Raw genomic sequence first — 114,447 nt, forward strand, 5'->3', positions numbered from 1 at the left:
ACTTCCCCGAGCAACAGGCCGCACATCACGCTGGCCGCAGGCAACACGCTGGACGCTGGGTTTGCCATGCCGGAACTCTGGGACGGGCTGCCACTCGACATCACCTTTTCCGGTTTCGTGGTCTTCCCTGCCGGCCCTGGCAAGTACGTCCTGGCACGCTTGGTTGTGCCGGCGGCGGGTTTGCTCCAACTCCACGCCCGGCTTCATCAGCAGTGCACAGGCGCCTTTGCCAACACCCTGCCGGATGCCTGGACGCCGCATGTCACCCTTGCGCACCGGATCCCAGGGCACCTGCTCGGAACCGCCCTGGCTATCTTGGATGTGCAGGCTGACGGGCAATGTATCGAGGCGCGTCAATGGGACAGCTCCACCCGGACCACCACATCCCTCGGCGGCTGCCCGCCGGGCTAAGTGTCAGTACTGCCGGGAGTGGGGACGCCGCGCCTCGGGGAAAGATCCCTGCGAGGCCGCATGTCAGTCCGGCAAAACGCGTCGGACCACCGCATCCCCCAGAAGCCTGCCTTTGAGGGTGAGGACGAGCCGTCCCCGGAAGGCTGCGGCCGGCTCCACCAGGCCGTCAGCGATCAGGCCTGCGACCTGGTGCCGGCCTTCCGCGCCAAGGGCAGAAACCTCAAGGCCGGACTGCAGGCGCGCCTCAAGCATCACCCGCTCCACGTTCCTGGTTTTTGGGTCCAACGTCTCCCTGCCGGCAGCGGGCGAGAGACCCTGCGCCAGGCGGCCTGCGTAGGCGGCGGGGTGCTTGACGTTCCACCAGCGGATTCCTCCCACGTGCGAGTGCGCGCCCGGCCCGATACCCCACCAGTCATCGCCGCGCCAGTAAGCCAGGTTGTGGCGGCAGGCCTGCTCGGGGGTGCGGGCCCAGTTGCTGACCTCGTACCAGCCGAGGCCTGCTTGGGTGATCATCTGGTCGGCAAGCTCATACTTGTCCGCATGGTCGTCGTCGTCGATTCCGGGGACTTCACCACGGCGCATCTGGGCGGCGAGCTTGGTGCCGTCCTCCACTATCAGCGCGTAGGCGCTGATGTGGTCCGGCTCGTAGGACAGGGCGGTCTCCAGCGAATACCGCCAGTCGGCGAGGGACTCCCCCGGTGTTCCGTAGATCAGGTCCAGGCTGACAGCGAGCCCGGCCTCGCGCGCCCATTTAACTACCTGCGGGACCCGGCTGGGTGCGTGCGTACGGTCCAGGACTTTGAGGACGTGCGGGACGGCTGACTGCATGCCGAAGGAGATCCGGGTGAACCCGGCGTCCTTGAGGATGGCGAGGGATTCCGGCGTTACCGAATCGGGGTTCGCCTCCGTGGTGACCTCGGCACCGTCTTCGATTCCCCATAGCTCGATGGCCCTCCGGAGGATCAAGGCAAGATCATCCGCTGGAAGCAGGGTGGGGGTGCCCCCGCCGAAAAACACAGTGCTCAATTTCCTGGCAGGAAGGCCGGATTCGCCCAGCACACGGGCCGCCATCGATACCTCCGAGGCGGCCGTGCCGGCGTACGCGTCCTGGGACGCGCCGCCGCCGAGCTCCGTGGCGGTGTACGTGTTGAAGTCGCAGTAGCCGCAGCGCACCGCGCAGAACGGGATGTGTACGTAAAGGCCGAATGCCCGGTCCGCCGAACCCTCCACTGCCTGGGCCGGCAGCAGGCCGTCCGACGGCGCCGGGTCGCCGAGGGGAAGAGTGCTAGGCATTACAGGGGCCTCCGGTGTTGCCGGACGCGGTCTTCACTACTTCTTGGCCTTGTCCTTGGACTCGTCTGTGGTGAGCGCGGCGATGAATGCTTCCTGGGGGACCTCGACGCGGCCCACCATCTTCATGCGCTTCTTGCCTTCCTTCTGCTTTTCCAGCAACTTGCGCTTACGCGAGATGTCACCGCCGTAGCACTTGGCCAGGACGTCCTTGCGGATGGCGCGGATGCTTTCCCGGGCGATGATCCTGGAGCCGATGGCGGCCTGGATGGGCACCTCGAACTGCTGGCGCGGGATGAGCTCGCGCAACTTGGTGGTCATCATGACACCGTAGGAGTAAGCCTTTTCGCGGTGCGTGATGGCGGAGAAGGCATCCACTTGCTCACCCTGGAGCATAATGTCCACCTTCACCAGATCGGCCACCTGCTCGCCGTCGGCCTTCCAGTCCAAGGACCCGTAGCCACGGGTCTTGGACTTGAGGATGTCGAAGAAGTCGAACACGATCTCGGCCAGCGGCAGGCGGTACCGGATTTCCACCCTGTCCTCGGACAGGTAGTCCATGCCGCCCATAACGCCGCGACGGCTCTGGCACAGTTCCATGATGGCGCCGACGAATTCGTTCGGAGCCAGGATGGTGGCGGACACCATCGGCTCGCGGACTTCGGAAATCTTGCCGGAGGGGTATTCGCTGGGGTTGGTCACATGGACCACCTTTTTATCCTCCAGCGTTACCTCATATTCCACGTTGGGGGCGGTGGAGATCAGGTCCAGGTTGTACTCGCGTTCGAGCCGCTCGCGGGTGATTTCCAGGTGGAGCAGGCCAAGGAAGCCCACGCGGAAGCCGAAGCCCAGTGCGGCGGAGGTTTCCGGCTCGTACACCAAAGCGGCGTCGTTAAGCATCAGCTTCTCCAGGGCATCGCGCAACACCGGATAGTCCGTGCCGTCCAGCGGATACAGGCCGGAGAAGACCATTGGCTTGGCATCGGCGTAGCCGGGAAGCGAATCGGCGGCCGGCTTGGCGAGGTTCGTGACGGTGTCGCCCACCTTGGACAGACGGACATCCTTCACTCCGGTGATGAGATAGCCCACTTCGCCGACACCGAGGCCCTTGGACGGGGTGGGCTCCGGGGAGCTGACCCCGATCTCGAGGAGTTCGTGGGTGGCCCGGGTGGACATCATCTGGATGCGTTCGCGGGGGTGCAGCATCCCATCCACTACGCGGACGTAGGTGACCACGCCGCGGTAGGTGTCATATACCGAGTCAAAGATCATGGCACGGGCGGGGGCATTTGCATCACCCTCCGGGGCCGGCAGGTCGCGGACGATCTTGTCCAGAAGCGCTTCAACGCCCATTCCGGTTTTCCCCGAGACACGCAAAACGTCCTCCGGGTCCCCGCCGATGAGGCTGGCCAGTTCCGCCGCGTACTTCTCAGGCTGGGCGGCCGGGAGGTCAATCTTGTTCAGGACCGGGATGATCGTGAGGTTGTTTTCCATCGCCAGGTACAGGTTGGCGAGGGTCTGAGCCTCAATACCCTGCGCTGCGTCGACCAGGAGGATGGCTCCTTCGCAGGCTGCCAGGGAGCGGGAAACCTCGTAGGTGAAGTCCACGTGCCCGGGGGTGTCGATCATGTTCAGCGCGTAACTGGTGCCCTCGAATTCCCACGGCATGCGGACAGCCTGGGACTTGATGGTAATGCCGCGCTCACGCTCGATGTCCATGCGATCCAGGTACTGGGCCTTCATGTCGCGGGACTGCACGACGCCGGTGAACTGCAGCATGCGGTCGGCCAGGGTGGACTTGCCGTGGTCAATGTGCGCGATGATGCAGAAATTCCGAATGATGGCCGGATCTGTCGCGGCGGGCACCGGGGCGGTGCGGGCCATGGGAGACACGCAGGGTCCTTACTGTTGGCATTCACGCGGCCGCCGCCAGGACGCACCGAGGGCACCCTGCGGACGCTCCGCACATGTGGAACCTCAAGTGTCCCACGTCCGGGGCTGCGGAACCGCATTACAGGCCTTGCGATGTTCCATGCCTGCGACGCCGGCCGACGCTAGGGTTGCTGGATGGCTATCAACTTCCGCTCCCTTGCCCACGCCGTCAAGGCCGGCCTGCGCGCGCTGCAGAAGCCGGGCAGGGGCGCGCCGGCCCGCACGGCCAGTCCGGCCCGCGGCGTACCCTCCCCTGCCAGAGCGGGCAACGGTCGCTATCCCGGCGACTTTCAACGCAAATTCGCCATCCGTTACGCACCCCAGCGGGACGGCGACCCAGACCCGGGCGAGGTGGTGTGGGCCTGGGTCCCTTACGAGGAGGACCACACGCGCGGTAAAGACCGCCCGGTGCTGCTGGTCGGCCGCAGCGGTGGGTACCTTCTGGGGCTGATGCTCACCAGCAAAGACCGGGTCGCCGACGCGGGAGCATCAGCGAACTTCGTTGACATTGGCGCCGGCGGGTGGGACCGGCAGGGCCGGCCCAGTGAAGCCCGGCTGGACCGCATCCTTCAGCTCCGGCCGGACAGCATCCGGCGGGAAGGCGCGGTGCTTGACCGTGCGCACTTCGAGAAGGTGGCTGAAGGGGTCCGCCGGCGACACGGCTGGAACTAGCCTCCCAAATGGCCAGCCCCGCCTCTGACCTGCTATTCTTTATAGCTGTGTGTCCGTGCAGGTCGACGGCCACTGATGGTTGGCCGCCATAGGTATCCCCACGCCGCTCAGTCAATGGCCAATCTGAAAGCCCTCTAGACCATTTCCGCATTAAAAAGAGAGTTCACACGTGGCGAATATCAAGTCCCAGAAGAAGCGCATCCTCACCAACGAGAAGGCACGCCTGCGCAACAACGCAGTCAAGTCCGAGCTGAAGACGGCCATCCGCGCCGTCAACACCGCCGTTGAGTCCACGGACAAGGATGCAGCTGCTGCTGCCCTGGTTGCTGCCAGCCGCAAGCTGGACAAGGCTGTCAGCAAGGGTGTTCTGCACAAGAACAACGCAGCTAACCGCAAGTCGGCGATCTCCAAGAAGGTCAACGCACTGTAAGGTTTCCAGTTCCTTGAACTGATGGTTGTGGCCGGTACCGGTTGGTACCGGCCACACATCTTTAACCGGTCAGATCCGGTTGTCCTCCAGACGCCGGTTGTTCCAGCGCCTGGGTGGGGCGGTGGTGGGCTACCTGCCCTGGACGGACATGGCGATCACCGTGACCGCATGCTCCACGGCATAGACGGGATCGCGGGAAAGGCCCTTTACCTGGGCGTCGGCTTCGGCGGTGGCCTGGATGGAGCGAACCAGGCCTTCCGGCGTCCAGCGCCGGACGTCCCGCTGGGCCTGCTCAACCAGCCAGGGCTGCATCCCCAGGTCTGCAGCTATTTGGGCCGAAGAACCCGAGGCGCCTGCCACGCGGGCCACCGTCCGCAGCTTTGCCGCCAGCGCGGCGACCAGCGGAACGGGATCGGCTCCTGTGGCCAGGGCATGGCGAAGAGTGGACAGCGCCAGCGGGCCGTTTCCTGCCATGGCAGCGTCAGCGACTTTGAAGGCCGTGGCCTCGATTCGTCCGCCGTAGTAGCGGTCAACGATGTCGGTGGTCACCGTTGTGCCGGCATCCGCGATCAGCTGGCTGCATGCTGCCGCCAGTTCCGAAAGGTTGGCTCCGACTGCGTTCACCAGAGCCTGCACGGCATTCGGTTCGATCCTCCGCCCGGCCCCTTTGAATTCGGCAGCGACAAAGGCTACCTTGTCCGCGTCCTTTTTCAGTGGCTGGCAGTCCACTACCGGCCAGCCGCCCTTCTTGATCGCGTCGAGCAACTTCTTCCCCCGGACTCCCCCGCCGTGCCGCAGCACCAGGACGGCGTCCGGCTCCGGGTGGCCGAGGTAAGCAAGAGCGTCGGCCAGGAAAGCGTCGTTCATCGATTCGACGGCCTCGACTTCGATGAGCTTGCTTTCGCCGAAAAGGGACGGGCTGACCTGCATGAGCAAGGTCCCGGCCTCGTAGCCTGCGGCGTTGATGCGGCTGACTTCAACGTCCGGCGCCGCTGCCCGTACCTCTGCGCGGACCCGGTCCATGGCCCTGATGCCGAGGTACTCTTCAGGCCCGGCGACAAGGACCACCGCAGCCGGGGTTACATCCCGCCAGGTGGGGCCGTTCGACGCCGGCGAACGGGTTGCACGTTTCTGCGCAGCGGCCATCGGGGCTTCCTTCCGGAAAGTTTTATGGAGTATCCCAGCCTGCCATGTCCGGCGTCCCGGTCCAAGCCCGGACCGTGATGGGGCAGCACCCGTGCGGCGGACCTGGGCAGCGGCTGCGGGCTGTGGCCCGGCAGCCTTCCGTATGCGTACCGCTCCAGCATTTCGAGCAGGGAATCGGTGCGCCGGTGTAAAGCCAGTACACCCCGGATGAGCCGGTGCGGGCGGACCGCGGCCCAGACGGCCACGAACGTCAGCACGGACAGGAACAGCATGGTCAGCATGCCGGACACACCCTCGGGCCAGGGAAGGGCTGCGCCGGGAAGCTGCGAGGTGAATCTGGCCGTCGCCGCCACGCCCGCGCTGCACGTACCCGCAACGGCGATCAGGAGGGTTCCTGCCCACGGGACCAGCACTACCAGGGGCACGGCAGCTGTCCCCAGCAGTGTCACGGGGGCGACGAGTGGTGACACTATGACGTTGGCCAGCAGTGAGTAGGTGGAAAACTGGGGCTGCAGCACAACGATGACCGGCCCGCACAGCAGTTGGGCGGACAACGGAACAGCAACTGCAGCCGCTGCCCAGCGCGGGATGAGCGCAGGGGTCCAGGCCATGATGCGTTGGCCGAGGACGATGATTCCCAGTGTTGCCAGAACGGACAGGAGGAACCCGAAACTTGATCCCAGCCCCGGGTCGGTCAGCAGCAGGCCGATGACAGCAAGGCACAGGAGGCTCAGGCCACGGCCGGAGCGGCCCGCAGCCAGCGACACCACTGCCACCGCTCCCATGAGCGCTGCCCTCAGGACGCTCGCATCCGGCCCAACGAGAAGCACGAACAGCCCAAGGCCTGCCACAGCCAGCACGGCAGAGGCCAGCCGGGGTAGTCGGAAACGCCGGCACAACAGCAGCAGCGCGCCGAGGACCAGGCTGCAGTTGGCCCCACTGACTGCTGTCAGGTGGGTCATGCCAACGCTTTTCATGGCAGCGTTCAAGCCCTCGTCGAGCGCACTGGTGTCCCCGGTGACCATTCCAGGAAGCAGGCCGCGGGGATCCCGGGCGAGGAAAGAGGCAGCAGAAACGAATTGTTCCCGCAGTTCCTTGGCTGCTCGCTGCAGGATGGGCGGGTCAACGGGCTGACCTGGTCCGGAGGATGCTGTGAGGATGCCGGCCTCCTCCCGTCCGGGATCGGCGGGGCGAAGCTTTCCGGTGGCGCGAACCAGCTGGCCGGGCACCACCGCGTCCCAACCGCCGCCGCCCATCACCATCAGCTGGGCCCGCGTCCGCAACAGAACACCGCCGGTACTGACGTCCCGCGTCCAAACAGGAACCGACCAGCGCGCGGGCGGGCCGGCCTGGTTGGGTGCAGTCAGCGCGCGGGGAGCTCCTGCCACTTCGAGGACAGCTACCACCGACTTCTTTGAGGAGACGGCGGCTGCCAGGGGACCGTCGTGGCGCTGGGTGGAGGCCATCGCCGAGTGGGCTGCCGTGGTCGCGGCCAAGAGGAGGGCGACCGCCGTGGTGGCCCGGAAGCTGCGCCGGCCCGGATTCCCGTTTCCCCGACCATCCGCCCGGGGGCCGCGGAGTTTGACGGTGCGGTGCAGCAACAGCCCGGCGAGTACCAGCAGTGCACAGCAGAGACCGCCCAGTGCCATCGGGGGCAGCCACAGTCCGGCAATGGCGGCAGCCCAGACGAGCACCGCCGGCAGCGCCAAGCGCACATCGGTGCGCCGGCGAGTGGTTTCGCCACTGCCCGACTCCGCCTCCTGGGCTGCCTTCCTGTTGCCTCCCCGGAACCGGGCAGACTGCGCTGCCAAATGCTTCCGCGGACGTCCGCCTCGGCCCGGGGCGGAAGCCGGCACCGGGAGGCCGTGCCCGAGCAGGGCCGGACGCACTCGCGGCACTTCCGCCCCGTCAGTCTTTCCCGGACCACCGCTTGGACCCGGGAGTCCTGGGCTTTGGAGTCCTGTGCCTTCCCCGTCAGCAGTGTTCCCGCGGACCGCAGCCTCCACATAGCGGCTCCATGGGCTCGAGCCAGTTCCGGATGCCCGGTTACCCATGAACCTGCCGCACGGTCTTCGTCCTCATCGCACGCTGCCTTCTGCTCGTCGGCTGGCTTCGTCTCATATGGTTACCAGCGGGAGCAAGGCTTCAAGCATGTTCCCCCCGAACGCCGTCAATCGCATCAAGTTCCTCCACCGAATTGAACGGTCGATGTTCCTTGGAGCCCGTGGGGATCGCTGCCCAGGGCGGCCTGAAACCTGGTCGGCGCGTGACGCGCCTGCTGACCCGATGGTCCCGGATTCCTGTGTGACATACCGCCACGCTAGGGACAGTTCGCGGCTAGGCAACAGGCAGGAACCCTGCTATGTGGATAGAAGCGTAGATCCGAACGACGGGAGCCGCTGGCCTTGGCGAAGGACGAAACGCCGGGTTTTTTCGTAGCCCAACGGATTGAGGCCCGCCGCTAGAAGGTTCTGGCCGAAGTAGTGCGTCAGATTCTTTTCGCAGGGGGCGTCGTGTAGCTTGCGTTGAACTGCTGCTTCGGAAGGAGCAGCAGGTCAATGATGCGGTTGCGGCGTCTGGCATAGTCTGCCTCAAGATTGAACCCGTCGCTGTGGCGCTCGAAGTGGTCTGCCCGGACATGCTCCACCTCGTACCGCACCTTGGAGTTTAAACTCGAATGCGAACACCCGCTTGGTTGGTTTAGCCACCAGCGTCGTACCCCGCGAACTCGCATCGCTCATATAACCGACCATTCGCTTCCGGGCTCACGCCGTGCCGACTTCCTATACCTCCGGTACCTCAACCGGTCTCGAACACCACTACCGCGGCCTCGCGCTGCTTCTCGAACAACTAACTGCTCCCTAACATAAAGCTGCTCCCCGTAAGTCAGAAGTGAATATCCGGTCCAACTATCGGGGAGCAGTTCACGCAATCCCTGGCCGCCCTTCCCCTACCGGAGGAAGCACTAATGCACGCACTTCCTGCCGCCGTGGGGACTCAACTTAGTAGAAGGAGATGAGTTCGACCAGCTCGCCAACCCTGTCCTCGGGGTAGTTCCGCGCGATATCTGCCTGGCTGATGATGCCTATCAAGTTATGACCGTCGATAACCGGCAGACGGCGTACCTGGTGCTCCCCCATGGTCCTGATGGCTTCTTCGATGGAATCGTCCGCACCGATGGTCACCGGTTTGCCCTGGCCAAAATCGCCGGCCTTTGCCGTGCGCGGGTCACCACCTTCCGCGAAGCATTTGATGACAATGTCGCGGTCCGTGATCATGCCCTTGAGTCGGTTGTCCTCTCCGCAAATTGGCAGGGCACCGACGTCGAGATCTTTCATCTTCCGGGCGGCTGCTTCCAACGTTTCGTTTTCCCCGATGCACTCAACGCCGCCGGTCATAATTTCACGTGCTTTTGTCATGGCATTCTCCTCAGATGATCCGTGGCGTTGCTAAAGCTGCCCGGTCGGAGCCGCCGACCGCCACCCCTGCAGGTTAAATCCGCCACCTACCCATGTCCAGACCCTGATTGTCTCTAAGACGCCATCCAGGAAGCTTAGGGGACGATATTCGTGGGCTGGACCTAGCGATTGCAGCGAGACCTCACTGTCGCTATCAAAGCTGATGCACTGATTCTCACTATGAAGTCTTCTCGGAATCGTTCGCTCGCGGGAGTGCTGTTTCAACGATCGTGCCTAAGGTTCTACCGCTCCGTTACCCCCGCCCGGAAAACAGAACACCAGCCACCCCCCGGGCGGCCTCCCGCGGATCGGCGGGCAGTCCGGCAGGCAGGTTGCCACTGAGCCAAAGAGTCGCGAACCCGTGGACCAGCGACCACGCCGCCAGCGCCGCGTCCTGTGAAGCAGGACCGGATTCTGACGCCGCAAATGGGGCAACCCCCCGGTATAGGGATTCTCCTGCCCGTGCCTTGGCCGTGATCAGTTCCGGGTCATCTGCCCGGTACAGCTCCGGCCGGAACATCACGGCGAAATGGGCTGGATGCCCGACAGCGAAACCGACATAGGCCACCCCCACCTCCAAGAAGTCACCAGTTTGCCGCTGTGTCTCGGACAGCGCGTCCCCCAGGAGCCCGAAGCCCTGGGCCGCTACGGCAGTCAGGAGGCCGGCCTTGTCTCCGAAATGGTGCGCCGGGGCAGCATGGGACACGCCGGCGCGCCTGGCGAGATCCCGGAGGCTCAGCGCCGACGGACCGGACTCGGCGATGACTTCCAAAGCAGCGCTGATAATCGTGCGCGGGAGGTTCTTGTGATGGTAAGTCGTGCTCATGCCCCAAGCCTAGCCTCAAACTAGTCATTGACAAGTTTTGGTCCGGGAGTAATCTAGTCAGTGTCAAGATTCTTTCGATGCCTCTGGAAGGAACGCATCATGGCACCACTCATTACCCTCCTGGCCGTCACCCTCCTGCTGCGCGCCGCTGGTACTGCCGGCATCAAAGCGCTACGGTCTTGGCACACGAGCCTGCGCGCAGGCCTCGCTGCCATGTTCATCCTCACCGGAGCGGCCCATTTCAACGGCATGCGCCAGGACCTGGTCGCAATGGTGCCGCCCGCCCTGCCCAATCCCGAACTTCTGGTCACACTGACGGGTGTACTGGAACTGCTGGGAGCCGCCGGCTTGCTTTACCGCCGGACGGCGCCGTGGGCGGCCGGCGGACTGGCCCTCTTGATGGTGGCCATGTTCCCGGCGAACGTCTACGCCGCACTTACCGGACTAATGGTCAACGGGGCACCGGCAACTGCGCTCCTGCCGCGGACGCTCATGCAGCTGCTTTTCATCACCGCTACGATCCTCGTGGTGCTCCCCTATGTCAGGGCCCTGCCCCACCGCCGGTCAATACCCACCGCGCAGTACTGACGGCTGAGAACCACCAGAGCCCCCACGAGTAAGCAATAAAGCTGCACCTACGGTCCCATCGGATGGTAATCTGCCAGACCATTGCCTGAAGTAACAAATGCGGGTTTCTCAGCACTCCCCCTCAAGCGGCAGTTGGTGGCGCGTTGTTTGGGGGAAGTTGAGAAGCCGGGGACTCAAAAACGAACAGAGGCCGCGCGTGCCCTGTCGTGGAAGACGACGAGAACGTTAGGTCACTGACAGGGACTCTGCCGGACATGGACGTGCACGCCATTGCCCGCACCATCCGTGCCCTGAACAATGCCCCGATACTATTTCTGACGGCCAGGCAGAAATGGATCATGTCCTCGCCGGCATCCGCAGTGTCGACGTCGTCGTCAACACGCACCTGCACTTCGATCATTGCGGCGGTAACCATCTCTTCGCGGGCCCCGTTTACGTTCAGAGTGAGGAACTCGAAGATGCCAGCAACGAAAACGACTACACGATCCCCGAATGGGTGGCCCGCCTGGGATGCACTACGTTTCCGTCGACAGGGAGCTACAACTGGAACTGCTTCCCGGGCTGCCGCTCCTTTCGGCACCAGGTCACACCCGGGCGTCACAGGTCGTCGTCATTGGCCGCGCCGAACGCCCGACCATCGTCGCTGGAGATATAGCAGTTTGGTCCGGTGAACTTGATAGCCCCCGCAGCGAAGGTTAGGCGACATAATCACGCGAATTGCCAGTCACGTATGAACCCACATGATTCCACGAAAACTAAGGTTGTGAAGTTTGCCGATAAATGGCGGAGTTCTGTGACCCCTTTATGTCGCATGGGTGAGCGGCGCTGCTTGAATCGCTAGTGTTTTGAGACGGGAAGGTTTCGAGACAGGTGCAGGTAATTCGAGATGCCGAAGTACTTCGGCACTGTTGACACCCTCATTTATCATGAGTGGACTAAACGACAAGTGGAACGTGTGGGTTATATTGACCACAGCTAGAAAACTTTCTAGCCGATTTTGACCGAAAGTCACTCACCGTGTCAGCAAAGAAAATCACCACGTTCGCTGTTGCGGCGCTTGTCAGTGCTGGGGCGCTTCTGGTGGCACCCGCACCGGCAGCGCAGGCAGCGGCGCAGGTCTATAATCCCTGTGCACGCGCAACGTCGGGTCAAACGAAATACTCCACCTTCGGAGCAAACCGTGTCACTTTTGCCACCACGACCACCCGTGACGCCAACGTTGCCACCCTCACTAGCTGCGTGCGGCGCGGGAACACTTACGTTCAGGAGTGGCAGGACTGGGGCTACGTCGGTCTCAAAGGATTCGCTGCGCCCGGATTGACATGGGAGAACACTTTTAAGTCTCCGACTGGTTCCTACAGCGTCACTGAGGCGCTTGGCCGCTCCAATCCGGGCACGGCTTTGAAGTATTACAAGGTGAATCCTTACTCGCGCTGGGGCGGCGAATACGGCGCTACTTACAACCAGTACTTCGAGGGTCGCGGTGGACCCTCTGACGAGAATCTCTGGATGTACATGAATCAGGGTTACTACGAGCAGGCAGCAGTTATCAACTACAACCGCGCGCCTGATATGAAAGTGACACAGGGCGCTTCGTATGCGATCTTCCTGCACGCTGGTCGCACCACGTCAGCAGGTTGCGTATCCACGAGCCTTGCTACAACGACACGGTTCCTCCGCTCAGCCCGACCCGGTGACAGGATCATCATGGGAGCGGTGGATGACGTGTTCACTCCGTACTCCAGCAACCCGTTCGGCGCGATCATGGGCAAGTACGCTGCTTCGGGCAGTGTCGCTGGAGGTCTGAAAAGCCCGACTAACAAAGAACTCACTGCGCTGAGGAACGGTGGGGCGGGACGCGCTTATCAGGGCGGAGGCATTTACTGGTCACCTAGTACTGGCGCGAAGATTTCCGGTGGTGCCATCCGTAATAGGTGGTCAAGCGCAGGAGCTTACAACGGCTCTTATGGTTACCCAACAACTGATGAGTACGCAGTTCCGGGCGGTAGGGCGCAGAGGTTCCAGAACGGCATTTCCATCACATGGAATGGCAAGACAGCATTTGCCCAGTCCGGAGCCATCGGCGCGCGCTGGCAGGGAGTGAGCTGGCTAGGTACAGCTAGCAACAACATGACCAAGATCAAGAATGGCGGCTACTACCAGACATTCCGTGGTGGTCTAATCTACTGGTCTCCAACGACAGGTGCCCGCCTCTCGACCGGAACGATGCATGCTGCTTGGGGTAAGGCTGGTTACGAGAACGGTCGCCTCGGTTACCCGAAGACAGATGCTTACAAGACTTCCAAGGGAACGTCGCAGAACTATCAGGGTGGTCGCATTGATCTCAGCACCGCCGGCAAGGCAACTTACACCTATGGAACGGCTGTTCCAACCGCAAAATAGCACTATCTGACGCTTACCGATCTTCTTCCAACGGGCCTGTCCCCGAGCATGTTTCTGCTGCAATTATCGGTTCCGGACCGCTCCGCGCCCAGCACCTCATCGATCTGCACGACAGCACGCACACAAGCCGGCCGCCCTTCGCCCAGGACTGGACCAGGGCCCAGCGTGCAATGAGCAGGCGCCGGTCGATGGTTCCCCCGTCCAGCCGTTCGGCAACGATCGGCACACGTTGGGTTGGCGCAGCATTCCAGCGTGGCGGGGATGGGGTGCCCTCCCCAGCCCTCCCCCTTTTTGGTCAAGCGGCACGGCGATGAGTTCGACGGGATGAACGTTTCCACGGCGGCCTTGAATCTTCCTTAACGGGATGCGGCGCAACCAGTCCTTGACAATATTTTTTGTCAAGAGCACCATGAGGACATGCAAGATGTCGAAGTTATCGAAAGCGCGGAGATAGCCGCCGCCGCGTTAGATCCGGTTCGGGCCAGGCTGCTCAGCGAGCTGGCTGTTCCGGCCTCCGCCGCTGGGCTCGCGGCCCGAGTCGGCATCACGCGCCAGAAAATTAACTACCACCTCAAGGCGCTCGAGGAGCACGGTCTGGTGGAGCTGTTTGAGGAGCGCCGGCACGGGGGCATCACCGAGCGGGTGCTGCGGGCATCGGCTGCATCGTTCGTCGTGTCACCGGCGGCTGTAAGCGCGACGGCGGCTGACCCGGATGCTAACGATGATCACCTGTCGGCGGGCTACCTCGTCGCGCTGGCCGGCCGGTTAATGCGCGAGGTCGGCGCCCTGGCGCGCCGGGCCGACGCCTCCGGCAAGGGCCTGCCGACGCTGACCATCGACACCCAGATCGGCTTCCGGTCGGCCGCCGACCGGGCTGCCTTCGCTGACGACCTAACCGCCGCGGTGCTCGACCTGGCCGCTCGCTACCACCATGACGACGGGCGCCCACACCGCCTCGTCGTCGCCGCACACCCACTTCCTGAGGAGAACCGATGAGCACGACCCCGAACATCCCGTACCGCCTTGAGTTCAACGTCGAGGTCCCGGGGACCCCGGAGCAGGTCTGGCAGGCCATCGCCACCGCCAAGGGCATGAGCGCCTGGTTCCTGCCGACCCAAATGGAGGAACGCGAGGGCGGTTCCCTACATTTCACAATGGGCCCCGATATGGGCTCCGACGGCAAGGTCACCGGCTGGGATCCGCCGCGCCGTTTAGCTTACGTGGAGGACTGGGCGGCCCTCATGGGCAAAGACCCTGACGCACTCAGCCCGCTGACGTCGGAATTCCTCGTCGAGGCGCAATCCGGCGGCACCTGCGTCGTGCGCGTAACCAGCAGCGGCTTTGGGACCGGCGCTGCTTGGGAGTCAGAGTTCTGGGATGAAATGGGGTCTAACTGGATGCCGTTCTTCGACAACCTGCGCCTTTACCTGTCGCACTTCCCCGGCCAAAACGCTACACAGCTCGAGGCCACCGCCTCCCACCCATGCGACCCGCAGGCACTCTGGTCGACCTTGCACGGCGCGCTCGGGCTGGACGACGAGGGAACGGCGGTCGAGATACGCGGTGCTACCGGCAGGGTCGAGCGTGTCGGCGAGCGGCAGACGCTGATCCGGCTCACCGCGCCGGTGCCCGGGATGCTCAGTATCTTTGCTTTCGGCATGGGCGACAGTACTGCGACAGCGGGCGTACGAGCATACCTGTTCTCCCCCGACGCAGCGGACTACGTGCGGCAGGAAGAACCGGCATGGCAAACCTGGCTGCAGGGGCTCACCATTCCAGCCTGACCTTCTGCGCGCAGCCGCCTGCTCGGCCCGGGCCCCCACCGCGCACTCCGATGGCACTAAGCCCTACGACGCGGGATTACACCGCTGGTCAAGGCATCCACCTGCTAATCGAGGTCCTTTCGATCTCGAAGCACTGGTCGCCGGACATAGTTGCAAGTATCCTTGCGGACCGGAATGGTGTCCGCTCCGCAGGTGAGTAGGAGATCAGTGTTGCGAACTGTGAGAGTACAGGCATCGGGTTCGAAGATGTCTGAGACTGACGTCCCGAACGTGCTCCTCTGGTAGACGAAGAAAGTCCGCTGTCGGTACACGACGTAATCTGCCGGGTCGAAGCCCCGTTTTTGTACGAGTACTTTTTCAGCGTTTTCAGCCGTGAGCAGCGTGTAGCCCGTTAAAGCGTTTATACCGATGCCGACAAAGTATATGAGCCATGGCAAGGTCGCCGCGGTGGCTGCCAGGCCCACCAGAACGGCTGTCAGCCGGCGAAACCAGGGTCGGGATATTCGCCTGACGCCCGGTGGTACTAACAAAACCATTGCCGTTACCGCTGCCGCGCCGCTGATGAGATGCGCACAGAAAATGAGGCCCCAATCCGGCAGCACGAAATAAACAAGGCGCTCCACACCCGCTTCTAAAACCCCGGTGGCGGACGCATGGACGGTCACCCCTAGGAGCAAGGAGGAGACCGCCGAGATGCAACCGAACTTTAAGGGCCGGCGGCCCTTGGGGACCGTCGGCGAGTGAATTGTTGTCACCGTGCTCATAGACGGTGCCCGCTTAGGGCTGCTGGGTAAGGTTTGCGGTGCCGTAAGCGGTCCTCTCGGCATAGTTATGGATGACTACACTCCGGATGGGTGCCCGTATAGAGGACCACATCTTGGTGTCCATCTGGATTCCACGACTGGCGGTGTCATTGAGAGGACCTAGGTCGAGCAATTCCGTGGAAGTGAGCGCCAGGTCCCCTTCATCGTTTGGGCGTAAAGTCCCGGGGCTAAGCATGAGGCGGAGGTCTTCACCCGGGCCAGTTGAAAAGTCCTTCAACTGCAGAACCGCGCCTGTATCGGTGACGTGGATCGTGGCCGAGCCGTCAGTGACGGCTGCCTGGGACTGGAACTTTCCCTCAAGTGTCATTGGCCCAGTGGAGGGTGCGGAAGTGGAAGGCACGGAAATCTCCGTGTGGGTGCTTTCTGCCTCCGGGGCAGGGTCCGAGTAGGTGCAGCCGGTAAGGCTTGCAGTAATAGCGCCTGCTATCAGCGCAGGTTGTAGCAGTTTCACTATTCCCCCAATTAATTCCATCCCGATGCAACATACCCCAGTCATCAGTGCGAAACGCTCCCCACAGCCTTCCCTCAATAATCCTTCAGGTAGAAACAGGTCGAGGCGGATCGGGCTCCGCGCTGGCGGTACTGGAAGGGCCGGAGCTAGTCACAGCCGCAAATAGCACCGTTGGTAGCCCGCACGCCCGCGAGAACGGGTGACCCGCCCCTGCTCTCGGTACTAACCTTGAAATTGACACTGTTGCACGACTCCAGGTGCCATCCCTCCGGATGCCACATTCAAGAGGAGCAGAACAATGGACGAGGCTGCGGCCATCAAGGAAACCGCCCTGCCGCTGCAGGACGAGGCCGATCTTGACCCGCTGATGGACCGCATTGGCGACGCGCGCTATGTGCTGATCGGGGAAGCCTCCCACGGCACGCACGACTACTACGCCTGGCGGGCCGCCCTCACCCGCCGCCTGATCGCGGAGCGCGGCTTTTCCTTTGTAGGCGTTGAGGGTGACTGGCCGGACTGCTACGCCGTGAACCGATGCGTCAAGCACCTGCCGGGCACGCCGGAGGACACCGAGGAAGTGCTGCACGGCTTTGACCGCTGGCCTACCTGGATGTGGGCAAACCAGGAAGTTGTGGAGTTCACCCGGTGGCTACGGGAGTTCAACGGAACCCGTGCCGAGGAGGAACGCGTGGGGTTCTACGGGCTCGATGTGTACAGCCTGTGGGATTCGTTGCGCGAAACCCTGGACTACCTGAAGAAGTACCAGCCGGACCATGTGGACACCGCACTGCAGGCCTTCCGCTGCTTCGAGCCCCATGTGGAGAATCCGCAGTCCTACGCGCTCTCCACCCGGCTGGTGCCCTCCGGTTGCGAGGCGGAGGTGGTTCGTCTGCTGGGCAAAATACGTGCGACGGCGGCAACTGATGACAGCCTGCCACGCGAGGAAAGTTTCAACGCCGAACAAAACGCCGCAACGGCGGCCGGTGCCGAAGCGTACTACCGGGCGATGGTAAGTGGCGGCGAGGAGTCCTGGAACCTGCGGGATGAGCATATGGTGTTTACCCTGGATCGGCTGATGGCCCATCACGGCCGGAATGCTAAGTCGATCGTCTGGGAGCACAACACTCATATTGGTGATGCCCGCTGGACGGACATGAGCCGCGACGGCATGGTCAACGTCGGACAGTTGATTCGGGAACGGCACGGGGAAGAGGGGGTTGTGCTGGTGGGCTTCGGCAGCTATCAGGGCAGTGTCATCGCCTCCGGCCGCTGGGGCGGAGCAACCCAGACCATGGACCTCCCGCCGGCCACGCGGGGCAGTATCGAAGAGCTGATACATTCAGCGCTGGAGGGCATGCCGTCCGCACTGTTTATCTTTGATGATCAGCCGCCGCAGTGGGCCAACCGCTCCCAGGGCCACCGGGCTGTCGGCGTCGTCTATGACCCATACTCGGAACGATGGGGCAATTATGCCCCCACGGTTCTGGGCAGGCGCTACGACGCGTTCATCTGGCTTGATGAAACCAGGGCGCTGGAGCCGCTCCATGGAATCCACGCCGACACCACAGAGATGGAAACATGGCCAACCGGGGCTTGAGCCCTCTCCGGACCGCTCCCCCAGCGCCTCAGCCAGGCAGAACTTTGCCGGCGTATGTCCCCGTCACCAATGCGGAATAGGAAAAGACGTTGGTAGCCAAACTGATCGCCCTGAGCTTGGTGCTCCGCACTGGTGCGGCAGCCAATGACGCTTGCAGATTTTCGGGCTAGGGTCGCCGTCATGAAGCCGATTATCCTTCTCGACATCGACGGCGTGCTGAACCCGAAGCTTCGCCCAGGTGGTGGTGAGCGCCCGGATCTGCAACTGTCAGACGTGAAGGTCGCCCTTGTCCGGCAACTGGCCACCAAGGGCCGGATCGCGTGGGTTTCGACGTGGCCGACTGACCTTGTGGCCGGTCTGGAGGCGCAGCTGGAGCTCGAGGTTGAGCCGCTCCGCGTGACTCTGATGCCCCGGCCCGGTGATAGCGACGAGTCCACGCCGAAGCTGTGGTCGGTGGCCAGGTGGTTGGCAAGGATGGAGTTTGACGGCCACGCCGACTGGGACTCTGTGGTCTGGATTGACGACGTGCTTGGGCCGGACGTGCGCGAGTGGGCACATCACCACAACCACCCCGTCCTGTTGGAGAAGCCGGTACCCGATGAGGGCCTGACAGAGGCACACGTCATCGCGGTCCAGGTGTTTATCGACGGCGAGGAGGGTCGAGAGTCCCGCCCTTGAGCACTGATTGTCGAGGCGATCATCTGGGCCTTCGTAACTTCGTCCGCGCCCATTGCGCGTACGTGAAGGTTTTGGTCCATTCGGAGAACGAATCGTTGGAAGCGATCGGGCCGGTGGTGAAGATGAACGCTCCGCAACAAGGCGGGCCGGCCCCGATCCTGCTGTTGGTCATGAGGGCTGCATCGCATTCGCCCCGGCCGACCGCGTTGGCCAAAACTTCGCGCATCATTTTGGTGGTCGGATGAGACCTTGTAATTGGCACGGTGGTTGTATTGAACAGCCCGCTTGCCCACCATGGAACCGTGGGAACGAAAGACAGGCGGCACCGGCTTGCGTTTGCCCTGTGCCTGCTGACCCCTCTAACCGGAACGGCGGGATGCGTCTATGACTATCCCGAGCCCGTACGCACGCCAACAGCGGGCAGCGAACCCATGCGTACGCCAATAGCTGACGCGGCGCCGGTAACAGGGGTTCCGGAGCCCTACAGCGATCCGCAGGTACTGGAACAGGAGGCTAAGAACTACGCTGAGCTGGACCGCCTCCTAGGGACCGCGCCGGAGTCAGTCCTGCTTCTTGAGGAGGGGCCACTGGACGGCCCCGTCAGGGGTTTTGGTGGATTCACCAAGGTGCCTGCGGCCGGGCAGTACACCGTCACCGCAGCCTGTGTTGGCGCTTCCGGTGCGAAGGTCTTCGTTGGACAGGAGCATCCTGGTGCGACCTTTCGGCCGGTGGAGCTCGCGCTGGATTGCGCCGGGGCCACTTCGCAGGTCATTGCACTACAGCAGGGGTACGTTTTCGCGCATCTGTTCCTGCCCAGCCCGGGCGATACGCCGTGGACGGGGGCGGTTGGCGGTGTGCGCGTGACCGGGACCGGTGGAGGCCCACACCGTTAGTCGGCGCCAAGCTCTGCGTCATCCTTGATCTCTCCGCTGAGGGTCAGGGGCTGCGCCGGTGGATGTACGCGGGCGGGACCGCCACTGCAGGCAGATGATCGCCTACTGGGCCGGAGAGGCTCCGCTGAGTTAATCCCTGATTAATGTAGTCAGTGCGCATCCGGCGGTCCGGCGGCGCGCCCCCGGACCGCCGACTCTGCATATCGGCTCCACAGACTCCCCTTGGTTCGGTTTGGCCTGTCACCCATGGCGCCGCCCGAGGTCCGTTGTCGTCATTGCTGCTGCCTTCGTCTCATACAGTCACCAGGGGAAGCAAGGCTTCCAGCATCTTTGGACCGACCCCGTCAATGGCGTCAAGGTCCTCGACCACCTTGAACGGACCATGCTCCTTGCGCCAGTCCACAATCCTCTGCGCCAGCACGGGTCCGACCTTCGGCAAACCATCCAGTTCCTCCACCCCCGCGGTATTCAGGTTGATCTTGGATCCTCCCGGTACGCTGGCGCTCCCATCAGGGGGATTCCCGGCCGCCGGCGCACCTGGATCTCCGGAGCCGGCCGGTAGCGGTTCGCCATGCTGCGGGACATGAATCTTTTGCCCGTCCTCAACAACCACGGCGAGGTTAAGGCGGTTCAGGTCGGCGCCGGGCACGGCCCCTCCGGCGGCGGCAACGGCCTCGTGCACGCGGCTGCCGGCGGGCAGTTCCACCACTCCGGGGCGAAGTACTGACCCGGCAACATGGACCACAACCGTGCCTGCAGCCGCACTTTCCTGCGTGTCGGGCTGGGGACCGGCACGGCTGCCGCCACCACTGTCCTCCGCCGGGGTGCTGTCCTCCCCTTCCGGGCCGGTGGTTCCGGTGGTTCCGGTGGTTCCGGTATTGACGCCGCTGAGCGGCAGGATCTCCGGCCGGCCGGAGGCCGCCTGCCACCAAAACCAGGCACCCGCAGCGACCGCAAGGACGCCGAGGAGCACGCCCAGCCGGAAACTGAGGCGCCAGCGGACTGCGGGGCCCACTGCAATGGGCTCCGTGGCTTCAGGCTCATCCCCCGGAAGGGTACGGTTCCCTTCTTCTCCGCTGCCCGTTCCAAGGCCCCGGTATTCGAAGGGGGGCCCGCCGTCGTCCCCGAGCAGCAGCCCGCGGGAGTTGTCACCCAGGGTAGCCCGCAGCCGTGACCTGGCGTGGCGGGCCTGTTCACCTGCTGCTCCAGCATTCCGGCGTGACATACCCCCACGCTAGGGACAGGCCGCGCCCTGGCAACAGGGCCGCAACCAGCTATGTGGAAAGCACAAGCTCAGCCGGCGCCGTTCCCAGCAAGGTTGTCCCCCACAATGACGGCGAGAACACCCAGCCCCGCATGGGCAGCAAGTACGGCAGGGAGGGAACTGATTTGGGCAGGAGGACACTGCGGCAGGGCAGCCGTCAGCCTTTTGGCGAGGCCCTCCGCCTCCTTTGGGTTGCCGAAATGGTGAACGGCCAGGCGCACGTCCGCAGCAGTGCGGGCAGAAGCGTCCGCGGCCACAATCTCCTCCAGCCGGGCAACTGCCCGGACGGCTGACCGCACCTTCTCCAGCGGGACGATCTTTCCAGCATCGACCCCAAGAATGGGCTTGATCGCAAGCATGGTGCCCCAGAGTGAGGCGGCCGCCCCGATCCGTCCTCCGCGGCGAAGCTGCTCAAGGCTCGGCACGTAGAAATAGACCTTGGTGCGGGCTGCCTGGCTGGCGGCAGCGGCCGCTACTGCCACCGCATCGGCGCCTTCTCCGGCAAGGCGCGCAGCTTCCTGGACCGCCATCCCCAGGGCCATGCCCACCGTTCCCGAATCGACGACTTCCACCGGAATGCCCACCCTGCCGGCGGCAAGACGGGCCGCATCTGCCGTGCCGGACAGCCCGCCCGAGATGTGCACAGACACTACCGCTTCGAAGCCCCTGCGCTGCGCGGCCGCGTAGGCCTGCTCAAACTGTCCTGGCGAGGGCCGGGAGGTCTTCACGGAAGTCCCGCTGGCCAGGGCCAGAGCGATGGTCTCCGAGATGTCGTCTTCGCCCTCACCGTAAATGTCGTCCCCCACCATCACAGGCATGGGAATGACGGTGAGCCGTCCGTCGCTGGTAAGCGCGGCAGCCCAGTCACCCGGCAGCGCGGCGGCAGAGTCGGTCACCACAGCAGTACGTACGACGGCGTCCGCTGCGGTTCCCGAACGTTCCTGTGCGCGGCGACGGGCCAGCAGGCGTGCGCGAATCCAAGGCCAGGCGGCTGCGTCGCTGTTGGGCAAAGGGGGCCTCCTGGAGTCACAGCAGGCCGCCGGAGGTTTCCGGCGGCCTGGTCCGGCTTATGCCGGGACGATGTTGACCAGTTTAGGTGCGCGGACGATCACGGTGCGGATGCCGCGGCCGTCGAGGGCACGCTGGACGTTGTCCGAGGCCAGCGCCAGTTCGCGCAGCTGGTCCTCGGAGACGTCGGGTGAGACCTCAAGCCTGTCCCGGACCTTGCCCTGGACCTGGACAACGGCCGTAACAGTGTCCTGTACCAGCAGGGACTCGTCATGGGCCGGCCAGCCGGCGTTCGCCACCGAGGCAGGGTGGCCCAGGACGTTCCACATGTCCTCCGCAGTGTACGGCGCAAAAAGGCTGAGGATGACGGCAACGGCCTCAGCAGCTTCGCGCACCGCCGGATCAGCTCCACCGGCGCCAGCATCTATGGTTTTGCGGGTCGCGTTGACCAGCTCCATCAGCTTGGCTACCACCACGTTGAACTTGTTGCTGTCCAGCAGGGCCGCGGCATCGGCAATGGTGCGGTGCGTGACGGACCGCAGCGCGCGGTCCCCGGCCGCGGGGTCCGCACCGGGCCCGCTGCCAACGTCCTGCGCCAACCGCCACGCGCGGGCCAGGAACTTCGCAGAGCCCGACGGCGATACATCGGCCCAGTCGACGTCGTCCTCGGGAGGCGAGGCGAAAATCATGGTGAGACGGACAGCGTCCACTCCGAACTTGTCCAGTTGCTCACCGAGGTCCACGCCATTGCCCAGGGACTTGCTCATGGCCTTGCCGCCGTTGAGGACCTGGCCCTGGTTCAGCAAGGCGCTGAACGGCTCGTCGGCGTCGATCATGCCCAGGTCGTGGATGACCTTGGTGAAGAACCGGGCGTAGAGCAGGTGCAGGATGGCGTGCTCCACACCGCCTACATACTGGCCGACGGGCATCCAGTCGTTGATCTTCGCCGGGTCGAAGGGACCCTCCGTGAACTCCGGCGAAACAAAACGCAGGAAGTACCAGGACGAGTCCACGAAGGTGTCCATGGTGTCGGTATCGCGCTTGGCCGGGCCGTGGCAGTTGGGGCAGTCCACATTAACCCAGGCCTCCGCGGCAGCCAGCGGCGACGTCCCCTTCGGCGACAGGTCCTCGCCGCGGAGGTCTGCCGGCAGGGTGACGGGCAGCTGCTCATCAGGAACCGGAACCTCGCCGCAGGACGGGCAGTGGATGATCGGGATGGGGGTACCCCAGAACCGCTGGCGGCTGAGCAGCCAGTCCCGCAGCCGGAAGTTCACAAACTTCTCGCCGGTGCCCTGGCGTTCCAGAATGGCGATTGCGGCCGGAATGGCCTCGGCCTTAGGCAGTCCGTCGAGGTCGCCCGAGTTGATCAGGGTGCCCTCCCCTGTGGTGGCGGTGCCGGACGCTGCGGGGTCTTCCTCGCCGGTATCCAGGACGGCCCGTACCGGGAGGTCGAACTTCCGGGCGAAATCGAGGTCGCGCTGGTCGTGGGCCGGCACGGCCATGATGGCGCCGGTACCGTAGTCGGCCAGGACGTAGTCAGCTGCCCACACGGGGAGCTTCTCCCCGTTCAGCGGGTTAACGGCATACCGGCCGGTGAAAACGCCGGTCTTTTCGCGCTCGGTGGACTGCCGCTCAATCTCCGTGAGCGCCTTGACCTGCTCACGGTATTCGTCCAGGGCAGCGGCGTGCTCGTCCGTGACCAGTTCGACGGCGAGCGGCGCGTCAGCGGCGACGACGAAGAAGGTGGCGCCGTACAGGGTGTCCGGGCGGGTGGTGAAGACCGTGACATCCTTGGCGGGCTTGCCGCCGTCGGCCTCGATCACAAAGTTGACGTGGGCACCCTCGGAGCGGCCGATCCAGTTCTTCTGCATGGCCAGAACGCGCTCCGGCCAGTGTCCCCGCAGCTCATCCATGTCATCGAGGAGCCGGTCAGCGTACTCGGTGATCTTGAAGTACCACTGGTTCAGGGACTTCTTGGTAACAGTGGTGCCGCAGCGTTCGCAGGCGCCGTTGACTACCTGCTCATTGGCGAGCACGGTCTGGTCCTTGGGGCACCAGTTGACCGGGGAATCCTTGCGGTAGGCCAGACCGCGCTCGTAGAAGCGCTTGAACAGCCACTGGGTCCAGCGGTAGTACTCCGGGTCCGAGGTGTGCAGCCGGCGTGACCAGTCGGCGGAGATGGCGTACCGCTTGAAGGACGCAGCCTGGGTGTCGATGTTGGCGTAGGTCCACTCACTGGGGTGGGCGTTGCGCTTGATCGCGGCGTTCTCGGCAGGCAGGCCGAACGAGTCCCAGCCGATCGGGTGCAGGACGTCGTAACCCTGCTGGCGGAGGTAGCGGGCGACAACGTCACCCATGGCAAATGCTTCGGCGTGCCCCATGTGCAGGTCCCCGGACGGGTACGGGAACATGTCCAGCACATAACGCCGCTCCCGGGACCCGTCGTCGACAGGGGTGAAGACCTGAAGGTCTTCCCACACCTGCGGCCACTTGGCCTCCATGGCGGCAAAACTGTAAGTGCCCTCCTCGGGCACCTCCGCCGACACTGCTGCTGTTCCGGTCTCTGTCTCCGGCTGAACGCCCACTGCTGCCCTCTTCTGTTCTGTTACGGCATCTGTGCTGCCATAACGGCCTGATCCTCCTGTATGCGGCCCGGAAACAGGCTCGGACACACAAAAGCCCCTCGCCATGGAGGGGCTGCCGCACGGTTATCCGTTGTTTCGGATGCCGGGCGGCTAACTAAGCAGGAGGATCGCACGCATGGAACCACTTTAGCGCACGAAGCAGTGGGGCTGGTGAGCGGCAGGCCTGTACCGCCGACGGCCTGCATCACTAGACAGACTTGAGCCGGGCACTCCGGCTACGTTCATGGCAGGTGACTCCTTGAGCGATGACTTTGGCGATGACTTTGGCGATGACGCTGGCGCTGCCGTTAGTGCCAAACCCTCTGGCGGTGGGCTTTTCCCGCCGCTTGGCGGACCTCTCGCCCTGCCGCGGGACCATACTGGCCGCAAGGCCGCAGCCTTGTCGGAACTGAAATCCGCGGGTTTCCCCGTTCCTCCCGGGTTCGTTGTCACGCGCAGCGTTAGACGCCCGCGCAAAGACCATCAGGATGCGTGGGACCGCCAGCTGCAAACCGCTGCCCTTGCGGCTGGTCCCGGCCCCTATGGGGTCCGCTCGTCGGCGGCGGCCGAGGACCTGCCCGGTGCCTCCTACGCGGGGATGTATGAAAGCTATTTGGACGGCTCCCCTGATGCTGGGCACCCGTCCGATGCCCGGCAACACCTTTGACCGGCTGGCTAACACGGCCCGCAGCACAGCCCGCCTTCCCCGGGCGCCCTGGTAGGCCATCCTGCAAGCCCCGGCCGGGCACGAGGCCGGGTCCGCGTCATCGAAGGTCCCGGGGACTTCGCCGAATTTCAACCAGGCGAGGTCCTGGTTGCCAGCGCAACAGCACCAGCCTGGACTTCGCTGTTTGCCCAAGCGGCAGCGGTGGTCACAGATGGAGGCAGCCTGGCAGCCCACGCCTCCCTGGTCGCCCTCGAATACGGCATCCCGGCAGTAGTCGGAACAGGCACCGCTGCCCAAGTCCTCCATACAGGACAGTTAGTCACCGTAGATGGCAACGCAGGAACAGTAGAAACCCACGAGGACTGAGCGTGGCCAACCTCCGCGAGGAAGGCGGCCCCTGCCCCGCCCGCTTCGCGGTGCCCACCACACCCGGGCGGGGGGCCGCCTTCCTCGCTCCCGTCCGCCCGTTACGGCCAGGGCATCGCAGCACTGTGCCCCACGAATACCAGGCTGACCCGCACGGCAAAAAGGGCCAGGGCTCCCCCGCCATGGTGTGGTGGGCACCGCGAAGCGGGCGGGCGGGGAGCCCCGGCCCTTTTTGTGAATCGCGAGACGTTACCGCACGTCCGCGTCCACCCAATCCATGGACTTCGTCACAGCCTTCTTCCAGAGACGCATCTGACGGTCCTGTTCGGCCTGGTCCAGTTTGGGTTCCCAGCGCTTGTCTTCGGACCAGTTGGAAGACAGTTCGCCGAGGTCCTTCCAGAATCCGACGGCGAGGCCGGCGGCGTAAGCAGCGCCCAGGGCGGTGGTCTCCACCACCTTCGGGCGGATCACGGGGACGCCAAGGATGTCTGCCTGGAACTGCATCAGCGCATCATTGGCCACCATGCCGCCGTCGACCTTCAACTCCGAGAGCGGAACGCCCGAGTCGGCGTTCACCGCGTCAAGCACCTCGCGGGTCTGGAAGGCTGTGGCTTCCAGCGCTGCCCGGGCAATGTGGCTCTTGTTCACGAACCGGGTGAGCCCCACGATGGCGCCCCGGGCGTCTGAGCGCCAGTGAGGCGCAAAGAGGCCGGAGAAGGCCGGAACAATGTACACGCCGCCGTTGTCCTTCACCGAGGCAGCGAGGGTTTCCACTTCAGGGGCGCTGCTGATCATGCCCAGGTTGTCCCGCAGCCACTGGATCAGTGAGCCGGTGACAGCGATGGAGCCTTCCAGGGCGTAGTGGGGTGCCGCGTCCCCCAGTTTGTAGCCGACCGTGGTCAGCAGCCCGTTCTTGGAGTGGACAATTTCCTCGCCGGTGTTGAAGATCAGGAAGCAGCCCGTCCCGTAGGTGTTCTTGGCTTCACCGGTCTGGAACGCAGCCTGGCCAAACGTGGCTGCCTGCTGGTCGCCGAGGATGCCTGCCACCGGAACTTCACGGAGAAGCTGTGAGGTGTGGACCGTTCCGTAGACCTCGGAGGAAGACTTGATCGCCGGCATCATGCTCCGCGGAACGCCGAAGATGCCGAGGATTTCCTCGTCCCACTGCAGTGTGTCCAGGTCCATAAACAGCGTCCGCGACGCATTGGTTACGTCGGTGACGTGGACGCCGCCGTCCACTCCGCCGGTGAGGTTCCACAGGACCCAGGCGTCAGTGTTGCCGAAGACCAGGTCTCCGGCTTCAGCCTTCTGGCGGGCGCCTTCCACGTTGTCCAGGATCCACTTGATCTTGGTGCCGGAGAAATAAGTGGCCAGGGGAAGGCCCACCTTCTGCTTGAAGCGGTCAGCTCCCCCGTCCCGTGCCAGCTGGTCCACGATGTCCTGAGTGCGGGTGTCCTGCCACACGATGGCGTTATAAATAGCTTCGCCGGTGGTCTTGTCCCACACCACGGCGGTTTCACGCTGGTTGGTGATGCCGACGGCGGCAATATCGTGCCGCGTCAGGCTCGCCTTGGAGAGGGCTGAGGCAATGACCTCGCGGGTGTTGTTCCAGATTTCGGCAGGGTTGTGTTCTACCCACCCCGCCTTGGGAAAGATCTGTTCGTGCTCCATCTGGCCGGAGGAGACAATGCTGCCGCCGTGGTCAAAAACGATGGCGCGGGTGCTGGTGGTTCCCTGATCGACGGCGATTACGTACTGGTTCATGGTGACGTCCTTGTCTGTAGCGGTGTGTCGGGCAGTGGTTGAGGTCAGGGGTCAGGCTGCTGCTGTGGCAATGATCGGGACCAGGCGGGCGATGAGGCCGCCCAGAGCCCCGCCAACCAGCGGACCGACCACGGGAATCCACGAATAGCCCCAGTCGCTGGAACCCTTGCCTTTGATTGGCAACAGGGCGTGGGCAATGCGGGGGCCGAGGTCACGGGCGGGGTTAATGGCGTACCCGGTGGGGCCGCCGAGGGAAACGCCGATGCCGACAACGAGAAGTGCCACAGCCAAGGGACCCAGGCCGGAAGGAGTCCCGCCAAAGGTGAGGATCACGAACACCAGCACAAAGGTGCCGATGATCTCGGTCACCAGGTTCCAAGGGGTTGAGCGGATGGCAGGGCCAGTAGAAAACACCCCGAGCTTGCTGGCAACCTCCTCTTCAGCGTCGAAATGCTGCTTGTAAGCGAGCCAGCAGATTACGGCGCCGAGGAACGCCCCTACCATCTCGCCGCCGACATAGGTCAGCGTTGAGGCAATATCCACGGCAACGTCCGGGGCATATTCTTCTGCCCCGTTGACAAGCAGGCCAAGCGTCACGGCCGGGTTCAGGTGCGCCCCGGATTGCGCGGCCACATAGACACCCGCGAAAACTGCAACACCCCATCCCCAGGTGACCATCAGGAACCCGCCGCTGTTGCCTTTGGTCCCCCGCAGGGCGACGTTGGCGACGACGCCGCAACCCAGCAGGGTCAGCATCGCCGTTCCGAAGACTTCGGAAAGGAAAACAATTCCAAGAGACATCTTTGACTCCTCTTATTTTCTGTTGTCAGTCCTTAGCGGGTTGAAGGACCGTGGGCCGGGACGGCCGAGCCGCCCGGCAGCCAGCCTGTCCTATGCGACCAGGCTGTGCGTTTCTACGCGGTGGAACCGCTGCAGCACATCCTGCGCGTGCCGGATCTCGGCTGCGCGTGCTGCGGAGTCCCACCCCAAGGGAACAGCGAGCAGGTCCGCCACCTCATTGAGCAGCTCTCCCGTCACCAGGCCGCGGAAGGCCAGGGAGGTGCGGCGGATGAGGACATCCACGAGGTGTCCCACCTGCTCATGGGCGGCCATGAACGCCAGTTCACGGACACTTAATTCGCGGGTGGAATGCAGCAGACGGTCCGGCCCGTCGTCGAGGTATGCCATCACGGACTCCGCCCGCGTTCCATACCGGGTCAGCAACCCGGCGGTCCGGTCCGCGTCACGGCCGGCCGTCATGTGCTCCTTAATCCACTTCTGCACACTGGCTTCGTCACCAGGGAAGCCGGCACCGCCGCCGATGGCGAGCTGGGCCGTGGACACTTTGCGCTGCATGCCGAGTTCGGCGAGGACGTCGTTGGTGAGGTGTTCCGCCAGCGCCCGGAACGTGGTCCATTTGCCACCCACCAGGCTCAGTACGACGGCACCCGTTCCGGCTGTGCTGCTTCCGGAGCTGCGGCGCTCGATCCGGTAGTCCCGGGAAACGAATCCCGGCTGGGTCGCGTCATGGCGGGGCAGCGGCCGCACACCGGAGAACGTGTAGACGATTTGTTCGCGCGTAACGCCGATGGTGGGGAAGACATGGCCGATGAGTTCGAAGAAGTACTCGATTTCCTCGTCGGTGCACACGGCGTCCTGGGCCATGTCGGCGTCCACGTCCGTGGTCCCGACGAGGACCCGGTCCCCCATCGGATAGATGAGGACGATCCGGCCGTCGGTGTGCTCAAAGAAGATTTCGCGTCCCCCGCAGGCGGCAAGGAGCTCCGGATGGTCGAGCACGATGTGCGAGCCCTTGGTGCCGCCCATAAATGCGGAGGCCGTTCCCATGGCTTTGTTGGTGAGGTCTACCCAGGCGCCCGTGGTATTGACGATGACGTCTGCGGTGAAGTCGAATTCCTCCCCGGTCAGCTCATCCCGCAGCCGCACGGTGCTGCCTTTGCCGGTGCCGCGGTTGGGCTCGCCGGTCATGGATTTCAGTGACAGGTAGTTGCTGGCACGGGCAGTGTTGCCCTGGGCGTTGGCGCCGGATGAATGCCCGGCCTTTTCGCCGTCCTGCAGGACATCGAGCGTGAGCCGCTCGGGGTTGTGCACGGAAGCATCGAAGTAGGTGGCGGTGTACTTGACGTTTGGGCGAAGGCTGGGCAGTTCTGCGAGGGTGCGTTGACGGCCCCTGAACTGGTGGCGCGGCACCGTGCCCCCATCGCGGGAAAACGAGTCGTACAGGCTGAGGCCGAGCTTGATGAGGAAGGCACCGCGTTCCTTGGGCTTTCCCTGCTGCTTGTGGGTGAGGAAACGCAGCGGGGCCGCAAGTACTCCGGAGAAGGTACTGAAGATGGGGATGGTGGTCTGCAGGGGCTTGACGTAGTGCGGTGCGATCCGCAGGAGTCGGTTGCGCTCCACCACCGACTCCCGGACCAGCCGGAATTCGCCGTTTTCAAGGTAACGGATGCCTCCGTGGATCATGTGCGAGGATGCGCCGCTGGCTCCCTGGCAGTAATCACCGCGCTCCACGAGTGCAACGTCCACCCCCTGAAGCGCCAAGTCCCTGAACGTTCCGACGCCGTTGATCCCGCCACCCACTACCAGCACTTTCGCATGCGGACGCAGCCGCAGGTTGTGCACTGATGAGCGCTCGGCTCCCGGCTTCAGTGCAGCGGGGCGGGCGGGTGAATCCTTGGATCCCAAAACGACTCCCTTGGGCTTTATGCGGCGCGGACACAGATAAGTGATCCGCCGTTCTCATCTATTGTTTGGAGTAATGGAAAATGGAGTCAAGCACTATGCACAAACGTGCAGAACGGAGTTCCCGTGGACCCTTCCCGGCACGCTGACGCCCTTCGGGCTGCACAAATGTATTACCTGCAGGACCTCACCATGGACGCCATTGCCCGCGAGCTGCGGACGTCCCGCTCCACGGTTTCGCGGCTGCTGTCCTCGGCCCGGGATTCGGGTTTGGTCCAGGTCCAGATCCGTAACCCCCTGGACACCGGACCGGAGCTGGAGGGCCTGATCCGCCGCCGATATGGAGTTGACGCCCATGTGGTGCCAGTAGTGGAAACACTCAACGAAGCTGAAACGCTTGACCGGGTGGCCATGCAGGCCGCCCGCACCATAGGTCCGCTGGTGGATTCCAACGCCATCATCGGCGTCGCCTGGGGTTCCACCCTCAGCGCCGTCAGCCGGCACCTGACGAGGAAGATCACCCACGACAGCGTGGTGGTGCAACTCAACGGCGCCGGCAATATGCACACAACGGGCATTACCTACGCCAGTGACATCATGCGCCGCTTCGGCAGCGCTTACGGTGCGCGGGTGGAGCAGTTCCCGGTACCTGCCTTTTTCGACCACGCCGCCACCAAGACTGCCATGTGGAATGAACGCAGCGTGCAACGCATCCTCGAACTCCAGGAGAAGATGAGCATCGCCATTTTTGGCGTTGGATCGGTGGACGCCGATTACCCCAGCCACGTGTATGCCGGCGGATACCTGGACGAGAGCGACCTCAACACCCTGGCGACGTCTGACGTCGTGGGCGACGTTGCCACCGTATTCTTCCGCGCTGACGGTTCCTCGGACGGAATCGTCCTGAACGAACGGTCCACCGGCCCGGCCCTCACCGAACTTCGGCAGGTCCGGCGCAGGATCTGCGTAGTTTCAGGGGTCTCCAAGATCAACGGGCTTAAAGGTGCACTGGCGGCGCGCCTGGCTACGGACCTGATCCTCGACGAGGCCACTGCGCGCCGCCTGGTGGGCCTGGAGAGCCTGGCTGTGGCGAGTAGGTAGAGTCATGGCTATGAGGATCTCCCCGCGGCTGAGCCTGAACAACGGCGTGCTGATTGACCAGTTGGGCTACGGCCTGTACAAGGTGCCGTCCTCCGATGCGGCCGGACTCGTTGCCACGGCCCTCGGTTCCGGGTACCGCCACTTCGATACCGCTGCCATGTACGGCAACGAGTCCGGGGTAGCACGCGGCATCAGTACCCAGCTCGGAACGCAGCCAGGCAGCGGCGGTTCCGGTGAACTTTTCCCGGCACCCGCCAGGGCGGACATTTTTGTTACCACCAAGGTATGGAACGACCACCACGGCTATGACGCCACCCTGCGTGCGTTCGACACTTCCATGGTGAACCTTGGCCTGGACTACGTGGACATGTACCTCATCCACTGGCCCTGCCCCCGCCGGGGACTGTTTCCCGAAACATACCGGGCCATGGAGACGCTCTACCGGGAGGGAAAAGTGCGGGCCATCGGTGTCAGCAACTTCCAGCCTGCGCACCTCGACCGGCTGCTGCAGACGGCAGAAGTAACCCCCGCCGTCAACCAGGTCGAGCTGCACCCCTGGCTCCAGCAGCAGGAGCTGCGGAAGATCCATGATGACCTGGGAATCAGGACCCAAGCGTGGAGCCCTTTGGGCCGCGGACACGTGCTGGCGGATCCTGTGGTCCAGGCCTGCGCCGCCGAACACGGCAGGACGCCGGCACAGATCATTCTCCGCTGGCACATACAACTGGGAAACATTGCCATCCCCAAGGCAAGCTCCGAGGCGCGCATTCGGGAGAACCTGGACGTCTTCGGCTTTGAGCTCTCTGCCAGGGACATGGATGCGCTCGCCGGCCTGGACCGGGGACAGCGCACGGGTTCCCATCCGGATAACGTCAATTAGGACCTGCATGAAAACCACATCCCCGGGGCAGTCCCCCGCGCCCGCCTTTTTCAGCCCGGATCTGGCGGGCCGCACCCGCGCCTCTTCCGTGCAGCTCGCCGGTGGGAAGGTGGCCTTCTGGACCTACGAGCCCGTGCTGGCAACCCCTGAAACCCGGACCATCCTGGTGATCCACGGGTTCCGCGGCGACCACCACGGGCTCCTTCGGGTGGCCGACCAGCTTCCGGAGATGAGGATCATCATGCCGGACCTGCCTGGCTTCGGCAGTTCAGACGCTTTCGGGCCCGGGCAACACACAGTGCCCGGCTACGGCATGTTCATCACAGAGTTTATGGCGGCCCTCGGCCTGGGGGCGGACACCGTTCTACTGGGGCACTCGTTCGGGTCAATCATTGCCGCCCATTTCGTGGCCGCCCACCCCGACGCGGTGAATCCCCTGATCCTCGTCAACCCCATCGCCGCGCCCGCCCTGGAAGGTCCCAAAGGCGTGATGACCAAGCTTGCGGTGCTGTACTACCGGCTCTCCGCCCGCCTCCCGCGCCTGCTTGGGCTTGCCCTGCTGCGCAGCCCGGCGATTGTCCGGGTGATGAGTGAAACCATGGCCAAGACCGGCGACCGGGACCTCCGGCGCTTCATCCACGGCCAGCACCACGCGTACTTCAGTGCGTTTGCCAGCCGCGACAGCCTCCTTGAGTCGTTCACCGCCTCCGTCAGCAGCCACGTGGCCGAAGTTGCCGGCAACCTGACCCTTCCGGTGCTGCTGATCGCCGGTGAGAAGGACGAAATAGCCATGCTGCCGGACCAGCACCGGCTCGCCGCACTGCTGTCCGACGGCAAACTCCAGGTCATTCCGGATGTCGGCCATCTGATCCATTACGAGACGCCGGAGCCGGCCGCCCGCTACATCCGAAGCTTCCTCAAGGACCACCCCGCGTGAAAATTGTCATCGATGCCCGTTTCACCAGGACCGACCACCACGACGGCATCAGCCGCTATGGAGCCAGCCTGATCGCGGCCACAGCCAGGATCGCCGACGTTTCCATGCTGATCTCCGATATCCGCCAGCTCGCCCTGCTGCCGGACGTGCCGTACACGCTGATCAACAGCCCCCTGTCCCCCGCGGAACTGTTCGTGGCCCGCAGGATCAACCCGCTGGGCGCGGATGTGGTGGTCTGCCCAATGCAGACGATGGGCAGCTGGGGCCGCAAGTACGGACTGGTCCTGACCTTGCACGACCTTATCTATTACGAACACCCCGCACCCCCGGGGTTCCTGCCCGCCCCCGTGCGGCTGCTCTGGCGCCTCTACCACAAGGCGTACTGGCCGCAGCGCCTCCTCCTCAACCGGGCCGACGTCGTGGCCACCATCAGCCGGACCACCGAGGCCCTGATGGCCAAGTACCGGCTTACGCGCCGGCCGGTCCGGATTGTCAGCAATGCGCCCCAGCCGGCCCAGGAGCCCCGCACCCCGGAAACCGGCGCCGAGCCGTCCCTCGTGTACATGGGCTCCTTCATGCCGTACAAAAACGTGGAAACCATGGTGGCCGGCATGGGAGAACTGCCCGGCTTCACGCTCCACCTGCTCAGCCGGGTCACCCCGCAGCGGCGGGCCGAACTGGAGAAGCTCGTTCCCCCCGGAGCGCATGTGCTCTTCCACAACGGTGTCACCGACGAGGAGTACGCCGCGTTCCTGAAAACAGCAACTGCGCTGGTGAGCCTTTCGCGGGCCGAAGGGTACGGCCTGCCACTCGTCGAGGCCATGGCCCTGGGCACGCCGGTCATCGCCAGCGATATCCCCATTTTCCGGGAAGTGGGCGGTGACGCCGCCAGTTACGTTGATCCGGCGTCGCCCCGGCAGTTCGCGGACGCAGTGAAGAAGCTGCAGGACCGGGAGCTGTGGAAGGAAACCTCGCGGCGTTCTGTTGACCGTGCCGGGGAGTTCAACTGGGATGAGTCGGCCCGCCAGCTCGTGGACGTGGCGCACGGCATTGTGGTCCAGCGCCGCGGCGGATAAAAAGCAGACGCGTGGCGGATCGCACCATCGCCAGAGCAGGTAGGCTCCGCTACAGAACGTCCACGCCGTCCAGGCGCACCTGGACCGGTTCCGCGCTCCGCTTTGCGGCCGTTGCGGCACGGGTTGCGCGCAGGACGCGGGTTACCGCAGCGGCCTGGGCGTAAGGGAAGAACAGGAGGGTCCGGACGTCCTCCGTCGAGCGGCGGGCCGAGGGTGGACCGCTGAGGATGACTGGCGCAGGGCCGGCAGTACGGAGGAGGACCCCGGATTGCTCCAGTTGGGCTGCCACTGCACCTGAGTAATGCTCGACGGCGGCCCGGGGGCCGGTGAGCGAGGCAATGCGCACCGCCGGAGGAAGCTGCAGCTCCGCCCGCAGGGAGAGCTCACGCTGGGCGTAACCTGCAGGATCCCATCTCAGCAGCGCACCCACTGCGCCGGTGTCTGATGCCGTAACCACCACAAGGCCTCCTTCCGCGCCAGGCCGGACCAGGGCCGCTGCATTGAACCAGCGACGCACGGTATCTTCGCCCGCCCGCAGCGTCTCGCGGCGCAGCAGGGAATCACCGTCCAGCAGCAAGGCGGCGGCGTATCCCCCTTCTGCCAGTGGCTCGGCTCCCACCGTAGCCACCACCAGGGCCTTGCCGCTGGTCACTCGTGCCTTGACCTGGTCACCCGAGGACGTGATGACGGTTTTACCGGGAAAGGCCCGGCCCAGCTCCTCGGCCGTCCGGATCACGCCTGTTGCACCCCGCCGGAGCTTCGGGCTGTTGCAGTGCGTGCAGTGCCAGGCGGGCGCAGGGGTGGAGCACCACCGGCATTGGGGCAGCGCGGACGTGCCGCTGGCCCCAGTCACGGCCAAAGGACCCTGGCAGGCACCACAGCGTGCCGGCTCCCGGCAGCTGTCACACACCAGCGACGGCGCGTAGCCGGCACGGGCCACCTGGACCAGGACGGGCCCCCGTTCGAGGCCCTCCTTGGCCGCGCGCCACGCAGCGCCCGGAAGGCGTGCAATCCTTGCCAGCGGGTCCCGTTCCTGTTCAAAGCTGTCCGCCGTATTTACCACGCGCGGGACGGTGCGGCGGACCAGTGTACGGTCGGCCTCGACAGGCAGGGCCCAGCCTGTGTCCACGAGCCGTTGGACTTCCGTGCTGCGTGCGTGTCCGGCCAGGAGGCAGGCGGCCCCCGCTTGTTCGGTGCGCAGAAGCAGGACTTCGCGGGCGTGGGCATAGGGCGCGCGTTGCTCGATGTGGAGGTCGTCGCCGTCGTCCCAGCACACCACGAGGCCCAGGTCCTTGACCGGAGCATAGGCAGCGGACCGGGTTCCGATGGCCACGCGTGCGGTTCCGGCCAGGAGCCGCAGGAAGTTCCGGTAACGGGGCGTGGGCCCGTCCTCCGCCGTCAGGCGTGCTACCGCGTGATCCGGCAACAGTGCCCGCACCGCTTCTTCAAGCCGGTCCAGGTCCCGGTTGTCCGGCACCACGGCAACGGCTCCCCGGCCGGAAGCGTAGGCGGCGGCAATGGCCTGGGCCAACAGCTGCGGCCAGCCGGCGGAGCCGTAACCCTGAAGAGGATTCAGCACCGCCCGTGGCGAGCCGCCGTCGTTCAGGTGGCGCAGGAAAGCAGCGCCGTTCCGGTATCTAGCCCAAGCATGGTCCACCCCGGGCTCTTTCCCGGCACCAATGGGGTCCACCGCCACCTCTGCCGGGGTTTCCCCGGAAGCGGGATAGGTCTTTTCCAGTCGCGCAACCCGCGGGGGAACCGCAACACGGAGGACGTCGCTGACGGTACCCGCGTACCGGGAGGCGACGGCGGTGACCAGGTCGCGGACCTCCGGCGCCAGGACGGGAACCGGGGAAACAATTTTCGTCAGCGGCACCAGGATGTGGCCGGCGTCGGACTCCGCCACCCGCTCCATAAGGAACCCGGTGAGGTCCTGGCCGTTGAACTTGACCTTGACCCTGACCCCGGGCTGCGCATCCTCATCGAGGGCGGCAGGAACACCGTAATCGAATGGGCGGTCCAGGTGGGGCAGGGAGGATTCCACGAGCACCCTGGCCACCGGGAGATGGGCTGCGAACTGCGGGCCGGGTAGCTGTTTACGGGAAGGGAAGCCCTGCAGCAGGGACGGCTGCACCGCTGCCGGCAGATCCAGTAGCGGCTGTGCGGAATCGTCAGCAACCAACGCGGCTACCTCCATTCAGCATCACCGGGTGGACCTGGTCAGTAAAACACCCGGCCCTGACATTCCACCCAGTACCGGCATTTGTGCAGGAACCTGCGACGCCGGCCGTTTAGGCGTTGAAGAACGCCTTCAGGTCATCAACGCGGTCCAGGCGCTCCCAGGTGAAGTCCGGATCGTCCCGGCCGAAGTGGCCGTGGGCGGCCGTCTTGGCGTAGATGGGCCGCTTCAGGTCCAGGGCGTCGATAATGGCGCGGGGACGCAGGTCAAAAATCTCGGCGATGGCAGCGCTGATCCGGGCCGGGTCAACGGTTTCAGTTCCGAACGTCTCCACGTAAGTGCCCACAGGGCGTGCCTGGCCGATTGCGTAGGCGATCTGGATCTCCGCGCGCTTGGCCAGGCCGGCCGCAACAACGTTTTTGGCAACCCACCGCATGGCGTACGCGGCGGAGCGGTCCACCTTGGAGGGGTCCTTGCCCGAGAAGGCACCGCCGCCGTGGCGGGCCATGCCGCCGTAAGTATCAACGATGATCTTCCGCCCGGTCAGGCCGGCGTCTCCGACAGGGCCGCCAATGACAAATTCACCGGCCGGGTTGAGGATGTTCGCGGCGCGGGAAATGTCCAGGTTGGCACCTGCCAAAACCGGCTCGATGACGATGGAGGCGAGGTCCGCGCGGAGCTGTTCCAGGCTTGCGCCTTCGGCGTGCTGGCTGGAGATGACCACGGTTTCCACGGAGACCGGCAGGTCCTTGTCATAGCCGACAGTCACCTGGGTCTTGCCGTCGGGGCGGAGGTAGGGCAACTCCCCCGACTTGCGGACTTCGGTGAGCCGCTCCGAGAGGCGATGCGCCAGCCAGATCGGCGTGGGCATGTAGGAGGGGGTCTCGTCACTCGCGTAGCCGAACATCAGGCCCTGGTCGCCGGCGCCTTGGAGGTCGTAGTCGTCCTCCTGGCGTCCTTCGCGGGCCTCGAGGGAGTTGAAGACTCCTCCGGCGATGTCATTGGACTGCTGGCCGATGGACACGGACACGCCGCAGCGGGCGCCGTCGAATCCGTTGGCCGAGGAGTCGTAGCCGATGCCCAGGATGGTCTCGCGTACGATCTGTGGGATTTCGACGTAGGCGTCGGTGGTGACCTCACCGGCCACGTGGACCAGGCCGGTGGTGGCCATGGTTTCCACGGCGACACGCGATTCCGGGTCCTTGTCCAGCAGCGCGTCAAGGATGGCGTCACTGATCTGGTCGCAGATCTTGTCCGGGTGGCCCTCGGTGACCGACTCGGAGGTGAAGAGCCGGAGCGCGGAGGGCGTGGCCGCGTGGGACTGGGGAAGGTGCAGCGGTAAAGTCACTCAACTACCTTACTGGTTGGGATCCGTACTCCCCGCAGGGAGACGGCAGCAGATGTCCCCGTGCTAAGCAAACGTGGCCCGAAACACTTCAGACGCGGGGCGAAACGTGATTCAGTTCAAAGCCGATCCGGCTGATGATGGCCGCCGACACGTCCGTCTTGGTCCCGGCCGCCTCCTGCGGTTCGGAACCGGACCTGGAGAGGATGACAACGGAATTGGTGTCCTGCCCGAAGACCTTGTCCGCGCCCACATGGTTCACCACCAGCAGATCGCAGCCTTTCCGCTCCAGCTTCGCTTCGGCGTAAGCCAGCACGTCGCCGTGGCTGTCACCGGTTTCGGCTGCGAAGCCAACTATCAGCTGCTGCCTCTTCCCGTGGCCGGCGCTGTTCCGGAGTTCCACCAATTCGTGCAGGATGTCCGGGTTGCGGACCAATGTAATGACCGGGTCAACGCTGTCATCGCGCTTTTTGATTTTGGTGTCCGAAACCTCCGCCGGGCGGAAGTCAGCCACTGCGGCGGACATAATCACGACGTCGGAATCGGCCGTGGCTGCCAGCGCTGCCTCCCGCAGCTGCAGGGCAGTCTCCACGGGCACCACTTCCACGCCGGCCGGCGCCGGAACCTCCATGTGTGCTGCGAGCAGGCGCACGGTGGCGCCGGCATTCCGCGCGGCGACGGCCAGCGCGACTCCCTGCTTGCCGGAGGACCGGTTGCCCAGGAACCGCACGGGGTCCAGGGGTTCACGGGTTCCGCCCGCGCTGATGGTGACGGTCCGTCCGGCCAGCGGCAGCTGGTAATCAGACTCACCCTGGACCAGGGCCATGGCGGCGTCGAAAATCACCTCGGGCTCGGGCAGCCTGCCCGGACCGGAATCAGAACCCGTCAGCCTGCCGGTTGCCGGCTCGAGGACGGCCACCCCGCGGCTCCGCAGTGTTTCCACGTTGGCCCGGGTGGCGGCGTGCTGCCACATCTCGGTGTGCATGGCCGGGGCGAACAGTACCGGGCCATGGGCCATCAGCAGGGTGTTGGTGAGGAGGTCCCCTGCCTGTCCGGTGGCTGCCTTGGCCAGGAGGTCAGCGGTGGCCGGCGCGATGACCACCAGATCGGCTTCGTGGCCCAGGCGGACGTGGTTGACCTGGTGGACGTCGTCGAAAACGCTGTTGCTGACCGGATTCCCGGACAGCGCCTCCCAGGTGGCGGTACCAACAAAGCGGGTGGCCGCCTCCGTGGGGATCACTGTGACGTGATGGCCGGCTTCAGTAAAAAGCCGGAGGAGCGATGCCACCTTGTAGGCGGCTATCCCTCCCCCGACTCCGAGGACTATGCGCACGTGACCTCCGTCAACAGCACGTCAGGCGGCAGTATTACTCCGCAGCTTCGATCGGCGTGGAAACCAGCTTGCCTTCATTGATCTCGCGCAGGGCGATCGAAAGCGACTTTTCGTTCAGCTTGGTGTCTACCAGCGGGCCGACGTATTCGAAGAGGCCCTCGTGCAGCTGGGCGTAGTAAGCGTTGATCTGACGAGCACGCTTGGCACCAAAGATCACCAGGCCGTACTTGGAGTCTGCTGCTTCGAGCAGCGAGTCGATCGGCGGGTTGATGATGCCTTCAAGGTTCGTGGACACGAATTCTCCAAAATTCTAGCGGGCTGACCGTTCCGGCGTTCCGTGCGGATGCGGGGTCAGCCCCATGAGTGAAACAAGCTCGTCCGCTGCCCGGCGAACGTCGTCATTGATGACGGTGTGGTCGAACTCCGGTTCAGCAGCAAGTTCCAGTTTAGCGGTTTCCAGCCGGCGCTGCTGTTCCTCGGGTGTTTCGGTGCCGCGGCCCACCAGCCGGCGGACCATTTCGTCCCAGCTCGGCGGCGCGAGGAAGACAAACTGGGCGTCCGGAACGGCAGCCTTGACCTGGCGCGCACCCTGCAGGTCGATCTCCAGCAGCACGGACTTGCCTTCGGCGATGGCCTGGTTCACGGTGCTCTTCAGCGTTCCGTAGGTGTTCTGGCCATGGACTACTGCCCACTCGAGGAACTCGCCCTCGGCGACGAGCCGCTCGAAGTCCTCCTTCGCCTTGAAAAAGTAGTGGACGCCGTCAACTTCGCCCGGCCGGGGTGCCCGGGTAGTGGCTGATACGGAAAGCCAAACTTCGGGGTAGTTGTCCCGGATGAAGGTGGACACGGTGCCTTTGCCAACAGCCGTCGGACCAGCGAGGACTGTCAGTCCAGGTTTTTTACTCACGTATTCCTTTGTGCCGGAGTTCGGGGAAAGCGCCGGAGGTATCCGCGCTAGTTTTCGTCTATAAAATCTACCAGCGCCCGGCGCTGGTGGACGCCGAGGCCGCGGAGCCTGCGGGAGGCCGCAATCCCCAGTTGCTTCATGATCGCGGCTGCCCGGACTTTGCCAACGCCCGGCAGTGCCTCCAACAGCTCCGAAACCTTCATCCGCGCCATGGCTTCATCCTCCACGGCCGAATTGATGATGTCGGCTGCGGATTTCGCACCGTTCTTGAGGCTTTCCTTGGCCGCCGCCCGGGTTGCCCTGGCTGCCGCCGCCTTGTTCAAGGCATCAGTTCGTTCCGATGCGGATAAGGGTCGCAGCACCATGGTGGGACACCCCCGGATCTGGGTGGTTACGTCCAGGGCGGCCGCCTTTGGACATGTCCTGAAACTACCCTTTGGTGCTGCCCGAATCAATGCATCGGAGGAAACGGCAGCTATTCGCCCCGCAACCCGTCAAGCGTCCGCTGGGCGGCCTCCCGCAGTGCCAGCGGCTGCGGGCCGGCAGAAAGGATGTCCCTGCTGGAAGTTCCCAGTACCTGCGGATAGGCGCTGCCGAACGTGGCACGCAAGTGGGCCGGCGTGGCACCCTGCGCTCCCAGGCCCGGCGCCAGGATGGGGCCGCGCATGGCGGCGAGGTCCACGTCGAGGTCGGAGAGGGCCGAGCCAACGGTTGCACCCACCACGAGGCCAACCGAGCCGAGCTCCCCCGAGTAGCGGCGGTTTTCGCTGCCGGCCGCCAGGGCGATCCGGCGTGCCACGGAGTCCGCTCCCCCGACGTGCTGGACCGAGGCACCCTCGGGATTGGACGTCAAGGCGAGGACAAAAACACCACGTCCCGTGTCCGCAGCCAAATCGAGGGCCGGACGCAGTGACTCGAAGCCAAGGTAGGGGCTAAGCGTCACCGAGTCGGCGGCCAACGGCGAACCGTCGCGGAGCCAAGCATCCGCGTAGGCCGCCATTGTGGAACCGATGTCCCCGCGCTTTGCGTCGGCGATGGTGAGCACAGCCTCGTCCCGGGCCAGGGCAAGGAGTTCCTCCAGGACAGCCATCCCGGCGGAGCCGTGGCGCTCGTAAAGCGCCACCTGCGGCTTGACCGCGGCTGCGACGGAGGCCACGGCGTCCAGGACCGTGAGGGAAAACGCGCGCAGGCCCTCGACGTCGTCGTTCAGCCCCCAGGCGGCCAGCAGGGACGGGTGGGGATCAATGCCCACGCACAGCGGGCCGCGCGCGGCCATCGCGGCGCCAAGCCGGGAGCCAAAGGACTCCCGGCCGGCGCCTGATTCCTGCTCAGGCATGCTGCAGGGCCGCCTTCTGGGAATCGGCCAGGGCAGCCGCGTGCTCCTGCAGGCTGGTGACCGACCATTGGTAGGTGCGCATCGCCTCGATGGCCTGGACGGCTGCGTTGAATTCGGCCACCGTCGTGATGCAGGGGATGCCGATGGACGTAGCAGCGGCGCGGAGTTCGTAGCCGTCGCTGCGGGCTTCGCCGCCGGAGGGGGTGTTGAAGACCATGTCGATCTCGCCGGCGATCACGAGGTCGGCGATGGTGCCTTCGCCTTCGGCGCTGCTGCCTTCTGCCACCTTCCGGACCGGCGTGGCCTGGATACCGTTGCGGCGCAGGACATCGGCGGTGCCGCCGGTGGAGACGATCTCGAAGCCGAGGTCGGAGAGCCGCTTGACGCCCATGATGACCGAACGCTTGTCGCGGTTGGCCACCGAGACGAAGATCTTGCCTTCGGTGGGCAGCGCGTTGTTGGCCGCTGCCTGGCTCTTGGCAAAAGCGGTATCGAAGTGCTTGTCGATGCCCATGACCTCGCCGGTGGAGCGCATCTCCGGTCCAAGGAGGGAGTCAACCACCTTGCCCTCAAGGGTGCGGAAGCGGCTGAAGGGCAGGACTGCTTCCTTGACGGATACGGGGGCGTCCAGGGGCAGGGTGGAGCCGTCCCCCACCTCGGGCAGCATCTTGTAGGCGCTGCGGAGCTGGCCGATGGTGACGCCGGTGCCGATCAGGGCCGCGGCTTTGGCCATCTGAACGCCGGTGGCCTTGGATACGAACGGTACGGTCCGGGACGCGCGGGGATTGGCTTCGAGGACGTACAGCACGTCGGAGGCCAGCGCGAACTGGATGTTGATGAGGCCGCGCACGCCCACGCCTTCGGCGATGGCACGGGTTGCTGTCCGGACCCGCTCCAGGACGTTGGCGCCCAGGGTGATGGGCGGCAGGACGCACGCGGAGTCACCGGAATGGATGCCGGCTTCCTCGATGTGCTCCATGATGCCGCCCAGGTACATGTCGGTGCCGTCAAAGAGGGCGTCGACGTCAATTTCGACGGCGTCCTCCAGGAAGCGGTCGATCAGCACCGGGTGGTCCGGGGTGATTTCGGTGGCGTTGGCGATGTACCGGGACAGGTTGGGCTCGTCGTAGACGATTTCCATGCCGCGGCCGCCGAGGACGTAGGACGGCCGGACCAGCACGGGGTAGCCGATCTCGTCCGCGATCTTCTTGGCGTCCTCGAAGGACACTGCCGTGCCGTTCTTCGGGGAGATCAGGCCGGCCTTGTCCAGGACCCGGGAGAACGCGCCGCGGTGCTCGGCCAGGTCAATGGCTTCCGGGGACGTCCCGAGGATGGGCACGCCCGCGTCCGCCAGCTGCTGGGCCAGCTTGAGGGGGGTCTGGCCGCCAAGCTGGACGAAGACGCCCATCACGCCGCCGGTGCGTTCCTCGGCCGCGATGACCTCCAGCACGTCCTCGAGCGTCAGCGGCTCGAAGTACAGGCGGGTGGAGATGTCGTAGTCCGTGGAAACAGTCTCCGGGTTGCAGTTAACCATCACCGTCTCATAGCCGGCCTTGCGCAGAGCCATGGAGGCGTGCACGCAGGAGTAGTCGAACTCGATGCCCTGGCCGATGCGGTTGGGGCCGGACCCGAGGATCAGGATGGACGGCTTGGAGTGCAGCGCAACCTCGTCCTCCTCGTCGTAGGCCGAGTAGTGGTAGGGGGTGTACGCGGCGAATTCCGCAGCGCAGGTATCCACGGTCTTGTAGACGGGGCGGATGCCCAGCGCCTGGCGGACGCCGCGGACCACTGCTTCAGAGTTGTGCGTCAGTGCGCCGATCTGCTCGTCGGAGAAGCCGTGGCGCTTGGCGCGCTGAAGCATGTCTGCCGTGAGCGCGCCGGCCTGGCGGATTTCGCGGGAGATCTCGTTGAGCAGCTGGAGCTGGTCCAGGAACCAGGGATCGATCTTGGTGGCTTCGAAGAGGTCCTCCACGCTGGCGCCGCCCAGGAGGGCGCGCTGGACCTGGTGCAGCCGGTCCGTCGTCGGGCGCTTTGCCTTTTCGATGAGCTCAGCCACTTGCCATTCGGGAACGGAGCTGAAGTCCAGCTGGGAGCCCTTCTGCTCCAGTGACCGCAACGCCTTCTGCAGGGCCTCGGTGAAGTTGCGGCCCATGGCCATGGCCTCGCCCACCGACTTCATGGTGGTGGTCAAGGTGTTGTCCGCCGCCGGGAACTTCTCGAACGCGAAGCGCGGCACCTTGACCACCACGTAGTCGAGGGTGGGCTCGAAGGACGCGGGGGTCTTCTGGGTGATGTCGTTGGGGATCTCATCCAGCGTGTAGCCCAGGGAGAGCTTGGTGGCGATCTTGGCGATGGCGAAGCCGGTGGCCTTGGATGCCAGCGCCGAGGAGCGGGACACGCGGGGGTTCATTTCGATGACCACCACGCGGCCGGTGGCGGGATCGATGGCGAACTGGATGTTGCAGCCGCCGGTATCGACACCAACTTCGCGGATGACGGCGATGGAGATGTCGCGCAGCCGCTGGTATTCACGGTCGGTGAGGGTGAGGGCAGGCGCCACCGTGATGGAGTCACCGGTGTGGACACCTACGGGGTCGAAGTTTTCGATGGAGCAGACCACCACGACGTTGTCGTTCTTGTCCCGCATCATCTCGAGCTCGTATTCCTTCCAGCCGAGGATGCTCTCTTCGAGCAGAACCTCGCTGGTGGGGCTGTACTGCAGGCCCTGGCCCACAATGCGGCGGAGGTCGTCCTCGTTGTAGGCAAGGCCGGAGCCCAGGCCGCCCATGGTGAAGGAGGGGCGGACCACCATCGGGTAGCCCAGGTCAACAGCCGCCTTGAGGGCCTCGTCCATGGTGTGGATGATGTGGCTGCGCGCGGACTCGGCGCCGCAGCGCTCCACCACGCCCTTGAACTTTTCACGGTCCTCGCCGAGTTCAATCGCCGCAATGTTGGCGCCGATGAGCTCCACGTTGTACTTCTCGAGCACACCGTTCTTGTCCAGGGCGATGGCAGTGTTCAGCGCTGTCTGGCCACCCAGGGTGGGCAGGACGGCGTCGGGACGCTCCTTGGCAATGATCTTCTCCACCACCTCGGGGGTGATGGGTTCGATGTAGGTGGCGTCGGCGAACTCCGGGTCGGTCATGATGGTGGCCGGGTTCGAGTTGACCAGGATGACCCGCAGGCCTTCCTCTTTGAGGACCCGCAGTGCCTGCGTGCCGGAGTAGTCGAATTCGGCGGCCTGGCCGATGACGATCGGGCCGGAACCAATGACGAGGACGCTTTTGAGATCTGTACGTTTCGGCATTACTTCTTGTCCTCAGTCTTGTTGTCGTTTTTGTGGTCCGCGCCGGCGGGATGAGCAGAATCCACCGGATCCTTGGAGAGGTTGGCGGTCCTGCCGTCCCGCGTCCCCTCCATCAGATCGATAAAGCGGTCGAACAGGTAGGCGGCGTCGTGCGGGCCGGCCGCTGCTTCGGGGTGGTACTGCACGGAGAAGGCGGGGATGTCCAGGCAGGCGAGGCCTTCAACGACGTCGTCGTTCAGGCTGACGTGGCTGACCTCGACGCGGCCGTACCGTTCCTCGGGAGCCTGGGTGGCGCCGTCGAGCGGTGCGTCCACGGCGAAGCCGTGGTTCTGGGAGGTGATTTCCACCTTGCCCGTCCGGCGGTCCATCACGGGCTGGTTGATGCCGCGGTGGCCGTAGCGCAGCTTATAGGTGCCAAAGCCCAGAGCGCGGCCCAGGATCTGGTTGCCGAAGCAGATGCCGAAGTAGGGCAGCTTCTCGTCCAGGACGGAGCGGAGCAGGTTGACCTGGGCATCGGCCGTGGCGGGGTCGCCGGGGCCGTTGGACATAAAGAAGCCGTCCGGGTTGACGGCCTTGACGTCTTCCAGGGTGGCGGTGGCCGGGAGCACGTGGACGCGGACGCCGCGCTCCGCGAACCGGACGGGCGTCATGGCCTTGATGCCGAGGTCGACGGCGGCGATGCTGAAGCGGGCATCCCCGTCCCAGCCGTGGTCCTTTGGTTCCACCACGTAGGCCTGATCAACGCTGACTTCCTCAGCCAGCCGGGCGCCCTCCATCGGGGCGCTGGCCAGCACAGCGTCCACCAGTTCCTTGTCCGTGGCCTGGGCGGCTTCGCCGGAGAAGATGCCGGCCCGCATGGTCTTGTGCTCGCGCAGGTGGCGGGTGATGGCCCGGGTGTCCACGCCCTGGATGCCCACGATGCCCTGGGCCACGAGTTCTTCGTCCAGGGAGCGCTCGGAGCGCCAGTTGGACGGGCGGCGGGCGGCGTCGCGGACGATGTAGCCGGCCACCCAGATGCGGCGGGATTCGGCGTCGTCATTGTTCACGCCGGTGTTGCCGATGTGCGGTGCGGTCTGCACCACCAGCTGCCGGGCGTAGGAGGGGTCGGTGATGGTTTCCTGGTAGCCGGTCATCCCGGTGGCGAAGACTGCCTCGCCCAGGGCGGTTCCGGTGGCGCCGTAGCTGCTTCCGCGGAAGATGCGGCCGTCTTCAAGGACGAGCGCAGCGGGAGCTGATACAGGAGCGGAAACTGGGGCGGATACTGCGGTGTTTGTTGTCACTGTCTTACTTTCCACTATTGGCATCAGCCGCGGGGGCCGAAGAAATCAATTCCTGAAGTGCTGCGAAAACAACGTTCCTGTCCTCCGCGCGGCGGGTCCGGAAGCCGGTGTCCAGATCGTGGCTGCCGTGGACCCAGGAAAGGACCAGGAGGCCGTCCTTTTCCACAAACTTGCCGGCCATGCCGCTGTCCAGCCGTACCCCGGAGAGGGACGTTGCGGGAATGTACAGCGCCGGTGCTCCGGCACGGTCAAAGAGGACGCCGTCCGGGTAGACCTTCATGGTGGCATTGGTCCGGATGCCGAGCCCGTGCACCGCGATCCGGTCCAGCCAGTCACCGCCGGTGGTGGACGCGACGTACTGGCCCTCGGCGCTGGTAAGGGGCTCCCCCGGCGCCTCGGGCACCAAAGGCAACTGTTCGACGTCGGCCTGGCGCTTCAGGCGGTTCCGCCAGCCGACCCAGATGAGGCCGAAGGCTGCGGCGATGAGGGCCAGCGTGATGACCAGCGAGAGCAGCTGGGTGTCCATCAGGCAGCGCCCACGGACGCCGCGTGCGGGTACGGGGTGTTGAGTTCGCCGTCAAGGACGGTGGGGTGACCCTTGAAGAACGTGGCAACAACCTTGCCGGGCAGTTCCATGCCCTTGAACGGGGAGTTCCGGCCCATGGTTGCCATCTTCGCAGGCTCAACCGTCCAGCGCGCGGCCGGGTCCACGAGAATGATGTTGGCGGGCTCCCCCGCTTCCAGCGGCCGGCCCTGGTCCTCGAGGCGGCCGATGTGGGCCGCGGCGGCAGAGGTCACCCGGGCAAAATCGGCCCACGTGATCAATCCGGTTTCGATCATGGTGTGCTGCACCACGGACAGGGCGGTTTCCAGCCCGGTCATGCCCATGGCGGCCTGCGCCCACTCGCATTCCTTGTGCTCGCTGGGGTGCGGCGCATGGTCAGTTCCCACAACGTCGATGGTGCCATCCGCGAGGCCCGCGCGCAGGGCCTGCACGTCGGCGTTTGTACGCAGCGGCGGGTTGACCTTGTAGACGGGGTCGTAGCTGCGGACCAGGTCATCGGTCAGCAGCAGGTGGTGCGGGGTGACCTCCGCCGTGACGTTGATGCCGCGCTCCTTGGCCCAGCGGATGATTTCCACCGAGCCGGCCGTCGAAACGTGGCAGACATGCAGCCGGGAACCGACGTGCTGGGCCAGCAGCACATCGCGGGCAATGATGCTTTCCTCGGCAACAGCGGGCCACCCGGCGAGTCCCAGCACCGCGGACACCTCGCCCTCGTTCATCTGGGCGCCGGCGGTCAGCCGCGGTTCCTGCGCGTGCTGCGCCACCACGCCGTCGAACGCCTTGACGTATTCCAGCGCCCTGCGCATGAGTACGGGGTCATGGACGCAGATGCCGTCGTCGGAGAACATACGGACCCTTGCGCGGGAGTCGGCCATGGCGCCAAGCTCGGCGAGCTGCTCGCCGGCCAGCCCCACGGTAACGGCGCCCACGGGGCGCACGTCCACCCAGCCGGCCCTCTGGCCCAGGCTGAACACCTGCTCCACCACGCCCGCCGTATCGGCAACGGGAGTGCTGTTGGCCATGGCATGAACGGCGGTGTAGCCGCCCAGGGCAGCAGCGCGGGTTCCGGTCTCGACGGTTTCGGCGTCCTCGCGGCCCGGCTCGCGGAGGTGCGTGTGGACATCCACCATGCCGGGCAGCGCCACCAGGCCGGTGGCGTCGATAACAGTGGCCCCGTCAGCGGTAAGGCCCGTTCCGGTTTCAGTGATCACGCCGTCGCGGATCAGCAGGTCGGCCGGCTCGCCGCCCAGGATTGAGGCGCCGCGGATCAGATAGGTTCCGGTGTTGCCTGCCATCAGTTGCTCTCCTTGGTGGAATGGGTGCTGCCGGCATATGCCAGGGCCGGTGTGGCGGCCGGCTCGCGGGTGTCCCCGGAGAGCAGCAGGTAAAGGGCGGCCATCCGCACGGACACGCCGTTGCGCACCTGGGCCAGGACGGTGGAGCGGGGGGAATCGGCGGCGGCCGCGGAGATTTCCAGGCCACGGTTCATGGGGCCGGGGTGCATGATGATCGTGTCCTTCATGCCCAATGCATCCAGCGCCCGCAGCCGGTTGTCGTCGAAGCCCCAACGGCGGGAGTATTCCCGGGTGCTGGGGAAGAAGGAGGCGTTCATGCGTTCGCCCTGGACGCGGAGCATCATCACGGCGTCAACGCCCTGCTCGATGGTTTCGTCCATGTTGTAGCTGACCTTGCAGGGCCACTTTTCGACGCCGATGGGCAGCAGGGTGGGCGGCGCCACGAGCGTGACGTCGGCACCGAGGGTGCGCAGGAGCCAAACGTTGGAGCGGGCCACGCGGGAGTGCAGGACGTCTCCGGCGATGGCCACGCGCATGCCTTTGAGATCGGCGCCCTCTGAGCCGGTTCCGGACAGTCGCGCCCAGTGGCGGCGCATGGTGAACGCATCCAGCAGCGCCTGGGTGGGGTGCTCATGCGTGCCGTCGCCGGCGTTGATGACCGCGGCGTCGATCCAGTCCGTCGCGGCCAGCCGGTGCGGTGCTCCGGAGGCCCAATGCCGGATCACGACGGCGTCCGCACCCATCGCGGACAGCGTCTGGGCAGTGTCCTTGAGGGACTCCCCCTTGGAGACCGAGGAGCCCTTGGCGGCAAAGTTGATGACGTCCGCGGAGAGCCGCTTGGCGGCCGCTTCGAAGGAGATGCGGGTGCGCGTGGAGTCCTCGAAAAAGAGGTTGACCACGGTGCGGCCGCGGAGGGCCGGCAGCTTCTTGACCTCGCGGTCACCCACGGCAGCCATCTCCTCGGCGGTGTCGAGGATGCGGATGGCGTTGGTGAGGCTGAGGTCTTCAGTGGAGAGCAGGTGCTTCACGAGCGGCCCTCGATGACTACTTCGTTGACCGGCGTGCCGCCCGGGGCGGTGTCGGTTTCTTCGAGCCGGACCCTGACCTTTTCAGCGGATGACGTGGGCAGGTTCTTGCCGACGTGGTCTGCGCGGATGGGCAGTTCGCGGTGGCCGCGGTCGATCAGCACGGCGAGCCGGACGATGCGGGGCCGGCCCAGGTCGACGAGGGCGTCCAGGGCGGCACGGATGGTGCGGCCCGAGTACAGGACGTCGTCGATGAGGACCACCACCTTGTTGTCGATGCCCGTCCGCGGGAGCTTGGTGGGGTACGGCGGGCGCGTGCCCTGGTGCGAGAGGTCGTCGCGGAACATGGTGACGTCCAGCTGGCCGACGATCGCGGCGGCGTCCACGCCTGGATCAGCGGCGGCAATTTTCTCGGCAAGCCTGGCGGCCAGCGGGTACCCGCGCCGGGGAATGCCGAGCAGGACGAGGTCCTGGGAACCTTTGTTGGCCTCGAGGATCTCATGGGCGATACGAGTGAGGGCCCGGTCTATGTCAGCCTGGCTGAGGACTACCCTGGCTGGAACCGGTGCGCTGGTGACAGAAGTCAACGCTCGTCTCCCCTTTCCCCGCCTCACAGGACGGAATTAAAAAAGGATCATGTGCGTTCCAAAATTACCACACGGGGCCGGCCGGACCCGTGCCGGGAGGACGCGTCGACGGTCACACGGCCGTCGCCCGTGAGCGGGATCCTTGGCCGCGTGGCGGGAGCAACCTAGGCTTTCGGTTATGTCAATGCATCCCCGCTACCCCGCGTCCGGGCCACCCGACGATCCGTATCGTGGAGCGGGCACCCCGCTCCCCCGCGATGCCAACCCAAGCTGGATGGGTCACGTGCAGCCGGAGAACTACCGGTCGGCGCCGGGGCATCAGGGCCGCCTTGTGGAAACAGTGGTGCCGCCGCAGGTCCAGGGAACGGTGGTTCGGGCCGGGCGGGCCCGCAGCGGGGGGCTGGTGGGACTGACCATTGGAGGCAGTGCCCTGGCCTTCCTCAGCCTGTTCCTGGTGGTGCCGTTCCTGCTCTCAAACACGGGCCCGGCCGGGTTCCTTGTGGGATTCCTGGCCTCGCTCATTCCCCTGTCGGTGGTCCTCCTGGCCGTGTACGTCATCGACAAGTGGGAACCCGAGCCAAAGCGGCTCCTGTACTTCGCCTTCACGTGGGGCGCTGCGGTATCGATCGCCGTCACCCTGCTCGTCCAGCCGTTCTTTGTGCTGGGGTTCCAGTTGTCGGACGGAGCCGACCTGCAGACCTACATGGCCACTGTGCAGGCGCCGATTGTGGAAGAGTTCGCCAAATCCCTGGGGCTGCTGCTTCTGCTCCTTCTGGCGAGGAAGCACTTCGACGGGCCGGTGGACGGGGTGGTCTTCGCATTCACTATTGCCGGCGGCTTCGCCTTCACCGAGAACATCCTGTATTTCGGCAGGGCCATTGCGGAATCAGCCGACCCGGCCAGCGATTTCGCCCAAGTGTTCTTCCTTCGCGGCGTGATGTCCCCCTTCGCCCACGCGATCTTCACCGGCACCACCGGGCTGATTATGGGCTTCGCCGCCCGGCGCTGGCACGCGGGCGCTTCGGTAGCAGCTTTCTTCGTAGGGCTGCTGCCGGCCATGTTCCTGCATAACCGCTGGAACAGCATGGGCCAGGGCTTCCTGGTGGATTACATCCTGGTCCAGGTCCCCATCTTCTTCCTTGCCGTGGCCGGCATCATCCTCCTGCGCGTTGCAGAGAAGCGGCTGACGCGCCAGCGCCTGCTCGAATACTCCGCCGCCGGCTGGTTCACCCCCGCCGAGGTGGAGCTCCTGGCCACGTTGGGCGGCCGCCGGACGGCCCTGAACTGGGCGGGCAGCTACGGCAGGAAGCGGCAGATGAAGGAATTCCTGAAGGCGGCAACGCAGCTGGCCAACACCCGCCAGCGCATCCTCAGCGGCCGCGATGTCCAGCTGCACCAGGCTGAGGAGCGCCAGCAGCTGCAGCGGGTCCTCGCCCTGCGGGCCGCCGTCGCCCGCTGAACGGCTGCTTAAACGCGAAAGGGCTGGCCCCACGTCGGTGGAGGCCAGCCCTTTGCGGTGATGCCGACTAGGCGAGCAGCGAAGGCTTCAGCTGCTGCAGCCGGCCCAGGAGGCCGTTGATGAACTGCGGCGACTCGTCGGTGGAAAGCGTCTTGGCCAGCGCCACCGCTTCACTCACCGCCACGCCGTCGGGGACGTCGTCGTTGTAGAGGAGCTCCCAGGTGCCGATCCGCAGGATGATGCGGTCAACGGACGGCATCCGCTCAAGGGTCCAGCCCTGCGAGTACGTCTCGAGGAATTCATCGATGGCGGCCTGCTGGGACAGCACGCCCTCAACAATTTCCAGGGTGTACGGATTAACGATCTGGTCGGTCTTCTCCCGGCGGGCCCGGAGCACGTCAAAGGCCGAAACCGAGCGCTGCTCGGCTTCGAAAAGAACATCAAGGGCCCTGTTACGGGCTTTACCGCGTGCGCTCACTACTCGGTGACCCGGCCGAGGTAGCTGCCGTCGCGGGTGTCCACCTTGACCTTGGTGTTGTTCTCGATGAACAGCGGCACCTGGATTTCGTAGCCGGTTTCCAGGGTGGCAGGCTTGGTGCCGGCGGAGGAGCGGTCGCCCTGCAGGCCAGGCTCCGTGTAAGTGATTTCGAGGACTACGCTCGGCGGCAGTTCGATGTACAGCGGGTTGCCCTCGTGGATGGCGATGTTGACCATCTGGTTCTCAAGCATGAAGTTGGTGGCGTCTCCAACGGTGGCGCCGGAAACCGTGATCTGGTCGTAGTCGGAGGTGTCCATGAATACGAAGTCCGCGCCGTCCTGGTACAGGTACTGGTAGTCGCGGCGGTCAACCGTGGCGGTCTCGATCTTGAGCCCGGCGTTGAACGTCTTGTCCACGACCTTTCCGGACATCACGTTGCGCATCTTCGTACGCACGAAGGCGCCGCCCTTGCCCGGCTTGACGTGCTGGAATTCGATGATGTTCCAGAGCTGGCCCTCGAGCTTCAGGACCGTTCCGTTCTTGATGTCGTTAGTGGTTGCCACTGGTTTCCTCTGGTTTCTTTGTCTGGTCGCGTTGTCAGACGTTGTATGCCGGGCTGGCCTGCGAATCGGCTCGCCAGCGCGTATTTGTCAAGAATCGGGTCCTTGAAAAAAATTCAAGAACTATTCTACCAATACAAACCGGGGGCGCCTTTCGGAGCGCCCGGCGGACGTCGTCAGCAGGCCAGGTCCAGGACGTCCCGGGCACGCTGCAGCGCTACTGTCGACGAGTAGATCAGGGCGGCGTCCGCGGACTCGGCCACCCGCAGGTCCAGTGCGCGGGCGAAGGACTCCACCGCCGCGGACGTCTGGCCGGCTGTGTATTGGGTCTTGCCCAGGAACTGCAGGACCAGCGCCTCGCGCGGTGTCCCCTGCACTTCGGCGAGCAGCTGCCGGAACAGCTCCACGGCCCGGTCCGGCCGGTTCGAAACGCGGAGCACCTCGGCCTCAAACGCCCGCAGCCTGAAGGACTCGGGATCCTTGAAGCGCGCTTCGGCCAGCAGTTCCGCCGCCTCAGCCGGGTGCCCTTCCACCAGCAGGACAAAGATGTGGTCGGCGGGGTCCGTGGACACCGCCAGCGCCTCCCGGCAGGCGTCCTCGTTCACGATCTCCGGCAGCAGGGTCTCCGGATTGACGCGGATACCCGGGAAGCCGGCCTCTGGCCAGTCTGCTGTACCCTCCATGTCGCCGTGCATCAGGATGCAATTTCCTGGTAGGCGGCGAACAGCAGTGACGTGTCGGGGACGTCAAGGATCCCCGGCTTGGCCACGCCGTCCAGGACAACGAAGCGCAGCAGGTCGCCGCGGGATTTCTTGTCCCGGCGCATCCCGTCAAGCAGGCCCTGCCATCTGTCCCGGCGGTAGGTGACGGGGAGTCCCAGCCCGTCGAGGATGGTCCGGTGCCGGTCCGCGTCGACGTCGCTAAGCCTGCCGACGCTGCGGGCAAGTTCGGCGGCAAACATCATGCCCACGGAGACGGCGGCGCCGTGGCGCCAGGAGTAGCGCTCCACCAGTTCGATGGCGTGGCCCAGCGTGTGCCCGTAGTTCAGGATTTCCCGGAGCCCGGACTCCTTGAGGTCTTCGGAGACAACCTTTGCCTTGACGGCGATAGCCCGTTCAATGAGCTCCCGGAGGACGGCCGACTGCGGATCCACCACTCCTTCCGGGTCCTTCTCGATGAGGTCGAGGATGGCGGGATCGGCGATGAAGCCGCACTTGATGACTTCTGCCATTCCCGAGATGATCTCGTTTTTTGGCAGCGTGTTCAGCGTGTCCAGGTCGGCCAGCACGGCCGCGGGCGGGTGGAAAGCACCCACCAGGTTCTTTCCTTCGGCGGTGTTGATGCCGGTTTTTCCGCCCACTGAAGCGTCCACCATGCCGAGCAGGCTGGTGGGCATGTGGATGACCTTGATGCCGCGAAGCCAGGTGGCGGCGACGAAACCGGCGAGGTCCGTGACGGCGCCTCCCCCGACGGCGACGATCGCGTCGGAGCGGGTGAAGTCGTTCTGCCCCAGGACCTGCCAGCAGAAGGCTGCCACCTGGATGTGCTTGCCTTCTTCGGCGTCCGGGATCTCTGCCGTCAGGGAGGTGAAGCCGGCTGCCGCCAACTCATCGCGGACGGTGTCGCCCGTGAGCCGGAGGGCACGCGGGTGGATGACCAGGACCCGCCGGACGCGCTCACCGAGCAGGCCGGAAAGGTCAGCCAGAAGCCCCCGTCCCACCACGACGTCGTAGTTGTTTCCGGCGGATTCGCCGGTGACCTTGATGACTGTTGATTCCGCGCTCACTTTTCAACTTCCTGTTTGGCAGCTGCGTAGTCCCGCAGTGCTGCTTCCAGCCGGCGTCCCAACTCGGAAACCGAGCCGTGGCGCACGTCCAGGGTTATGTCTGCCAGCCGTTCATAGACCGGCTTGCGGGTGGCGAACATGGCCGTCCAACGGCCCATTGCGTCTCCAGCCAGCAGCGGCCGCCCAGAGTTCCTGGCGATGCGGCCCGCAACTGTGCTGGCGTCACATTCCAGGTACACCACGGTGCACCGGCTAATCAGCTGCTGGGTTCCGGAATCGAGGACCGCACCGCCGCCCAGGGAGATGACTGTGGCCGTGCCTTCCGCTGCCTCGACGACGTCCGCCACTGTCCGCGCCTCTATCTCACGGAAGGCGTGCTCGCCGCGTCCGGCGAAGATGTCGGAGATGGATCCATGGGCTGCCACGATAACGGCGTCGGTGTCCACGAACGGCGCACCGAGCTGATGGGCAAGCTGCTGCCCGATAGCGGATTTGCCGACAGCCATGGGCCCGATGAGAACCACCGGACGGCCCATGGACGCGGCTTTGCTGCTGTGGGGCACCTACTGGCCGATCGAGTCCAGGGACGCCGGAATGCTGTCCAGGTAACCCTTGATGTTGCGTGCGGTCTCCGCTACGGAATCGCCGCCGAACTTTTCGGTGACCGCCTCGGCCAGGACCAGCGCCACCATGGCTTCCGCCACCACGCCGGCGGCCGGGACGGCACAGACATCGGACCGCTGGTGGTGTGCCTTCGCAGCCTCTCCGGTGCTGATATCGATGGTCTTAAGCGCGCGGGGTACCGTGGCGATGGGCTTCATGGCCGCCCGGACGCGCAGCACGTCGCCGATGCTCATGCCGCCTTCGATGCCTCCGGCCCGGTTGCTGGTGCGGACGATGCGCCCGTCAGCGTCCCGCACGATTTCGTCATGGGCGGCAGAACCGCGGCGTGCGGCGGTCAGGAAGCCGTCGCCGACCTCCACTCCCTTGATGGCCTGGATTCCCATCAGTGCTGCGGCGAGCCGGGAATCGAGCCGGCGGTCCCAGTGCACGTAGCTGCCCAGTCCCGGCGGGAGCCCGTAGGCGAGGACTTCAACCACGCCGCCCAGGGTTTCGCCTTCCTTGTGGGCGGCATCCACCTCGGCCACCATCGCGTCCGAAGTTTCCCGGTCGAAGCAGCGCAGCGGATCAGCGTCGAGGGCCAGCACGTCGCTGGGAACAGGCAGCGGGCGCCCTTCGGGGACGGTGACGCTTGCGATGGAGACGGTGTGGCTGACGAGTTCGATGCCCAGGTGCCTCAGGAACTGCGCGGCGACTGTGCCCATTGCCACGCGGGTGGCTGTCTCGCGGGCGCTGGCCCGTTCCAGGACGGGGCGGGCCTCGTCGAAGCCGTACTTCTGCATCCCGGTGAAGTCGGCGTGCCCGGGCCGGGGCCGGGTCAGCGGTGCATTGCGGGCCTGGTCGGCGAGCAGCTCGGCATCCACGGGATCGGCAGACATGATCTGCTCCCACTTGGGCCACTCCGTGTTGCCTACCTGGATGGCCACGGGACCGCCCTGGGTGCGCCCGTGCCGGACTCCGCCGAGGATAGTCACAACGTCCTGTTCAAACTTCATGCGGGCGCCGCGGCCGTAGCCCAGGCGGCGGCGGGCCAATGAATCGGCGATGTGCCCGCTGGTGATTTCCACACCGGCGGGGACGCCTTCAATAATTCCCATCAGAGCCGGACCATGGGATTCACCGGCAGTCAACCAACGCAACATATTTTCCATCCTGCCATGTATGGCGGTTACAACGCCCGTCGGGGAAGGCCGACTGCGTCACACATCACATCTATGACAGACGCGTTAACTTCCTTATCGAGGCGGCTGAACAGGCGCACCTGTTCCACGGCCTGGTACAGCAGCATTTCGAGGCCGGGCACCACGGTGCCGCCGCCGGCCTCCCACACAGATGCAACCAGGCTGGGCCAGGGATCGTAGGCCACGTCCAGCAAAACGCCGGATGTGGAAGCCTTCAGTGCCGCGATTTCTGCCGCCAGCCCGTCTGCAGCGCGCGGCGGCAGGGTGGAGATAACGACGTCGGCAGCGGCCGTTGGCTTCGCAGCCTCCGTGAGGGGGCAAATCTCCAAGGAGAGGCCAAGGCTTTCTGCTGCGGTGCGCACTTCGGCTGTGCGGGCGGGATCACGGACGAAGAGCCGCGCGGAGCCGGCTCCAAGTTCCGTGAGGGCTGCAGCGGCAGCGGCCGCCGTCCCGCCCCCGCCAAGGATGATGGGCGCCGTGGGCGTGCCGCCGCCAGCATGGCGGACAGCGTTAACAATTCCTGTGACGTCCGTGTTGAAACCGATGGCCCGGGTACCGCCCGTATGCTCCTCAAAGGCCACGGTGTTCACCACGCCCAGGGTCCGGGCGACGCCGCGGACTTCGTGCACCTCGCTGACCATGGCGGTCTTCAAGGGCATGGTGACCGAGAGGCCGCGCCAGCCCGGCTGGCCCCGGAGCTGCCGCATCAGCGACGGCAGCAGTTGTTCCGTGACGTCAATTGCCGTGTAGCTGATGCCGATGCCCAGCTGGCTGTACGCGGCGTGATGCAGCGCCGGCGACTTCGAGTGGCTGATGGGGTGGCCCAGGACGGCTGCCCGCAGGCTCATGTGCAGCGGCCAACGTTCGCCATGCACCAGGCGTTGTACTGGTCAACATAGCTGTTGTGTTCAGCCAAGGTGCGGGAGAACTTCGTTTCCTTGGTGTCAAGGTTGATGGTTACCCAGTACAGATAGTCGTTGGACTTGGGCTTGGCGGCAGCATCGATGGCATTCTTTCCCGGAGAACCGATCGGCCCGGGGGGAAGGCCCGGATTCGCGTAGGTGTTGTACGGGTTGGACTTGTCCTGGCGCTGTTCGTCCGTGAAGTTGTAGCTCTTGGTACCCAGGCCGTAGGTGACAGCTGAGTCCACCTGCAGGAAGCCGCTGGTCTGGTCATTGGGCTTGAGCCGGTTGTAGATGGCCCCGGCCACGTCGCCATACTCCGCCTGGCCGCCCTCGGCCTGCACGATGCTGGCCACAATGACGGCCTCATACTGCTTGGCCGGATCCGTAATCCCCTGGGACTTAAGTTCATCCACGGTGGTATTAACCAGCGATTGAAGGATGTCCTTCGCGGACGTGCCGAGTGGATAACGGTGCTCACCCGGGGCCAGGTACCCTTCAAGGTTCTTAGCCTTTTTGGGGAGGCCGAACTGGGCAGGCTGGTTGCTAAGGGCCTGCAGCTCCTGGATGGACACGCCGGAGCCTTCGGAGATCGCCTGCAGGGACTCATTGATACGCAAGCCGGCGCTGAGGGCGAAATAGATCACCTTGGCCTGGTCCTTGCCGAGCAGGACGTTGACGGCGTCGGCATTCTTCATCTCTGCCTTGAAGGTGTAGTCCCCCGGCGCCAGTACTCCGCCGGATGCATTGAACGCCTGGAGGAAGGTGTCGGAATTCGCGACGACACGCTCTCCCTCCAGCTTGCTGGCGACGGAACGGGTTCCTTCCCCGTTCTCGACAGTCACCATAACTTCGCCCGAACCCGGACCCGGGAAGTCGCTGGGCTTGTCGTTGCCAAGCAGCGGCTTCAGGAACTGGGCCCCGACGGTGACAGCCGTGACGAAAACAGCAAGGGTGAGGAACAGCGCCAGCAACCTGCGGCGCCGACGGACCTTTTTGGAAGGCTTGGCCACTACGGGCGCTGCCGCGCCGGGCAGGAACCCGTGGTGCCCGGCGTCGTGGTGCGGATCGTCATGCGCACCGTCGTAATGCCCCTGGTCATAGTGTCCCTCGTGGTGGACGGCGTCGTCGTGGTGCACGCCTTCCTGGTAGTGGTACCCCTCGGCATAGCGGGCATCGTCGTCGTAGTACCCATTCGGTGTGTGCCGGTGCCCGGCGAGGGCAGGCTCGGGGAAGGATACGTGAGCGTCGTCGTGATGAATGTCGTCATGCTGAACCTCGGGACGGTACCCATTCTCGTGGTGCGCGTCAACGCTCTGCACGCCGCCGTGAGGCATGTCGTTTTCCGGGCGCAGCCCTGCGGGCTGCGGCTCGTTCTCATAAACCTGCTGGATGGACGGCGGCGCCTGCGGAGCGGCCGGGACAGCATGCTCTTCCGGGGCCGCAGGAAGTAGTGACGCGGCGGCGGCCGGCGGCTCGGAGGGCGGCGGCGGAACGTCGTGTCCCGTCTCGTAGGCCTGCTCGGGCACGGCGCCCTGGAGTCCGGTGTCAGAGGTCTTTTGGCGCGCCCGGATTTCCTTGCGGGTCAGCGGCCTCGCTGCCCCGGCGTCCAAGGGGCCGGAAGCGTCGTCAATATTGGCAGGACTCACTGTTGCCTTCCATCATTTGAAGATTGGTCCGTGTCCGGGGTGACGCGGACAGACTCATCCACTTCGCTGACCCCCTGGCCCACGGAAGGGGAGGGCGCCGTCACGCGTCGGCCGACATCCGCTCCCCTGGCTTTTTGCATGTCGAGGGCGTGCTGAAGGATACCTGCCGCCGCGACCTGATCAACTACTTTACGGTGATTCCGGCTGCTCATGCCAGCTTCATGCAGATTGCGGTGGGCAGTAACGCTGCTGAGGCGCTCGTCCACCAGGTTCACCGGCACGGCCAAAGCCCGTGCCGAGAGTTCTGCCGCCAGCAGCTCTGCGTACTCGGTGGCCATCCTCGCGGACGTGTGCTCTTCACCCTTCATGGTCCGGGGCAAGCCCACGATCACCTGTACCGCACCAAGTTCCTCGACCAGGTTGGCAATGACCCGGACATCCGAGTTTTTCCTGGCATTCCGGTCCAGCGTCTTGTACGGCGTAGCGAGGATCGAGTCGCGGTCGCAGATGGCCACGCCTACCCGGACGGTGCCGACGTCGACCCCCAGTTTGATGCCCTGGGGGCTGGCGCCGGCTGCAGAAGGATTGGTCATAGGAAGGTTATCGCCCGGAAATCGCGTCCACGACGGCTGCCAGGGCAGGGGCGACCTTGCCGGCGTCCGTTCCGCCGCCCTGCGCAACATCGTCCTTGCCGCCACCGCCGCCGCCGAGGATCCCGGCCGCGAGCCGTACCAGGGCACCTGCCTTGACACCGGATTCCCGCGCGGCTTCGTTCGTGGCCACCAGGATCATGGGACGGTCGTTCGCGACGCCGGCAACTGCAACCGTAGCGGCAGCCGAACCCAGGCGGTTCCGCAGGTCCAGCGCCAGCCCGCGGAGGTCGTCCGCGCCGCTGACCTGGCCGGCGTCGTGGGCAATAACGCTGACCCCGGAGGCGTCTTTTGCGCTGTTGACAAGCTGGGCTGCGGAAGCGGCGAGTTGTTCCTTGCGGAGCCTGTCGAGTTCCTTCTCCGTGGCCTTGAGCTTGGCAAGGGTGGCGGCGATCCTGTCAGCCAGTTGGCCGGACGGAACCTTGAGCAGGTCGGTCAGCTCGGTCACCAGGGCACGCTCGGCGGCGAGGTGGCGGAATGCATCCATGCCAACGAAGGCCTCAACGCGCCGGTTTCCTGAACCGACCGACTGCTCGCCCAGGAGCGAGAGGCTGCCGATCAGGGAGGTATTGGCCACATGCGTTCCGCCACAGAGCTCTCGGGACCACGCGCCGTCGATCTCCACAACGCGGACTTCGCTGCCGTAGTTCTCGCCGAAGAGGGCCATGGCGCCCAGGGCCTTGGCCTCGGCCAGTCCCATCACCTTCGTCTCTACCGAGTAGTTGTTCCGGATGGCGAGGTTGGAAACCTCTTCGATTTCCGAGCGGGTGGCGGTGCTCAGGCCCTCGCCCCAGGCGAAGTCGAAGCGCAGGTAGCCGGCCTTGTTGTAGGACCCTCGCTGGGTGGCTTCCGGCCCGAGGATCTGGTGCAGCGCGGCGTGCACAATGTGCGTGCCGGTGTGGGCCTGCTCGGCGGCGTGGCGGCGTTCGCGGTCGACGGCGGCACGCACCAGCGAGTCGGACCCGATTTCGCCTTCGCGGACGATCGCCTTGTGGACGCTCAGGCCCTTCAGCGGACGCTGGACATCGAGGACCTCGACGACGAACCCGTCGCCCGTGATCAGGCCGGTATCGGCGGCCTGGCCGCCTGCCTCTGCGTAGAACGGGGTCTCGGAGAGCACCAGTTCGATCTCGTCGCCCGTGGACGCCTGCTGTACCGGCTGTCCTCCGGTGAGGATTCCGCGGACGCGGGATTCGCCGTCGAGCTCCGTGTAACCGGTGAAGACGCTTTCACCTTGCGCAAGGATTTCCTGGAAGGCACTGAGATCGGCATGACCGCCCTTCTTGCCCTTCGCATCGGCCTGGGCACGCTTGCGCTGCTCCAGCATGAGGCTGCGGAAGGCTGCCTCATCCACCTGGAGCCCGGCCTCCTCGGCCATCTCGAGCGTGAGGTCGATGGGGAACCCGTAGGTGTCGTGCAGGGCGAAAGCCTCAGCGCCGGAGAGCGGCTTGTTGGCGGCTTTTGATTCCTTGACGGCGTCTTCAAGCCGGGCGGTGCCGGAGGCGATGGTGCGCAGGAACGCCTTTTCTTCGGCGTAGGCGATGCGGCTGATGCGGGCAAAGTCGGTGTCCACCACCGGGTAGACGCCCTTCATGGCATCACGTGAGGCGGGCAACAGGTCCGGCAGGCAGGCCTGTTCCACGCCCAGCAGCCGCATGGACCGCACGGCACGGCGGATGAGCCGGCGCAGGACGTAGCCCCGGCCCTCGTTGGAGGGGGTCACGCCGTCGGAGATGAGCATCAGTGCCGAGCGGATATGGTCGCCCACCACGCGCATGCGCACGTCGTCGGTGTGGTGCGGGTCGTCCGGCGTTTCAGCTGACGTGTATTCCTTGCCCGAGAGCTCGGCAGCCTTGTCGATCACCGGACGGACCTGGTCGGTCTCGTACATGTTCTCGACGCCCTGCAGGATCATGGCCAGGCGCTCCATGCCAAGGCCGGTGTCGATGTTGCGCTTGGGCAGTTCACCCACAACATCGAAGTCTTCCTTGGTCCGGACGTTCTCAATCTGGTACTGCATAAACACGAGGTTCCAGATTTCGATGTACCGGGTTTCGTCAGCCAGCGGCCCGCCCTCGATGCCGTAAGCGGGGCCGCGGTCGTAGTAGATTTCGGAGCAGGGGCCGGCGGGTCCGGGCTGGCCGGTGTGCCAGTAGTTGTCCGACTTGCCCATTTTCTGGATGCGCTCGGCCGGAACGCCGGTGTTCTTCAGCCAGAGTTCCTTGGCTTCGTCGTCCTCTTCGTAGACCGTTACCCACAGCAGTTCGGGAGCAAGGCCGTATCCGCCGTCGTCCACGCCCGTGGTCAGCAGTTCCCAGGCGAACTTGATGGCGTCTTCCTTGAAGTAGTCGCCAAAGGAAAAGTTTCCGCACATCTGGAAGAAGGTGCCGTGCCGTGCGGTCTTGCCTACTTCCTCGATGTCACCGGTGCGGATGCACTTCTGCACGCTGGTGGCGCGGGAGTAGGGCGGTTCTTCGCGTGCGGTGAGGTAGGGAATGAACGGAACCATGCCGGCAACCGTGAACAGCAGCGAGGGGTCGCTGGAAACCAGCGATGCGGACGGAACCGCGGTGTGGCCCTTGTTGACAAAAAAGTCCACCCAGCGCTTAGTGATCTCCTGCGACTTCATGAGCTGTTTACTTACCCTTCTTGGTCCACGCACATGCGCGGAAGTTCGTTCGCGTGGCAGTTCCGTAGGCACGGATGCTGCCGGTTTGGTTCGGACGGCCGGGCCGCGCTGCGGCCTGGCCGGTTGCCGGGTCAGCGGCGGACCAGTTCCCCGGACTCCACCCCGAGGGCGGCGCGGAGGTCTGTTTCCCGTTCGCGCATTCCGTCACGGATGGCGTCGGCAAAGTCGTAGACCCCGTCGGCGAGCCGGCCTACAGCCCGGTTGAGGCCCTGCGAACCAAGCGTGGACTGCATGCTGGCCTGCGCTTCAGTTACTTTGCGGAAAGCGATGACGCCGATCGCCACGCCGATTCCCATCCAGACAAGTCGTTTCATTTAGGTTCTCCGGAGTTCAGCGGCTACGGCGGCCGGCAGCGGGTTTCTTGCGGTTGGCCAGCGCGGTGCGGACACCGTAACTGAAGGCTGCCACTTTGATGAGCGGGGAACCAACGGTGGCGGCGACCAGCGAGGACAGTGCGGACAGGTTCGCTGACGCGTCGGAAACGTTGGAGGAGATCCCGTCCACCTTTTTCAGCTGCTGGTTGGTGGTGGACACGGTGGCCGTGACCTCGTCCATGAGCGGCGTGGCGCCGTCACTCAGGGACCTGATGGACGTGCGGACCTCATCAAGGACTTTGCCCAGCTTCAGGATGGGCACCGCAAGCAGCAGCACCAGGAGCGCAAACACTCCGGCAGCGATCAGGCCGGCAATATCGCCACCAGACATAGACGTTCATCTCCTCGAAATTCTGTGGTTCGTTCCACCCATCGGATGCGCGTGAAGCGCATTCCGCAGATGTCCCCCAAGTACCTTACATACAAAGAAGCCCGCGGCGCTTGCCACGGGCTTCTTTGGATACGCTGCTGGAATTTAGCGTGCGTAGAATTCGACGACCAGCTGCTCTTCGCAGGTCACGGGGACCTCGGAGCGCTTGGGGCGGCGAACCAGGCGTGCCTGGAGGGCTTCCAGCTTGACGTCCAGGTATGCCGGAACGGTGGGCAGGACGTCGCGGTGGGCGCCGGCTGCTGCAACCTGGAGCGGAACCATGGTTTCGCTGCGGGTGTGGACGTGGACCAGCTGGCCCTCGCCGACGCGGAACGACGGGCGGTCAACGCGGATGCCGTCAACCATGATGTGGCGGTGCACAACAAGCTGGCGGGCCTGGGCGATGGTGCGGGCGAAGCCGGCACGCAGGACCAGGGCGTCAAGGCGCATTTCGAGCAGTTCGATGAGGTTTTCACCGGTCAGGCCCTTGGTGCGGCGGGCTTCTTCGAAGGCACGGGTCATCTGTGCTTCGCGGATGCCGTACTGGGCGCGCAGGCGCTGCTTTTCGCGCAGACGTACGGCGTAGTCGGAGTCCTGCTTCTTGCGGGCACGGCCATGCTCACCGGGGCCGTACGGGCGGCGCTCCATGTACTTGGCGGCCTTGGGGGTCAGAGCGATGCCGAGGGACCGCGAGAGGCGGGCCTGACGGCGAGCACGAGTGTTGTTAGCCACTTGTGTCCTTCCAATATCTGCGGTGTGTCAGTGTTACTGGCCTCCACGATGGAGAGCATCGGCCAACCGCTGCCTTTTGCTACTGGGCGCAGGCATAACCTTCTCAACGTAAAATTGGGGAGATTGTGCGTCCGCGCCTTGCCAGACAAACATCCATCTTAGCATGGGAGCTACTTGCCCCGGACGATCCTGCGCAGCCGCTCCAGCCGCACGGCAATGTCCCGCTCCGCGCCGTTGGCGGTGGGCTGGTAGTAGTCCTTCCCCATTAGGTCGTCCGGCGGGTACTGCTGAGTTGCGACGCCGTGCGGGGCATCGTGCGCGTACTTGTAGCCGAGGCCGTGGCCCAGCTGCTTTGAACCCGGGTAGTGCGCGTCCCGCAGGTGCGCGGGGATACCGTTCCCCAGCCCTGCGCGGACATCGGCGATGGCCTTGTTGATGCCCATGTAGGCGGCGTTGGACTTCGGCGCCGTGGCCAGGTGCACCACGGCCTCGGCCAGGATGATCCGCCCTTCGGGCATTCCGATCAGCTGCACGGCCTGGGCTGCGGCCACCGCAGTCTGCAGGGCAGTGGGATCAGCCATCCCCACATCCTCAGCTGCGGAGATCACTATCCGGCGGGCGACGAAGCGCGGGTCCTCCCCCGCTTCGAGCATCCGCGCCAGGTAATGAAGGGCGGCGTCCACATCGGATCCGCGGATGGACTTGATAAAGGCGCTGATGACGTCATAGTGCTGGTCACCTGCACGGTCATACCGCACCGCTGCGACGTCCAACGCGCGTTCCGTATGTTTGAGCTCGACGGCGACCAGCCCGTCACCGGCATCGTCGGCGTCACCGAAAGCGACTCCCGCTGCCGCCTCCAGCGCCGTCAGGGCCCGCCGGGCATCGCCGCCGGACAGCCGCACGAGGTGTTCCAGCGCTTCATCGCTGAGCCGGACTTTCCCGCCGAGCCCCCGCGGATCTTCGACAGCCCGCACCAGCAGCCCTTCGACATCCGCGTCCGTCAGCGGCCTGAGGGTCAGCAGCAGGGAGCGGGACAGGAGGGGCGACACCACGGAAAACGACGGATTCTCGGTAGTTGCGGCCACCAGGACCACCCAACGGTTTTCCACGCCGGGCAACAGCGCGTCCTGCTGGGCTTTGTTGAAGCGGTGGATCTCGTCCAGGAAAAGGACGGTGGTGGTTTTGTAGAGGTCACGGGCAGTGAGGGCGTCGTCCATGACGCGCCGCACGTCCTTGACGCCGGCGGTGATTGCGGACAGTTCCACGAACTTCCGTCCGGTTCCGCGGGCGATCACGTGCGCCAGGGTGGTTTTCCCGGTCCCCGGCGGCCCCCAGAGGATAAGGGAAGTGGGACCGGCAGGACCGGAGGTGTCTGCTCCCGCCCCGGCGGCCAGCTGGCGCAGCGGTGAGCCCTGGCCCAGCAAATGCTGTTGGCCCACCACCTCGTCAAGCGTCCGGGGCCGCATCCGGACTGCCAGCGGACCACGGGGCGACGCCTTACCCCCTGCCGCGCTGCTGGCTGCTGCACTGCCACCGGCACCGGGACCGTCGTCGTCGTTGCCTGGGCCTTGCCCGAAGAGATCATCCACATAGATAGGCTACTTCCAGTCAGAAGGCTTACCTGTCGAAGCCGCCACCCAGCGAAGGACGCCCATTGCCCGCACCTAACGCCGCCGGAGGACATCGCACGTCGTCCATCCGCACGGCTTACGTCCCGGGCAGCCGCCTGCCCGGCTGGGCGATGAGGTTCGCCGCATCGCATGGCGGCTACCAGCTAAAGGATGACGACGACGGCCTGCACCTTCGGGCGGCCGACGGCGCCGCAGCACTCCTGCAGGCCCCCTGGCCCGGCGACGGCCGGCCGGGCCGCGGCGCTGACGCGCTGGAAAGGCTCGCCTCCCTCGCGTCACAGCCGCGCAGGCTCGGCCTCCTGCTGGTCCGGCGCGGAGGTTATGGCGTAGCGGTGGTCAGCGAAGGACTGGTACTGGCGTCGAAAGTCGGCTCCACCTACGTGCAGTCGCGGTCGGCCGCGGGCGGACAGTCCCAGCAGCGGTTTGCCCGGCGCCGGTCCAACCAGGCGGACGCACTGGTGGAGACAGTTGCGGATCAGGCGCTTCGGGTGTTCAGCGGCCGGTCCTTTGAATACCTGGTTCCCGGCGGCGACAGGGCATTGGCGGGTTTTGTCCTTGAGCACCCGGCCCTGAAGGACTACGCCGCCCTGCCGCGGTTGGCCTACCTTGACGTTCCGGACCCCAAGGCCGCGGTGCTGAAGAAGGCGGCAGCGGACGCCTGCTCGGTAAGGATTCAGGTGACGGACGCGTCCTGAGAATACCGGTAATTGTTTGAGCCCAGGGAAGACAAGCGTCCTTGACACCCAATCCCGGAGGGCGCACACTTGGGACATGACAAGCAAACTTGACAGGAATGACCGCAGCGCCGGAGACCGCGCAGTTTCCCGTGCCTACAACCTCGATTTCTGGCCCGGCATCGGCGCCTACGCCGTGGTGCTTACAGCAGTACTTCTCTGGGGAGGCCTGGATGGAAGCAGCCCATGGCGCTTCGTCTGGGCCGTTCTCCCGGTGATACCCAGCTTGTGGATCGTGCGGGCCGTCCTCCGCCATGCGCGCCGCATTGACGATTACCAGCGGCTCCTGCTGCTGCAGTCCCTTGGCGGCGGTTTTGCCGTAGCCATGGTTGCCTCTGTAACCGTGGCCTTCCTGGAAATTGCCGGCATGGGCTTCGTGGGGATTGGCTGGATCATTTACGGCGCAGGCATGCTGGGCTGGATTATTACCAGCGCCGTGGTGGCACGCCGATGAACAACCATCTCAAGGCGCTCCGGGAATCGCAGGGATGGACGCAGGGGAACCTTGCCGATCGGCTGGGCGTGTCGCGTCAGACCGTCAACGCCCTGGAGACGGGCCGTTACGATCCTGCCCTGCCGCTGGCCTTCCGCATCGCACGACTCTTTGGTCAGCCCATTGAGTCGATTTTCATCCCTGATGACGTGGACATCGCCGCTGAGGGTTGACGTCAGCAGCCGGTCAGCGCCCGCCGGGGCCGCTGTTGCCGGTAGAGGTACCGGCCCGACTCCGTAAACCCGGCGTGGCCATACAGCTGCAAAGCGGCGTGGTTCGCTGCGGTTACCAGCAGCCAGAAGCTGTCCAGGCTGCGGGCGGTCCCCTCGGACAGGAGAGCCTGCAGTACCAGCGAAGCGTACCCGCGCCGGCGGTGGGACGGGGACGTGGCCATGCAGTAGATCCCGCCGGTTCCGTCCACGAGGGCGAGGCGCCCGACGGCGGCGGGGACGCCGTCGTCGTCCCTCACCAGGGCATACAGCGACGGGCAGCCAGCCAAAATGGCCCGGGCCGTTCCCCGCTCTGCCTGGCCGCCCCGGCAGTCCACGCTCCACCAAAGGTCCAGCCATTCCTTGTTCGGCTGGTCCAGGATTTCAACCGTGGCAGCCAATGGGTGCACAGGTTCCGTCCCGGCCGGCCGGGCCATGATGAGCGTCTCCGACTGGCGGGTAAAGCCCTGTTCGTCCAGGAAAGCGTTCAGGCTGGAGTTGGCAGGCGTGTCCGTTATCTGGAAGATCAGGGGCAGCCGCCGCTGCCGGTACCACTGAACCGCGTCGCGCAGCGCCTCCAGTGGTACCGCCGCGGCGTCCCGCGGCCACACCGAGTTGGCCCGCTGCGTGACCCCGTCGGCAGCACGAAGAACCCACTCCCCCGTGTCGTGGCGATCCGCAGACGGCCAGGCGGCATCCATTAGCGGCTCGTAATCCACCAGCGTCTCGAAGGCGCGGGTTTGCTGATCCGGGAGACTGTGCACCACGGAATCTCCTGTCTGCGGATACACCTGAAGGCCCTCCCTGCCAGGAGAGCCTTCAGGTCAAACGGGTGACGCTCTATTTGCCTTCTGCGGGCTTGGCTGCCGGTTTGAAGTCCACGCCGGCTTCCTTGCGCTGCTGCGGCGTAATGGGGGCCGGGGCCGCGGTCAGGGGATCGTAACCGTTGCCGGTTTTCGGGAAGGCAATGACGTCGCGGATGGACTCAACACCTGCCAGCAGCGCCACCACGCGGTCCCAGCCGAAGGCAATGCCGCCGTGCGGAGGGGCGCCGTACTTGAAGCCTTCGAGCAGGAAGCCGAACTTGGTCTGGGCGTCTTCCCGGTCGAGGCCCATCAGTTCGAAGACCCGTTCCTGGACATCGCGCTCGTGGATACGGATGGAACCGCCGCCGATTTCGTTGCCGTTGCAGACGATGTCGTACGCGTAGGAGAGGGCCGATTCCGGGTCCTGGTCGAACGTGTCCAGGAACTCGGGCTTGGGCGAGGTGAAAGCGTGGTGCACGGCCGTCCACTTTCCAGCGCCGACGGCCACATCGCCGGAGGCCACCGCCGCGGCGGCCGGTTCGAACATCGGCGCGTCCACTACCCAGCAGAAGGCCCAGGCGTTGGGGTCGATCAGGCCGGTACGGTGGCCGATTTCGACGCGGGCAGCACCCAGGAGGGCGCGGGCCGCGGACTTCTCGCCTGCCGCGAAGAAGATACAGTCACCCGGCTTGGCGCCCACGGCATCCGCCAGGCCCGCGCGCTCCGTGTCAGTCAGGTTCTTGGCAACCGGACCGGCGAGCTCGCCGTCTTCCTTGAACAGGACATAGGCCAGGCCCTTGTGGCCGCGCTGCTTCGCGAATTCCTGCCAGCCGTCCAGGGTGCGGCGGGGCTGGGAGGCGCCGCCCGGCATGACCACGGCGCCGACGTACGGTGCTTTGAAGACGCCGAAGTTGGTGTCCTTGAAGAACTCGGTGAGTTCGGTCAGCTCCACACCGAAGCGGAGGTCCGGCTTGTCAGAGCCGTACCGGGCCATGGCGTCTGCGTAGGTGATGCGCTGGATGGGCGTCGGGATTTCGACGTCGATCAGCTTCCACAGTGCCTTGACGATGTTTTCGCCGAGCCCAATGATGTCGTCCTGGTCCACGAAGCTGGCTTCGATGTCCAGCTGGGTGAACTCCGGCTGGCGGTCGGCACGGAAGTCCTCGTCGCGGTAGCAGCGCGCGATCTGGTAGTACTTCTCGAAGCCGCCCACCTGCAGAAGCTGCTTGAAAAGCTGCGGGGACTGCGGCAGCGCATACCAGGAACCCGGGGCCAGGCGGGCGGGGACAACAAAGTCACGGGCGCCTTCCGGCGTCGAACGGGTCAGCGTGGGGGTTTCGACCTCCACGAAGCCGTCCTGGTGCAGCAGCTCGCGGGCCACGCGGTTTGCCTCGGAGCGAAGCCGAAGGTTGCGGGCGGGGCCGGGCCGGCGCAGATCAAGATAGCGGTGCTTCAGTCGTGCTTCCTCGCCCACTTCAACGTGCTCGTCGATCTGGAATGGAAGGGCCTCAGAAGTGTTGAGGATGACTACCTTGTCCGCCATGACCTCGATCTCGCCGGTGGCCAGGGCAGGGTTTTCATTGCCCTCCGGCCGCTTGGAGACGGTGCCGGTGATCTGCAGGACATACTCGTTGCGCAGCCCGTGGAAGACTTCTTCCTCGCGGACCACAACCTGTGCCACGCCGGACGCATCGCGCAGGTCAACGAAGGCCACACCACCGTGATCACGACGGCGGCCCACCCAGCCAGCGAGGGTTACGGTTTGTCCAATGTGCTCGGAACGAAGGGATCCGAGGTCATGTGTGCGCAGCACAGCACGCCTTTCTGCGGGGTAACAGCGGGAAGATAAACAAGAAGTTAAATAGGATCGTTCGGGAACGATTCCGTTCGAGTTTACCCGCTGCAAAGGGACTGTCACCGCATGAGCGCACACCAGCAACTGCAACGAAGGCTTGGCACCTTCGATGCCACCACTATCGGGCTCGGCTCCATGCTGGGCGCCGGCGTGTTCGTAGTCTTCGCGCCGGCCGCCGCGCTGGCCGGAAATCTGCTGGTACTTTCGGTGGTCATTGCCGGGGCCGTGGCGTACTGCAACGCCGTGGCGTCGGCTGCACTGGCCGCGAAGTATCCCACCAGCGGCGGAACCTACGTTTATGGCCGGGAGCAGCTCGGAGAGTGGCCTGGCTTCCTGGCCGGCTGGGGTTTTGTCACCGGGAAAACCGCTTCGTGTGCGGCGATGGCGCTGACGTTTGGCACCTATGCGGCCGGTGACTACGCGGTGCCGGTGGCCATCGCGGCGGTGGTGGCATTGACCGTCGTCAACCTGCTGGGCATCACCCGTACGGCCCTGCTGACCAGGATCCTGCTGTGCGTGGTGCTGGCGACGCTGGTGTTTGTCGCCGTCGCGGCGATCGTTGGGCCGCACCCGGCCGCGGCAGGACTGGCCGAAGCCTCCCCAGGCGGCCCGGCTGGCGTGCTGCCTGCTGCCGGCCTGCTGTTTTTCGCCTTCGCCGGCTACGCCCGCATCGCCACGCTGGGAGAGGAAGTTAAGAACCCTTCCCGCTCCATCCCACGGGCCATCCTTGCCGCGCTGGCTGCCGCCTTCGCCATCTACCTTGCGCTGGCGTTGCTGCTGCTCAACCACCTTCCTGGCGGACAGCTGGCGGCCGCGCAGACCCCGTTACTGGAAGCTGTGCTGCAGTCACGGCTGGCGGCCGGCGCGCCGGTAGTGCAGGCAGGGGCGGCAGCTGCGTGCCTGGGCGCACTCCTTGCCCTCATCACGGGCGTGGGCCGCACCACTCTGGCGATGGCACGGGAGCATGACCTTCCCCGGCCGCTGGCCCGGGTGGGCGGAAAGCACACCGTTCCATATGTTGCAGAAGTAGCCGTGGCCGCCGTCGTTATCCTGCTCCTGCTGACCACTGACGTCATGACCGTGGTGGGCTTTTCAAGTTTCGGCGTGCTCATGTATTACGCCGTGGCCAACGCCTCCGCCTACACGCTGGGTTCGCATCCGGGGTACGCACCCAAGTGGCTCAACGCAGTCGGCTTCGTGGCCTGCCTTCTGCTGGCCTTCACCCTTCCACCGGCCTCGGTGCTCACCATGACGGCGGTCCTGACTGCCGGTGTGGCGGGACGCTGGCTGGTGCTGCGGCTGCGGCGAAAGTTATCCACATAGCTCCTCGGGCATCTGTTTTTGCCGCGCCCGGCTGGAAGACTTTGTCCATGGAAGCAACAGCGTCGTCGGGAACCCGGGGTCAGGAAGCGACTCAGGCAAAGGGAAGTCTTCCTGGGCCCCGGGTTGCTGATGCCGCACGCACCGTGGCGACCATCCGTCCCGCGCCTGATGGCCCCGGGATGATTGACCAGCTCCGTGAACTTGAGGATTTGAAAGCGGCAGCAGCCGCGGTGCAGGCCAAGATCGCGGTGGCCTTTGACCTTGCGAGGAGACAGGAACAGGCCGCAGCGGGTGTCCCGGCAGATGACCTCGGCACCGGGGTGGGAGCGGAAATCGCCCTGGCCCCGCGCGAGTCTCCATCCAGCGGCGGCCGGCTGCTGGGCTTGGGGAAAGCCCTGCTCACCGAGATGCCCCACACCCTCGCAGCGCTCAAGTCCGGGCAGCTGAACGAGTGGCGCGCCACCCTGATGGTGAAAGAAACAGCCTGCCTGTCTGCCGAGGACCGGGCCGCAGTGGACGAAGAGCTCGCCGCCGACACCGGATCGCTCGCCGGAGCCGGGGACCGGGCCATCACCGGCGCCGTCCGTGCCGCAGCGTACCGGCGGGACCCTCAGTCGATCGCCAGACGGGCTTCCCATGCCGTCTCAGAGCGAACCGTCAGCCTGCGCCCTGCGCCCGACACCATGGCTTACCTGACAGCGCTGGTTCCGGTCGCGCAAGGCGTCGCCGCCTACGCAGCCCTCACCCGTCACGCCGACGCCCTTAAGTCTTCTGGCGATGAACGTCCTAAGGGCGCCATCATGGCCGACGCCCTCGTCGAACGCGTCACCGGCACCCCGGGCGGGATCAACGGCGTCGAGATCCAGCTTGTGATGACCGACCGCACCCTCTTCCAGGGCGACAGTGAACCAGCCAGACTCACCGGCTATGGCGTCGTCCCCGGCAGCTGGGCCAGAGAAGCGCTCATGGGAGCGCTTGGCCCACAGCCTGCGGGCAGGGAAACAGTTGCTGAAAAAGCGGGCATGAGAGCAACTGGTTCTGGGAACACGGGCGCCGCGGCGCCTTCAGCAGCAACCCCGGAGAGTGCCGAGTTCAAGGTGTGGCTTCGTAGGCTCTACACCGCCCCGACTGATGGGGAACTGGTCGCGATGGACTCTAAGGCACGGCTCTTCCCACCGGGGCTCCGCAGGTTCATCCAAGTACGGGACGAAACCTGCCGCACTCCCTACTGCCACGCGCCCATCCGCCACCATGACCACATCGTCCCCTGGCACAAAGACGGCCCCACCACCAGCACCAACGGCCAAGGCCTCTGCGAAGCCTGCAACCACACCAAAGAAGCACCCGGATGGGCAGCCACACCCATGCAGGGACCTCGACACACAGTGGAACTCCGCACACCCACGGGCCACCGATACCGGTCGACAGCTCCCCTGCTGCCCGGCACCCAAATGACTGAGACCCGCTTGACCGGCCCCTTAGCAACCGCAGGGGACGCTGCGCCGCGGCGTCGTCGTCAGCACCGAGAGCGCACCGCGGCACTCTAACGCGCCCGCTTCAAGCAATCGGTGATGGCGTAGAACGTCGGTCCCTAAACCGCGGATGCCACCTGCACTGTTGAGGCCACCTGAACTGCGAGGTCCTCCAAGGGCGGGGTCCAGGTTTCCGGAAACGCGACAACCTGTTCGCCGGTGCGGATGTCCTTGACCTGATGGGTGCCGTCGTCGTCCGTGAACCAGACAAAGGGGATGCCTCGGCGGTCAGCGAACTTGATCTGCTTGCCGAACTTCTCGGCCTTTGCCGCTACTTCGGTGGCAATTCCGCGGTGGCGGAGCTGGGCGGCCACATCCTGTGCCGCACTCCAACTGTCGTCGGAGGTGAGGGCAACCAGCACGGCGGTGGGAACAGAGCGCGAAGCCTTTGCCAGATCCTGGCTGAGGATGCGGGACACCAGCCGTGTGACGCCAATGGAGAGGCCGACCCCCGGGAACTTCCGGTTGCCCTTTGAGGCCAGTGCGTCGTAGCGGCCGCCGGAGCAGATGGAGCCCAGCTGCTCGTGGCCCACCAAAACGGTTTCCACCACGGTGCCGGTGTAGTAGTCCAGGCCGCGGGCAATGCTGAGGTCAGCCACCACCTTGCCGGGGGCACGCTGGACGGCGGCCTCGATCACCTGTTCCAGTTCGTTCAGGCCCTCATCCAGCAGCTCGTTGCTGACGCCCAGCGCCTGAACCTTTGCCACAAAAGATGTGTCCTCGGTGCGGATGGCAGCCAACTGCAGGGCCTTCTGCGCCTGTTCGTGGGTGGCCCCCAGTTCCGCCTTCAGCAGGTCGGCCACCTTGTCCGGGCCGATCTTTTCGAGTTTGTCGATGCTCCGCAGCACGCCGGCGGTGTCTTCCAAACCGATGCCACGGTAAAAGCCCTCCGCGAGCTTGCGGTTATTGATCCGCAGGCGGAAGTCCGGGATGGGAAGCGCGCTCAGGGCCTCGGCAATCACCAGCGCGATTTCGACGTCGTACCGAAAAGGCAGGTCGCCGTCCCCCACTACGTCGATGTCCGCTTGGGTGAACTCACGTGCGCGGCCCTCCTGGGGACGCTCACCGCGCCACACCTTCTGGATCTGGTAGCGGCGGAACGGGAAGGCCAGGTAACCGGCGTTCTCCACCACATAACGGGCGAACGGGACGGTCAGATCAAAGTGCAGGGCAAGCGCGTGCGGATCGGCCTTCCCTCCCTTGACAGGGTTCTCGCTCTCGTCCTCCTGTAGCCGGCTGAGGCCGTAAACTTCCTTGTCGATCTCACCCTTGCGCAGCAACTGCCCGACTGTTTCCACAGCCCGGGTCTCGATGGAACCGAAACCGTGCAGCTCGAATACCCGGCGCAGCGTGTCCAGCACATGAAGCTCCACCAGCCGCTCCTCGGGAAGCCACTCGGGGAATCCGGACAGGGAGGCGGTGCGTGCCATGGTGGATTTTCTCCTCGTAGGTGTTGTGCCTGGGACTTGCCCGCCATCCCGAAACGGGCCAGGAACGGCGGCAGTCCAGCCAGTCATGCATAAACTATGTGCGGCAGTCAGTTTATGCGTCATCCGCCAGCATCTCTAATGCAGCGGAGGGGCAGGGCTTGGCCGTCAGACAACTGTGCCCGGGGCCCCAGGCCACGCCGTGCAGCAGCCCGACAAAAAGGAGGAGCCTTGGCGGCCAGTTCACGCAGCGCCCGCGAAGCAAAGCGTCGCATCCAGCAGATGGAAGCCAAGCGCGAGCTGCGGCGGGACCAGGAGAAGCGGCGCAGGCGCGACAACCTCATCGCCGCCGGTGCCGGTACCGCCGCCGTGGTGCTCGCCGTCGTACTCCAGCTCACCGCCTTTGCGGGGAATCCGACTGAGGAGGAGTTCGCCGCCGCCGAGGCTGGGCTGACCAGCCCAGCGGAGTCAGCTTCAGCAAGCCCTTCTGCCCAGGCGACCAACGGTCCGAATATCCCGGCTGCCGGGACCGCTGCGGGCAAGACCTTCACCGGCAACCTGGTCCTCAACGGGACAACCCTCGCTGTGGAGCTTGACGGGACAAACGCCCCGCAGGCCGCCGCGGTTTTCAAGTCCCTCAGCGACGAGGGCTACTACACCGGAAAAACCTGCCACCGGCTCACCACCGGTGAGACCTTCGGGCTGCTGCAGTGCGGTGCTTCAGGCCCCGAGGGCCAGGGCGATCCTGCCTACACCTGGGGACCCCTGGAGAACACCCCCGCCGACAATACTTATCCGGCCGGAACTGTCGCCGTCGCCCGTACAGGCAACAACGCTTTTGGCAATGGGAAACAATTCTTCATCGTCTACAAGGACACGGTCATCCCGGCCGACACTGCCGGCGGCTACACGGTGGTGGGAAGGGTGACATCCGGCCTTGATGCGGTGTCGGATATAGCTGCTGCGGGAATTACGCCGGGCAGCAGCGACACGGACGGCGCACCTGTGGAACCAGTCACGATAGACTCGTTTTCTCTGAAGTAGGAAGCCGGGCCACGGAGCTGCGGCGCAGGACCTGAGTATTCTCCTCCAAGCGAAAGACTTTTAGCGGTGACAGACAGTCAGAAATCCGACGAAACAGCAACAGACCTGACCGGCACGGCGGCACCCGCCGCCGGCGGTGAAGCATCTGAAGCAGCCACCACTCCGGCAGCGGAAGCTCCCGCGGAAAGCCAGGCCCCCGAGAGCAGTGCCCCGGCACCAGCTCCCCGCCCGGCGCCCTCCCCGGCTGCCTTTGCCTCCCGCCCCAAGCCCGCCGCCGCGCCTGCCGCAGCACCGGTAGCCACGGTCCCCGCCACCTCCCTGGCGGAAGCCTCGAAATGGGGACGCGTTGAGGGCGACGGACACGTTTTCCTGAACATCGACGGCGGCGAGCACCCGGTGGGCCAGTACCCGGACGTCAGCGACGACGAAGCCCTGGCCTACTTCGCCCGGAAGTATGACGACGTCGTAGCCCAGATTGTGCTGCTCGAGCAGCGCGTCAGCTCCAAGGCTCCGAGCACCGACATGCAGAAGACCGTCACGCACCTCCGCGAGCAACTGGCCGAACGGAACATGGTGGGTGACCTCCGCTCAGCCGAGGCGCGCCTCGAGAAGCTCTCCACCCAGATTGCCGAGCTGGAAAAGGCGGAGAAGGCGGAGCATGACGCCGTCCGCGCCTCTGAGCTCGCCGCACGCGAAGCAATTGTCGCCGAAGCCGAGGAGATTTCCGGCCAGGATCCGGCCCAGACGCAGTGGAAGACCTCCAGCTCCAGGATGAACGAACTCTTCGAGAGCTGGAAGGCTGCCCAGAAGAGCGGGGTCCGCCTGGGCCGCAGCAATGAGGACGCCCTGTGGAAGCGGTTCCGTGCAGCACGCACCGTGTTCGACCGCCACCGCCGTGCCTACTTCTCCCAGCTGGACAGCAACAACTCCGCTGCCAAGTCCGCCAAGGAGAAGCTGATCGCGGAGGCGGAAGCATTGTCCGCCTCGACCGACTGGGGTTTCGCCGCCGGCGAGTACCGCCGCCTGATGGACCAGTGGAAGGCCTCCCCGCGGGCCAGCCGCAAGGACGACGACGCCCTCTGGGCACGGTTCCGCGCCGCCCAGGACGTTTTCTTCACAAACCGCCAGGCCGCCAATGACGAGATCGACCAGGAGTACTCGGCAAACCTCGAGGTCAAGGAGGCCCTCCTGACCGAGGCCAACCAGATCCTCCCGGTGAAGGATCTGGCAGCTGCCAAGAAGGCGCTGCAGTCCATTCGTGACCGCTGGGAAGAAGCAGGCAAGGTCCCCCGCGCGGACATGGGGCGCATCGAGGCTGGTCTGCGCAAGGTTGAGGATGCAGTGCGCCACGCTGAAGAAGAACAGTGGCAGCGTTCCAACCCAGAGCGGAAGGCTCGTACCAACAGCGCTCTCTCCCAGCTGGAATCCGCTATCGCGGGGCTGCAGGACGACCTCGCCAAGGCTGAAAAAACCGGCGACCAGCGCAAAATCAAGGCTGCCCAGGAAGCCCTGGAAGCACGCCAGGCATGGCTTGACCAGATTCAGCGCTCGGCCAGCGAACTGTCCTAGGCCTATCGCCTGGCTCGCCCAGGCCGCCGTGCACTGCAGGCCCGGCTCCGGTTATCCACATATCCAGAGCCGGGCCTGTGCCTGTTAACGGCGTTGGCGGCAGGATGGGTGAATGGCGATTCCCCCACCTCCTCCCTCCGCCACCCCCGGCAAGGACCATATGCAGGTTGGAGAAGCAGCACCCCGTTTTCCTGAGCTGTATGCCCCTGGGATGCTCTTTGCCTCGCCGGAGCTGCAGTCCCTGGCCTCGGACGGCTTGCTGGAACGTTTCCACCAGCACGGCTATACGGTCCCGGGAGCCACGGCCTCCCCGCAGCTGCGCGCACGGGCAGCAGCGGGGGCAGTACCCGCGGCTGTCCGCCAGCGTGTAGTAGCGGGCCGGATGACGGCAGCGTGGATCTATGGCTGCGCGGGTGAACCGGACCGGCTGGCCCTCCTGGTCGACGCGAAACGGCGGGTCTCGAGCTTACGGAACACCAGGGGCTGCACCCTGCACGAGGTGAAGCTTGGCCCTTTCGATGTCGTCAGCCTTGGCGGCCTGATGGTGTCCAGCCCCCTGCGCACTGCCCTCGACGTCGCCCTGCACGTTGAGGCCGAACGCGCCATCCCCACCCTGGAGGCGCTGCTCGCCCGCCCGCAGAACGATGTGCGCCTGCGTTTGCTGGTCCTTGCCATCGAGGCCAGCCCCCGTGTTCCCCATAAGAAGGCGGCGCTGGAGAAGCTGGCCCGGCTAGCTCCGGCGTTTGTTCCCGGTGGTGCGGTAGACGTCGAAAACCCCGTCGATGCGGCGGACAGCACTGAGGACGTGGTGCAGGTACTTAGGGTCCCCCATCTCAAAGGCGAACTTTGAAATGGCCACCCTGTCAGTGGATGTATGGACGCTGGCCGCCAGGATGTTCACGTGGTTTTCGGACAGCACGCGCGTGACGTCCGAGAGCAGCGATTTGCGGTCCAGCGCCTCCACCTGGATTTCCACCAGGAACACGCTGGACTGCGTCGGGGCCCAGTCGACGTCGACGATTCTGTCGGGCTGGTCCTTCAGGTCCGAGATGTTGGTGCAGTCGGTGCGGTGCACTGACACGCCCGAGCCCCTGGTCACAAAACCGAGGATGGGATCCGGCGGCACCGGGGTGCAGCAGCGGGCGAGCTTTACCCAGACGTCGCCGACGCCCCGGACCACAACGCCGGAATCGGAGAACCGTGCCTTGGTGACCTGGGTGGGGACGCTGACTTCGGTGATGTCGTCATCGGTGCTTTCATTGCCGCCGAGGCTTTCGACGAGCTTCTCCATGACCGACTGCGCGGAGGTGTGGCCGTCGCCTACCCCGGCATAGAGGCCGGAAATATCAACGTACTTGAAGTCTTCCGCCACTGCGGCGAGAGCCTCGTGGGTCATCAGGCGCTGCAGCGGAAGGTTCTGCTTCCGCATGGCCCGGGTCAGGAGTTCCTTGCCGCGGTCAATCGCCTCTTCACGGCGTTCCTTGCTGAACCACTGCCGGATCTTGTTGCGCGCCCTGGCGCTCTTGACGAAGTGCTGCCAGTCCTGGCTGGGCCCGGCGCCTTCGGCCTTGGAGGTGAAGATTTCCACCCAGTCGCCGTGGTTCAGTTCGCTGTTAAGCGGCACGAGCTTCCCGTTGACCCGGGCACCGATGGTCCGGTGTCCCACCTCGGTGTGCACGGCATACGCGAAGTCCACAGGGGTGGACCCGGCCGGCAGGGCCATGACCTCACCCTTGGGGGTGAAAACGAACACCTCACGGGCATTGATCTCGAACCGCAGCGAATCGAGGAACTCGCCGGGATCGGACGTTTCCTGCTGCCAGTCCACCAGGGACCGCAGCCAGCCCATGTCACCGTCGCGGGGGCTGCCCGGGCCAACTGCGGTCCGGTTGGGCTGGTCCTTGTACTTCCAGTGCGCAGCCACGCCGTACTCGGCGCGGCGGTGCATCTCGTGGGTACGGATCTGGATCTCCACCGGCTTACCGCCCGGGCCGATCACCGTGGTGTGCAGCGACTGGTACATATTGAACTTCGGCATCGCGATGTAGTCCTTGAACCTGCCCGGCAGCGGGTTCCAGCGCGAATGCATGGTCCCCAGGGCCGCGTAACAGTCCCGGACGGAGTCCACCAGGACCCTGACACCCATAAGGTCGTTGATGTCATCGAAGTCTTTGTCGCGGACAATCATCTTCTGGTAGATCGAGTAGTAGTGCTTGGGCCGGCCCGTGATGGTTGCCTTGATCCTGGCGGTGCGGAGATCCTCCGTGATCTGGTCACGGATGACGCTCAGGCTCTTCTCCCGCTCGGGAGTCCGGTCCCCCACCATGCGGACAATCTCTTCGTACACCTTGGGATAGAGGGCCGCGAAGGAGAGATCCTCAAGTTCCCACTTGATGGTGTTCATACCCAGGCGGTGTGCCAAAGGAGCAAAAATTTCGAGCGTCTCGCGGGCCTTGCGGGCCGAAGATTCTGCAGAAACGAAACGCCATGTGCGGGCGTTGTGAAGACGGTCCGCAAGTTTGATCATCAGCACGCGGATGTCCTTGGCCATGGCCACGACCATTTTGCGCACTGTCTCGGACTGGGCTGCTTCGCCGAAGCTGACCTTGTCCAGTTTGGTCACGCCGTCAACAAGCATGGCCACTTCAGGACCGAAGTCACGCTTCAGGTCCGCAAGTGTGTAGGGGGTGTCCTCCACGGTGTCGTGCAGAAGGGCCGCCGCAAGGGTGGTCCCGCTGAGTCCAAGTTCCGCGAGGATGGTGGCCACTGCCACCGGGTGGGTGATGTATGGATCGCCGCTCTTGCGCTTTTGCCCCCGATGGCTTTGTTCCGCTACGTCGAAAGCCCGCTGGATCAGGTCAAAATCCTCTTTGGGATTATTGGCCCTGACCGTCCTCAGCAGCGGCTCGAGGATGGGCGAATAATTTGCAGTGCCTCGTCCTGTCAGGCGCGCGAGCCTGGAGCGGGTGCGTTCACGTCGGCCGGGAAAGGTGGGGCGTGAACCGGAGTTGTCCACGGGGACCAACGAACTTGGACGCTCGGAAGCGGCCCCGCCGGTCTGCAGACCGGCAGGACTTTTATCTCCCTGTGCCGTTGGCACCGACGCCGAACGTTCTTCCAATGAAGCACCCCTCACCACCGTTTAATTACCTCAGTCTATTCCCCAGCCGGGGGACTTCTTAAACCGGCCGTTTAAACAGGACGGGCCGGGCAGCGTCAAGGTTCTGACGCTCCCCGGCCCGGCACAAGTGGCTTAGGCTTGTGCCGGCTCCGCCGCTGCTGATCCGGACCTGGATGCAGACTCGGTCCGGCGCTGCTCCACGCGCTTGGCCTGCCTGACCAGATCGGGCTCGTTCTGCCGCAGCCAGGCATACATGGGAGCGGCGACGAAAATCGTGGCTGCGGTCCCAATAAGGATGCCGACGAACAGCGCAAGCGATAGGTCGCGCAAGGTTCCCGCGCCCAGCAAGCCCGCACCGATAAACAGGATGGCGCCCACGGGGAGGATTGCAACCATCATGGTATTGATCGAGCGGACCAGAGTCTGGTTCACTGCCAGGTTGACTTCCTCAGCAAAAGTACGCCGAGTGGATGCGTCAAGTTCCGCGGTGTTCTCGCGGATCTTGTCGAAGACCACCACCGTGTCATACAGCGAGTAGCTTAGGACAGTCAGGAACCCGATGATGGCAGACGGAGTGACTTCGAAATCACTGAGGGCGTAAACCCCGGCGGTGACGAACATCGTGACCGCCATGCCGGCGATAGCCGAGAGCGACATTTTCCAGGTGCGGAAGTACAGGGCCATCAGCACCGCGGCCAGGAGGACAAAGACCACCAAACCGATCAGGGCTTGCTTTGTCACATCAGCGCCCCATGTAGGACCAACGAACGTTGACGTCACCTCGTTGTCCGTGACGCCATAAGCCGAGGTCAGGCCCTCCTTGATCCGAAGGGTTTCGTCATCGGTGAGTTTGTCGGTTTGGATCCGCATGGTGGTTCCAGCCACGTTGGCTACGCGCGGAACGCTGCCCTCCACCACGTCGGTGACGGCCTTTTCACCCACGGCGGCCTCAGTGGTTTTCACGTTCGAGACAGTGAACTCCGACCCGCCGCGGAACTCGATACCAAGGTTGAACCCGCCCTTGGCCACCGGAATAAGAATGGACAGGGCAACGGCAACCGCCGCGATCATGAACCAGATCTTCTTCGCGCCCACGAAGTTGTAGGAGCGCTTGCCCGTGTAGAGCTCATTGCCGAAATTCGCGAAGCTGGGCATTACTTGTTCTCCTTCGCTGCAGACTTCGAGGAGCCTGCGAGCTGCTCCTGCTTCTGCGCCATCCGGCGTTCGGCAATGGTCATCCGGCGTTCTGCCTCAGCTGCGGCACCGGCATTCTTGGCACGGACCACGGCGGCAGGGTTGTCTTCCGGGGTACGGATACGCCCTGCACCGCGGTAGAGCGGCACGGCGCCCAGGCGCTTGGGATCAAGGCCGGACAACCGGTGACCCTCGCCGAAGAACTTGGTGCGCGCCAGCAACTGCAGGGTGGGGTGGGTGAACATAAACACCACAATGAGGTCGGCAATGGCGGTGAGGCCCAGCGTGAAGGCGAAGCCACGGACGTTGCCCACAGCCACGAAGTACAGAACCAAGGCCGCAAGGAGGTTGACGGCCTTGGAGGCCAGGACAGTACGCTTGGCCCGCTTCCAGCCGTTTTCGACGGCGGACACCAAGCCACGTCCCTCACGGAGCTCATCACGGATGCGCTCGAAGTAGACGATGAAGGAGTCTGCCGTCTGGCCGATGGCGACGATGATGCCGGCCACGCCGGCCAGGGACAATCGGTAGTTTTCGGTCCAGCCCAGGATGGCGATCGCGAGATAGGTCAGGACGCCGGCCACCACCAGCGAGGCGATAGTCACGAACCCAAGGGCGCGGTACTGGAAGAGGGAGTACACCACCACCAGCAGCAGGCCGATCACACCGGCGAGGAGACCCATGCGGAGCTGTTCGCCACCCAGGGTGGCAGAGATCTGCTGTTCACTCTGGATCTCGAAACTGATGGGCAGTGCACCGAACCTGAGCTGGTCCGAGAGTGCCTTGGCGCTCTGTTCCGTGAAACCGCCGGTGATCTGCGGCCGGCCGTCCGTGATAACAGCTAGCGAACGGGGAGCAGAGATGACCTGGTCATCCAGCACAATGGCGAACTGGGCCTTGGGGTCGTTGCCCGTGTCACCGCCGGCAGCCACGTAAAACTGGTTCAGGCGTTCAGTGACCTCTTTGAACTTTGCTGTGCCTTCGTCGTCGAACTGGATGTTGACGGCCCACTCGTTCGTCACGGCGCCCTGAGCACCCTGCTGGAGCTGGAAGGAGGACGTGACGATGTTGCTGCCCTTGACCTCCACCGGACCGAGGATGTACTTGACGGCAGGGTTCGTTCCGGAAGCAGGCTCACAGGTCACCAGCGGCTTGGCCGGATCCGAACGCTCCTGCTCATCCTGGGACGGGTTGTCACAGTCAAGCGCCTCGAACTGCCGGTAGATTTCCGGCGTGATCCAGTTCGTGTCGCTGCCGTTGGTAGGTTCCGCCGTCGGCTTGGGCAGCTGGTCCTCAGGGGCCCGCGACTCCTCCGGAACGGGTGCGCCCGCTCCGTTGAGGAGTACGGGGCGGAAGTTCATGTCGGCGGAGGCCTGGATCAGGTCGCGCGTCTGGGTGGAGGGGGTGCCGGGAAGGCTGACCACCACGTTGCGCCCCGACTGCGTGCTGATTTCTGCTTCAGCGACGCCGGAACCGTCCACGCGCTGGCGGATGATCGCGACAGCCTGGTTGAGCTGTTCTTCATTGATATCCGAACCGCCCTCTACCTTCGGCGCCAGGATCATCTGGGTGCCGCCTTCGAGGTCAAGCGCCAGCTTGGGCGCCCAGCTCGCTTGGCCGGCCATGGTGCCGCCCGCAAGGACAGCAGTCAGCACGGCGAGGATTACGCCGAGCCAGACCAGGACCCTGAGGCCTGGTTTCCTAGAACCAGTTCGTGCCATTTTTGATCTTTCTCTTATTCACGGAAGAACCGCCGGTGCATGCTTTTGCCTGCACCGGCGGCTTTCCGCAGCCGTAGAGGTGTTGTACAGAACCAGCGGGACTAGTTGTCCTTCTTGCCCTCATCGTTGAGGCGCTTCAGGGTCTCGTCGGGTGTCTCCACCGATGCCGGAGCGCTTCCGGTGTCCTGGACGGTCAGCGCGGAGGCATCGTCCGGTACGGCCGGGGCATCCTCTTCAGGAACCGCGACGGGCTCCACAATCTTGGTGACGGCCTGGCGGTGCACAGTGGCGAGGTTGCCCGGAGAGAGCTCCAGGGTGACCTTGTTCTCTACGTCATCCATGTCCACGATACGGCCGAAGAGGCCGAAGCTCGTCATGACCTCAACACCGGGGGCGAACTGCGATTGGAGTTCAGCCTGCTGCTGCTGCGTCTTCTTGTTGCGGCGGAACATCATGAAGATGAACACGCCAAGCATGACGAAGAGGAGTATTGACATTAGATCCAAGGGAGAAGTCCGTTCTTTTACGTGCCTGGCCGGTTTCTGATGACGTCCGATGAGTTCCGTCCGCTGGCCGGATTGCCGGACAGAAAACCTGACGGATTTCCTTCACCGCCAGAGCAGCCGCATTCTGGTGGCTGCAGAAACAAAGACCCGAACGTGCCGAGCGTCATACCAGTCTAAAGGGAAAAACTGAAGGGAGCCTGTTATTGGCTTTGCGGAGCCCAGTCTTCCGTACCGCCGGCGTCCTCAACGGGGGTTTCGAACAGGTCCAGCGGCTCCTGCCCGAAGACGCCGGAGGGAACGGCGTAGCCAAGGTGGGTCCACGCGGGGGCCATGGCGATCCGGCCCCGCGGAGTGCGGCCCAGGAGCCCCTCCCGGACCAGGAACGGTTCGGCAACGGTTTCCACCGTTTCGGTTTCTTCCCCGACGGCGATCGCAAGGGTGGAAAGCCCCACCGGGCCGCCGCCAAACTTGGTGATCAGCGCCTCCAAAACCGAGCGGTCCAGCCTGTCCAGTCCCTTTTTGTCCACTTCATACATGTCCAGCGCAGCAGAGGCCGCCCGCGCGTCAATCTGTTCGATACCGTGAACCAACGCCCAGTCGCGAACCCGCCGCAGCAGCCGGTTGGCAATACGGGGCGTGCCGCGTGAACGTCCGGCAATTTCGCTGAATCCCGCGGAGTTGACCTTGAGATCCAACAATCCGGCGGAGCGCCGCAGGACAAGCTCAAGCTCGCCGACGGAGTAGAACTCCAGGTGCCCGGTGAAGCCGAAGCGGTCACGGAGCGGCCCGGGCAGGAGGCCTGCACGGGTAGTCGCCCCCACCAGGGTGAACGGCGGAAGTTCGAGCGGAATGGCCGTGGCGCCGGCTCCCTTGCCCACCACGATGTCCACGCGGAAGTCCTCCATGGCCATGTAGAGCATTTCTTCTGCCGGCCTGGACATGCGGTGGATTTCGTCCAGGAACAGGACTTCGCCCTCCGACAGGGAGGAAAGGATGGCCGCCAGGTCTCCCGCGTGCTGGATGGCGGGGCCACTGCTGATCCGCAACGGGGCGTTCATCTCAGACGCAACAATCATGGCCAGCGTCGTTTTGCCAAGACCGGGCGGGCCGGAAAAGAGCACGTGATCGGCACTTCTGCCCCTCATACGGGAGGCCTGCAGCACCAGGGAGAGCTGCTTGCGGACGCGGTGCTGGCCTACGAAGTCGTGCAAATTCTTGGGCCGGAGCGCGGCCTCGATGGCCCGCTCCTCCGGCTCCTCCCCCGCGGCCACCACTGACGGTTCAGCCACGGCTGCCTACGCGGTTGCCGGCACGCGCCCCATCCTGGCCCAGCCAGCGAAGGGTGGTCCGCAGGATCTCCGGTACGTTGCCGCGGAAAGAAACCTCGGGATCATCGGCCAATGCCTTGTCGATACTTGCTGAAGCGTCCTTCTCAGACCAGCCGAGGCTTGTCATGGCGGCGACTACCTGCGGCTTCCAGGCAGCCTCGGCAGCGGTGGGTGCGTCGGCTGTACCGGCGGTGCCATGCGGAACCAGCTTTCCGGCGAGCTCCAGGACAATCCGGCCGGCCACCTTGGGACCGATTCCCGGCACCTTGGTGAAAGTCTTGCTGTCCCCTGTGTGGGCCGCCACCCGGATAGCCTCCGGATCATGGACGGCAAGAACCGCCAGTGCCAGACGCGGGCCCACGCCGCTGACACTGAGCAGGACATCGAAAACTTCGCGCTCGTCGTCGGACGCGAAGCCGAAGAGGGTGAGCGAATCCTCCCGGACGATCAGGGACGTAAAAAGCTGGCCCTCCTCCCCCGTGCGGAGCCGGCTGAGGGTCTGCGGGGTGGCATTGACGCTCATTCCCGCGCCGTTGAGGTCAATGACGGCCGTGGACAGCCCCACGTGCGCTACGGTTCCGCGGAGGAAACTGATCAAGGGCTGGCTCCTGGTGTACTGCCGTGCTCCAGGGGCTGGGCCGGCTATCCGAACATATTTACGAATACCCTAGCAAGCAGCCAGGACAATCAGCGTGCGCGCCGCACCTTGGCTTCGGCTTCGGCCCATGCTCTTTGAGCCGGCGTCAGCGAAGAGCTGCCGGGCCCGGTGGTGGCAATGGCCGCGCCGCTGCCTGCCCGCCAGGCGTGCGTGATGGCCAGCGCCAAAGCGTCCGCCGCGTCGGCCGGGCGGGGCGGGGCATCGAGCCGGAGGATCTTGGTGACCAGCTTGGTGACGGCATCCTTGTTGGAGTTGCCGCTGCCGGTGACGGCAGCTTTGACTTCCGACGGCGTGTGCAGCGCTACCGGGATCCCACGGCGCGCCGCGGCGGCAATCACCACGCCGGACGCCTGGGCAACGCCCATCACCGTGCTGACATTGAGCTGGGAAAAGACGCGCTCGACGGCGAGGACCTGCGGCTCGTAGCGGTCCAGCCACTCGTCGATGGCCAAGGCGATCACCAGGAGCCTCTGGTCCAGCGTCTCCTCCGGAGAGGTTCCCACCACACCAACGGCCACCATGGTGGCGCGCCTGTTCCGTTCGACGTCCACTACGCCAATGCCGCAGCGGGTCAGTCCGGGGTCAACGCCCAGTACGCGCAGCGTCACGGGCGCCCGGATTCAGCAGGCACCCAAGGTTCAGCGGGCAAGGCCGGGCGTCACTCGGATTCCAGGGCGGCCTGGACTTCGTCGCTGAGGTCGGCGTTGCTGTAAACGTTCTGGACGTCGTCCAGGTCCTCCAGGGCGTCCACGAGCTTCATGAACTTCTTGGCGGCTTCCAGGTCCAGGGGCACTTCCATGGACGGGACGAATTCGGCCTCGTCCGTGTCGTACTCGATTCCTGCATCCTGGAGGGCATCGCGGACAGCCTGCAGGTCCTTCGGATCCGAGTGGATTTCGAACGCGTCGCCGTTGTCCTTGACTTCCTCGGCACCGGCGTCGAGGACAGCCATGAGGACGTCGTCCTCCGTGAGGTCCTTCTTCGGCAGGGACACCACGCCCTTGCGGCTGAAGAGGTAGCTGACCGAACCGGGGTCGGCGATGGTGCCGCCATTGCGGGAAATGGCCAGGCGGACTTCCGAAGCTGCGCGGTTTTTATTGTCCGTCAGGCACTCGATGAGCAGCGCCGAACCCTGCGGGCCGCGGCATTCGTACATGATCTCGGTGTAGTCAACCACTTCGCCGGTGAGCCCGGCGCCGCGCTTGATGGCGCGGTCGATATTGTCAGCCGGAACGGACGTTTTCTTGGCCTTGGTCACGGCGAGTTCAAGGCCCGGGTTGCCGGAGAGGTCCGGGCCGCCCATGCGGGCAGCGACTTCGATGTTCTTGATCAGTTTGGCGAACGACTTTGCACGGCGGCTATCAAGGATGGCTTTCTTGTGCTTGGTCGTCGCCCATTTGGAGTGGCCTGACATGCTTTACGCTTCTCCTCTGATCATGCGGATAAAAAGTTCGTGTACGCGTTTTTCCCCAGTCACTTCCGGGTGGAAGGAGGTGGCCAGCAGGTGGCCGGAACGCACTGCAACAATTCTAGCCGTCCCCGGCAGCGGGACCGCGTGGGACGCGTGCTCCGGATCGGCCGGTTCAACCTGGGCCAAGATCTCCACATCCGGGCCTGCGCGTTCCACCCAGGGCCCCCGGATGAAGACGGCGTGGACAGGAGGAACGCCGGAATCGGTGGCGCTGAAATCCAGTCCCTTAAAGTCCAGGTCCGTTTCAAAGGAATCGCGCTGCCGGCCGAAGGCGTTGCGCCGCACGGTAATGTCCAGCCCGCCGAAGGTCTGCTGCGGAGCTCCGGAAAGGTCAGTGGCGGGGTCGGCAATGTCCTCAGCGAGCAAAATCATGCCGGCGCAGGAACCATAGACAGGCAGGCCGCCGGCGATCCGCTCCCGGAGGGGTTCCATCAAGTCGAACGCGCGGGCGAGTTTGTCAATCGCGGTCGACTCGCCGCCGGGAATGACCAGCCCGTCCAGGCCGTCCAGTTCCTTGGAGCGGCGGATCCCAATGCCCTCGGCTCCGGTTGCTTCGATGGCGCGAAGGTGCTCGCGGAAGTCACCTTGGAGCGCCAGCACGCCGATCCGCAGGCCGGAGCCAAGGCGCGCCGAAGGAGCTGAAAGGGAGTTTGTCATACACCCAGCATACGGGGCACGGCCTTCCCTGACCGGTCCGGCAGTCCCACCCCGACGGCGGTTCCATGCCGTTGCTGGGATATATTCGAATAATGCTCTACTTCAGTGTTCCGCTCGGCAAACTGGTCCGCCGGGTGTCCCGGCTCCGGGGCGGCGGGTCTGCCCTGCCCGGGCTGGTGGTCGAAAAAATCGATCCCGGCTTTATGCGGCGGACGCTCACCACGCTCCCCCACGGCGTCGCCGTGGTCAGCGGCACCAACGGCAAAACCACCACTACCAAAATGGTGGTGGAGCTGCTGGAGAGCCAGGGGCTGAAAGTTTTCACCAACCGCACCGGCAGTAACTTCACGCGCGGCGTGGCCGCTGCGCTGCTGGGTGAGGTGGACTGGCGGGGCCGGCTCGACGCCGACGTGGCTGTCCTTGAACTGGACGAGGCCCACGCCGTGCACTTCGTCAACAGCGTCCCGCCCCGTTACTGCCTGCTCCTTAACGTCCTCCGGGACCAGCTGGACCGGTTCGGCGAGATCGACAAGACGGCCCAGCTGCTCCAGCACATTGCTGCAAAGACCACCGGAACGGTGGTGCTCAACCGTGAAGACCCGCGGGTTGCCCGGATCGCAGCCACCCTCACCGGCCAGGACGTTAAGTACTTCGGCCTGGACGATTCCCTGCTGGGCACCTTCCCCAACGACGACGATATGCGCGCCGCTCCCGGAAGTCCCACTCCGGCGGGACTGCCGGAGAAGCCTGCCGCCGACGTCGTACTCCGCAAGGTAGGTGCGGACACCGCCGAATTTGAGTACGACGGCGTCACGGTCACCACCGGGATGAAGCTGCGCGGCGTGTACAACATCTTTAATGCTGCCGCCGCGCTGACCCTCGCGCGGAGCATTTGCGGCGGCGGCGCAGCCACCGCCGACCACAACACCCTGCTGGCGGCACTTGCCCAGGTTGCGCCGGCCTTCGGACGCGGCGAAAGCCTTACGGTGGACGGCCAGCCCCTGGACCTCGTCCTGGTCAAGAACCCCAGCGGGTTCCGGCTCGGCCTGAAGTCCTTCCCGGCCGGCGGCTACGCCACCATGATTGCCATCAACGACAACTACGCGGACGGCCGCGACATGTCCTGGCTCTGGGATGTGGAGTTCGATTCACTGCGCGAGGGCGGAGTGGACCAGCTGACCGGCTCCCGCGCCTACGACATGGCCCTGCGGCTGCAGTATGACGACGTGCGGATCGGTGGGGTCGAGACCGAGATCGCGCCGGCCCTTGCTGCCTTCATCAGGGAAGCCCGGGGCAAGCCGAAGCGCATCTTCTGCACGTACACCGCCATGCTGGCCATCCGCCGCGAGCTGTCCAAAATCACCACCGTGGAGGTTGTCTCTTGAGCCAGGATGGCGTGGGTCCCGCGCAGAGCAAGGGCACTATCCGGGTTGTGCAGCTCTACCCGCGTGACATGAACATCTATGGTGACTGGGGCAACGCACTGGTCCTGCAACAGCGCATCCGGTGGCACGGCTACACCCCGGAGCTGTTGGAATACAACGTGGGCGACCCGTTCCCTGAAGACGTTGACATCATCGTCGGCGGCGGCGGCCAGGACAGCGGGCAGCTGGTGATCCAGGACGATCTGCAGACGCGCGCGGGAGTGCTGAAGGACCTGGCCGAGGACGGCGCCCCGATGCTGGTCATCTGCGGGCTGTACCAGCTCTTCGGACGGTTTTTTAAGACGCGCACCGGAGCGGTCATCCCCGGCATCGGCGTCCTTGACGTCGAAACCCACGGCACGGACGAGCGCTTGATCGGCAACGTCAAGGTGGCTACGCCGGAGTTCGGCGAAGTACTGGGTTACGAGAACCACAGCGGGCAGACCACCCTCGGCAACGGCGTCCGCCCCCTCGGCACCGTGGCCAAAGGCACCGGAAACAACAGCAGCGACGGCCAGGAAGGTGCCCGCTACCGGAACATTGTGGCGAGCTACCTGCACGGGTCACTGCTGCCGAAAAACCCGGCCATTGCCGACTTCCTGATCCGCACCGCTGCCGAGCGTAAATTCGGGTCCTTTGATCCCGGCCAGCCGAACGACCGGTTCGCGGAACTCGCCAGGGAACACGCCGCGCGCCGTCCGCGCTGACTGTCACGGGCTCCAGGAGCCGACGGCGGCACTCCCCTCTGGGGAGCAGCTTACGGTTCGCGGGTGATGAGGAGCTCGTGGGCGCCCGCCGCTGCCGCCCCCCGCGATTCCACTACAGTGCTGGTCCGCTGCCTGGTGGCTGCGTCCGCTTCGGGGCCGCCACACGGTCCCTGCGGAGCGTCGGCAGCTACCGAGCACCAGCGGTACGGGTCGCGGACCATCAGCGATGGCGCCCAGGCGAGATCCGTCGCGGACCATTTTCCGGCTGGGTCCTGCCCGAACTGCACCCTCACCAGCAGGCCCTCGTTGTTGACCTCATACCAGGGCGACAGCTCCGTGACGCCGTTGCCCAGGCCATAGACAATCCAGGTGCCCTTGTAATTTTCGATGGGCTGCACTGAGTGGGCGTGGTGGCCGTAGACCAGGTTGAACTGCCCGCTGTCCACCAGCGCGCGTGCCACCTCCTGCTGCTGCCCGTTCGGTTCGCCGGCATACTCATCACCTGCGTGCATGGCGGCCACCACGATATCCGCCCCCAGCGCCCGGGCCTTTTCGGCTTTGGAAATCATGGTTGCGCTGTCCAGCATGTCCACCTGCCAGGGGTACTCAGGCAGCAGGCCGTTGAGCCCGTAGGTAGCCTGGATGACGGCTACTTTCGCAGCCGCCGTCTGCATGATGAGGATGCCGTGCGATTCCTTCTCGGTGCGGTAGGAGCCGGTGTGTTTCAGACCGGCAGCATCGAGGGCGTCGAGAGTACGCAGCAGCCCGTCCGTGCCGCGGTCGATGGTGTGGTTGCTGGCCGTGGTGCATGCCTGGTAGCCCACGTCCCTGGACGCGTTGATGATCTGGGGTGGGACGTTGAATGACGGGTACGCGGAGAACGGACCTTCTGGGCCCGCCACCGGTGTCTCCTGGTGGCAGATGGCAAGGTCACTGTTGTTGACGTACTGGCGTTGGCCTTCAAGAAGGGGCCCAAAATCCAGGCCCGGCCTGCCTGCCTCCGCTGCGTCCTGCTGCGCCTGCTGCCACAGTTGGGCATTGACCAGCATGTCCCCGGTGACGAGGACGCTGGTGCACCGGACCACGGGGCAGGCTGGGCCCCTGCCGGGCGTGGGTGTGGGTGTGGGTATGGAATTTGGGGCAGGAGAGATGGGTGGGGCCGGACCGGCAGGTGGGGCCGGACCGGCGCCGGGGCCTGGACTCTGCGAAGCGGACTGCGCCGGCCGCGGTGCCGGCCCTTCCTGTTCAGTCACCAGGCCGCAGCCGGCCAGCAGAGCAGCTGCGAGCAAGGCCCAGATAATGGGCCCGGCGCGCGGGGCAGCACCCGCCCAACTAATCCCCATAAGGGTCATTCTAGGTATAGACCCCCGCCGCCACGAGCATTGAGGGGTCGTTGTGATGGCGCGGCCCGTATGGAAGATTTGCGTCATGACAAACCCCCTGCTCACTCCCAGCACGCTTCCGTTCGCTGTGCCACCGTTCGCGGACATCGAGGCTTCCCACTACGCTAAGGCGGCAGAGGCAGGATTCGCGGAGCACCTGGCGGAAATCCGCGCCATCACGGAGAATCCCGAGCCGGTCACCTTCGAAAACACGGCTGTGGCGATGGAGCGCTCCGGCCAGCTGCTGCAAAGGACTGCCGCCGCGTTTTTTACGCTCGTTTCTGCCGATGCTTCCGAGGAGATCCGGGAACTTGAAACTCAGCTCTCGCCGCGGTTCTCAGCCCACCAGGACCAAGTGTTCCTGGACAAGGCGCTCTACGAACGCTTCGCCGCCATCGAGCTGGACGGTCTTGATCCGGAGTCGGTACGACTGGTGGAGGAGTATCTGAAGGAATTCCGGCAATCCGGAATCCAGCTGGACGGCCCCGCGCAGGAGCGCCTCCGGCAGCTCAATGCCGAACTTTCCCGGCTGGGCACCGAATTCGGCCAGCGGGTCAAGGAAGGCATGAAGTCCGCGGCCCTCCTGCTTGAGGACCCCTCCGACTTGGCGGGATTGCCGGCCGACGACGTGGCCGGTGCCGCCGAAGCGGCCCGCGTGGCCGGGCATGAGGGGAAGTTCCTCCTGACGCTGATCCAGCCGACCAACCAGCCTTCCCTTGCCGCACTGGAAAACCGCGGCATCCGGCGTCGGCTGTTTGAAGCCTCCGTGGCCCGCGGCAGCAGCGGCGGCAATCTCGACGTGCTCGAGCTCGCCCGGACTATGGCTGGCCTGCGCGCCGAAAAAGCTGCCCGGCTGGGCTTCGCCAACTACGCCGAGCTGGTGGTGGATCTCCAAACCGCACCTGATTTCGAATCGGTCCAGTCGATGCTGAACCGGATGGCACCTGCGGCGGTCCGCAACGCAGACCGCGAGGCCACGGAACTTGCTGAGGCAGCCGGCCACCCCCTCGAGGCCTGGGACTGGGCGTTCTACTCCGCGAAGGTCCGCCGCGAAAAGTACGAGGTGGACGAGCAGGCCCTCCGGCCCTATTTCGAGCTGGACCGGGTCCTCACCGACGGGGTCTTCTTCGCGGCCACGTCGCTTTACGGCATCACCTTCCACGAGCGGCAGGACCTCCCCGGGTACCACCCGGACGTACGCGTCTGGGAGGTCCGCAACGAGGACGGCAGCGCTTTAGGGCTTTTCCTCGGCGACTACTACACCCGCGAGTCCAAGCGGGGCGGCGCCTGGATGAACTCCCTGGTGGAACAGTCGGCCCTGCTGGGGACCAAGCCCGTGGTCATTAACAACCTCAATATCTCCAAGCCGGCCGCGGGCGAACCCACGCTGCTGACGCTGGATGAACTGCGGACCACCTTCCACGAATTCGGACATGCCTTGCACGGGCTGTTTTCCGCTGTCACCTATCCGCGGTTTTCCGGCACGTCAGTTCCCCGGGACTTCGTGGAGTACCCGTCCCAGGTCAACGAAATGTGGATTATGTGGCCGGAGGTGCTGGCCAACTACGCGAAGCACTACGCCACCGGCGAGCCGCTCGCGCAGGACATCGTGGACAAACTGAACAAATCACGGCTCTGGGGTGAGGGTTTTGCCACCACCGAGTATCTGGGGGCGGCTTTGCTGGACCTGGCCTGGCATGTCCTGGGCAGCAGCGAGGTGCCTGAGGACGCCCTGGCTTTCGAGGACAAGGCCCTGGCAGCTGCCGGAATTGCCCATGCCCTGATTCCGCCGCGCTACCGCACCGGATACTTCCAGCACGTTTTCGCGGGAGCCGGTTACGCGGCCGGTTACTACTCGTACATCTGGAGCGAGGTTTTGGACGCCGAGACGGTGGACTGGTTCACCGAGAACGGAGGCATGACCCGCGCCAACGGCGAACGCTTCCGGCAGGAGCTGCTGTCCCAAGGAAACAGCCGCGACCCCCTCGAATCCTTCCGCACCCTCCGGGGCCGCGAAGCCAAACTCGAGCCCCTCCTAAAGCGCCGCGGCCTGGAGTAACCAGCTCCCCCACCTTAAAGAAGTACGACGCCGGTCCCCCACCACTAAGGGTGAGGGACCGGCGTCGTACGTCAGGAGCAAAGGTACCCTGGCGCTGGACGGTGTTATCCGGCAGCGCGCGTTAAAGGGGCCCCGCGCCGCAAGCAGCCACCAAGCTGCCGACAACGCGCGGGGAATAGCGCGCCGAGGATGACGCCGTCCGGCGTCCCCAAGGCGACCAAAGAGGGCGGAAGTTACCAGCCGCGCTCGGCAAGGCGGTGGGGCTGCGGGATCTCGTCGACGTTGATGCCCACCATGGCTTCACCCAGGCCGCGGGAGGCCTTGGCGATGACGTCGGGGTCGTCGAAGAAGGTAGTCGCCTTGACGACGGCGGCGGCGCGCTGGGCGGGGTTGCCGGACTTGAAGATACCGGAGCCAACGAACACGCCGTCGGCGCCGAGCTGCATCATCATGGCGGCGTCGGCCGGGGTGGCGATGCCGCCGGCGGTGAACAGGACCACGGGAAGCTTGCCGGCAGCGGCAACTTCCTTGACCAGCTCGTACGGGGCCTGCAGTTCTTTGGCGGCAACGTACAGCTCGTCCTCGGGCAGTGCGGCAAGCTTGGCGATTTCGGAGCGGATCTGGCGCATGTGGCCAGTGGCGTTGGAGACGTCGCCGGTGCCGGCCTCGCCCTTGGACCGGATCATCGCCGCGCCCTCGTTGATGCGGCGCAGTGCCTCACCGAGGTTGGTGGCCCCGCAGACGAAGGGAACCTTGAAGTTCCACTTGTCGATGTGGTTGATGTAGTCGGCCGGGGTCAGGACCTCGGACTCGTCAATGTAGTCCACGCCGAGGGACTGCAGGACCTGGGCCTCAACGAAGTGGCCGATCCGGGCCTTGGCCATGACCGGCACGGACACGGCGTCGATGATTTTGTCGATCATGTCCGGATCGGACATGCGGGACACGCCGCCCTGGGCGCGGATATCGGCCGGAACACGTTCCAGCGCCATTACAGCAACGGCACCGGCGTCTTCGGCGATGCGGGCCTGTTCGACGTTGACGACGTCCATGATGACGCCGCCCTTGAGCATCTCAGCCATGCCCCGCTTCACGCGGTTGCTGCCCGTGACGCTGTTCGCGGACGAACCGGCCTCGCTGCTTACATCAGGTGTAGACACAAAAACCCCTATGGGTAGATAGATGACCTTCGCCGGGCATGCAGGGTGGCAGGAAGATGCCATATCTACATACACCGGGTTGCCGGATCCATTGACCGGGCAGTCCTAATACTAGTCTCACCGCGCCCGGCCGGCTTAATTCCTGCTTAATCCGCCGGAGATGGTTCTGCAAGTGCCTGGCGGCGTACCGACCATACGCGCTGGACCACGGTGACGAAGCTGGCAAGGGCGAGGAGCACAAGCGTTACCAGCAGCACCACCTGCGGCAGCCCGAGGCCGGTAAATCCAGTGACGACCAGCACGGACACGAGGCGTTCGGCGCGTTCTGCGATGCCGATGTTGGCCGTGAACCCCAGCGACTCAGCCTTGGCCCTGGCGTAGGAGACCACCATGCCAAGGACGAGGCAGACGGTGGCTGCCGTGGCAATGGGAACGTTCGCGCCGCCGGTGAAGAACCAGACGGCCAGGCCGGCGAAAAGCGCGCCGTCTGCGATTCGGTCCAGGGTGGAGTCGAGGAAGTTGCCCCAGCGGCTGCCCACCGCCTGCATCCTGGCCATGATGCCGTCCAGGACATCGGAGAAAATGAACGCGGTGATGAACAGTGTTCCCCACCAGAGCTGCCCCAGGGGGTAGAAGACGAGGGCTCCCACCACCACACCGGCCGTACCGATGATGGTCACCGCATCGGGTGAGACGCCGATCCGAAGGAGCCAGCGTGCCAGCGGGGTGAACAGCGCGGTGAAGAACTTGCGGGCGTGCTTATTCAGCATCCGTCTCCCCGGGCCAGGCGTCGGCGACCTGTTGGCGGACCTCGTCCAGGGTCTGCGTAATCGCCTTGGTCTGGGCGATGATCGGGAAAAAATTTCCGTCACCGCCCCAGCGCGGAACAATGTGCTGGTGCAGGTGGGCGGCGATGCCGGCGCCGCCCACCACGCCCTGGTTCATGCCGAGGTTGAATCCGCCGGGGTTTGATACTTTCCGCAGGACCCGCATGGCCGTCTGCGTGAGCTCGGCGAACTCCGCCGTCTCCTCAAGGGTCAGGTCGGTGTAGTCGGGGATGTGGCGGTACGGGCAGACCAGGAGATGCCCCGGGTTGTATGGAAACAGGTTCAGCACCACGTAACAGGTCTTTCCCCTGTGCACGATCAGCGCATCCTCATCGGTCCGTCCCGGTCCTATGCAAAAGGGGCAGTCGTTTTCGTTCTTGAACTGGTGCTGGCCGCCTTTGATGTACGCCATGCGGTGCGGAGTCCACAGGCGCTGGAAGGCGTCCGGGACACCGGCGAGGTCAAAGTCGTCGGTAACGCCGGCATCACCTGGATATCCTGCGCCTGGGTTCTCCTGCACGGTGCTGTTCCGTTCCGCTAGCTGGTCCGGTTACGGACGGCTTCCGTGATCCGCTTGACTGCCTCTGCCACCGGCACGCCGTTGTCCTGGCTTCCATCGCGGAACCGGAACGACACGGCGCCTGCCTCGGCGTCGTCGCCGCCGGCGATCAGCACGAACGGGATCTTGTCCTTGCTGGCGGTGCGGATTTTCTTCGGGAACCTGTCCGAGGTGGTGTCCACCTCGGCGCGGATGCCGGCCGCCTTAAGCTGATCGACGACGTCGAACATGTACTCGTTGAACGTCTCGGCCACCGGGATGCCCACCACCTGGACCGGGGCGAGCCAGGCCGGGAAAGCGCCCGCGTAGTGCTCGGTCAGCACGCCCATGAACCGCTCCACCGACCCGAACAGGGCCCGGTGGATCATCACGGGACGCTGACGGGTGCCGTCGGCGGCCTGGAACTCCAGTTCGAAGCGTTCGGGCAGGTTGAAGTCCAGCTGGATGGTGGACATCTGCCAGGTGCGGCCCAGCGCGTCCTTCGCCTGGACGGAGATCTTGGGGCCGTAGAAGGCAGCCCCGCCCGGATCCGGCACGAGTTCAAGACCTGATTCCTGTGCCACTTCGGCCAGGGTCCTGGTGGCTTCCTCCCAGGCGGCGTCGTCACCGACATACTTTTCCGGGTCCTTCGTGGAAAGTTCCAGGTAGAAGTCGTTGAGCCCGTAGTCCTTGAGCAGGTCCAGGACGAAGTTCAAGGTCTTGGTGAGTTCGTCCTTCATCTGCTCGCGGGTGCAGTAGATGTGGGCATCGTCCTGTGTCATGCCGCGCACGCGCGTGAGGCCGTGCACCACGCCGGACTTCTCGTACCGGTAGACCGAACCGAATTCGAAAAGGCGCAGGGGCAGCTCACGGTAGGAGCGTCCGCGGGAACGGAAAATAAGGTTGTGCATGGGGCAGTTCATCGGCTTCAGGTAATAGTCCTGGCCGGGCTTGCGCACTGTCCCGTCTTCGTTGAGTTCGGCGTCCACGTGCATCGCCGGGAACATGCCGTCCTTGTACCAGTCCAGGTGGCCCGAGACTTCGTACAGGTGGCCCTTGGTGATGTGCGGCGTGTAAACGAACTCGTAGCCGGCTTCGACGTGGCGCTGCCGTGAGTAGTCCTCCATCTCCTTGCGGATGATGCCGCCCTTGGGGTGGAACACCGGCAGTCCGGAACCGAGCTCGTCAGGGAAGGAGAACAGGTCCAGTTCGGAGCCGAGCTTGCGGTGGTCGCGACGTTCAGCTTCGGCGATGCGTTCCTGGTAGGCCTTGAGCGCATCCTTGGTGGGCCAGGCCGTGCCGTAGATGCGCTGCAGCTGCTGGTTCTTCTGGTTTCCCAGCCAATAGGCCGAGGACGAGCGGGTGAGCGCGAAGGCGTTGGAAATCAGCTTGGTGTTGGGCAGATGCGGGCCGCGGCAGAGATCGCACCAGACGGTGGTCCCTTCCTTGCGCTCAACGTTGTCATAGATGGTGATGTCGCCGGCGCCAACCTCGACGTTCACGCCTTCACCGGCTTCGGCGGCTTCATTTTTCTTGCCCAGGAGTTCGAGCTTGTAGGGCTCGTTCTTCATTGCCTCGCGGGCCTCGTCCTCGGAGACCACCCGCCGGACGAACTTCTGGTTCTGGTTGACGATCTTGAGCATCATCTTTTCGAGGGTTTTGAGGTCCTCGGGGGTGAAGGGCTCGGCCACGTCAAAGTCGAAGTAGAAACCGTCGGTAATGTACGGGCCGATGCCCAGTTTGGCATCCGGGCGCAGCTGCTGAACGGCCTGGGCCATCACGTGGGCGGTGGAATGGCGGAGGACGTTGAGGCCGTCGGGGGAATCGATGGTGACGCCTTCGACCTCGGCCCCTTCCGGAAGTTCCTGGTCCAGGTCCTTCAGCTCGCCATTGACGCGGGCAACAACAACTTCACGGCGCTCAAAGAAGAGTTCCGCACCGGTTGTCCCGGTAGTCACCTTGGTCTCTTCGCCATCGACGAGAAGGGTGATCTGCTGGGCATCTGACACGGGTGTCTCCTATTCAAAGTTAAGGCTTCATAGCTTGTGGCATACGGGGACCACAGCCAGCCACCGTCAATGCTATCGGTTCAGCAGAGGGCCGACCAACGCGGCGCACGGCAGGCTCAGCCGTTAAATCCCGTAATGGCCAGGCTCCTGTTGATTCCGTCCAGGGGGTGCGGGCCGTCCGGGACCCGGGTATCCGAAAGTGGAAAAGGCAAGGTTTCGGTGCGGCTCAGGTCCCAGGCCATGCTCGCGCTGAGGCTGATTCCCCGCGGGCCTGTCCTTCGCGTGGTGCCGCGGATAAGCAGCAACCGGGTTCCGAACAGGAGTTGGCCGGCATTTTCCTGGGCCTCATGGAAGAAGACTGAATCAATGCAGCCGGTGCCGTCGTCAATGCTGATGAACACCACCCTCCTGCCCCCGCGCATGGGAGGCGTCTGAGTGGCTACCCGAACTCCGGCTACCAGCACTTCTGTCCCGTTGCGCAGGCCCAGGAGCTTGTCTGCCGTAATCACTCCCAACCTGTCCAGCATCGGCCGATGGCTCTCCATCAGGTGGCTGCTAACGTCCACGGCCATTAGATCCAACTCTGCCCGTACGTTCTCGATAAGGGTAGGTTCAGGGAGGCCTGGCTTGACGTTGCGCAGTTCCACATCGCCGAGGGGCAGAGCCAGCTGCCCCTCGAGAACTTCGACCCCTTTCCGCCCGCTGCCTGCACTTTGAAGCTGCTGCAGGTGCTGGACCAGGTCCGCCCTGTTGGCCATCCCGCCCGCCTCACGGTGCAGGGAGTCAAACGCCCCGAGCTGGGCCAGGCGTTTGATGCTTGGCTTGCTCAACCGCGAGCGCGTCCGGAGGTCTGCCAGGGAGTCATACGGCTGGCCTGCCACAATCCGTTTCATTTCCGTACCGGACATGCCGTAGATTCCCGCCAGGCTCAGCCTGATCCCCAGCCTTCCAGCATCAGGGCCCTGCCGGACGCGCTCCACCCGGTATTCGGCACCGCTGCGGTTAATGTCCAGCGGAAGGATGGGGATGCCCATCCTTCTGGCCTCGGCAACGAGGAGCCGCTTGGGGTACATGCCGGGGTCGTGTTCCCACAGGCCGGCAAGGAACGCCTCCGGATGGTGGGCCTTCAGCCAGGCCGATTGGTAGGTGGGGACAGCAAAAGCAGCACCATGGGCCTTGCAGAAGCCAAAACTGGCGAAGGATTTCAAGGTCCCCCAGACCTTGTCAACGACGTCGGGCGAGTAACCCTTGGCTTTTGCCTCGCGGCGGAAAAAGGTCTCTACCTGGGATTCCAGGATATCGTTGCTCAACGCCCGGCGGAACTCGTCAGCTTTCGCAAGCCCGCAACCTGTCATCACGTCAAAGGTCCTCAGGATCTGTTCGTGGAATACGGTCACACCGTGGGTTTCCTGCAGCACGGGCTTGAGGTCGGGATGGGGATACACCTCTGGGGCGAAGCCATGCCGATGTTCCAGGAAGGGCCGGACCATGTCTGATTTCATGGGACCGGGGCGAAACAGGGAGATATCAATAATGAGGTCGTTGAACTCCCGCGGGGCCATTTTCCCCACGAGCTCCCGCTGGCCGGGGGATTCGATCTGGAAGCATCCCAGTGTATGGGTGCTTCTGATCAGCTCATATGTCGGTTCATCATCCAAAGGCACGGCGTTGAGGTCTATGTGCCCGTTTTCTGCAATGTAATCCGGGCCGGACCCGTCCTGCCCGGCAGGATGGCCCCCTGCAGCCACCACTTCCTTTTTTGAGGGGTGGATGCGGATGATTTCCCGGACCGCAAACGCCATGGCGCTTTGCATCCTGACGCCCAGGACATCGAGCTTGAGCATGCCCATGGGGTCCATGTCGTGTTTGTCGAACTGGCTCATGGGCAATCCCAGGCCGCTGGGCTGGACCGGAGTGCGGTCCAGCAGGGTTGCGTCCCCCAGGATTACTCCACATGGATGCATTGAAATATGCCGCGGCAACCTGTCAAGGCGTTCCGTAAGGTCCACCAGCAGGTCAAGCTGCTGGTTGCCGTGGGTGTCCCGTTGCTCCACCCGGCCCGCAAACTCCCTCAGTTCCGGCTTTTCCTGCAGTGCTTCCCGGAACTTCCGGGCTGAGAACCGCCACAGCTGTTTGGCAATATCCCCCACGTCTCCGTCGTCCATGCCCAAAGCCATGCCGGCGTCCCGCACTGCACCTCTTGCCCGGTACCCGTTCTGCATGCTCATCAGCGTGACCCGCTCGGCGCCGAAGCGCTCGAAGATCCGGCGGTAGACGTTATGCCGTTCGGCGCTTTCGACGTCGATATCTATATCCGGCAGGGTGGCGCGGTCCCGGGAAAGGAAGCGCTCGAAAATCAGGTCATGCTGAAGGGGATTTACCTGGCTGACGTCGATCAGATAGTTGACCAGGCTTGATGCACCTGAACCGCGGACTGCTGCCCTTACCCCCATGTCCTGGATCATGCGGGAAACCTCGGCAACGGTAAGGAAGTAGGAAGAGAACCCAAGGTTCTGGATGATGCCCAGTTCGTGCTCAAGCCGGTGCCGCATGTCCTTTTCCCGGATGCCCGAAAGCCCCGGGAACCGCCTCCCGATTCCCGCCTGGCAGCGTTGCACCAGTTCAAGGTGCGGATCCTGGCTGATTCCGATAACTGAAGCTTCCGGCACTACCGGCTGCTTCCAGCCCATATCGGCTTCGGGGTCCATCCTGCACAGATCTGCGAGCGCCTCGGTTTGTGCCATCAGCTGTTTGAGGTCTGCTGCACCATATCCGGCGGCGGAGGTAATTTCCTTGCCCAGTTGCAGCATCTGGCCGGCGGATTTCAGCCAGCCCTGGCCGTTGGGTTGCAGCATGGGTTCCCGGGCCAGCTCCGGCAGCGATTTCAGGGTCCGGGCTGAGTCCAGGACGTCGGCGGTGGCGGCTCCGTCCTCCGCACAGTACCTCACCGCGTTACTGAGGATGGCCGGTACTTTGTGCTCTTCCGCGAGCTTGAGCATACGGACGGCATGCGAGGTGCTCAGCGGCGCGCCCGGGGCGCTGAGCTGGGAAACGATCTCGGTCACCACTGTTCCGGGAGGCATGGCGTCGACCCATTGCTTGAAAAGCGTCCGCGGGCGCAGGTACCGGCGGCCGCCCATGGCACGCCCGACGTCGGAATCCGGCCCGATCAGGACCATCAGCACGGGTTTGAGGGTCTGGGGGTCCAGGGTGCGGGAGGCAAGCTCCGCCCTGGTCACCGCCACCGGCACTGTCCCCCCGGACTTCCCTGAAGTGCGGGCATGGGCATCTGACACCAGCCGGCACAGTGCACGGTACCCGGCCCCGTTGTTGTTGCCTCGGGCGAGCACCACCACACGGCCCGTCAGTTGGGTGCGGTGATCGCCGTCGTCGTCATAAACCGCCAGGTCCACGCCAACGACGGGATCAATACCAGCGGCCATGCAGGCCTTCAGGTGCTTGATGGTCCCGTAGAGGCCGTCGCGGTCAGTGCAGGCGAGCGCGGTTGCCCCGTCAGCAGCCGCAGCCTGCGCCAGTTCCTCAGGCCAGGACACGCCATAGTGGGCACTGAAGGCAGTGGAGACGTGGAGGTGGGTGAAGCTCATGCTGTTCGGGGGCGCAGGGCGTCATGGATCCGCAGGAGCCGCCAGCGGCCGCTGCGGATATGGCGGGTCAGGTCAAGGGTGAGTGGTTCTTCCTGATCCCTTACCGGTCCGGGACCTGCAGCGGATGGAAGCACCTGAATCCGCCAGATTTCGTGGTCCACCAGCCCAGGACCGGTTCCCAGCGGTGCACGGTTTTCTTCGGCCCACCACTGCCGGCGCTCGTACCATCGGACAGGTTCGGCGCAGACTGTATAGGACCGTCCTGCCCACAGAAGGCTTACCGGCTGGCCATCCGGATTGCACGCAACGTCCACGGATTCGCTGAACATCCCCATGCGCACCTCCCGGACAGAATAAGTAATCAGGACACATTCGAATATGTGTTCGAATACTTCAAGTCTAAGCCAGCGGCGGCACAAATCCTAGGCGGGGGTGGACGGACCGATCGGCAGGGAGCAGGATTGTGCCATGAGCACCCATGACGCACTCCTCAAACAGGTCAGCATCAAAGCCCAGGACTCCACACTCGTGGCCACCTTCGACATAGACGGCAATATCCCCGGTTCCGGTGCCTACGTGGTGGGGCTTGTGGCTGCCAGTCCGGACTACTCATCGCAGCGGCGCCTGGGCATTGAATTCATGAACGGAGAGGCGATTGCCTTCTTCTCTTTCAACCACGAGCAGAGCACGGAAGAGAACTACGATCTCTCAGGCGTCAGCCACTCCGGCAACACCATCACCGGCAATTTCCCGCTCGCGGCCATCAATGGGCTCGGCAAAGGGCACGTAATGACCGGCTTCAGCGAAGCGGACGGCCGGGAATTCCAGTCCGGTGTTCCGGTGGAGGAAAACCTGTAACAGCTGGGCAGAAACCGCTCAGCTGTTCTCTTTGTGGACCCGGAGTTCGAGTTCGATGAAGCCTGAGATCATGGCCCGGTACGTGGACTCAACGATGTCCGGGTCAATGTCCTTCTTCACAGCAGCGGAGCGGACGTGCTCGATAATCCGCTCCACGCGGCCGGGGGCACGGACCTCGGCGTCGTCACCTTTGAGGGTTCCGGCAATCCGGATCAGCCGTTCACGGCGGGCAATGAGGGTGACAATCTGGTCATCCACCTCGTCAACAGCAATCCGGACGGCAGCGAGCTGTTCCTTGTCGGCCAGTGCGTCTCTATCGTTCCCTTGAATTGTTGCCATCCTCTGACAGTATCGAACCATGCAGCCAAGAGTCGACTTCATTTCACTAGGCGTCCGCAGCGTTCCGGCGTCCCGCACCTTCTATGTGGAGGGCCTCGGCTGGCCCGTCCACCGGGAATTTACGGGGGATGTGGTGTTCATCCAGGTGAACCACGGCCTGGTGCTGTCGCTGTGGGACGTCCGCCAGATGCAGGCCGATGCCGGCGTCAGCGAGCCCGGCCCTGTCCCCTGCATCACCCTCAGCCACAACGTCCCCAGCACAGAGGACGTTGACCGTGTGATGGAAGAGGCTGCCGCAGCGGGAGCAGCCGTGATCGCCGAGCCCATCACCCAGCCCTGGGGCGGCTACAGCGGCTACTTTGCAGACCCGGACGGCTTCCGATGGGAGGTGGCGTACAACCCCACGTGGGCGGTGGACGACGCCGGGACGGTCACCGTTTAGCCTCTCGGCACGCTGGTGCGGGCTGCTGTGGTGACGGCCTAGAAGAGGGCTTCCACCGGGCGGATCAGCTCCGGGCCGTTGTTGCGGACGTTGCCCACTTCCTTGCCCACTGAATCCACATGCCAGTCTGATGCCACGTCCGTGACTCCGGACCGCACCAGGTCAACCAGCGCCGCGGCGTCGTCAGCCTCCGGATCGAGCCAAGCCTGCATAGTGGACTTGTCCATCGGCAGCGGCACCCGGTCATGCAGCGCGGTCAGCTTGCCGAAGACAGTTGATTCGCTGCCGGGCGGTGGAGTGTCAGTTGTCAGGATTGACGTGGAAAGCATCCAGCCGCCGGGCTCCCCCGCCGGCCAGGTTGGATCCTTCCACCACTCATAGAGCCCGGCAAAAACCAGGCCGCGGCCCTCCCCCGGATGCACGTAGTAGGGCTGCTTCGCTTTCCCGGCCCCCTGTTTCCATTCGTAGTAGCCGTCTGCGGGCACAGCGCACCGCCGCGACTGGATGGCCTTCCGGAACGCGGGCTTCTCCAACACCGATTCGCTCCGGGCGTTGATCATCCGCGAGCCGATACCGGGGTCCTTCGACCAGGAAGGAACCAGTCCCCATCGCGCCACGTGCAGCTGGCGCACTTGCCGGCGCTCCGGACCCTCATCGATCAGCCGCTCCAGGACGATGGGAACGTCGTCAGTTGGCGCAACATTCCACGACGGCGGGATGGCCACCTCCTCCTCAAGCTCGGCGTCGAACTCGGCCAGGAGGTCCCCCACGGCACGTGCCATCACATAGCGTCCACACATGGCTCCAGCATGCCATCGGCGGCAGAAGCTGTCATCCAGGGGCGGCAGCGGGGCTCAGTGGCTGGGAATACCGGGCTGCACGCTACCGTTGTCAGGAATGAAACCGTAAGCGACACGTAGGAGAAATCCGTGGACTTCACTCCCGAATCCGGCACGATCACCATGTTTTCCACCACCTGGTGCGGCTACTGCAATCGGCTGAAAAAGCAGCTGGACGCGCAGGGCATCGGCTACACCGAGATCAACATCGAGGAAGTGGAAGGCACCGCCGATCTCGTTGAGCAGCTCAACGGCGGCAACCGCACAGTGCCCACCGTCCTCTTCCCGGACGGCACCGCGGCCACCAACCCTTCCGCTGCCGAGGTCAAGACCCGCCTCGCAGCTTAGCCGGCAGGCCGGACCAGAGGTTCGGCAGCAGGCGCCCCGCCGTCGGGGGCGTGTGATACACAGAACGGGACCAGCATTTTCAATGTTGGTCCCGTTTTGCGTATCTGCACCATCCGCATGCCGTCTGTCGCATGGACCTGCACTACAAGCTGGGCGGCATCAGCGACGATTTCCCGTTCCTGCTGAGCCACGAGGCCACGGCCGCTATTGCAGGAGCCGCGCTCGCCGGCGCAACCACCATCATCGCCGTGGACATTGACGCCAAGAAGCTCGAGCGGGCCAAGGAGCTCGGCGCCACCCACACCGTTGGCTCCTCCGGCACCGATCCCGTGCAACCGTGCGGGTCATGCCCCCAGGCTGCTGAAGGCGGCGGTCCTGAGGGCGGCGTGGCCCGCGTAGGTGGCCAGCAGCGCGTCCTCCACGGCGGCGACGTCCACCCCGGGCACGAGGTCGTTGACGGCTCCCGCGGTGGCGGGATCCCATTCCAGCGCCAAGGCTGCGTAGCTGTCGGTGAGGACCTTGCGGATGGGGGCGGAGTCCTCCACCACAATGACGGAGCTGAACAGCCAGCCGCCGGATACCACCCGCTGGGCGGTGCCCACCAGCTTCACCTGCGCGCCGCCGGCGGGAGCCGAACCGTGCACGCTGTATTCCCCGGGGCAATACTCACCCGGAATTTCTCCCACGGCTGCCCGCACCCCTACGCCGCGCAGCGTTTCGGCGAACAGTTCGCCGAAGTACCCAAACCTGCTTTTGGATCCGGCGATGGCGTCAGGGTCCGGTTCGATGTGGTCCACCACTAGGGTTCCCTGGTGGTAGGCAGCCGCGCGCCCTCCCGCCCGGCGGACCAGCGGCTCAAAACCGTTGTCGCGGCAGGCCTGCGCCGCTGCGCCGAAGCCCGGCAGCCGCGTGTCCCGCTGGCCGAAGGCGACGGTGGGGGCAGGACGGTACAGCCGCAACGTGGGGCCGATGTCCCCCGTCCTTGCCTTTGCCAGGAGCTCCAGGCCAAATTCCAGGTCACGGGCTGCACCGAGCGACGCCTCCTGCCGCACCACTGTGAGCGTACGGGGTCCAGGTCCGGCGTGGTGCATGTTGCTAGGCTCCCCTATGGTCATCTTGCAGTTCCTTGTTGTCGCCGCCGCGTTCTGCACTAATTGACGCCGCGTTCGCAGTAATTGACGCCGTGTGGCTCAATCCAATGAACCCGTCTTACCGGCGCCACATTGGCGACTTGCCGGCGGACAAGCCAAACCTAGGGTACGCCGTCGCCTTCTACGTCATATACATCACCGGAATTGTGTTCTTTGCCCTCGGCCCCTCGACGGCGGCAGCTGGCCTACAGCCTCACGTCCTCCGCACGGTCAGGATCTGCTCTGCCCGGCCGAAGGGGCCCTGGAGGTCGTGCAGCACTGTTGATGTCAGGCCGATGCCGTCCTGGCCGAAGGACACAGCGTTGTCCAGTCCCAGCCACTCCCCTTCCGGGCGGCGGTACATGTGGATCTGCAGGTCCAGGTTGGGGAACGCGTAGCTGTCCTTGCCCGGCGGTACCCGTGCGGCGATGCCGTTGGCGGTGTCCACCAGCCCCATCAGCCGGGCGAGGTCACCGCTGTCCCCTCGGTCGGTCAGGGGGTGGTCGGTGCGCAGCCATACCTTGCCGGCCCCCGGCCGGTGCCCTTCCGCCACACGCATCTCCAGGGAGCGGATGTAGCCGCCCGGCCACACTGACGCGCCGTCGTAGGGCTTGCACTCGTCAGGTCCGGGAATATCAGTGTCTTCCACCGCGGCCACCCCGGAGGTGTCGCTGGTGATCATCCGCCAGCCCGTGGCACGGATGGCACTCCTGCCGCCGGCCACCAGCTCAGCCTGCAGCAGTTCGATGGTCCGCCCCGGCCGCAGCGTGGTGGTTTCGATATGGAATTCGCCGCCGGGGATCAGGCCCAGGATCTCGTAGCTAAGCCGGGCCAGCCGCATGTCCTTCCGCGGCTGGTGCCGTTCGAGGCTGTCGGCCATGAGTCCGGATGCCGGGGCCATGTGCTGCTCGTGGACGTTCCAGGCGCCCTGGGCGTGGATGGTCGAGCGGAAGCGGCCGCCGCCCAGGGATTGGTAGTAGAAGTTTCCCTCAGCCAGTTCAGGCAGATCAGCGGTCAACGGCATCCCTTCCAGGAGATTTAAGGAGTTTTCAGTGAAGTGCCAATAACTCTATCGTTTTGCCGGAGACCGCCGGCAGGGGCGGTTTTCCGACGCGGCGAAATGATGGAGCCTGCCGGCTGTCATCTGGGTAGACTCAGAAACTGGTCCTGTCAGCAACCCTCGGAAGAGGTGTCCCATGCGCGTCATCAGCTACAACCTCCGCGAGCACAAAGCGAGCGGTGAACTCCTTGCCCTGGCACGGAACCATGACATCGATGCGCTCTGCCTCCAGGAGGTGGACTCCAGCGACCTCCCGGAGACCCTGGGCCCGCTTCACCTCGCGGACGCCACCAAGGCGAACCGGCTCGGGCTGGCCATCTACTACCGCACCAGCCGGTTCACGGCCCTGGACACTCAGTCCTTTGCCTTGAAAAAGTCCATGCACGACAGGGTGCTTGCACCGGCGCATGAACGGCTGATCGGCACCCGCGTGATGGACAATGAAACGCAGCACGAACTTCCACGCCGCACCCCTGACGGCTTCCAACTCGCTGCGGCGGAAGCAGATCCACGCGGCCCACGCCGAACTCCTGAGCATGGGCAAGGGTTTGATGACGCTGATGGTGGGCGATTTCAACTACCCGTTCTTCACCAGGAACCTGCATGTCCACATGAAGAACTCGGGCTACGCATTGTCGCTGAGCAACCGGCGCACGTACACGCGCTACAAGGTCTTCAAAGGCCACTTCGACTTCGCCACGTCATTGGGGCTGGACATCACCAGCGTGGAGACCCTCCCGCGAGGCAATTCGGACCACCTGCCCATCCTGGTCACCGCCGAATACGGTCCGGACTACTGACCGCGTCCGCTACGTTCCGGAGGCGAGCCGTTCCCGCAAGGCCGGCCACGCCGCCGCAAAACCGGGATGCAGTTCCTGCTGCTCCACGTCAGCCTGCGGAATCCACAGCAGTTCGATGCTCTCCGGATCGCTGATCACCGGATCAAACGGCTCGGTCACCAGCACCACCACCGTGGTGTAGGACCAGTAGCCCAGGTCCAGCACCGACGTGAAAAGCACGTCGACGCTCTCCGGCGGCACGGCAGCCTCCTCATACGCCTCGCGCAAAGCCCCCACCACGGCGTCCTCGCCTTCGTGGAGCGCCCCGCCGGGCAGTCCCCAGGTCCCGCCGTTGTGGCTCCAGATGGCCCGGTGCTGCAGGAGCACACCCTTGGCAGGGTCATAGGCAAGCACCCCGGCCGCGCCGAACCTGCCCCAGTACCGGCCGTGCTCCCCTTCCACCCAGGCATCACCGGGATCGCGGGGACCGGTCCGGACAGGCGGAATGGACGATTGTGTTGAAGCCGGTGAGTGATCCATCGCTCCAGTCTGACAGGTGGAGCGCTGACAGGTGGGCGGCGCCTCACACTGCTGCGCTAGTGGCCGTTGCCGCGTTCGACGGCGAAATCACCGCCGGGATACATGATGGTTTCGTGCCCGTCATCAAAACGGACCAGATAAGGCGGCGTTCCACCCTGGCCGCGGACCTCGAGAATTACGCCGTGCCGGTCTGTAGACCCGACGTTCCTTCCGTGAACAATGATCCTGTCGCCCTGTGCTGCCTCCATGGCTATCACCTCCAGCCCCAGACTACGACTGCCCGCCATGCGGAACAATGCCAACGGAAAGGGTGATCGGAACTGCGCCGGCGTGGCAGGATTTTCCCATGCCGCTGAACCTTCTCATGGTCGCCGATACCCATGTGCCCAAGCGCGCCAAGGCGCTCCCGGCGCAACTGTGGGCCGCCGTCGAAAGCGCCGATGTGGTGTTCCACGCCGGCGACTGGGTGACGGTGGAACTTTTGGACCAGCTTGAGCGCCGCAGCCGCCGCCTGATTGGCGTCTACGGCAATAACGACGGTCCTGGCCTGCGCGGCCGGCTGCCTGAAACGGCTGCCGCCACACTTGAGGGTGTCCGCTTCGCCATAGTGCACGAAACCGGACAGGCCAAGGGCCGGGAAGCGCGCTGCGAGGCGCTTTACCCGGACGCCGATGTGCTGGTCTTCGGGCACAGCCACATCCCGTGGGACACCACCTCGCCGGGAGGATTGCGGCTGCTGAACCCGGGCTCCCCCACTGACCGGCGCCGCCAGCCTGCCTGCACGTACATGACAGCCGTGGTGGATTCGGGAACCCTCAGGGACGTCAGGCTGGTGGAGGTCCACCGGAACTCGAAACCCGACTGAACCAGGACTGCAATCCGGGTTGGCAGGGACAGGATTCATTGCCTAGGCTGGGAACGGTAAGCATGCTTAGTTTTCCCGTGTTCCACCCCTACGCAACAGGAGGACCACCATGACAGACCAGTACACCTTCCGTGACCCCGTTACTGCATACGGGAAAATTTCTCCCCGGGAACAGCACCAGCCCGAGCCGGGCCTGGACGCGGAGCTGGAGCCGAAAGCGGACCTCGGCGAGAACACCTACCGCGGGACCGGCCGGCTGGAGGGCAGGAAGGCAATCGTCACGGGCGCGGACTCAGGGATCGGGGCGGCCACCGCCATCGCCTTCGCCCGCGAGGGGGCCGACGTCGTCCTGTCCTACCTGCCGGAGGAGGAAGAGGACGCAGCGCGCATCGCCGGACTGGTCGAGGCGGCAGGCCGCAAGGCCGTCAAGGTCCCCGGCGACCTGAAGGACCCGATTGTCTGCCGGGAGGTGGTGGACACCGCCGTGGCCGTGCTCGGCGGAGTGGACATTCTGGTCAACAATGCCGGAAAGCAGGTGGCGCAGGAGGAACTGACCGCCATCACCGACGAACAGTTCGACCACACTTTGAAGACCAATGTGTACGCGATGTTCTGGCTGACCAAGGCTGCCCTCCCGCACATGCCGGCAGGATCCACCATCATCAACACCACATCCATCCAGGCGTACAACCCGTCCCCTACCCTGCTGGATTACGCCACCACCAAGGGGAGCATCAACAACTTCACCAAGGGACTGGCCCAGCAGCTCGCGCCGAAGGGCATCCGGGTCAACGCTGTAGCGCCTGGGCCCATCTGGACGCCGCTGCAGGTCAGCAGCGGCCAGCCCAAGGAGCAACTGCCGGAGTTCGGCCAGTCCACCCCTCTGGGCCGCGCAGGCCAGCCGGCGGAACTCGCCCCGGCGTATGTTTTCCTGGCATCACCGGAGTCAAGCTACGTCATAGGGGAAACGCTGAACGTCAACGGCGGCAGCCCCTCGCCGTAGCGCGCCGGACTTTACAGGCTGACCCCGGCGACGGTGCCCTGCGCAGGATGCATGAGGCACCGCCGTCGGCGCTAGTCTTCGTCCCGGCCCGCGAGCAGTTCGTCAGTGGCGGGGTCCGGCTCGCCGTCGAAGAACTGCGCCAGGACGGTTTTGAAGACGGTTTCCTCGGGGTCTGCCCGCAGGAACAATGTCATCGATGAGTGCAGCTTCCGTGCGTCGATACTGCCGAGGATCTCCTCGGCGGGACGGCCGGAATGGTTCGTCAGTGCCAGGGCGCACTCGAGCAGCCGCGGGCCCAGAATTTGGTGCGCCAGGTACTCCCGGGCTTCTTCGAGGGAGCTGATGGCGTAACGGCGGGATGTGGGACTTTGGCCCAGGCCTGCGATCTGCGGGAAAACGAACCACATCCAGTGGCCGGACTTGCTGCCCATCTGCAGTTCTGCCAGCGCCTGCTCGTATGTCCCGCCGTTGTCCTGCGCGGCGACGAATCGTTCCAAGTCATAGGGTTCGTTCATGGGTGTCTCCTTGTGGTGGTGCTTGGGGTCTGGAGTGCTGCTCAAGGTAGTCGGCAGCGCTGCGCAGCTGGTTGTCCGGGTCGGTCCGCCAGCGGGCAAGGACAACACTCGCGCGTTGCCGGTCGCGCCCGCCGAGCCGTGCCAGGAACGGCGCCACGACGTCGGCCAGCAGGGGGTCTGTCAGTTCCCGGGTCCCGGCGGACCGCAGGAAGCCCTCGATCCGGGTCAGGTCCGAATGGCGCAGGAGTGACACTTTGGATTGCAGGAGGACCACGGCGGCAAGCCGGCGTTCATAGACCGCCTTGGAGCCGGGCCGGGGCTGGCCCCACAGGGCGGACGCGAGCTGTATCACGCCGTCGTGATCGAAGTCCTTGTACTTCCGCAGGGCGTCCCGGATGGTTCCCCGGACAGCGCCAACGGAGGAACCGTAGGAGGCCAGGCGCCCGCCCAGCCGGCCCTCGACGTCGTCCGCCCGGTACCAGGCGCCCTCATTCTGCAGCGTTCGGTCAACGAATTCAGCGGCGGCCGCCACCTGATCCGCGCCGCTGCTCATCGGCGGCCTGCCGAGGCATGCCCGATGCAGAACGGGGTCCACGGCCGTGCCTCCAGCCTGCCTTCCGCAATCGGTTCCCCGCAGACGACGCAGGTTCCGTAGGTTCCCTCAGCGATCCTGGCCAGGGCTGCGTCCACCTGGTCGAGTCCTGCGCTGCTCTGCTTCAGCAGGGCCGAGGCCTGGGACAGTTCGAAGGCGATAGTGGAGCCTTCCGGGTCATGTTCGTCATCCACATTCGAGTCCTGGCGCGCCGAGTTTGCGGAGGCGATGTCTGCGCGGAGGGCCGGAAGGAGGGCAACCTTCCGCTCCCGCTCCTCCTCGAGCAGGATCCGGAACCGTTCAAAGTCGGGCATGGCAAAAGCCTAGCGCGGGGCCAGTACCAGTTCCTGTTTATGGAGTGGTTCCAGGCGGCACAGGGCGAGCTGTACGCTCCCGGAACGGCGGGGTTTAGAGGTGCCGGCCGAACCACGCGAACGTGTCGTTCCATGCAGCCGTGGTGCACGCCGCCGCCGTGGCCTTCAACCCGTCCAGCTCCGTGGCCGCCTGCCAAGTGATACCGCCGCCGAAGCAGTAGCCGGTCATGGCGATGCGCTCGCCGTCAACGAAGTCCTGGCCCCGGAGATACTCCCCCGCTGCCTTGAAGCCGGCGACGTGGCGCTGGGCGCCGGCCTGGGTAAGGGCACCGGGAACAGCGTCACGGTCCAGGTTCGCAGTCCCGCCTTCGCAGCCCAGCAGCAGCATCGCCGCCGCGGTTGCCGGCATGCTGCCCGTGATGAACGCAACGCGTCGGGTGAAGGTTCGCTGGCTCAGTGCACCCGCGCGCTAGTCGTCAAAAAATCCCTCAATCAGGTACTTCTCGTACTTTCCAAGCTGGATCACGGGGCCTCCTCGGGCTGGCCATATCCTCCTCCGCGCGGTGCTTTCGGGCAAGCTTCCGGCTGCGCTTTTGAGTTCCTTTACTGTTTTGTGACCAATACAACACGACTCTCCGGACCGGAAAGTATCTTCCGAGGTCAGGTGCGTGCTATTGAAGAGTCCAGTCGTTTGCTAAAGGCGATAGGAACACCTCGTATGTTACCCAAACGTGACAATGGCACCGAAGTCGGGTTAGGGTCTTCAGGTGTCCCTCCCAAACGGGACATTCCCCTCAGTATGCCGAGCCCTGCCACTGAACCGGGAACCAACGCTTTTCAGCTGGCAGGGACGGGGGAACCAAGTTTCCCGGCCTCACACGAGGCCTTGGGGTTAAGTCGATAGCACCTTCGTTCATTTCGGAATTGCTCCCGGCCGGGTATCTCCAGCCCGAACCCGACAGCTCACCCCGCAGGCATGGGAGAGGCGATCAACCGTGTCAAAAAATTCCATTACCGCCCGTCACCGCGCGACTCCGGACCGCTCAATCGCGCTCCAGGGCTTGGCTGTCTCGGCCAAGTCGCTTGGCCGCCCGGCGCTCGCCGTTGCAGCAGCATCCGGCATTGCCTTCGGTGTGGGCGCCCCGGCCCACGCAGGCGTAACCGGTCCGGACACCACCGATACCACTAACACCCAGGCTTACGCAGCACCGGCTGCCGCAGTGGCTGCCCCCGCAGCAGCTGCAGGCAACGTGCACACGGTTGTTTCCGGCGATACCCTGGGCGCCATCTCGGCATCCAACGGAGTAGCCCTGAATGATGTGCTGTCCGCCAATGGGCTGGCAATCTCCGCGGTCATTTACCCCGGCGACCAGATCCAGATCCCGGGTGCCGGCACCGCTGCCGCAGCTCCTGTCGCTGCTGCCGCTGCTCCGGCCCAGGCCGCGGTAGCTGCCGCTCCCGCAACCACCACCATGAACCTGTCCTACGCCTCCACGGCGCCTGCTCCGGCGGCACCCGCCCCGGCAGCTCCCGCAGCCACCGGCACCGGTACCGGCGCAGCCATCCTGGCGAACGCTTACGGCCAGCTGGGCGTCCAGCAGGACTGCACCGCCATGGTTGAGAAGGCTCTCCGCGCCGTGGGCAAGAGCGTCGGCGACCTCGCCCCGGGCCAGTTCTACCAGTACGGCACCACTGTGGGCACCCCGGCTCCCGGTGACCTGGTCATCACCGCCGGCCACGTGGGCGTCTTCGCCGGCAACGGCCAGGTTGTCAGCGGCGGCGTGGACGGTTTCAAGACCGAAGTCCACTCCATCAGCTGGCTCAGCGGCGCTTCCTTCGTCCGCGTAGCGTAGTCACACCACCCCAACAGGGGCGGCAGACGGGATTGTTCCCGGCTGCCGCCCCTGTTTTGCGTCTGGCCCCTCCTGGCAGCCGGTGTCCCGGCGCCTGGGGTGCTCAAGTGCCGCAGAAAGTCTGGTAGCTGCCGAAGTCCTCCGGCGCTCCCTCGGTGTAGCGTTCCAGCCCTGGCCTTTCATTGAACGGGGCACGGACCACGTCGAGGAGCCGGATGAAGGGATCAAGGTCTCCCTCCGTTGCTGCCGCGAGCGCTTCTTCTACCAGGTGGTTGCGGGGGATGTAGGCAGGATTGGCCCTGTCCATCAGGTCCGCGTCCGGCTGCAGGGCCCGCCACCGCCCAACCCAGGCGTCGAAGGCAGCCAGGTCAAGGACCATTCCGCGGGCAGGCCGGTCATCCCCCCTTGCCGCCTCGGAGAGGTTCCGGAAGAACGAGGTGTAGTCAACTGGTCCGTCCTTCAACAGGGCCACCAGCCCGTCCACCAGCTCTGAGGCTTCTGCAGCCTCGGCGCTCCCCTCGGGGGCTTCCACCAAACCGAGTTTGGTTTTCATGCCGGCGAACCAGGCGTCACTGTATTGCCGGCGGAACATGCCAAGTGCTTCCACCGCGGGTGCTACGGCCTGTTCCTGGTCCTCATTGAAGAGCGGCAGCATCGCCTCAGCGAGGCGGGCAAGGTTCCATTCGGCGATGACCGGCTGGTTGGCGTAGGCGTAGCGCCCGCCTACGTCGATCGAGCTGTAGACCGCGGCTGGGTTGAAGGCATCCATAAAGGCGCAGGGCCCGTAGTCGATGGTTTCGCCGGAGATGGTCATGTTGTCCGAGTTCATCACGCCGTGGACGAATCCCACCAGCATCCACTGGGCCACCAGTTTTGCCTGCGCGGACACGACGGCTTCAAAAAGCGCCAGGTAGGGGTTTTCGGCCTGGGCGGCTGCGGGGTGGTGCCGGCTGATCGCGTGGTCCGCCAGGCGGCGCAACAGGTCCGTGTTTTCCGTGGCCCGTGCGTACTGGAAACTGCCGACGCGCAGGTGGCTGCTGGCCACCCTTGTCAGTACAGCGCCCGGGAGCATGGTGTCGCGGCGCACCGGCCGGCCGGTGGCCACCACCGCGAGGGAACGCGTTGAGGGGATGCCGAGTGCGTGCATCGCCTCACTCACGAGGTATTCCCGCAGCATGGGTCCGACGACGGCGCGGCCGTCCCCGGCGCGGGCGAACGGAGTGCGGCCCGAGCCTTTCAAATGGACGTCCCGCAGCCGGCCGTCCCGGCCGGTCACCTCGCCGAGAAGGAGGGCGCGGCCGTCCCCCAGCAGGGGCGAGTAGCCGCCGAACTGGTGGCCCGCGTAGGCCTGGGCCACCGGCGTCGATCCCTCCGGGACGTGGTTCCCGAGGAGGAGCCGGACGCCCTCCGCGGACCGAAGATATTCCGGATCGAGTCCCAGCTCCCTTGCCAGCGCGTCGTTGAGAACGAGCAGTTTCGGCTCGGGGGCTTCCTCTGCCTGCCAGGGAACAGCCAACTCGGACAGCTCCCTGGCAAAGCGTCCGTCAAAGGTGACCGTTGATTCTGCAGCAGCTGTCATTTATCAGCCCTTTCCCCTTGGTTCGTTTTCCGGTTGATCAGCCATGTGACAAACCAGAGCACAACACCGATGGCCATCAGGCCGCCGGCAATCTGGTACTGAATGACGTTACGGCCCACCCACGGGCCGGCAAGGAAGGCGCACAGCAGGGCGGCCACCACCGGCAGCTGCCCCGGCGAGGTGAAAAACACCTTGCGGTTCGGGTCCCGCTTGCGCCGAAGCACAACGCAGGCAACGTTCACTACCGTGAAGACGCACAGGAGCAGGAAGGCTGTGGTTCCGGAGAGGTTGGCCACGATATTGCTTTCCGGATCGCTGGTTACGTAGAGGATGAGTCCCAGTGCCAGGACGGTGGAGAAGACGATGCCGGCCCACGGTGTGCGGCGCACCAGCAATACTTTCCCGAGGGCGGGCGGCAGGACGTGCTGGCGCGCCATCCCGTAAATAAGGCGGCTGGCCATCAGCATGTTGATCAGCGCCGTGTTGGCCACGGCAAAGACCGCCAGGAACGGGAAGATCCTGTCAATCGGGAAGTCGGGTGAGCCTTTGTGGACCACCTCAAGAAGGGCAGCGCCTTCGGCTTCCCGAATGTTCTCGAGCTCCGTGGGAGTCAGCACGCTGACCACTGAGACGGCGACCAGCATGTACAGGAGCACGGCTATGCCCAGGCCGGTCAGCATGGTGCGCGGGAAGATTCTTTCCGGATTCCTGGTTTCCTCCACCATGTTCACCGAGTCCTCGAAGCCCACCATGGCGAAGAACGCGATGGAGGTGGCAGCCGTGACCGCAAGGAACAGTCCCTTGTCCTGGTAGTCGTTGAAGACGAAGATTTCACCGGGGTTTCCCGTGCCCTGTGACATCACAAAGAAGCCGACGCCGATCACTATGCACAGCGCAACCATCTCCACCAGCGTGAGGACCACGTTGAATTTGACGCTCTCCCCCACGCCGCGCAGGTTGATGATTGCCAGGAGCAGCATAAATGCCATGGCCACGGCGGTGATGACGCCCTGTCCGGGAAGCCCCATCCAGCCGTTGATCTCGAACCCGCCGAAGAGGTTTTGGGCCAGGACGTTGGCGGAGGTGGAGGCGCTGGTGATGCCTGAACAGACCACCGCGAAGGCCACCAGAAAGGTGACGAAATGGATCCCGAACGCTTTGTGCGTATAGAGGGCGGCACCGGCAGCCTGGGGATACTGCGTGACCAGCTCCAGATACGAAAAAGCGGTCAGCGTGGCTACCACGAAGGCCAGCAGGAACGGCAGCCACACGATGCCGCCCACAGTTCCTGCCATGGTCCCCGTGACTGCATAGACGCCTGCGCCAAGGATGTCACCCACAATGAAGAGCAGGAGGAGTTTGGGGCCAAGGACCCGTTTAAGTTCCGGTTCCTTTCCTTCAGGAGCAGCGTCGAAGACCTCTTCTGAAGTTTTGCTCATTGTCGACCTCCACAACACGTTGGGCGGGCGGGCCCGGAGTGCCTACCGGATAATTCACTCTCTACCTCATGGTTGGGTTTGGCAATAATCAGCCCCGCCCCTCCCCACTTGTCAAGGCTGGGTCCTGGTGCCACCGCCGCCTTTTCGGAAAGGCAATCCGTTGCAGGTCGTGCGCTGCTATGACCTTCGTCCCGGGGGCTTGGGCGCCGGCCTGGGCACCCAGCTGGCTGACGTCGTCGTACCTCGACGAAAAGTGTGTCAGCACCAGCGTATTCACATCACCAGTGGCTGCCAGCTCCCCGGCCTGCCCGGCCGTGAGGTGACGGTACTGGTTGGCGAGCGCGGCGTCGTCGTTACTGAAGGTGGACTCCGCGACAAGGAGGTCGACGCCGTCCGCCAGGTCCTCCGCTCCCGTACAGGGGGCGGTGTCCATCACGAAGGCGAAGCGCTGGCCCGGCCGGGGAACGCTGACGTCGTCAAGATGGACGCCGGCCAGGATGCCTTCGCGCTGCAGGCGTCCGACGTCGGGCCCTTTGATTCCCGCCGCCGCGAGGCGGTCAGGGAGCAGGCTGCGGT

At 64.8% G+C, this 114,447-nt stretch carries 110 protein-coding genes, 3 pseudogenes and 1 riboswitch (2 of these 114 only partly in view); of the genes and pseudogenes, 39 read left to right on the forward strand and 74 right to left on the reverse strand.

Annotated features, from left to right (window positions below):
* Positions 1-411 carry the 3' portion of a 2'-5' RNA ligase family protein gene (locus tag M1E07_RS11170; protein WP_461190258.1) on the forward strand. Its footprint begins 102 nt before the window's first position, so only the last 411 of its 513 coding nucleotides appear in the window; its start codon lies beyond the left edge, outside the window; it ends in the stop codon at positions 409-411.
* Between the two features lie 63 nt (positions 412-474).
* Here the strand turns inward: M1E07_RS11170 and hemW are convergent, their stop codons facing one another.
* Together hemW and lepA are read right to left on the reverse strand one after the other, a co-directional pair.
* On the reverse strand, positions 475-1,704 hold the full coding sequence (gene hemW, locus M1E07_RS11175; RefSeq protein WP_461190259.1) for a radical SAM family heme chaperone HemW: 1,230 nt from the start codon (positions 1,702-1,704) through the stop codon (positions 475-477).
* 36 nt (positions 1,705-1,740) lie between these two features.
* Positions 1,741-3,594, reverse strand: coding sequence for a translation elongation factor 4 (gene lepA / locus M1E07_RS11180; protein WP_461190260.1), 1,854 nt, complete (start codon positions 3,592-3,594; stop codon positions 1,741-1,743).
* 174 nt (positions 3,595-3,768) lie between these two features.
* On the opposite strand from lepA, the gene M1E07_RS11185 reads away from it, so the two are divergent.
* Positions 3,769-4,305: a type II toxin-antitoxin system PemK/MazF family toxin gene (locus M1E07_RS11185; RefSeq protein ID WP_461190261.1), complete on the forward strand. Its 537-nt coding sequence runs from the start codon at positions 3,769-3,771 to the stop codon at positions 4,303-4,305.
* 169 nt (positions 4,306-4,474) lie between these two features.
* The gene (rpsT, locus tag M1E07_RS11190; RefSeq protein ID WP_011692086.1) at positions 4,475-4,735 is read left to right on the forward strand and encodes a 30S ribosomal protein S20; all 261 of its coding nucleotides are present in this window, start codon (positions 4,475-4,477) and stop codon (positions 4,733-4,735) included.
* Positions 4,736-4,864: 129 nt separating this feature from the next.
* Here rpsT and holA read toward each other — a convergent pair whose 3' ends face one another.
* From holA to M1E07_RS11215, 5 genes are all read right to left on the reverse strand, one after another.
* Positions 4,865-5,881 carry a DNA polymerase III subunit delta gene (gene holA / locus M1E07_RS11195; protein ID WP_461190262.1) on the reverse strand — a complete coding sequence of 339 codons (1,017 nt, stop codon included), beginning with the start codon at positions 5,879-5,881 and terminating at the stop codon, positions 4,865-4,867.
* Positions 5,815-7,692 carry a ComEC/Rec2 family competence protein gene (locus M1E07_RS11200; protein WP_461190263.1) on the reverse strand — a complete coding sequence of 626 codons (1,878 nt, stop codon included), beginning with the start codon at positions 7,690-7,692 and terminating at the stop codon, positions 5,815-5,817. Before M1E07_RS11200 ends, holA begins: the two co-directional genes overlap by 67 nt.
* A 677-nt stretch (positions 7,693-8,369) precedes the next feature.
* Positions 8,370-8,540 (reverse strand): hypothetical protein, encoded by a 171-nt coding sequence (locus M1E07_RS11205; protein ID WP_461190264.1) that lies wholly within the window; start codon positions 8,538-8,540, stop codon positions 8,370-8,372.
* Between the two features lie 343 nt (positions 8,541-8,883).
* Positions 8,884-9,300 (reverse strand): CBS domain-containing protein, encoded by a 417-nt coding sequence (locus M1E07_RS11210; RefSeq protein WP_461190265.1) that lies wholly within the window; start codon positions 9,298-9,300, stop codon positions 8,884-8,886.
* Positions 9,301-9,592: 292 nt separating this feature from the next.
* Entirely contained in the window at positions 9,593-10,165 is a 573-nt protein-coding gene (locus M1E07_RS11215) for a TetR/AcrR family transcriptional regulator (RefSeq protein WP_461190266.1), read from the reverse strand.
* A gap of 99 nt (positions 10,166-10,264) precedes the next feature.
* On the opposite strand from M1E07_RS11215, the gene M1E07_RS11220 reads away from it, so the two are divergent.
* From M1E07_RS11220 to M1E07_RS11240, 5 genes are all read left to right on the forward strand, one after another.
* Positions 10,265-10,753, forward strand: a complete 489-nt coding sequence (locus M1E07_RS11220; protein ID WP_461190267.1) for a DoxX family protein — start codon at positions 10,265-10,267, stop codon at positions 10,751-10,753.
* Between the two features lie 331 nt (positions 10,754-11,084).
* Positions 11,085-11,408 carry an MBL fold metallo-hydrolase gene (locus tag M1E07_RS11225; protein ID WP_461190268.1) on the forward strand — a complete coding sequence of 108 codons (324 nt, stop codon included), beginning with the start codon at positions 11,085-11,087 and terminating at the stop codon, positions 11,406-11,408.
* A gap of 362 nt (positions 11,409-11,770) precedes the next feature.
* Positions 11,771-13,156, forward strand: a complete 1,386-nt coding sequence (locus M1E07_RS11230) for a hypothetical protein (RefSeq protein WP_461190269.1) — start codon at positions 11,771-11,773, stop codon at positions 13,154-13,156.
* A gap of 417 nt (positions 13,157-13,573) precedes the next feature.
* Positions 13,574-14,152, forward strand: a complete 579-nt coding sequence (locus M1E07_RS11235) for an ArsR/SmtB family transcription factor (RefSeq protein ID WP_461190270.1) — start codon at positions 13,574-13,576, stop codon at positions 14,150-14,152.
* Positions 14,149-14,940: an SRPBCC family protein gene (locus tag M1E07_RS11240; protein ID WP_461190271.1), complete on the forward strand. Its 792-nt coding sequence runs from the start codon at positions 14,149-14,151 to the stop codon at positions 14,938-14,940. The genes M1E07_RS11235 and M1E07_RS11240 overlap by 4 nt, the downstream gene beginning before the upstream one ends.
* A 104-nt stretch (positions 14,941-15,044) precedes the next feature.
* Here the strand turns inward: M1E07_RS11240 and M1E07_RS11245 are convergent, their stop codons facing one another.
* Positions 15,045-15,695, reverse strand: coding sequence for a hypothetical protein (locus M1E07_RS11245; protein WP_461190272.1), 651 nt, complete (start codon positions 15,693-15,695; stop codon positions 15,045-15,047).
* Between the two features lie 22 nt (positions 15,696-15,717).
* Positions 15,718-16,071 (reverse strand): DM13 domain-containing protein, encoded by a 354-nt coding sequence (locus M1E07_RS11250; RefSeq protein ID WP_461190273.1) that lies wholly within the window; start codon positions 16,069-16,071, stop codon positions 15,718-15,720.
* On the opposite strand from M1E07_RS11250, the gene M1E07_RS11255 reads away from it, so the two are divergent.
* From M1E07_RS11255 to M1E07_RS11270, 4 genes are all read left to right on the forward strand, one after another.
* Positions 16,004-16,153: a hypothetical protein gene (locus tag M1E07_RS11255; protein WP_461190487.1), complete on the forward strand. Its 150-nt coding sequence runs from the start codon at positions 16,004-16,006 to the stop codon at positions 16,151-16,153. The two genes, M1E07_RS11250 and M1E07_RS11255, sit on opposite strands and share 68 nt — an antisense overlap.
* Positions 16,154-16,513: 360 nt before the next feature.
* Positions 16,514-17,812, forward strand: a complete 1,299-nt coding sequence (locus M1E07_RS11260) for an erythromycin esterase family protein (RefSeq protein WP_461190274.1) — start codon at positions 16,514-16,516, stop codon at positions 17,810-17,812.
* Positions 17,813-17,992: 180 nt separating this feature from the next.
* Entirely contained in the window at positions 17,993-18,490 is a 498-nt protein-coding gene (locus M1E07_RS11265; RefSeq protein WP_461190275.1) for an HAD domain-containing protein, read from the forward strand.
* 302 nt (positions 18,491-18,792) lie between these two features.
* A complete protein-coding gene (locus M1E07_RS11270; RefSeq protein WP_461190276.1) occupies positions 18,793-19,383 on the forward strand; it encodes a hypothetical protein in 591 nt (196 codons plus the stop codon).
* A gap of 292 nt (positions 19,384-19,675) precedes the next feature.
* Here the strand turns inward: M1E07_RS11270 and M1E07_RS11275 are convergent, their stop codons facing one another.
* The 3 genes from M1E07_RS11275 to leuS form a co-directional block, all read right to left on the reverse strand.
* Entirely contained in the window at positions 19,676-20,608 is a 933-nt protein-coding gene (locus M1E07_RS11275; RefSeq protein WP_461190277.1) for a ComEA family DNA-binding protein, read from the reverse strand.
* 68 nt (positions 20,609-20,676) lie between these two features.
* Positions 20,677-21,657: a DegV family protein gene (locus tag M1E07_RS11280; RefSeq protein ID WP_461190278.1), complete on the reverse strand. Its 981-nt coding sequence runs from the start codon at positions 21,655-21,657 to the stop codon at positions 20,677-20,679.
* A 57-nt stretch (positions 21,658-21,714) separates the two neighbouring features.
* The gene (gene leuS / locus M1E07_RS11285; RefSeq protein WP_461190279.1) at positions 21,715-24,240 is read right to left on the reverse strand and encodes a leucine--tRNA ligase; all 2,526 of its coding nucleotides are present in this window, start codon (positions 24,238-24,240) and stop codon (positions 21,715-21,717) included.
* 298 nt (positions 24,241-24,538) lie between these two features.
* Here leuS and M1E07_RS11290 point away from each other — a divergent pair, with 298 nt between their 5' ends.
* The gene (locus M1E07_RS11290) at positions 24,539-24,946 is read left to right on the forward strand and encodes a PEP/pyruvate-binding domain-containing protein (RefSeq protein ID WP_461190280.1); all 408 of its coding nucleotides are present in this window, start codon (positions 24,539-24,541) and stop codon (positions 24,944-24,946) included.
* Positions 24,947-25,045: 99 nt separating this feature from the next.
* Complete coding sequence (locus tag M1E07_RS11295; RefSeq protein ID WP_461190380.1) at positions 25,046-25,312, forward strand: PEP-utilizing enzyme; 267 nt, start codon at positions 25,046-25,048, stop codon at positions 25,310-25,312.
* Positions 25,313-25,561: 249 nt separating this feature from the next.
* Here the strand turns inward: M1E07_RS11295 and glpK are convergent, their stop codons facing one another.
* From glpK to M1E07_RS11310, 3 genes are all read right to left on the reverse strand, one after another.
* On the reverse strand, positions 25,562-27,076 hold the full coding sequence (gene glpK / locus M1E07_RS11300) for a glycerol kinase GlpK (protein WP_461190281.1): 1,515 nt from the start codon (positions 27,074-27,076) through the stop codon (positions 25,562-25,564).
* Positions 27,077-27,127: 51 nt separating this feature from the next.
* Entirely contained in the window at positions 27,128-27,877 is a 750-nt protein-coding gene (locus tag M1E07_RS11305; protein ID WP_461190282.1) for an MIP/aquaporin family protein, read from the reverse strand.
* 90 nt (positions 27,878-27,967) lie between these two features.
* Positions 27,968-29,782: a glycerol-3-phosphate dehydrogenase/oxidase gene (locus M1E07_RS11310; RefSeq protein ID WP_461190283.1), complete on the reverse strand. Its 1,815-nt coding sequence runs from the start codon at positions 29,780-29,782 to the stop codon at positions 27,968-27,970.
* A 165-nt stretch (positions 29,783-29,947) separates the two neighbouring features.
* Here M1E07_RS11310 and M1E07_RS11315 point away from each other — a divergent pair, with 165 nt between their 5' ends.
* Genes M1E07_RS11315 through M1E07_RS11330 form a run of 4 tightly spaced genes read left to right on the forward strand, consistent with a single transcriptional unit; the run spans position 29,948 to position 33,773 of the window.
* Positions 29,948-30,880 carry a sugar-binding transcriptional regulator gene (locus M1E07_RS11315; protein WP_461190381.1) on the forward strand — a complete coding sequence of 311 codons (933 nt, stop codon included), beginning with the start codon at positions 29,948-29,950 and terminating at the stop codon, positions 30,878-30,880.
* Between the two features lie 10 nt (positions 30,881-30,890).
* Complete coding sequence (locus M1E07_RS11320; protein ID WP_461190284.1) at positions 30,891-31,760, forward strand: aldo/keto reductase; 870 nt, start codon at positions 30,891-30,893, stop codon at positions 31,758-31,760.
* Between the two features lie 7 nt (positions 31,761-31,767).
* Positions 31,768-32,697: an alpha/beta fold hydrolase gene (locus M1E07_RS11325; RefSeq protein ID WP_461190285.1), complete on the forward strand. Its 930-nt coding sequence runs from the start codon at positions 31,768-31,770 to the stop codon at positions 32,695-32,697.
* Positions 32,694-33,773, forward strand: coding sequence for a glycosyltransferase family 4 protein (locus tag M1E07_RS11330; protein ID WP_461190286.1), 1,080 nt, complete (start codon positions 32,694-32,696; stop codon positions 33,771-33,773). Before M1E07_RS11325 ends, M1E07_RS11330 begins: the two co-directional genes overlap by 4 nt.
* Positions 33,774-33,822: 49 nt before the next feature.
* Here M1E07_RS11330 and M1E07_RS11335 read toward each other — a convergent pair whose 3' ends face one another.
* From M1E07_RS11335 to pyrR, 13 genes are all read right to left on the reverse strand, one after another.
* Positions 33,823-35,970: a primosomal protein N' gene (locus tag M1E07_RS11335; RefSeq protein WP_461190287.1), complete on the reverse strand. Its 2,148-nt coding sequence runs from the start codon at positions 35,968-35,970 to the stop codon at positions 33,823-33,825.
* Positions 35,971-36,064: 94 nt separating this feature from the next.
* The gene (metK, locus tag M1E07_RS11340) at positions 36,065-37,300 is read right to left on the reverse strand and encodes a methionine adenosyltransferase (protein WP_461190288.1); all 1,236 of its coding nucleotides are present in this window, start codon (positions 37,298-37,300) and stop codon (positions 36,065-36,067) included.
* A gap of 88 nt (positions 37,301-37,388) precedes the next feature.
* Positions 37,389-38,630 (reverse strand): bifunctional phosphopantothenoylcysteine decarboxylase/phosphopantothenate--cysteine ligase CoaBC, encoded by a 1,242-nt coding sequence (gene coaBC, locus M1E07_RS11345; RefSeq protein ID WP_461190289.1) that lies wholly within the window; start codon positions 38,628-38,630, stop codon positions 37,389-37,391.
* A gap of 34 nt (positions 38,631-38,664) precedes the next feature.
* Complete coding sequence (gene rpoZ / locus M1E07_RS11350) at positions 38,665-38,925, reverse strand: DNA-directed RNA polymerase subunit omega (protein WP_003800778.1); 261 nt, start codon at positions 38,923-38,925, stop codon at positions 38,665-38,667.
* Positions 38,926-38,940: 15 nt separating this feature from the next.
* Positions 38,941-39,537 (reverse strand): guanylate kinase, encoded by a 597-nt coding sequence (gene gmk / locus M1E07_RS11355; protein ID WP_461190290.1) that lies wholly within the window; start codon positions 39,535-39,537, stop codon positions 38,941-38,943.
* Positions 39,538-39,584: 47 nt separating this feature from the next.
* Entirely contained in the window at positions 39,585-39,902 is a 318-nt protein-coding gene (gene mihF, locus M1E07_RS11360) for an integration host factor, actinobacterial type (protein WP_461190291.1), read from the reverse strand.
* 110 nt (positions 39,903-40,012) lie between these two features.
* Complete coding sequence (gene pyrF / locus M1E07_RS11365; RefSeq protein ID WP_461190292.1) at positions 40,013-40,873, reverse strand: orotidine-5'-phosphate decarboxylase; 861 nt, start codon at positions 40,871-40,873, stop codon at positions 40,013-40,015.
* Positions 40,866-44,180 carry a carbamoyl-phosphate synthase large subunit gene (gene carB, locus M1E07_RS11370; RefSeq protein WP_461190293.1) on the reverse strand — a complete coding sequence of 1,105 codons (3,315 nt, stop codon included), beginning with the start codon at positions 44,178-44,180 and terminating at the stop codon, positions 40,866-40,868. Before carB ends, pyrF begins: the two co-directional genes overlap by 8 nt.
* Positions 44,180-45,484, reverse strand: a complete 1,305-nt coding sequence (carA, locus tag M1E07_RS11375) for a glutamine-hydrolyzing carbamoyl-phosphate synthase small subunit (protein ID WP_461190294.1) — start codon at positions 45,482-45,484, stop codon at positions 44,180-44,182. Before carA ends, carB begins: the two co-directional genes overlap by 1 nt.
* Positions 45,465-45,986, reverse strand: coding sequence for a PH-like domain-containing protein (locus M1E07_RS11380; RefSeq protein ID WP_461190295.1), 522 nt, complete (start codon positions 45,984-45,986; stop codon positions 45,465-45,467). Before M1E07_RS11380 ends, carA begins: the two co-directional genes overlap by 20 nt.
* Positions 45,986-47,320: a dihydroorotase gene (locus M1E07_RS11385; RefSeq protein ID WP_461190296.1), complete on the reverse strand. Its 1,335-nt coding sequence runs from the start codon at positions 47,318-47,320 to the stop codon at positions 45,986-45,988. The genes M1E07_RS11380 and M1E07_RS11385 overlap by 1 nt, the downstream gene beginning before the upstream one ends.
* Positions 47,320-48,348: an aspartate carbamoyltransferase catalytic subunit gene (locus M1E07_RS11390; protein ID WP_461190297.1), complete on the reverse strand. Its 1,029-nt coding sequence runs from the start codon at positions 48,346-48,348 to the stop codon at positions 47,320-47,322. The genes M1E07_RS11385 and M1E07_RS11390 overlap by 1 nt, the downstream gene beginning before the upstream one ends.
* Positions 48,345-48,932: a bifunctional pyr operon transcriptional regulator/uracil phosphoribosyltransferase PyrR gene (pyrR, locus tag M1E07_RS11395; RefSeq protein WP_159825916.1), complete on the reverse strand. Its 588-nt coding sequence runs from the start codon at positions 48,930-48,932 to the stop codon at positions 48,345-48,347. Before pyrR ends, M1E07_RS11390 begins: the two co-directional genes overlap by 4 nt.
* 178 nt (positions 48,933-49,110) lie before the next feature.
* On the opposite strand from pyrR, the gene M1E07_RS11400 reads away from it, so the two are divergent.
* Complete coding sequence (locus M1E07_RS11400) at positions 49,111-50,391, forward strand: PrsW family intramembrane metalloprotease (RefSeq protein WP_461190298.1); 1,281 nt, start codon at positions 49,111-49,113, stop codon at positions 50,389-50,391.
* Positions 50,392-50,458: 67 nt separating this feature from the next.
* Here M1E07_RS11400 and nusB read toward each other — a convergent pair whose 3' ends face one another.
* The 14 genes from nusB to M1E07_RS11470 form a co-directional block, all read right to left on the reverse strand.
* Complete coding sequence (gene nusB, locus M1E07_RS11405) at positions 50,459-50,869, reverse strand: transcription antitermination factor NusB (protein WP_387546847.1); 411 nt, start codon at positions 50,867-50,869, stop codon at positions 50,459-50,461.
* On the reverse strand, positions 50,869-51,432 hold the full coding sequence (efp, locus tag M1E07_RS11410) for an elongation factor P (protein ID WP_066276200.1): 564 nt from the start codon (positions 51,430-51,432) through the stop codon (positions 50,869-50,871). Before efp ends, nusB begins: the two co-directional genes overlap by 1 nt.
* A gap of 173 nt (positions 51,433-51,605) precedes the next feature.
* Positions 51,606-52,124, reverse strand: a complete 519-nt coding sequence (locus M1E07_RS11415) for a tetratricopeptide repeat protein (protein ID WP_461190299.1) — start codon at positions 52,122-52,124, stop codon at positions 51,606-51,608.
* The gene (gene aroB, locus M1E07_RS11420; protein ID WP_461190300.1) at positions 52,124-53,215 is read right to left on the reverse strand and encodes a 3-dehydroquinate synthase; all 1,092 of its coding nucleotides are present in this window, start codon (positions 53,213-53,215) and stop codon (positions 52,124-52,126) included. Before aroB ends, M1E07_RS11415 begins: the two co-directional genes overlap by 1 nt.
* Positions 53,212-53,751, reverse strand: a complete 540-nt coding sequence (locus tag M1E07_RS11425; protein ID WP_461190382.1) for a shikimate kinase — start codon at positions 53,749-53,751, stop codon at positions 53,212-53,214. The genes aroB and M1E07_RS11425 overlap by 4 nt, the downstream gene beginning before the upstream one ends.
* A 27-nt stretch (positions 53,752-53,778) precedes the next feature.
* Positions 53,779-54,978, reverse strand: coding sequence for a chorismate synthase (gene aroC, locus M1E07_RS11430; RefSeq protein ID WP_461190301.1), 1,200 nt, complete (start codon positions 54,976-54,978; stop codon positions 53,779-53,781).
* A gap of 26 nt (positions 54,979-55,004) precedes the next feature.
* A complete protein-coding gene (locus M1E07_RS11435) occupies positions 55,005-55,865 on the reverse strand; it encodes a shikimate dehydrogenase family protein (protein WP_461190302.1) in 861 nt (286 codons plus the stop codon).
* Positions 55,862-57,568: an endolytic transglycosylase MltG gene (gene mltG, locus M1E07_RS11440; protein WP_461190303.1), complete on the reverse strand. Its 1,707-nt coding sequence runs from the start codon at positions 57,566-57,568 to the stop codon at positions 55,862-55,864. Before mltG ends, M1E07_RS11435 begins: the two co-directional genes overlap by 4 nt.
* Positions 57,565-58,161, reverse strand: a complete 597-nt coding sequence (gene ruvX / locus M1E07_RS11445; protein WP_461190304.1) for a Holliday junction resolvase RuvX — start codon at positions 58,159-58,161, stop codon at positions 57,565-57,567. Before ruvX ends, mltG begins: the two co-directional genes overlap by 4 nt.
* A gap of 7 nt (positions 58,162-58,168) precedes the next feature.
* A complete protein-coding gene (gene alaS, locus M1E07_RS11450) occupies positions 58,169-60,847 on the reverse strand; it encodes an alanine--tRNA ligase (protein WP_461190305.1) in 2,679 nt (892 codons plus the stop codon).
* Positions 60,848-60,978: 131 nt separating this feature from the next.
* Positions 60,979-61,221 (reverse strand): hypothetical protein, encoded by a 243-nt coding sequence (locus M1E07_RS11455; RefSeq protein ID WP_461190306.1) that lies wholly within the window; start codon positions 61,219-61,221, stop codon positions 60,979-60,981.
* Positions 61,222-61,237: 16 nt separating this feature from the next.
* Complete coding sequence (locus M1E07_RS11460; RefSeq protein ID WP_050054932.1) at positions 61,238-61,612, reverse strand: DUF948 domain-containing protein; 375 nt, start codon at positions 61,610-61,612, stop codon at positions 61,238-61,240.
* 144 nt (positions 61,613-61,756) lie between these two features.
* Positions 61,757-62,383: a 30S ribosomal protein S4 gene (rpsD, locus tag M1E07_RS11465; RefSeq protein WP_461190307.1), complete on the reverse strand. Its 627-nt coding sequence runs from the start codon at positions 62,381-62,383 to the stop codon at positions 61,757-61,759.
* Positions 62,384-62,553: 170 nt separating this feature from the next.
* A complete protein-coding gene (locus tag M1E07_RS11470) occupies positions 62,554-63,975 on the reverse strand; it encodes a replication-associated recombination protein A (protein ID WP_461190308.1) in 1,422 nt (473 codons plus the stop codon).
* A gap of 65 nt (positions 63,976-64,040) precedes the next feature.
* Between M1E07_RS11470 and M1E07_RS11475 the strand changes: the two genes are divergently transcribed.
* The 3 genes from M1E07_RS11475 to M1E07_RS11485 all read left to right on the forward strand — a co-directional run bounded on the left by M1E07_RS11475 (position 64,041) and on the right by M1E07_RS11485 (position 65,417).
* The gene (locus M1E07_RS11475) at positions 64,041-64,712 is read left to right on the forward strand and encodes an acVLRF1 family peptidyl-tRNA hydrolase (protein ID WP_461190309.1); all 672 of its coding nucleotides are present in this window, start codon (positions 64,041-64,043) and stop codon (positions 64,710-64,712) included.
* A gap of 76 nt (positions 64,713-64,788) precedes the next feature.
* Positions 64,789-65,205 (forward strand): hypothetical protein, encoded by a 417-nt coding sequence (locus M1E07_RS11480; RefSeq protein ID WP_461190310.1) that lies wholly within the window; start codon positions 64,789-64,791, stop codon positions 65,203-65,205.
* Positions 65,202-65,417, forward strand: a complete 216-nt coding sequence (locus M1E07_RS11485) for a helix-turn-helix transcriptional regulator (RefSeq protein ID WP_461190311.1) — start codon at positions 65,202-65,204, stop codon at positions 65,415-65,417. Before M1E07_RS11480 ends, M1E07_RS11485 begins: the two co-directional genes overlap by 4 nt.
* A gap of 2 nt (positions 65,418-65,419) precedes the next feature.
* Here the strand turns inward: M1E07_RS11485 and M1E07_RS11490 are convergent, their stop codons facing one another.
* Together M1E07_RS11490 and aspS are read right to left on the reverse strand one after the other, a co-directional pair.
* Positions 65,420-66,154 (reverse strand): GNAT family N-acetyltransferase, encoded by a 735-nt coding sequence (locus M1E07_RS11490; RefSeq protein ID WP_461190383.1) that lies wholly within the window; start codon positions 66,152-66,154, stop codon positions 65,420-65,422.
* 139 nt (positions 66,155-66,293) lie between these two features.
* Positions 66,294-68,072 (reverse strand): aspartate--tRNA ligase, encoded by a 1,779-nt coding sequence (aspS, locus tag M1E07_RS11495; protein WP_461190312.1) that lies wholly within the window; start codon positions 68,070-68,072, stop codon positions 66,294-66,296.
* Positions 68,073-68,180: 108 nt separating this feature from the next.
* Between aspS and M1E07_RS11500 the strand changes: the two genes are divergently transcribed.
* Together M1E07_RS11500 and M1E07_RS11505 are read left to right on the forward strand one after the other, a co-directional pair.
* A complete protein-coding gene (locus tag M1E07_RS11500; RefSeq protein ID WP_461190313.1) occupies positions 68,181-69,437 on the forward strand; it encodes an APC family permease in 1,257 nt (418 codons plus the stop codon).
* Between the two features lie 47 nt (positions 69,438-69,484).
* Entirely contained in the window at positions 69,485-70,984 is a 1,500-nt protein-coding gene (locus tag M1E07_RS11505; protein ID WP_461190314.1) for an HNH endonuclease, read from the forward strand.
* A 44-nt stretch (positions 70,985-71,028) separates the two neighbouring features.
* On the opposite strand, the gene hisS is transcribed toward M1E07_RS11505, so the two are convergent.
* Positions 71,029-72,399 (reverse strand): histidine--tRNA ligase, encoded by a 1,371-nt coding sequence (hisS, locus tag M1E07_RS11510; protein ID WP_461190315.1) that lies wholly within the window; start codon positions 72,397-72,399, stop codon positions 71,029-71,031.
* Positions 72,400-72,627: 228 nt separating this feature from the next.
* On the opposite strand from hisS, the gene M1E07_RS11515 reads away from it, so the two are divergent.
* From M1E07_RS11515 to M1E07_RS11525, 3 genes are all read left to right on the forward strand, one after another.
* On the forward strand, positions 72,628-73,440 hold the full coding sequence (locus M1E07_RS11515; RefSeq protein WP_461190316.1) for a peptidylprolyl isomerase: 813 nt from the start codon (positions 72,628-72,630) through the stop codon (positions 73,438-73,440).
* A gap of 66 nt (positions 73,441-73,506) precedes the next feature.
* The gene (locus tag M1E07_RS11520; protein ID WP_461190317.1) at positions 73,507-75,009 is read left to right on the forward strand and encodes a DUF349 domain-containing protein; all 1,503 of its coding nucleotides are present in this window, start codon (positions 73,507-73,509) and stop codon (positions 75,007-75,009) included.
* A gap of 112 nt (positions 75,010-75,121) precedes the next feature.
* On the forward strand, positions 75,122-75,859 hold the full coding sequence (locus M1E07_RS11525) for a hypothetical protein (protein ID WP_461190318.1): 738 nt from the start codon (positions 75,122-75,124) through the stop codon (positions 75,857-75,859).
* On the opposite strand, the gene M1E07_RS11530 is transcribed toward M1E07_RS11525, so the two are convergent.
* From M1E07_RS11530 to pdxT, 9 genes are all read right to left on the reverse strand, one after another.
* A complete protein-coding gene (locus tag M1E07_RS11530) occupies positions 75,740-78,130 on the reverse strand; it encodes a RelA/SpoT family protein (protein WP_461186850.1) in 2,391 nt (796 codons plus the stop codon). The two genes, M1E07_RS11525 and M1E07_RS11530, sit on opposite strands and share 120 nt — an antisense overlap.
* Before the next feature lie 132 nt (positions 78,131-78,262).
* Positions 78,263-79,285, reverse strand: coding sequence for a protein translocase subunit SecF (secF, locus tag M1E07_RS11535; protein ID WP_461186851.1), 1,023 nt, complete (start codon positions 79,283-79,285; stop codon positions 78,263-78,265).
* Complete coding sequence (gene secD / locus M1E07_RS11540) at positions 79,285-81,045, reverse strand: protein translocase subunit SecD (protein ID WP_461186852.1); 1,761 nt, start codon at positions 81,043-81,045, stop codon at positions 79,285-79,287. Before secD ends, secF begins: the two co-directional genes overlap by 1 nt.
* A 101-nt stretch (positions 81,046-81,146) precedes the next feature.
* Positions 81,147-81,542: a preprotein translocase subunit YajC gene (gene yajC / locus M1E07_RS11545; RefSeq protein ID WP_461186853.1), complete on the reverse strand. Its 396-nt coding sequence runs from the start codon at positions 81,540-81,542 to the stop codon at positions 81,147-81,149.
* A gap of 209 nt (positions 81,543-81,751) precedes the next feature.
* Entirely contained in the window at positions 81,752-82,840 is a 1,089-nt protein-coding gene (gene ruvB, locus M1E07_RS11550; RefSeq protein WP_461186854.1) for a Holliday junction branch migration DNA helicase RuvB, read from the reverse strand.
* Positions 82,833-83,477, reverse strand: coding sequence for a Holliday junction branch migration protein RuvA (ruvA, locus tag M1E07_RS11555; protein WP_461186855.1), 645 nt, complete (start codon positions 83,475-83,477; stop codon positions 82,833-82,835). Before ruvA ends, ruvB begins: the two co-directional genes overlap by 8 nt.
* An 89-nt stretch (positions 83,478-83,566) precedes the next feature.
* A complete protein-coding gene (ruvC, locus tag M1E07_RS11560; RefSeq protein ID WP_461186856.1) occupies positions 83,567-84,145 on the reverse strand; it encodes a crossover junction endodeoxyribonuclease RuvC in 579 nt (192 codons plus the stop codon).
* Positions 84,146-84,195: 50 nt separating this feature from the next.
* Complete coding sequence (locus M1E07_RS11565; RefSeq protein WP_461186857.1) at positions 84,196-84,951, reverse strand: YebC/PmpR family DNA-binding transcriptional regulator; 756 nt, start codon at positions 84,949-84,951, stop codon at positions 84,196-84,198.
* 3 nt (positions 84,952-84,954) lie between these two features.
* Positions 84,955-85,665, reverse strand: coding sequence for a pyridoxal 5'-phosphate synthase glutaminase subunit PdxT (gene pdxT, locus M1E07_RS11570; RefSeq protein ID WP_461186858.1), 711 nt, complete (start codon positions 85,663-85,665; stop codon positions 84,955-84,957).
* 92 nt (positions 85,666-85,757) lie between these two features.
* Between pdxT and M1E07_RS11575 the strand changes: the two genes are divergently transcribed.
* On the forward strand, positions 85,758-87,050 hold the full coding sequence (locus tag M1E07_RS11575) for a MurT ligase domain-containing protein (RefSeq protein WP_461186859.1): 1,293 nt from the start codon (positions 85,758-85,760) through the stop codon (positions 87,048-87,050).
* Entirely contained in the window at positions 87,047-87,796 is a 750-nt protein-coding gene (locus tag M1E07_RS11580; RefSeq protein WP_461186860.1) for a type 1 glutamine amidotransferase, read from the forward strand. The genes M1E07_RS11575 and M1E07_RS11580 overlap by 4 nt, the downstream gene beginning before the upstream one ends.
* A gap of 50 nt (positions 87,797-87,846) precedes the next feature.
* Here the strand turns inward: M1E07_RS11580 and M1E07_RS11585 are convergent, their stop codons facing one another.
* A complete protein-coding gene (locus tag M1E07_RS11585; RefSeq protein ID WP_461186861.1) occupies positions 87,847-89,148 on the reverse strand; it encodes a CapA family protein in 1,302 nt (433 codons plus the stop codon).
* A gap of 76 nt (positions 89,149-89,224) precedes the next feature.
* Here M1E07_RS11585 and M1E07_RS11590 point away from each other — a divergent pair, with 76 nt between their 5' ends.
* Entirely contained in the window at positions 89,225-91,237 is a 2,013-nt protein-coding gene (locus M1E07_RS11590; RefSeq protein WP_461186862.1) for a M3 family metallopeptidase, read from the forward strand.
* Positions 91,238-91,470: 233 nt separating this feature from the next.
* On the opposite strand, the gene pdxS is transcribed toward M1E07_RS11590, so the two are convergent.
* The 6 genes from pdxS to M1E07_RS11620 form a co-directional block, all read right to left on the reverse strand.
* Positions 91,471-92,397: a pyridoxal 5'-phosphate synthase lyase subunit PdxS gene (gene pdxS, locus M1E07_RS11595; RefSeq protein ID WP_307094926.1), complete on the reverse strand. Its 927-nt coding sequence runs from the start codon at positions 92,395-92,397 to the stop codon at positions 91,471-91,473.
* A 146-nt stretch (positions 92,398-92,543) separates the two neighbouring features.
* Positions 92,544-93,167, reverse strand: coding sequence for a phosphatidylinositol phosphate synthase (gene pgsA, locus M1E07_RS11600; protein ID WP_461186863.1), 624 nt, complete (start codon positions 93,165-93,167; stop codon positions 92,544-92,546).
* On the reverse strand, positions 93,157-93,744 hold the full coding sequence (locus M1E07_RS11605; protein WP_461186864.1) for an HIT family protein: 588 nt from the start codon (positions 93,742-93,744) through the stop codon (positions 93,157-93,159). Before M1E07_RS11605 ends, pgsA begins: the two co-directional genes overlap by 11 nt.
* Positions 93,745-93,761: 17 nt before the next feature.
* Entirely contained in the window at positions 93,762-95,771 is a 2,010-nt protein-coding gene (thrS, locus tag M1E07_RS11610) for a threonine--tRNA ligase (RefSeq protein WP_461186865.1), read from the reverse strand.
* A 116-nt stretch (positions 95,772-95,887) separates the two neighbouring features.
* Positions 95,888-99,376, reverse strand: a complete 3,489-nt coding sequence (locus tag M1E07_RS11615; RefSeq protein WP_461186866.1) for a DNA polymerase III subunit alpha — start codon at positions 99,374-99,376, stop codon at positions 95,888-95,890.
* Positions 99,373-99,711, reverse strand: coding sequence for a DUF6504 family protein (locus M1E07_RS11620; RefSeq protein ID WP_461186867.1), 339 nt, complete (start codon positions 99,709-99,711; stop codon positions 99,373-99,375). Before M1E07_RS11620 ends, M1E07_RS11615 begins: the two co-directional genes overlap by 4 nt.
* A 133-nt stretch (positions 99,712-99,844) precedes the next feature.
* Between M1E07_RS11620 and M1E07_RS11625 the strand changes: the two genes are divergently transcribed.
* On the forward strand, positions 99,845-100,234 hold the full coding sequence (locus M1E07_RS11625) for a hypothetical protein (RefSeq protein ID WP_461186868.1): 390 nt from the start codon (positions 99,845-99,847) through the stop codon (positions 100,232-100,234).
* A gap of 18 nt (positions 100,235-100,252) precedes the next feature.
* On the opposite strand, the gene M1E07_RS11630 is transcribed toward M1E07_RS11625, so the two are convergent.
* On the reverse strand, positions 100,253-100,573 hold the full coding sequence (locus tag M1E07_RS11630) for a chorismate mutase (RefSeq protein WP_461186869.1): 321 nt from the start codon (positions 100,571-100,573) through the stop codon (positions 100,253-100,255).
* A 19-nt stretch (positions 100,574-100,592) separates the two neighbouring features.
* Between M1E07_RS11630 and M1E07_RS11635 the strand changes: the two genes are divergently transcribed.
* Complete coding sequence (locus tag M1E07_RS11635) at positions 100,593-101,015, forward strand: VOC family protein (protein WP_461186870.1); 423 nt, start codon at positions 100,593-100,595, stop codon at positions 101,013-101,015.
* Between the two features lie 38 nt (positions 101,016-101,053).
* Here M1E07_RS11635 and M1E07_RS11640 read toward each other — a convergent pair whose 3' ends face one another.
* On the reverse strand, positions 101,054-101,815 hold the full coding sequence (locus M1E07_RS11640; protein ID WP_461186871.1) for an SOS response-associated peptidase: 762 nt from the start codon (positions 101,813-101,815) through the stop codon (positions 101,054-101,056).
* A 129-nt stretch (positions 101,816-101,944) separates the two neighbouring features.
* Here M1E07_RS11640 and M1E07_RS11645 point away from each other — a divergent pair, with 129 nt between their 5' ends.
* Together M1E07_RS11645 and M1E07_RS11650 are read left to right on the forward strand one after the other, a co-directional pair.
* A complete protein-coding gene (locus tag M1E07_RS11645; RefSeq protein WP_461186872.1) occupies positions 101,945-102,202 on the forward strand; it encodes a mycoredoxin in 258 nt (85 codons plus the stop codon).
* A gap of 200 nt (positions 102,203-102,402) precedes the next feature.
* Positions 102,403-102,537: pseudogene (locus M1E07_RS11650) on the forward strand (zinc-binding dehydrogenase); the annotation flags it as partial.
* A 9-nt stretch (positions 102,538-102,546) separates the two neighbouring features.
* On the opposite strand, the gene M1E07_RS11655 reads toward M1E07_RS11650, so the two are convergent.
* Positions 102,547-103,293, reverse strand: a complete 747-nt coding sequence (locus tag M1E07_RS11655; RefSeq protein ID WP_461190384.1) for a lipoate--protein ligase family protein — start codon at positions 103,291-103,293, stop codon at positions 102,547-102,549.
* A 107-nt stretch (positions 103,294-103,400) separates the two neighbouring features.
* Between M1E07_RS11655 and M1E07_RS11660 the strand changes: the two are divergent.
* A pseudogene (locus M1E07_RS11660) lies at positions 103,401-103,496 on the forward strand (DUF2177 family protein); the annotation flags it as partial.
* A gap of 50 nt (positions 103,497-103,546) precedes the next feature.
* On the opposite strand, the gene M1E07_RS11665 reads toward M1E07_RS11660, so the two are convergent.
* Positions 103,547-104,350, reverse strand: a complete 804-nt coding sequence (locus M1E07_RS11665) for a thioesterase family protein (protein WP_461186873.1) — start codon at positions 104,348-104,350, stop codon at positions 103,547-103,549.
* Between the two features lie 178 nt (positions 104,351-104,528).
* Between M1E07_RS11665 and M1E07_RS11670 the strand changes: the two are divergent.
* Positions 104,529-105,192 (forward strand): annotated as a pseudogene (locus M1E07_RS11670) (endonuclease/exonuclease/phosphatase family protein).
* Positions 105,193-105,201: 9 nt separating this feature from the next.
* On the opposite strand, the gene M1E07_RS11675 reads toward M1E07_RS11670, so the two are convergent.
* Complete coding sequence (locus tag M1E07_RS11675; protein ID WP_461186874.1) at positions 105,202-105,711, reverse strand: NUDIX domain-containing protein; 510 nt, start codon at positions 105,709-105,711, stop codon at positions 105,202-105,204.
* A gap of 56 nt (positions 105,712-105,767) precedes the next feature.
* Positions 105,768-105,959: a DUF1918 domain-containing protein gene (locus tag M1E07_RS11680; RefSeq protein WP_163163989.1), complete on the reverse strand. Its 192-nt coding sequence runs from the start codon at positions 105,957-105,959 to the stop codon at positions 105,768-105,770.
* Between the two features lie 98 nt (positions 105,960-106,057).
* Here M1E07_RS11680 and M1E07_RS11685 point away from each other — a divergent pair, with 98 nt between their 5' ends.
* Together M1E07_RS11685 and M1E07_RS11690 are read left to right on the forward strand one after the other, a co-directional pair.
* Positions 106,058-106,576, forward strand: coding sequence for a metallophosphoesterase family protein (locus tag M1E07_RS11685; protein ID WP_461186875.1), 519 nt, complete (start codon positions 106,058-106,060; stop codon positions 106,574-106,576).
* A gap of 109 nt (positions 106,577-106,685) precedes the next feature.
* Positions 106,686-107,579 carry a glucose 1-dehydrogenase gene (locus tag M1E07_RS11690; RefSeq protein WP_461186876.1) on the forward strand — a complete coding sequence of 298 codons (894 nt, stop codon included), beginning with the start codon at positions 106,686-106,688 and terminating at the stop codon, positions 107,577-107,579.
* A gap of 71 nt (positions 107,580-107,650) precedes the next feature.
* On the opposite strand, the gene M1E07_RS11695 is transcribed toward M1E07_RS11690, so the two are convergent.
* From M1E07_RS11695 to M1E07_RS11710, 4 genes are all read right to left on the reverse strand, one after another.
* Entirely contained in the window at positions 107,651-108,094 is a 444-nt protein-coding gene (locus M1E07_RS11695; RefSeq protein ID WP_461186877.1) for a DUF1810 domain-containing protein, read from the reverse strand.
* A complete protein-coding gene (locus tag M1E07_RS11700) occupies positions 108,078-108,647 on the reverse strand; it encodes a DNA alkylation repair protein (protein WP_461186878.1) in 570 nt (189 codons plus the stop codon). Before M1E07_RS11700 ends, M1E07_RS11695 begins: the two co-directional genes overlap by 17 nt.
* A complete protein-coding gene (locus M1E07_RS11705; protein ID WP_461186879.1) occupies positions 108,644-109,000 on the reverse strand; it encodes a TraR/DksA family transcriptional regulator in 357 nt (118 codons plus the stop codon). Before M1E07_RS11705 ends, M1E07_RS11700 begins: the two co-directional genes overlap by 4 nt.
* A 94-nt stretch (positions 109,001-109,094) precedes the next feature.
* Positions 109,095-109,409, reverse strand: coding sequence for a dienelactone hydrolase family protein (locus tag M1E07_RS11710; protein WP_461186880.1), 315 nt, complete (start codon positions 109,407-109,409; stop codon positions 109,095-109,097).
* A gap of 412 nt (positions 109,410-109,821) precedes the next feature.
* Positions 109,822-109,992, forward strand: a riboswitch (cyclic di-AMP (ydaO/yuaA leader).
* A 3-nt stretch (positions 109,993-109,995) separates the two neighbouring features.
* Here M1E07_RS11710 and M1E07_RS11715 point away from each other — a divergent pair.
* Entirely contained in the window at positions 109,996-110,853 is an 858-nt protein-coding gene (locus M1E07_RS11715) for a LysM peptidoglycan-binding domain-containing protein (protein ID WP_461186881.1), read from the forward strand.
* Between the two features lie 103 nt (positions 110,854-110,956).
* Here the strand turns inward: M1E07_RS11715 and M1E07_RS11720 are convergent, their stop codons facing one another.
* The 3 genes from M1E07_RS11720 to M1E07_RS11730 all read right to left on the reverse strand — a co-directional run.
* Positions 110,957-112,432, reverse strand: a complete 1,476-nt coding sequence (locus tag M1E07_RS11720; protein WP_461186882.1) for a protein adenylyltransferase SelO — start codon at positions 112,430-112,432, stop codon at positions 110,957-110,959.
* Complete coding sequence (locus tag M1E07_RS11725) at positions 112,429-113,871, reverse strand: APC family permease (protein WP_461186883.1); 1,443 nt, start codon at positions 113,869-113,871, stop codon at positions 112,429-112,431. Before M1E07_RS11725 ends, M1E07_RS11720 begins: the two co-directional genes overlap by 4 nt.
* A gap of 88 nt (positions 113,872-113,959) precedes the next feature.
* A protein-coding gene (locus M1E07_RS11730) for a ribonuclease Z (protein ID WP_461186884.1) crosses the window boundary here: on the reverse strand, positions 113,960-114,447 show its 3' portion. The gene runs 439 nt beyond the window's last position; 488 of the gene's 927 nt are visible here — the last part of the coding sequence; the start codon falls outside the window, past its right edge; it ends in the stop codon at positions 113,960-113,962.

This window comes from Arthrobacter sp. Z4-13 (assembly GCF_054792705.1).

Coding starts and splice junctions, on each gene's coding strand:
- M1E07_RS11250 (WP_461190273.1), bottom strand. CDS start 16,071: ATGACACTTGAGGGAAAGTTCCAGTCCCAGGCAGCCGTCACTGACGGC.
- M1E07_RS11690 (WP_461186876.1), top strand. CDS start 106,686: ATGACAGACCAGTACACCTTCCGTGACCCCGTTACTGCATACGGGAAA.
- M1E07_RS11185 (WP_461190261.1), top strand. CDS start 3,769: ATGGCTATCAACTTCCGCTCCCTTGCCCACGCCGTCAAGGCCGGCCTG.
- M1E07_RS11235 (WP_461190270.1), top strand. CDS start 13,574: ATGCAAGATGTCGAAGTTATCGAAAGCGCGGAGATAGCCGCCGCCGCG.
- holA (WP_461190262.1), bottom strand. CDS start 5,881: ATGGCCGCTGCGCAGAAACGTGCAACCCGTTCGCCGGCGTCGAACGGC.
- M1E07_RS11585 (WP_461186861.1), bottom strand. CDS start 89,148: ATGACCCTTATGGGGATTAGTTGGGCGGGTGCTGCCCCGCGCGCCGGG.
- M1E07_RS11400 (WP_461190298.1), top strand. CDS start 49,111: ATGTCAATGCATCCCCGCTACCCCGCGTCCGGGCCACCCGACGATCCG.
- M1E07_RS11615 (WP_461186866.1), bottom strand. CDS start 99,376: ATGAGCTTCACCCACCTCCACGTCTCCACTGCCTTCAGTGCCCACTAT.
- M1E07_RS11380 (WP_461190295.1), bottom strand. CDS start 45,986: ATGGACACCCAGCTGCTCTCGCTGGTCATCACGCTGGCCCTCATCGCC.
- M1E07_RS11480 (WP_461190310.1), top strand. CDS start 64,789: ATGACAAGCAAACTTGACAGGAATGACCGCAGCGCCGGAGACCGCGCA.
- M1E07_RS11425 (WP_461190382.1), bottom strand. CDS start 53,751: ATGGGCCGTCCGGTGGTTCTCATCGGGCCCATGGCTGTCGGCAAATCC.
- M1E07_RS11655 (WP_461190384.1), bottom strand. CDS start 103,293: ATGCACCACGCCGGACCTGGACCCCGTACGCTCACAGTGGTGCGGCAG.
- M1E07_RS11325 (WP_461190285.1), top strand. CDS start 31,768: ATGAAAACCACATCCCCGGGGCAGTCCCCCGCGCCCGCCTTTTTCAGC.
- M1E07_RS11220 (WP_461190267.1), top strand. CDS start 10,265: ATGGCACCACTCATTACCCTCCTGGCCGTCACCCTCCTGCTGCGCGCC.
- carA (WP_461190294.1), bottom strand. CDS start 45,484: ATGCCAATAGTGGAAAGTAAGACAGTGACAACAAACACCGCAGTATCC.
- pgsA (WP_461186863.1), bottom strand. CDS start 93,167: ATGCTGAATAAGCACGCCCGCAAGTTCTTCACCGCGCTGTTCACCCCG.
- M1E07_RS11725 (WP_461186883.1), bottom strand. CDS start 113,871: ATGAGCAAAACTTCAGAAGAGGTCTTCGACGCTGCTCCTGAAGGAAAG.
- M1E07_RS11225 (WP_461190268.1), top strand. CDS start 11,085: ATGGATCATGTCCTCGCCGGCATCCGCAGTGTCGACGTCGTCGTCAAC.
- ruvX (WP_461190304.1), bottom strand. CDS start 58,161: ATGACCAATCCTTCTGCAGCCGGCGCCAGCCCCCAGGGCATCAAACTG.
- M1E07_RS11710 (WP_461186880.1), bottom strand. CDS start 109,409: ATGCCGGCAACCGCGGCGGCGATGCTGCTGCTGGGCTGCGAAGGCGGG.
- M1E07_RS11625 (WP_461186868.1), top strand. CDS start 99,845: ATGAGCACCCATGACGCACTCCTCAAACAGGTCAGCATCAAAGCCCAG.
- M1E07_RS11675 (WP_461186874.1), bottom strand. CDS start 105,711: ATGGATCACTCACCGGCTTCAACACAATCGTCCATTCCGCCTGTCCGG.
- M1E07_RS11315 (WP_461190381.1), top strand. CDS start 29,948: ATGTATTACCTGCAGGACCTCACCATGGACGCCATTGCCCGCGAGCTG.
- M1E07_RS11620 (WP_461186867.1), bottom strand. CDS start 99,711: ATGGGGATGTTCAGCGAATCCGTGGACGTTGCGTGCAATCCGGATGGC.
- M1E07_RS11630 (WP_461186869.1), bottom strand. CDS start 100,573: ATGGCAACAATTCAAGGGAACGATAGAGACGCACTGGCCGACAAGGAA.
- M1E07_RS11275 (WP_461190277.1), bottom strand. CDS start 20,608: ATGTCACGCCGGAATGCTGGAGCAGCAGGTGAACAGGCCCGCCACGCC.
- M1E07_RS11435 (WP_461190302.1), bottom strand. CDS start 55,865: ATGAGCCTGCGGGCAGCCGTCCTGGGCCACCCCATCAGCCACTCGAAG.
- M1E07_RS11680 (WP_163163989.1), bottom strand. CDS start 105,959: ATGGAGGCAGCACAGGGCGACAGGATCATTGTTCACGGAAGGAACGTC.
- M1E07_RS11485 (WP_461190311.1), top strand. CDS start 65,202: ATGAACAACCATCTCAAGGCGCTCCGGGAATCGCAGGGATGGACGCAG.
- M1E07_RS11415 (WP_461190299.1), bottom strand. CDS start 52,124: ATGCACGGCGACATGGAGGGTACAGCAGACTGGCCAGAGGCCGGCTTC.
- M1E07_RS11210 (WP_461190265.1), bottom strand. CDS start 9,300: ATGACAAAAGCACGTGAAATTATGACCGGCGGCGTTGAGTGCATCGGG.
- aroC (WP_461190301.1), bottom strand. CDS start 54,978: ATGTTGCGTTGGTTGACTGCCGGTGAATCCCATGGTCCGGCTCTGATG.
- alaS (WP_461190305.1), bottom strand. CDS start 60,847: ATGAAGTCGCAGGAGATCACTAAGCGCTGGGTGGACTTTTTTGTCAAC.
- glpK (WP_461190281.1), bottom strand. CDS start 27,076: ATGAACCAGTACGTAATCGCCGTCGATCAGGGAACCACCAGCACCCGC.
- M1E07_RS11385 (WP_461190296.1), bottom strand. CDS start 47,320: ATGGCAGGCAACACCGGAACCTATCTGATCCGCGGCGCCTCAATCCTG.
- M1E07_RS11525 (WP_461190318.1), top strand. CDS start 75,122: ATGGCGATTCCCCCACCTCCTCCCTCCGCCACCCCCGGCAAGGACCAT.
- M1E07_RS11240 (WP_461190271.1), top strand. CDS start 14,149: ATGAGCACGACCCCGAACATCCCGTACCGCCTTGAGTTCAACGTCGAG.
- mihF (WP_461190291.1), bottom strand. CDS start 39,902: ATGGTGCTGCGACCCTTATCCGCATCGGAACGAACTGATGCCTTGAAC.
- M1E07_RS11705 (WP_461186879.1), bottom strand. CDS start 109,000: ATGCCCGACTTTGAACGGTTCCGGATCCTGCTCGAGGAGGAGCGGGAG.
- M1E07_RS11490 (WP_461190383.1), bottom strand. CDS start 66,154: ATGGATGCCGCCTGGCCGTCTGCGGATCGCCACGACACGGGGGAGTGG.
- pyrF (WP_461190292.1), bottom strand. CDS start 40,873: ATGCCTGAGCAGGAATCAGGCGCCGGCCGGGAGTCCTTTGGCTCCCGG.
- M1E07_RS11700 (WP_461186878.1), bottom strand. CDS start 108,647: ATGAGCAGCGGCGCGGATCAGGTGGCGGCCGCCGCTGAATTCGTTGAC.
- yajC (WP_461186853.1), bottom strand. CDS start 81,542: ATGTCAATACTCCTCTTCGTCATGCTTGGCGTGTTCATCTTCATGATG.
- M1E07_RS11685 (WP_461186875.1), top strand. CDS start 106,058: ATGCCGCTGAACCTTCTCATGGTCGCCGATACCCATGTGCCCAAGCGC.
- secD (WP_461186852.1), bottom strand. CDS start 81,045: ATGGCACGAACTGGTTCTAGGAAACCAGGCCTCAGGGTCCTGGTCTGG.
- secF (WP_461186851.1), bottom strand. CDS start 79,285: ATGCCCAGCTTCGCGAATTTCGGCAATGAGCTCTACACGGGCAAGCGC.
- M1E07_RS11505 (WP_461190314.1), top strand. CDS start 69,485: ATGGAAGCAACAGCGTCGTCGGGAACCCGGGGTCAGGAAGCGACTCAG.
- M1E07_RS11640 (WP_461186871.1), bottom strand. CDS start 101,815: ATGTGTGGACGCTATGTGATGGCACGTGCCGTGGGGGACCTCCTGGCC.
- M1E07_RS11260 (WP_461190274.1), top strand. CDS start 16,514: ATGGACGAGGCTGCGGCCATCAAGGAAACCGCCCTGCCGCTGCAGGAC.
- M1E07_RS11565 (WP_461186857.1), bottom strand. CDS start 84,951: ATGTCAGGCCACTCCAAATGGGCGACGACCAAGCACAAGAAAGCCATC.
- M1E07_RS11695 (WP_461186877.1), bottom strand. CDS start 108,094: ATGAACGAACCCTATGACTTGGAACGATTCGTCGCCGCGCAGGACAAC.
- M1E07_RS11265 (WP_461190275.1), top strand. CDS start 17,993: ATGAAGCCGATTATCCTTCTCGACATCGACGGCGTGCTGAACCCGAAG.
- pdxT (WP_461186858.1), bottom strand. CDS start 85,665: ATGACAAACTCCCTTTCAGCTCCTTCGGCGCGCCTTGGCTCCGGCCTG.
- carB (WP_461190293.1), bottom strand. CDS start 44,180: ATGCCGAAACGTACAGATCTCAAAAGCGTCCTCGTCATTGGTTCCGGC.
- M1E07_RS11320 (WP_461190284.1), top strand. CDS start 30,891: ATGAGGATCTCCCCGCGGCTGAGCCTGAACAACGGCGTGCTGATTGAC.
- M1E07_RS11335 (WP_461190287.1), bottom strand. CDS start 35,970: ATGGAGGTAGCCGCGTTGGTTGCTGACGATTCCGCACAGCCGCTACTG.
- M1E07_RS11635 (WP_461186870.1), top strand. CDS start 100,593: ATGCAGCCAAGAGTCGACTTCATTTCACTAGGCGTCCGCAGCGTTCCG.
- M1E07_RS11575 (WP_461186859.1), top strand. CDS start 85,758: ATGCTCTACTTCAGTGTTCCGCTCGGCAAACTGGTCCGCCGGGTGTCC.
- hisS (WP_461190315.1), bottom strand. CDS start 72,399: ATGGCACGCACCGCCTCCCTGTCCGGATTCCCCGAGTGGCTTCCCGAG.
- M1E07_RS11500 (WP_461190313.1), top strand. CDS start 68,181: ATGAGCGCACACCAGCAACTGCAACGAAGGCTTGGCACCTTCGATGCC.
- M1E07_RS11305 (WP_461190282.1), bottom strand. CDS start 27,877: ATGTCTCTTGGAATTGTTTTCCTTTCCGAAGTCTTCGGAACGGCGATG.
- M1E07_RS11460 (WP_050054932.1), bottom strand. CDS start 61,612: ATGTCTGGTGGCGATATTGCCGGCCTGATCGCTGCCGGAGTGTTTGCG.
- M1E07_RS11455 (WP_461190306.1), bottom strand. CDS start 61,221: ATGAAACGACTTGTCTGGATGGGAATCGGCGTGGCGATCGGCGTCATC.
- M1E07_RS11590 (WP_461186862.1), top strand. CDS start 89,225: ATGACAAACCCCCTGCTCACTCCCAGCACGCTTCCGTTCGCTGTGCCA.
- hemW (WP_461190259.1), bottom strand. CDS start 1,704: ATGCCTAGCACTCTTCCCCTCGGCGACCCGGCGCCGTCGGACGGCCTG.
- M1E07_RS11720 (WP_461186882.1), bottom strand. CDS start 112,432: ATGACAGCTGCTGCAGAATCAACGGTCACCTTTGACGGACGCTTTGCC.
- M1E07_RS11215 (WP_461190266.1), bottom strand. CDS start 10,165: ATGAGCACGACTTACCATCACAAGAACCTCCCGCGCACGATTATCAGC.